Genomic DNA, 115,343 nt, shown 5'->3' with positions numbered 1-115,343 from the left:
CAAAATGCTTCTATATAAAGGTGGACAAGGGGAAGTGATGGCGATCGAAGAGCTGGTTATGTCATGGATTGAAGCATTTAAAAGCTTATCTTATTTAGGGATATTTCTAGCGCTCTGTATTGAGTTTATCCCTGCTGAAATCGTACTGCCGCTTGCGGGTTATTGGGTCTCTAAAGGTGATATGACACTTTTGGGCGTTGTTTTGGCTGGATCTCTTGGGGGAGTGGCCGGCCCGCTTACGCTGTATTGGATCGGCCGGTACGGAGGAAGGCCGTTTCTTGAACGTTTTGGAAAGTACCTCTTTATGAAGCCAGAGGCGCTCGATAGATCAGATGAATTTTTCAGAAAGCATGGGGGATTTGTAGCCTTCAGCGGCCGATTTTTGCCAGGCATCCGGACATTGATCTCCATACCGTGCGGAATTGCAAAAATGAACGTTTGGGTGTTTGCGCTTTATACGTTCATCGCCATGCTGCCGATTACATTTGTATATGTTTATCTCGGTGTGAAGCTCGGTGAAAACTGGAAGGAAGTCGGCTCTATTCTCGATCAATATATGCTTCCTATCGGGATAGCGATTTTGGCGCTGTTCGTGTTTTACTTACTGATGAAAAAGAGGAAAAAACGCACGAACTCCGAACAGTTGTCTGTATTTTTAAAAAATAAACGTTGACAAAAATTCGCGCCGCGCATATGATTGACGTATAAAATCATATTTCTTGAAATCCCAAAGGGGAGTAGCGTCCGGATTTGTTTCCGGAAACAAAGTCGTCATTTCATGGATTCCCATATCCATCGGCTTTGTTGGCATGCCTTGAATTCATGTCTAGCAAGACCTTTGCCTTATGTCGGCAAAGGTCTTTTTTGCATGGACCGGCCGGCATAAGATCGGATGAAGAGAAAGAAAACAACTTTTTGGGAGGGTATCATTTATGGATGCAGCATTACTATTAGAGTATGGTTGGGTTCTTCTCGTCTTGATCGGTCTGGAAGGGATTTTAGCCGCCGATAACGCACTCGTTATGGCGGTGATGGTCAAACATTTGCCGGAGGAAAAAAGAAAAAAAGCGCTATTCTATGGATTGACAGGGGCTTTTGTTCTGCGGTTTGGCTCTTTATTCGCCATTTCTTTTTTGGTCAACGTGTGGCAGGTTCAAGCGATTGGCGCTATCTATTTGCTGTATATCTCAGCAAGCCACTTATTGAAAAGATATGTATTTAAAAAGGAAGACACACATAAAGAGGCGAAACAAAGCGGTTTTTGGCCGACTGTTTTAAAAGTTGAGCTGGCAGATATCGCGTTTGCGGTTGATTCCATCTTAGCGGCAGTCGCACTGGCTGTGACGCTTCCCGGAACATCGCTTCCGAAGATCGGCGGACTTGACGGAGGACAATTTATCGTCATTTTGGCCGGAGGTATCATTGGCCTTGTGATCATGCGGTTTGCGGCTTCAATGTTTGTTAAGTTATTAAAGGAACGTCCAAGCCTAGAAACAGCTGCCTTCGTGATTGTCGGCTGGGTTGGAGTGAAGCTCGCTTTATATACACTTGCCCATCACGACATAGCGGTGGTTTCTGAGCACTTTATCCATTCGGGAACATGGAAGCTGATATTCTGGGGTGTCTTAGCGGCAATTGCGGTTTGCGGCTGGTTCATCTCAGGTGTAAAAAAACAGCCGGAGGGCACACAAAACAAACAAAATAACAGCCGGGAACGGGCGTAATCTGAAAGACACTGCATGAAAAGCAGTGTTTTTTTGTGTTTGAAACGTTTTCACAGGCGAAATAAAATAACATTTTTATAACAGCTTTGTTACAAAAAACATGTATAAAACCCCCTTAATTCTTTAGAAAGACACGAAATCATGTATAGGACGTCGGAATGGTTTGTCACAATTGAGACATTGGAAATCAATATTTCTTTTTCTCCTTTGCGATTCCCTATCAAATTAGCTATCATTAATGAGTAGTTATAGGGAGGAACTGAGGTGAAACCAGTGCTTAGCCTTTTGTTTAAATTTGGAAAAAAGAAGCAAACGCTTGAAACATCTGTTGAAAGTATACAAAAAGGCAATAAAGATCTGCAAAATGAATTAATACAGCAATATAAGCCATTTATCGCAAAGACGGTTTCATCCGTTTGTAAACGATATATAGATGAAAAAGACGATGAGTTCAGCATCGGACTGATCGCATTTAATGAAGCTATTGAAAAATACTCACCTGAAAAAGGCAATTCTCTGCTCGCATTTGCTGAGCTTATTATAAAAAGAAAAGTCATTGATTACATTAGAAAAGAAGCCAGAAGCGCACAAAATATCAATATCGATTTACAGGAAGGAGACGATCAGGAGTCATCACAAAGCCTGATTGAAGCCGAGCTTTCCATTGATGAATACCGCCGTCAGATTGAACAGGAGCAGAGACGGGAGGAAATCCTCTATTTTCAAAAGCAGCTCAAGGATTATGGTTTATCATTTAAAGAGCTGCTTGAAAATTCTCCAAAGCACACGGATGCAAGGCAAAACGCCATAAAGGTGGCAATGACGCTTGTTGAACATGAAGAATTGGCCGCTATCCTGTATACAAAGAAACAGCTTCCGGTCAAGCAGCTGGAGCAGCTTGTATCTGTAAGCCGAAAAACGATTGAGAGAAACAGGAAATATATTATTGCGATGTGTATTATCATTACGGGTGATTATATTTATTTAAAAGATTATCTTAAAGGGGTGCTGCACTCATGAGAAGAGGGATTATAGTAGAGAAAAATAGAAAATTCGTCACATTGCTGACCCCTGACGGACAATTTTTAAAAGCTAAAAATGATCGCCGCAGCTATGAAATCGGAGAAGAAATCATGCTTCCGAGTGAATCACGCATGGGCAGAAGGGCCAGCTTTTTTGATTTTTTAAAACTGCGCCCTTTCAAAATGGGGGTTTTTACGATGACTGCTATTATGCTTTTTATTTTTATAGTTCTCCCCGTTTTTTCTAACAATAAGGCCTATGCGTATATGACAATTGATATCAATCCGAGCTTCGAAATGGCGTTAAACAGCGATTACGAAGTCATTGAACTGACGCCTTTAAACGATGAGGGAAAAAAGGTCGTAAATGATATAGATGATTGGGAGAAGACCGATTTTAAAAAGGTGATTGACGATATTATAACCGACTGCAATGAGCACGGATATGTTGAGAAATCGAAAGAAATATTGATTTCCACTGTTTATGAAAATACGGAAGACAATACATATAAGAAAGCTGTGAAAAAACAGCTGAATGACGTGACGGAAAAATATAAAACGACATACCGCATGGAATCTCTCGAGTCAGATATGCAAACGAGAGAAAAAGCAAAAAAAGAAGGCGTTTCAACAGGCAGCTACATCAAATCAAATGAAAAAAATGATGATAAAAAGTCAAAAGATGATTCCGGCAAACCATCCGGGGAAGAAGATCAAAAAGGTGCCGGAAATGAGGATGAAAACGTCGATCAAACCGACGGCCAGGACAGCAAGCAAGAGGACAATGAACAGCTGGATGATCCAGATACCGGAGACCAGAAAGAAGATGCAGCGGATGAGCAGACTGATGATAGTAACAAAGATCAAAATGTAAAGGAATCAGATGAAAACGAAAATACCGAAAAAGATGGGGATCATGAGCAACCCCCAACACAAGATCCTCAAGATAAAGGAAATGAAGACAACAGCGGTAAAAAAGGCCAAAGCCCGTATCACAGGGACTGGAATAACGGCGGAAGAGGCCAAGGCCAGTATCACAGGGACTGGAATAACGGTCAACAAGACAAACATCATAGCAGAGGTAACGCTTCTGACCGCCGTAATCCAAGCAGTGATAATCATTCAGCTCAAACTGAAGATTCGCCGAGTGACCCCGGCGAATAAATGACCTGAATTTATTTAGTTGTGCCATTTAATTGTGATTGGGCTTGCTGTACCAGCCGCTTTGTCATTTCCCCGCCTACAGAGCCGTTAGCGCGTGCAACTGTATCAGAACCAAGGTTTACACCGAATTCTTGAGCCACTTCGAGTTTAAACTGGTCTAGTGCCTGCTCCACTCCTGGAACAACGAGTTTATTTCTGCTCGCCATCTTTTTCATCTCCTTTTTCTATAAAGAAATTCTTAATGCGTATTTAGTTTGAAATATACGGGGGTGATTTATGCTGGCAATTGTTTGGAGAATAAGAAACCCCCGGCCTTGGGGCCGAGGGTGACACAGACTATAAAAAGTCTGCTGTCATTTGATGAGCGGTTGTCTGAATATGGAACGTCAAAATGGAGAGGACTGTAATGGCGATAATCTGTCTGATTTTAAGCCATTGGCTGTCATTCAGTACTTCAAAACGGTGATGGAGGCGTTCTGTCTCCTGTTCGACGATCTCCTGCAGATTTGATTCTTTCATAGAAGGTGTTTCGTGGTGCTGGATGGCATCAAGCACATATGCACAGCTCTCATAATAAGCAATCGGGCTGATGACGTCATCAGATCTGTCTGAGATTGTGTTAAAGGCCGCTTTCAAAATAGCCCGTATGTGTTCAAAGTCATAAATGGATTTTAAATCACGTACAATTAAAAGAATAACTGCCTGTTCAACCGAATATTTTTTGCCCAGCTCAGGGTGTCCGATCAGATCCTTGATATCGCGCTTTACCCAGTTTTGAATTGCAGTTGATTTTAATGAAGTCAGCTCACATAAGTTGCCAAGCTCTACGATTTCATTTGTTGAAAGACCGTATTCTTTTTTCTGTTTTTTTCGTTCGTATCTTGTAAGAAACTCAGGAATTTCAAGATGATTGGCTGCTTTTTCTGCTGACATGTTCGCTGATTGGACGAGAATGTCGAGCGGGCTATGTTCTCCTTGCCCTTTTAGGGAATAGAGCAGCCGCACCATATCGGTTCGAGAGAGCTTAAAAATGTTCATTGTTCACCTCTTTAAACAATTTGACGCGGATACAAGCTATGTATAAGTTCAAAATTGAAGCGTCTGCAATTTACATTAACATCATACGTCGAATTCCTTGCATTTTCAAACGTATGTTTTATAATTTGAATATACAGGTTCCTTTGAACTTAAAATAACGGAGGTTGCTATGGCGAAAAGAATTTTTCTGTTTATTTTAACGAATATTTTGGTGCTTACAACAATCGGGATCGTTTTGTCTGTTTTAAGCTCTGTTACTGGCGTCGGAACGTACTTTAAAGCTGATGGCGGTATCGATCTAATGGCGCTTCTAGTGTTCAGTTTAGTCGTTGGTTTTGTCGGTTCCTTTACGTCGCTTGCGATGTCCAGATGGATGGCAAAGACGATGATGGGCGTCAGAGTGCTGAATCCGAACAAACACACGCTCAGCTATGAGGAACAGCAATTGGTTGATCGTGTCCATCGATTAAGCCGCTCTGCCGGTTTAACAAAAATGCCGGAAGTAGGCATTTACCGTTCACCTGAAGTGAACGCATTTGCGACTGGACCGTCAAAACGCCGTTCCCTTGTCGCAGTATCGTCAGGACTGCTTGAGCAGATGGATGATGCGGCGGTTGAAGGTGTGCTTGCCCACGAGGTCGCGCATATCGCAAATGGTGATATGGTAACAATGACGCTTTTACAAGGTATTGTTAATACCTTTGTCGTCTTCTTATCGCGTATCGCCGCTTGGATTGCAAGCCGCTTTGTTAAAGAAGATCTAGCGCCGATCGTTCATTTTATTGCAATGATTGTTTTTCAGATTGTCTTTTCGATACTCGGCAGCCTGGTTGTGTTTGCGTATTCACGCCACCGTGAATTTCATGCTGACAGGGGCGGAGCGGATCTTGCCGGCAAGGATAAAATGATTCATGCGCTTCGGACGCTTAAAGGCTATTCTTCCCGGATTATGGAGGACGATCAGACAGCTGTCCAAACGTTAAAGATTAATGGCAAAAAGCGTTCTTCGCTTTTCTCTACACACCCTGACTTAGATGAGCGTATCAGACGGTTAGAAGCTAAATAATACAAACACATTGTCCCTCTGAGAATCCTCAGAGGTTTTTTTCTTTTATCCATTGACTAAAATAATAAAAAAATAAGCAAGTTAAGAAAATGTTTCGTAAAAGCCTTTAAAAATGAAGCTAATATCTTTAGAATAATTACCGTACTTAAAAAGAGAGGCAGAAGGATTTTACATGAAATTTAAGCTTGGAAAATTGATACAGGCACTATCACCAGCCCAGCTGATTGCATTATATTATTTTCTTGCGGTTACAGTGGCCGTTATATTGCTGAGTTTGCCGGCAGCCCATAAACCGGGGGCGGAGTGGACGTTTATTGATGCGCTGTTTACGGCTGTCAGTTCAGTCAGCGTGACGGGGCTGACAGTCGTTGATACAGCTGATACTTTCAGCACAACAGGCATCTTTATACTGGCATTTGTTCTGCAATTTGGCGGAATTGGGATTATGACGCTCGGGACGTTCATTTGGCTGATCATGGGAAAACGAATCGGGCTGAAAGAACGGAAATTGATTATGGTTGACCAAAACCAATCTCAGTTTTCAGGAATTGTCAATCTCATGAAGCAGGTTCTTTTTCTGATTTTGTGGATTGAATTTTTTGGCGGGCTTATACTTGGCACCTATTTTTTAACCTACTTTGATTCCTTTCAGGAAGCTTATTTACATGGGTTTTTTGCCAGTATCAGCGCAACCACAAATGGCGGATTTGATATAACCGGCAGATCTATGATTCCATTCCGTCACGATTATTTTGTGCAGTTTATTACAATGCTTTTAATTGTATTTGGAGCAATTGGATTTCCTGTGCTTGTCGAAGTAAAGGATTTCTTGTTTTCAAAGCATCGCAGATACCCGTTTACACTTTTTACGAAAATCACCACGATCACATTCGGTTCACTCGTTTTATTTGGGGCCATCGGCATTTATGCTCTGGAAGCAAACCACGCGTTTGCGGGTAAGTCATGGCATGATATTTTGTTTCTGTCCCTGTTTCAATCGACGGCTACCCGGAGCGGGGGGCTGGCAACCATTGATATCAGCCAATTATCAGGTCCGACAATCTTTTTTATTTGCGCGCTGATGTTTATCGGAGCGTCGCCAAGCTCAGTCGGGGGAGGCATACGGACAACGACGTTCGCCTTAAACCTTCTTGCGCTGTTTCATTTTGCACGCGGCAATAAAGCCGTAAAGGTATTCAAACGTGAGCTGCATCCTGCCGATCTGATGAAATCGCTTGTTGTCACGATGATGGCGATTCTGCTCGTTTTTGGCGCGACACTTATCCTGACCATTACAGAAAAGCATTCCCTGACGGAGCTTTTGTTTGAAGTGTGCTCGGCATTCGGTACAACCGGGCTTTCACTTGGGATTACTGCCGATTTAAGCAACGTTGGAAAATGCGTCATCATGATTGTCATGTTTATCGGGCGAATCGGTATTCTGACCTTCCTGTATTTGATCGGCAGAAAGGAAATTGAAGCGAATTATCATTATCCGAAGGAAAGAGTGATTATCGGATAGAAAAAACACCGCGCGTTTTGCGGTGTTTTTTGATTGCCAAAAAAAAGAAGTGTGGTGCCCGTTTCTGTTGGAGAACCTAACATCAACAGGTGCAGTGTAACGCTCCTGCATCTTAGCGAAATAAAAACTGGCGAGGAGGATTTCTATGAAGCGCAAAGCTGAAGTAAATGAAGCCATTAAAAATAACAATACACCTACAGAGAGCATGGACCCAAATTCATATAAGACACAATATCATGACGACCCGAACTTTAGAGGGGCAAACCGCAATTCCAAGCAGGGTAAGCAAGGAGGCATGTAATGGTGAAGAAAAACCGTCATAGCCGTGACATGCAAAATCATAAAAAGCCAATGAATAAGGAAGTGCTGGAGGAAGAATTCTCAAGTGAATTTGGGGATTACAATGCCGGAAAGATCATCGAAACGCTGGAAGTCACAAAGCCTGACAAAAATAAAGAGAAAAAACAAAAATAAAAAAACCTCTTAGGCGGTGTTCCGCTTAAGAGGTCCTTTTTATTTTAAATAAGCATTTTTGCCCGTCCCTTTGACAAATTGCAATAGACTAGTCATTCTCAGCTCAATGAAAGGCTGAGCAACGGTCTTAACAAAGTTGCTGGAGAGGACTGATGTCAGGGCTGCTGTTAACAGTAAGAGAATGACTAAACTGTGATAGTCAGTAAGCACATCTTCAAGCCCAACCTGTCTCAGCGTTTTAATAATAAACCCGTGAAGCAAATACACGTAAAATGTCCGGGTTCCCCATTTGGTAAAGAAATACCGTTTTTGCGGAACGAGCGCTAAAAAGCCGAAGGTTGCCGCAAAGGCGAGAACATACCAGCCGATTCGGGAAAGTCCGCTTGCCAAGGTAACGTCTCCAAATGAAGAATACGGTTTTGAGCCAAACAGAAATGAATAGTCGAAGTCAATGCCCCAGCAGATGACGAATACGGCGGCAAGCACCCCGAGTGCAATTTGTTTGCCTCGTTTTGATCTCAATAAATCAAAATGATGTTTATTTAAATAAAATCCGACAAGGAACATTGGTAAGAATACAAATGTCCGCGACAAGCTCAGCGTGTTGCTTACAAAGTCGAGATAGCCGATCAGCACGGCGATTCCGCAGCTGACAAACAGCGCCCACAGCTTTGGAAGCTTTGAAAAAGGATAAAGCAGCAGGTTCCAAAAGAATAAGCTTACGAGAAACCATAACGACCATTGCGGATCAATCGGATTCACATTTGCCATGCTTTCGTCTTGCATCAAGTAATAAAAGACGGAATAGATGATTTGGAAAATCAAATACGTAATAATCAGCTTAGCCGCCAGCTTTTTTACATATCCAGGGCGTTTAAAGCCTTTCGCAAAATAACCGGATACAAGAATAAAGGCAGGCATGTGGAATGTGTAAATGAACTTGTAGAGGTAAAGCATAAAGTGATTATCATTAATAAAGGAACGAAGAATATGGCCGAATACAACAAGGAATATCAATAAGAATTTTGCATTATCAAAATAACTGTCCCGCGATTTATTCATAGCATCACCTTCTCTTTCATCAGTCACTAAGAGATTATTCCCTGCTGGTATATATTTTAAAATATAAAATGAAAAAGGAATCGGAAAAAACGCTGATTGTTAGGACGATGTAAAGTGAAGGTAAGGAAAGTAGAAAATGTCTTCTTTATGTAATCAAGCTGAAATTTTCTGAAATTTATAGGGCGAATGAAGGAAGTTCCCGCATTTTGTAGAAATATTGAGGGATAGGTTTTGAAGAAGGAGTGTACACGCATGGAAACTCTTGGTGCCCAGAAAAATACGGAGATGCGGGAAGAATTGAAGCGCCTCAAAGAAGAAAATGCCCAGCTGAAAAAGGAATTGAATCAGCATCAAGTGATTGTCAACAATACGCTCGATGCTATTTTTATATGTGATAATGAAATGCGAATCGTTCAAGCGAATGAAGCGACAGAGAGGATGCTTCAAGTTGATGCGGAAGATTTGAGGAAGCGTTCCGTTTTGGATTTTTTGTTTTCAATCCCACAGGATGAACTGAATTTTGCCGTAAAGAAGTTTTTTAAAAAAGGTTTCCTGTGGAAGGAGGTTCCGATCAGGCTTGATGGCGGGGCGACAAAATACATAGAGTTTCTGGCCAAAAGAGGGATTGGCGAGGATTTCTTTTTTGTTGTCATGAGAGATATATCTTCAAAGAAGATTCTGGAACGGGAATTCTCAATGAATGAACAGCTTTTTAAAGACTTGTTTGACAGGGCTGTTGACGGAATCGTCCTGTTTGATAAAGACGGCAGTTTTATCGATGCCAATTTGTCCTTCTGCAAAAGCTTTGAAATCAATCATAATGAGCTGTCTCATCTATCGTTGTATAAGTTCATAGACAGCGGATCGCGGAAAGATTTAGACAACATTTGGAAGACGCTCAACCGTAAGGGAAAAGCGCAGGGGGAGCTGCCCGTTAAGCTTCGTTCAGGCGTTCAAAAGCTATTTGAATTCACGATTACCTCAAACATCATCAGCGGGTTTTATATGTCTATTATGAGAGATATCACAGAGAAGCGGTCTATGGAGCTGCAGCTCTTTAAAAGTGAGGAGCGCTTCAGAGAAATATTTGAAAATGCGATGGATGCCATTATCATCTGGTCGAATGACGGAAGAATCGTCAAGGCGAATCAGTCAGCCTGTAAAATTTTTGAGTTGCCGATGAATTTGCTGTTGAAAAGAAGGCTGTGTGATTTTCTCGTTGATTCTCAGAAAAAATACAGCGTAACGAAAAAGAAATACGCAAAATACGGAGAGATTAGAGAAGAGCTGCTGTTCCAAATGGGAAACGGTCAGTTTAAGGAACTTGAATTCACTTCAAAGCGAACAATACTTGAAAATCAGCACTTGACGATTTTAAGAAATGTCAGCGACAGAAAGCGGATGGAAAAGGAGCTACGGGAAAGTGAGCTGAAATTCAGAAAAGTGTTTAATGGCTCAATGGACGGCAATGTACTGTTCGACAATCAATACCGAATCATCGATGCTAATCCCGTAGCAAGCCATATTTTAGGCCTGTCACATGAAGAGATTAAAAAGCACAGCCTGTTAGAGATTATTTCTTCCTATGAAATAGAAAATCTTGCATCATCAGCAAGGCAGATTAATTTTGATGAAATGGACAACGAAATTCCATTTTTGCTGAACAGCAGTGACAATAGGAAACTCGAATTCTCATTTAAACGAAATATTATTCAAAATATGAACCTGGCTATCTTTAAAGATGTAACCGAGCGAAAAGAACTGGAGGAACGTCTGCGCAAGTCAGATACCCTTCATGTTGTCGGCGAACTTGCTGCCGGCATTGCTCATGAAATCAGAAATCCGATGACTGCACTTAAAGGCTTCATTCAGCTTTTGAAAGGAAGTGTGGAGGGAGACTACGCCCTTTACTTTAATGTGATCACCTCAGAATTAAAGCGCATCGAATCCATTATCACCGAATTCTTGATTTTAGCGAAGCCCCAGGCCATTATGTATGAAGAAAAACATGTTACCCAAATTATGAAAGACACCATTGACCTTTTGAATGCGCAAGCCAATCTCAGCAATGTACAAATGCATCTTGATTTAATTGACGACATTCCTCCGATTTACTGTGAACCGAATCAGCTGAAGCAAGTATTTATCAATATATTAAAAAATGCCATCGAAGTAATGCCTAACGGCGGAAACATTTTTGTGACGATGAGAACATTGGACCGGGATCATGTAGTCATCTCCTTAAAAGACGAGGGAATCGGAATGACAGAAGATAAATTAAAACGCCTTGGTGAACCGTTTTATACGACAAAGGAAAGGGGAACTGGACTTGGGCTTATGGTAAGCTATAAAATTATTGAAGAACATCAAGGCGAAATCATGGTGGAAAGTGAAGAAGGGAAAGGCACCGTTTTCCACCTTACGCTTCCCGTCAGACAAAATGCTGAAGAAAGAAGGATTGATGAATGAATTACTACACGACAGCGGAAACGCCGCTCGGAGAACTTTTCATTGCCGAGGAGGATGACCAGATTACCCGTCTGTTTCTCAGCCAGGAAGATTGGATGGATTGGAGAGAAACCGTTCAGGATACTGAGCGCAAGGAAACACCTTATCTGGCAGAAGCGAAAAAACAGCTTCATGAATATTTCACCGGTGAAAGAAAGACATTCTCACTGCCGCTGAGTCAAAAGGGCACCCCTTTTCAGCAAAAAGTGTGGGAGGCGCTGGCGATGATACCATACGGAGAATCCAGAAGCTATGCTGACATTGCCGAAGCGGTAGGCAGTCCGAAAGCGGTGCGCGCAGTCGGACAGGCTAATAAACGAAACGACCTGCCGATTTTTGTCCCATGTCACAGAGTGATCGGCAAAAACAGCTCGTTAACAGGGTACGCTGGGAGCAAAACCGATATCAAAGCATTTTTGCTGAACATCGAGAGAATCTCCTACAAAGAAAAATAAAACATATGGTACGTTCCTTTTTTTCGCGGCTGACATATCATTTTATTAAGTGAAAAAAGTTGGTCTGATGAAAAAGGAGGACAAAGCAATTGAAGCCGAGCCGCTCTGAGAAAATTGCCGTTTTTGCCAAACTGTTTGTGAAACTGCACATCATATCAAGCGCTCAAAAAGATGAAATCATCAATATGAATAAAAACAAACAAAAAAACCGCTGACTCGCTCAAAATGAGCAAAGGGCAGCGGTTTTTAGTGGACCTTTTCGCCTTTGAAGAGCTGTTCAATCTCTTCTTCATAGTTACCGGTCATAATCCCTTTTTCAGTAATAATTCCTGAAATGAGATCATGGGGTGTAATGTCAAAAGCGGGATTAAAGACGGGCACTTCAGATGGAGCGGTCCGGACTCCTGAAATCTGCCTGACTTCCTCGGGATCGCGTTCCTCTATCGGGATATCAGCGCCAGATTTCACTTTCGTATCAAATGTGGATAATGGTGCGGCGACAAAAAACGGAATATCAAAGGCGTTGGCTAAAATTGCGAGACCGTATGTTCCGATTTTATTTGCCGTATCACCGTTCTTTGCAATGCGATCGGCGCCGACGATGACAGCAGAAATTTGTTTTTCCTTCATCGTATGGGCGGCCATGCTGTCTGTGATCAAAGTGACATCAATGCCGCCCTGCATCAGCTCCCACGCAGTCAGGCGCGAACCTTGAAGAACAGGCCTTGTTTCACAGGCATAAATGTGCAGTCCCAAATCTTTTTGTTTGGCCAAATAAAATGGAGCCAGCGCCGTACCGTAGCGGCTTGTCGCGATAGAGCCGGCATTGCAGATTGTCATAATCCGGTCGCCTTTTTTGAAAAGCTGCAGGGCGTTTTGACCGATCATCCGGCACGTTTCCTCATCCTCGACCTGAATTTGAATCGCTTCATGGACAAGGTTTGTTTTTGCTTCATTTACGGAAATGGCGTTTTCGATCGAATGGCGCAGTCTCTCAAGCGCCCATGATAAATTAATGGCGGTGGGCCGTGAGCTGTTTAAATACTCTTTGATATCATCCAGTCTGCGGCGGAATTCAGTAACATCATCCGTTTCAATGTCTTTTGCAGTAAGCGCAAGTCCGAAGGCTGCCGTAATGCCGATCGCCGGGGCGCCTCTTACTTTGAGCGTGACAATGGCATCAAATACATCCTCTTTCGTTGTCAGTTCTAAATATTCCGTCACATCAGGAAGCTTTTGCTGATTTAAAATGGTAATAGCTGTTTCTTTCCATTCAACAGAACGCGGAACAGCAAATGAATAGGTCATGAACAGATCATTCCTTTACAAGTAACTTAAATAATTCAGTAACATCTGTTATCGTCTTGAATTCCGAACGTTTTTCGATAAAGGCTGCGCCGGTTGCAAGCGCCAGACGCTTTCTGCCGATTCGTTTATCAAACGGCACGATCGTATCCAGATCATCAACATGGGCAAGGCCGACCGTGCGGCGTATCAGCTCGCAGCCCGCAAACCCGATTGCCTCTTCAAGAATATGACTGAGCGTATCAGAAAGGTAACCGTCGATGTTGGCGTAAACATCCAAACTGTCCTTCTCCCAGGCTTCAGTGAATGTTTTTTGAAATGTTTCCCAAACCTGCTTGACATGTTGATATAACGGCTCTCTGGCATCACCGTCACGCCCGAGTGCATTCAAATATAAGTTGGCGATAAATTGGCCCACATCAAAGCCAATCGGTCCGTAAAAAGCAAATTCAGGATCAATTACCTTTGTTTCATGCTCGCTGGCAAAAATGCTTCCTGTATGCAAGTCACCGTGAATGAGTGTTTCTGCCGATGTTAAAAATGACTTTTTCAGCTTTGCGGCCTCGATTTTGACGTTGTCATTATTCCAAAGCTCTTCGACAAAAGGACGAAGCTCTTCTTCAAAATCATTTGTGTCATGGTCAAAGAAAGGGTCTGTAAAGACAAGTCTTTCCGTTATGTCGCACAGCTCCGGATTTGTAAACTGTTTAACAAGCTGTTTTTTGACCTTAGGTTCAAGCGCGTAATCCGATGAATAAAAAAGTGTTTTTCCTAGAAATTCACCGATGTGCTGTGACAGGTAAGGGTAGTTTTCGCCCTCAATGAGTCCTTTTCTTGCGATTTTCAGGTGAGAAAGATCCTCCATGACGGTAACCGCCATTTCAGTATCGGAATAGAACACTCTTGGAACGAGATGAGGGACATGCTCGCCCTGACGGATGAGAGCGCTGCTTTCGATTCTTGCGCGATCGATTGTCAGCGGCCAGCTTTCTCCGACGACTTTTGCATAAGGAACCGCCTGTTTAATGATCAACGCTCTGTCATGTTCTTGATCATAAATATGAAAAACGTAATTTAAGTTGCCGTCACCGATCTCCTGGCATGTCAGTGTGCTTTTGCTTGGAAATAAACCAAGTTTTACCGCCAGTGCCACTGCGGAGCTTTCATTTAACGTTTCGTATAAAGGTGTTTTTGTGACTGCCATTGTCATAACCTCCAATTTATGTAATCGCTAGATACGTTTGCAGCTGAAGCGCCGTAAAAAAAGCCTCCTTCTCAGAGAGAAGGAGGCTTAACATCTATGTCCGCCTCTCTTATCTCTCAGATCAGATCTGAATGGAATTAGCACCGTGCCTTAAGAGACAAGCGTCTCGGCGCGAAAAAGATGCGCCCCATTTCACAATGGAATTACGGTCGGTTGCTGTTGGGGTCAAAAGGCCAAATCCTTCGCCCAACTCTCGATAAGAGAATATATTCACTTGTTAAACAATTCTAATTTATCAGTTGATGAACATAGTAACAGGTGTTTTAGTAAGTTGTCAATCTATTTTTTAATATAAATCTTTTCTGATATCATCGAAAACAGGTATACGCTTACGCACCTCAACGCTTTCCTGAAGGTTGATTTCCGCTCGGACAATACCTTCTTCCAGGCCGCCTTCAGCAAGTACGCGCCCCCATGGATCAATAATCAGGCTGTGTCCGGCAAATTCATTATCTGGATTTGAACCGGTACAATTGCAGGCGGCGACAAAGCATTGATTTTCAATGGCGCGGGCTATAAGCAGGCTTTTCCAATGGTCAAGGCGTGGAAGAGGCCATTCCGCGGAAATAAACAGCACGTTGGCACCTTTTGTCGTATGTTTTCGGATCCATTCCGGAAAACGGATATCGTAACAGATCAGCCCAGAGCATTTGACGCCATCAAGCTCAAAGTACCCATCTTCTGAACCGGCTGATAAATACACATGTTCATCCATCAGCTGAAAGAGATGGGCTTTTCTATATTCCTTAATGATTTGTCCTTCCTTATCTGCAATGTACATCGTATTATAAACATCAGAATCCTCTCTGACAGCAACTGATCCGGCAACAATATGAACGCCATGTTTTTTAGCCGTTTTCTTTAGCCAGCTCTGAGCTGAACGACCGTCTTCATCAGCCAGCTCATCAAGATTGGCCAGATCATATCCGGTCGTCCATAGTTCAGGCAGAACAATCACATCAGCATGTTTGCTTTCTTTTTCGATAAACCTTTCAGCCTTTTTTATATTTTCTGAAGGTTTTCCGTAAGAAATATCAAATTGAAGACAAGATATCGTCCATTTCATTTTTTACGCCCCCAAATTTTTCTTTACTTTTTTGATTTAACCATATATGATGATGGACTATCATTTCAAGATTTTTTTAGAAGGTGAGAATAGATGATATTTGAACAGTCTCATGTATTGAAGGAATTGCCTAAACAGTTCTTCGCTTCTCTGGTGCAGAAAGTGAATCGAAAGCTCGCGGAAGGACACGACGTGATCAATCTTGGACAGGGAAATCCGGATCAGCCGACTCCGGAGCATATCGTCGAGGAAATGAAACGGGCTGTTGCCGCTCCTGAAAATCATAAATACTCGTCTTTTCGCGGCTCGCACAGTCTGAAGTCAGCTGCTGCAGCATTTTACAAAAGAGAATACGGTATTGATCTCGACCCGGAAACTGAAGTTGCTGTATTATTCGGCGGGAAAGCGGGTCTTGTCGAGCTCCCGCAATGCTTGCTGAATCCCGGTGATACGATTTTAGTGCCCGATCCGGGTTATCCTGATTACTGGTCAGGTGTCACACTTGCGAAAGCAAAGATGGAAATGATGCCGCTTGTAAAGGAAAGGGCGTTTCTTCCCGATTATAGCAGCATCGCAGCTGAGGTGAGGGATCAGGCAAAATTGATGTATTTAAATTATCCGAATAATCCGACCGGGGCTGTTGCTACCTCTGAATTTTTTGAAGAAACCGTGAGCTTTGCAAAAGAAAACGGGATTTGTGTCGTTCACGATTTTGCTTATGGCGCTGTAGGATTTGACGGGAACAAGCCGTTAAGCTTTTTGCAGACTGAAGGTGCGAAGGATATTGGCATCGAAATTTACACGCTGTCAAAAACGTATAACATGGCAGGATGGCGGGTCGGCTTTGCCGTTGGAAACGCTTCGGTCATTGAAGCGATTAATCTTTATCAGGACCATATGTTTGTCAGTCTTTTCAGAGCGACTCAGGAGGCTGCAGCGGCGGCACTGCTTGCTGATCAAACGTGTGTGGCGGAGCAAAATGCCCGCTATGAGAGCAGGCGAAACGCTTGGATCGCGGCATGCCGGGAGATTGGCTGGGAAGTGACAGCTCCGGCAGGTTCATTTTTTGCATGGCTGCCTGTGCCTGAAGGCTATACATCTGAGCAGTTCTCCAACCTTTTGCTGGAAAAAGCGAATGTGGCGGTTGCGGCTGGAACCGGCTTCGGTGAATATGGCGAGGGCTATGTCAGAGTCGGACTGCTGACAAGTGAAGAAAGACTTGAGGAAGCGGCCTATCGAATTGGGAAACTGAACCTGTTTACCCAAAAAAGCATTGACAAGATTTGATAACGATGGGATAATTCAAAATAATTTATAAAATCTATATTTTCTTATCAAGAGCAGGCAGAGGGACGAGCCCGATGAAGCCCGGCAACCGACTTGTAAAGCACGGTGCTAATTCTTGCAGCTGGCGGCTGAGAGATAAGATTCGGACGAGAAACGAAACCTCTTTAGACGCGATTGCTGTTTGAAGAGGTTTTTTTATATGGATGAAAATGAAAGGAGCTCTGGCATGAGTGAGTTATTAGCGACATATCTCCTGACAGAACCGGGAGCCGATACGGAGAAAAAAGCAGAACAAATCGCAACAGGATTGACAGTGGGCTCCTGGACGGATCTGCCCCTTTTAAAACAGGAGCAAATGCAAAAGCACGAGGGGCGGGTGATAAAGGTTGAGGAGATAGAGGGAACTCCTGCATCAGGAAAACAAGCAGTGATCACAATTGCCTATCCTGAAATCAATTTCTCTCAGGACATTCCGGCTTTGCTGACAACAGTGTTTGGCAAGCTGTCGCTGGACGGAAAAATCAAATTGCTTGATCTTCATTTCTCAGAAGCATTTAAGCGCACGCTGCCGGGACCGAGGTTTGGCATATACGGCATCCGAAAGCTGCTTGGGGAGTTTGAAAGACCGCTGTTAATGAGCATTTTTAAAGGAGTTATCGGAAGAGATCTGAATGATATTAAAGAACAGCTCAGACAGCAGGCACTAGGCGGAGTTGACTTGATTAAGGACGATGAAATTTTCTTTGAAACAGGTCTGGCGCCTTTTGAAACAAGAATTACAGAGGGAAAGCAGATATTGAAGGAAACATATGAGCAAACCGGACATAAAACGCTGTATGCGGTGAATTTGACTGGGCGCACGGCTGATTTGAAAGACAAAGCGAGACGCGCCGCCGAATTGGGAGCGGATGCACTTTTGTTTAATGTCTTTGCTTATGGCCTGGACGTCATGCAAAGCCTTGCGGAAGATCGTGAAATCCAGATCCCGATTATGGCGCATCCAGCTGTCAGCGGGGCGTTTACGTCTTCTCCGGATTATGGCTTTTCTCACGCTCTTCTGCTCGGAAAATTAAACCGGTATTGCGGTGCTGATTTCAGTCTCTTTCCGTCTCCATACGGTTCGGTCGCGCTTCCGAGAGAGGATGCGCTCGCGATTCACGAAGAATGTGTGAGAGAGGATGCCTTTAATCAGACATTTGCCGTTCCGTCAGCAGGCATTCATCCCGGCATGGTTCCGCTGTTGATGCGGGATTTCGGCATAGATCATATTATTAACGCCGGAGGAGGCGTACACGGACATCCGAATGGCGCCCAAGGCGGAGGCAAAGCGTTCAGAGCCGTCATTGATGCTGTTTTGGAAGCCCAGCCGATTGATGAAAAAGCCAAGCAATGCAAGGATCTGAAGCTTGCGCTAGATAAATGGGGAAAGGTTGAGGAAGAATGACGACTCGAAAACCTTTCATTATTTGTGATTTTGACGGAACCATCACGATGAACGATAACATTATAAGCATTATGAAAACGTTCGCTCCGCCGGAATGGACGGCATTAAAAGATGGCGTGCTCTCCAAATCGCTGTCGATTAAGGAAGGTGTCGGGCGGATGTTCGGCCTTCTGCCGAGCAGTTTAAAAGAAGAGATGACGAGATTCGTATTGGAAGATGCAAAAATCAGGGAAGGCTTTCGGGAATTTGTAGCGTTTGTCAAGGAGCATGAGCTTCCGTTTTATGTCGTAAGCGGAGGTATGGATTTTTTTGTGTATCCATTGCTTGAAGGCATTGTGGAAAAAGACCATATTTATTGCAACCATGCGTCATTTGACCAAGACTATATTCATATTGACTGGCCGCATTCTTGCAAGGGAACGTGCAGCAATCAATGCGGATGCTGCAAGCCGTCGGTGATACATGACCTTTCTGAACCGAACCAATATATCATCATGATCGGTGATTCCGTTACAGATGTGGAGGCGGCAAAGCTGTCTGACCTTTGCTTTGCAAGGGATTATTTATTAAACGAATGCCGAGAGCGTAACCTGAATCATCTCCCGTATCACGATTTTTATGAGATTAGAAAAGAGATTGAGAACGTAACGGAGGTACAGGAATGGCTGCAAAACAAGAACGCTGGCGAGAGCTCGCTGAAGTAAAACGGGAATTGGCAGAAAGAGATTGGTTTCCGGCGACTAGCGGCAATCTGTCAATTAAAGTTTCTGATGAGCCTTTAACATTTCTCGTAACCGCGAGCGGGAAAGATAAACGAAAAGAAACCGATGAAGATTTTCTGCTGGTGGATCAAAACGGAGAGCCTGTCGAAAGCGGGCATTCTTTAAAACCGTCAGCGGAAACACTCCTTCATACACATTTGTACAATAAAACCAATGCAGGATGCTGTCTGCACGTTCATACGGTAAACAATAATGTCATCTCAGAGCTGTACGGAGACCAAAAGAAAATCACATTCAGAGGCCAGGAAATCATAAAAGCGCTCGGCCTGTGGGAAGAGAATGCAGAAGCGACCATACCGATCATTGAAAATCCGGCTCATATTCCGACGCTCGCGGCACTGTTTTCGGGAGAAGTTTCAGAAGATTCAGGTGCTGTTCTGATCCGAAATCACGGCATTACCGCTTGGGGGAAAACGGCATTTGAAGCAAAAAGAGTGCTTGAGGCATATGAATTTTTGTTCAGCTGCCATTTGAAATTGAAAACACTCCAGCACCAGCTGGTTAAATAAAAAGGAGGAACTGAAATGGCAACAATTCGAATTCATAATGAGGCAAATACAACCATTGAGAATCAAGAGGAAGTAGCAAGTTTTCTGGACAGTCAAGAGGTGATTTACGAGCAATGGGATATTGCGAAGCTCCCTGATCAGCTTTCAGAGAAATATGATCTGACAGAAGGAGAAAAACAGCAAATTCTTGATACCTTTGAAGCTGAAATTAAAGATATCTCAGCCCGCCGCGGTTACAAAGCGCAGGATGTTATTTCCTTGTCAGACAGCAACCCAAAACTTGATGAACTGCTTGAGAACTTTAAAAGAGAGCATCACCATACAGACGATGAGGTTCGTTTTATCGTAAGCGGACACGGCATTTTTGTCATTCAAGGCAAGGACGGCACGTTTTTTGATGTCCGTTTAAATCCTGGAGATTTAATCTCCGTGCCTGAAAATATCCGCCATTACTTCACGCTTCAGGAGGACCGCAAAGTTGTCGCGGTGAGAATCTTTGTCACAACTGAAGGCTGGGTTCCGATTTATGAAAAAGACAGTGTGAATCAATAAGCAGGAAAAGCCCCGTTCATCGAACGGGGCTTTTTAGATTTATTGCAAACGCCACTTTTCATATTGTGACATTTCTTTTTTTATCAGCATCCAAATCAAACCTAAAACAGCTGCATCGTCAATGATCCCAAGACCGAGGATAAAGTCCGGAATAATGTCGAGAGGCATGGCGATATATAAGAGCGCAGCAGCTAGAAGCAAAAGGGTTTTCACTTGTGAACGGGGATAGTCACCGTTTCTCCAATCGCGGAGCATTTGAAAAAAAACCTTGATGTGCTGAATCGATTTTTTTCGGTTTTTCCTTTTTAACATCGCTTTACCGCCTGCTGCTCCGAGCATCATTGCTTTTCTTTTCTTCATTGAGCATACCTCCTGCCTAGCGATGTGTTTAAGATATTCTTCATCTGGGTATTGTTCTTCTAATCCTATCAATATATCTATTATACCTGAAAAAATAACTTATTTTAATGAAAATATGTTTACAAATAAAGTATAATCTGTAATAATGCACAATAACCCAATCAAACTTGTTTCCTATTTCTTAGCGGCGAGGGGTGAAGTGAATGGGCGGTTCTTCTGAACAAGAAAGATTGTTGGTGTCTATTGATGAAAAAAGAAAGTTAATGATAGATGCCGCTAGAAAGCAGGGGTTTACAGGGCATGACACGATCAGACACAGTCAGGAGCTGGATTGTTTAATGAACGAATATCACCAGCTCATGCAAGAAAACGAACTTTCTCAAGGGATTCAAGGCCTTGTAAAGAAATTAGGCTTGTGGCCTCGCAGAGATGTTATGCCAGCATACGATGCTAATAAATAGCGGCGCTATCAAATGCATATATAAAGAGAGAGCTTTTCTGAAGCGCTCTTTTTTTCTGGAAAAATTCATATGAAAGAGGGAACTAATGAAAGAACTGGCGATTCTCATTACTGAAATGGTTAATCAATTTCATGATGCTTTTATTTCTTTCTGCGGAATGTTGGGGATTCATTTAACCGACAAAGAAATGCATTTTTGGGTGATCGGCATTTTTGGCATTTTCTTTTTCGGCGTCACGCATGCTGTGTTTAAATGGTTATCTAAATGGAGCATGACAGCCTTGTCCTTTATCTATACCGTTACAGTCATCATCGTTATCGTATTTGCGATTGAAATTCAGCAAAAGGTGACGGGAAGAGGGAATATGGAGTTTTTAGATGCCACGGAAGGTTTAAAGGGGTTTTTAGTATTCTTTATGTTTTTTTTGCTGCTGAAACTGCTGGTGCGCTTCATTAACAGACTCTTTTCTGGCAGGACAGCAAACAAGTCGAATGGCAATGCCCGGTCACGAAAATAAAAACCCTCCTGACAAGGTCAGGGGGGCTATGAATCGGATACGGGGAGGGTGATCGTTACCTCTGTGCCTCTCCGCGCTTCACTTTCAATATGAATGGAGCCGCCGTACATCAGCACGATCCGTTTACATACAACAAGGCCGAGGCCGGTTCCTTTTTCTTTGGAAGTCACAAAGGGAAGGAAGATATGATCAAGCATTTCCTGAGAAATCCCTTCACCGTTATCGACAACTTTGATAACGGCCTTTTTATCTAAAGCTCCCAGGGAGATCGTCAGTTTGCCTCCATCAGGCATTGACTCAAGGCCGTTTTTTGCTACATTTAAAATCACTTGTTTAATATGATCTTTTGTACATTTTACGAGTAAAGGCTGCTCGGTTAAATATTGTAATTCGACTTCAACATTGTATAGATTGCCCTCAGAATAGATGATCGGCAGAATTTCACCGATAATATCCTGAAGCGAGTTCAGCTCCCATTTTTCAGCTGTCGGCTTGCCGAGAACGAGAAACTCACTCACAATTTGATTGATGCGCTTGATCTCCTGTTCAATAATGGAGAAGTACAGCTGATCTTCTTCACCTTTATATTTCTTTTGAAGCAGCTGAATAAAGCCGCTGATACCGGTGAGCGGGTTGCGGATTTCATGGGCTGTGCTGGCAGCAAGCGTTCCGATCAGCTCTAATTTTTGCGCCTCGTTTTCCGAGCGCTCCAGCTGGGTCTGCCGCTTCAGCAAATAATACAGCACGAGAATAAAAAGGATATTCAGCAGTACAATACTGCATGAAAGCGGAAGCAAAAGGCTTTTCGTCAGTTCTTCTATTGTGACCGGGTTCGGATATACTTTCATATTCCAGCTGATATCATCCAGATAGCCGCTGACTGGTTTCTGATCTTCTGCATGAGAGGCCTGTCCGCTCGAAAAAATCATTTTTCCGTCTTGGTTTACAACTTCAATGTAAACATCAGGACTCAGCAAGTTAATGAGATTTTTTAAATAATCAACCTGAATAGCTGCGACAAGATAATCTGTCACATTTCGTTTTGAATCCAAAACAGGGACAGAAATGGTGAAAATCGGCTGGCCTGTAATTCTGCTCGAATAACTATCTGAAATGACTGTCTTTTTTGTTTCCTTCGCTTTTGTAAAAAAAGATCTGTCGGCCAGGTTTACTTGCGTTTTTAATTCTGTTGTGCTTGCGGTGACATCTCCTTTGGCATTCAGTAAATAGAGACCGGAAAACCTCGGCTCCGAATCAAAGGTTTTTTTCAAAATCGACTGCATTTTCTTTATATCAACCGGTCTGTCGATGGCGATGGACAAGGAAGTCATTCTCGCCTTTGTTTCTCCGATTAAATAGTTGATTTTGTTGCGGTGAAGGTTCAGCAGGACACTCGCTTCTTGCTTATGTTCTGCAGCTATTGTATCTTTTTCTTTTTCATATACGAAAAAGCTGATGACGATTGCCGGAATCACGACTAGTATCAGATAAAGTTTGACACTCCCGCAGGCGCCTTTTAGTATTTTCAATTTGCATCGCTCCAACATACACCTGATTAGAGGTATTATATCATTGTTTCTTCTTCTTTAATAAGAAAAAATAACCAAAAAAATTAGAAAAAGATGTTTAGATGCTTATATCATAAAAAAGAAGAGAAATATTGGAAAGATTTTTATTGACATTTCGGTCTTTGTTTATTAATGTTTCTCTGTAACGGTTTCTAAAAGGATGATTGAGACATGACAGAAAAATCACTGAAATTATTTATCGTGCTGTCGCGCGCGTATCGGTCTATTAATGATCATATGAATAAGCATATTCATAAGCATGGACTGAATCCGACTGAATTTGCTGTGCTGGAGCTGTTGTACCATAAAGGCGATCAGCCGCTGCAGCAGATAGGGGATAAAATTCTCTTGGCTAGCGGGAGTATCACATACGTTGTAGATAAGCTGGAGAAAAAAGAACTCCTCATTCGGAAAGCGTCTCCTACAGATAGACGAGTGACATTTGCACAAATCACTGAAAAAGGCATCGGTCTTTTGGATGATATTTTCCCTGGTCATGCTGCAGAAATTGATGAAATGATCAGCGTATTAAGTGAAGAAGAGGTAGAGATGTGCACGGAAATGTTAAAAAGAGTAGGCTTAAACGCAAAACAGTTTCATAATAAGTAAAAAAAGGAAGCCTGATATTCATAAGGCTTCCTTTTTTCTATTTCTCATTTGTTTCCGCTGCGCCTCTTGGCAAGATGAGAACTTCAACGCGCCGGTTTTTGCCTCGGCCTTCCGCAGTTTTGTTGGAAGCCACCGGTTTATACTCCCCATAGCCCTTAGCACTGAACACTTTTGCGTCGAGCTTAGGGTTTTCAATCAGGAGCCCCATAAAGTTTACCGCTCTCATGACGCTTAAATGCCAGTTTGATTGGAATTCGGAATTTTTAATTGGCATATTATCAGTATGTCCGCTGATAATGATATTTCTCGGCGGATTAATCACAAGAAGGTTGGAAATCTCTTGTGCAAGCGGAACATCTTCCTTACGGATGGTCGCTTTCCCAGAATCAAAGAAGATGCTGTCTTTAATCGTAATCAAAAGCCCTTCACTAGTCATCTTTGTTTCTAGCTGATGTTCCAGCTTTTTATCTTTGATGAACTTGTCCACCTGGCTTTTCACACTTTGAAGTTCTTTTTGATCAGCTGCTTTTTCTTTCTTGTTTTTCTCTTTTTCTTTCTCTTCTTTATCCTTTTGAACTTTATCGATTCCATCTTTCTCCTCTTTAGGAGGGGTGACACTGGAATAGTCCATTACACCGGTGCCGCCTGTAAAGACTTCATTAAATGATTTTGAAAGCATCTTAAATTTAGCTACGTCAATCGAGCTGCTCGCATACAGCACGATAAATAATGCCAGGAGAAGAGTTAGGATGTCGGCGTAAGGAACGAGCCATGATTCATCAACGTGCTCGTCCTCATGCTTCTTCTTCTTTTTTCTCGCCATTTTGCGCCTCTCCTTGTTCTGCAAATTTCAAGCGGTCCTTCGCAGGAAGGTACATTAAAAGTTTTTGTTCGATGACTTTCGGTGCCTGTCCTTCTAAAACGGATAAAACACCTTCAATCATGACCTCACGCAGTTTTACTTCTTGTTTTGATTTACGTTTTAATTTGTTTGCGAAAGGATGCCATAATACATATCCCGTAAAGATACCGAGAAGGGTGGCAACAAAGGCTGCACTGATGGCGTGTCCGAGCTCATCTGTATTGTCCATATGAGAGAGGGCGGCGATCAGACCGATTACGGCGCCAAGTACTCCAAGTGTCGGCGCGTATGTTCCTGCCTGTGTGAAAATAGCGGCTCCGGTTTGGTGCCTGTCTTCCATCGCTTCGACTTCCTCTGTCATGATATCTCTGATAAATTCCGCACTTTGCCCGTCAACAGCCATGCTGAGCCCGTTTTTCAGGAAAGCGTCATCTACATCCTCAATGCTTGCTTCTAAAGCAAGCAGACCCTCGCGGCGTGCAAGCTGAGCCCATTCAGAGAACTTAGGAATGAGCTCCTCTATTGTGAGCTGCTTGTTTTCTTTAAATAACACTCGGAACAGCGCAGGCACGTTTTTAATTTCTTTTGTTGGGAACGCAATAACGACTGCTGAGATTGTCCCGGCAATAATAATTAAAATGGCAGCTGGGTTTGCAAGCGCGCTGAAGCTGACGCCTTTTAGAACCATTCCCACACTCAATGCCACAAAAGCAAGAATAATACCAATTAACGAAGTTTTATCCATAGTTTTCACCAAATCCTTTTTTACTAGCTTGTCTATGGTTAATATCGGTTTTGGTGCCCGGAACTTTAGGGACATTGTGAATTTGTTCATGAAATTTTCAAGGAAGAGGCATAGAAGGGAGAAATAAACAAAATGAGCTTTTCAAAATTGAAAAGCCCTGGGGTTTAATGAAAGTGGCAGTTTGCTTGCAGGCTTTCCTTCAGATTGTTTTCATATATGAGTAGAAATAAATATTCACTGTGTATAAACATGTTCCATCCCTCCTTAAAAAAAGTGTAAAGGATAAAGGGAAGCAGCGCTTCGAGGGAAGGGATGGTATTTTCTCAGTCAAGAGTATGAATGTATAAAAAAGCGGATTCCTAAAAGGAAACCGCTAATTGTTATTTCGCTCGCACTTTGATTTTATCATTTTCTAAAGTGACCTGAAAACTTGTGATCTCGCTATTATCAAGCAGCAGATCGGTCATTTCGTCCTCAACCCATTCTTGAATGGTTCTTCTAAGCGGACGCGCACCGAATGAAGGGTGGTAGCCCAGCTCAGCGATTTTTTCTTTCGCTTCGTCTGTCACATTCAAGCTAATGCCGCGTTCAGCCAATGTTTCTTCAAGTTCACCAAGAAGAAGGCTGACGATTTTGACAAGGTGTTCTTTTTCCAATGAGCGGAACTCAATAATGCTGTCAAAACGGTTGAGGAACTCAGGTTTAAAGAACATGCTCAGTGAATCAATCAACGTTTGTTCTTCGATGGCACTGTCCTCTGCTTGGAAACCGACTTTTGTTTGTTTTTCGCCGGTGCCCGCATTGCTTGTCATGATAATCACAGTGTCTTTAAAACTAACGGTTCTGCCTTGGCTGTCTGTCAGACGGCCGTCCTCCATGATTTGCAGGAACATATGCTGAACGTCTGGGTGTGCTTTTTCAATTTCATCCAATAGCACGATGCTGTAAGGATTACGGCGCACTTTTTCTGTTAATTGTCCAGCTTCTTCATGACCGACATATCCTGGCGGCGAACCGATGATTTTAGATACGGCGTGTTTCTCCATGTACTCGCTCATATCGAGGCGGATAATTGCTTCTTTTGTGCCGAATAATTCATCTGCCAGTGTTTTTGAAAGCTCTGTTTTCCCTACGCCGGTAGGGCCGACGAAAAGGAAGGAGCCGACCGGTCTGTTTTTGGATTTTAATCCTGCACGGCTTCGTCTTACCGCTTTTGCCACTTTTTGAACGGCAGCTTCTTGTCCAATTACACGTTCCTGAAGCTTTGCTTCAAGCTCTTTCATTTTTGTTTGTTCATCAGTCTGCAGCTTGCCGACAGGGATGCCTGTTTTTTGTTCAACAATTTCTTGAATGTGCTCAGCTTCCACAGTGACATCGGAATGAGCGGAAGAGCTGTTCAGCTTTTTCTCCAATGAGATTTCCTCATCACGGAGTTTGGCAGCCAGCTCATAATTTTCTTCTTCCAGGGCTTTTGTTTTTTCAGCTTCAATCGCAGTTAAGCGTTCAGCCGCATCTTCATCACTTAACTCATCAAGTAACAGGTTGGCTTTTGAACCCGCTTCATCCAATAAGTCAATCGCTTTATCCGGCAGGTGTCTGTCCTGAATGTAGCGGGATGATAAAGTCACACATGCTTTGATTGCATCATCGCTGAATGTCACGCCATGGTATGCTTCGTATTTGTCTTTAATCCCTTCTAAAATGCGGATGGCCTGTTCAATGGAAGGTTCTTGCACCATGACAGGCTGAAAACGTCTTTCCAGTGCGGCATCTTTTTCGATTTGACGGTATTCCTTCAGTGTTGTGGCACCAATGACTTGCAGTTCGCCTCTGGCAAGGGCAGGTTTCAGAATGTTGCCGGCGTCCATTGATCCCTCTGCAGAGCCTGCGCCGACGAGAAGATGAATTTCATCAATGAACAGAATGACATTTTTTCGTTCTTTCAGCTCATTGATCAGCTGTTTCATTCTCTCTTCAAATTGGCCTCTGATCCCTGTGTTTGCAACAAGGGATGCAACATCCAGCAAGTAAAGCTCTTTGTTTTTCAGTTTGTTTGGAACATCACCTTCAGCAATTTTTAAAGCGAGCCCTTCGGCGATGGCGGTTTTCCCTACACCCGGTTCCCCGATGAGAACCGGATTGTTTTTGTTGCGGCGATTCAGAATTTCGATCACGCGCGCCACTTCTTCATCACGGCCGATGACGGGGTCAATGAGACCAGCTTTTGCACCGTTTGTCACATTTTGAGCCAGCTCATCAAGCAAGCCTTTTTTCGCGCTTTGTTTTGCTGCATTTTGTTCTTTCGGCTGGAATGCCTGCTCAAACGGAAAACCGAAAGATTGAGGACCCATACTCATTGAAGGTTTACGGATCAGTTCGTTATAGCAAGTTTCACATAGAACCATATGTTTATGAACGGAATTTATTTGCATGTTAAGGCGAATCGTCGCCTCGTTTTGATGACAATGTTGACAACGCATTTGCCAAAACCTCCTTAAAAATTTGATCTTTTTTGACCAATGAATGTGAAATAAAAGGCCGTTTTGATTTGACCTTCTTTGACTATTAGTATAGGGCAAACCTATCGGCTTTCAAAACAATATGCTCAGAGCAATCTGACTATTTGACTAACTTTGACCAATTGATGTTTAAAAAAGGCCGGTTTGTTTGACCAACTTTGATTATCAGTATACTCTGACCTTCTTTGACTTTCAAGCCTTTTGCACAAAAAAATTTTGGTTTGTTCACACAGTAAAACATGTTTTCTTCGTCTTTTCAAGGAACTTGTCTCATAGGTTATAAAAAGGCATATATGGACAAAACTGCGGTTCGTTCGGAGGGGAGAAATGGAACAGTCAAAAGGGTCTGCAAGTCAGCTTGCTTTTGTGTATGTCGGTACAGTAGTCGGAGCTGGATTTGCGACTGGCAGGGAAATTGTTGAGTTTTTTCTGAAATTCGGCTGGTTCGGGTTAGTCGGTATTATTGTCAGCGGCGGAATGTTTACGTTTCTGGGTGCCAAGCTGATGATTATTTCTAAACGAATCAATGCCAAGTCATATCAAGAAATGAACATATTTTTGTTCGGGGAGACGGCTGGGCGGATTATCAATGTCTTTATGCTGTTTGTTCTCCTTGGAGTAACTTCTGTCATGCTCTCTGGGGCAGGGGCGCTTTTTGAGGAACAGCTGGGGATGTCCGCACAAATTGGGATGCTGATTACGATCGGATTGAGCTTAATTGTGATGACCAGAGGAGTAAAAGGCATTTTTGGTGTTAATGTGTTTGTTGTTCCTCTTTTGATTATCTTTTCTATGATTGTGGTGGCCGACTCTTTTATTTTCAGCGAGACACGGAACGCGGTTCAGTGGGTCTGGCCGCATCGCTGGGATTGGCTCCTGTCAGCATTCTCTTACGGCGCATTGAATTTATCGCTTGCCCAAGCGGTTTTGGTCCCGCTTGCGAATGAAATGTCATCGGAAAAAGTGATCAAAAAAGGAGCTTTAATCGGAGGCACGATGCTGACGATTGTGCTTTCCGCGAGCTTTCTGTCTTTGTCGACTCTCCCAGATGTTTTTTTGTATGATATACCGATGGCTCAAGTGGTTTATCTCTTTGCGCGATCTGTCCATTTGATTTATTTGCTCATTATTTTCGGCGAAGTGTTCACATCAGTGATCGGCAACCTTTATGGTTTGGAAAAGCAAGTGCAGAGCTTTCTGCCAATGAAAGGAAAATATATCTTTACGGCTATTATGATTACGGCTTATATCACGAGCCAAATTGGATACGGCAACCTGATTTCAACGATTTATCCTTTGTTTGGCTATGTGAGTCTGGCCTTCATAGGCGCCCTGATTTGCAAAAAGGCTCCCCGGCGGCGCAGTTTGTAACATACATATATAATGAAGCGGGCCGTCATTGCAGAACAAAGCTTGATCAGAAAGCTAGTGGCCGACTTTTTTTATTGTCAAGAAAAACAACATTATGGTAAGATAGCAGAAGTGAAAAATTGAAGAAAATCCGTGCGATATGCGGGAGAGGTTCTAGCTACACCCTCTATAAAAAACTAAGGACGAGCTGTATCCTTGGATACGGCCTTTTTTATGTTTTTCTAGAGCACCTTCCGATAAGGTGTTTTTTTGTGTGAATCAGCTGTAGCAATGTCTCTCGCCGACGTTTTTATTGCGGAGAAGGAGAGGAATTATGAAAAAAGAAAAAGCAATTGTCGTATTCAGCGGCGGTCAAGACAGCACCACATGCTTACTGTGGGCTCTAAAAGAATTCGAAGAAGTCGAAACAGTGACGTTTCATTATAATCAGCGTCATGCGCAGGAAATTGAAGTGGCACAATCCATTGCAGAAAAGCTTGGTGTGAAAAACCATTTGCTTGATATGTCTCTTTTAAATCAGCTTGCACCGAATGCCTTGACAAGAGATGATATTGAAATAGAAGTAAAAGACGGCGAATTGCCATCTACATTTGTTCCGGGCCGAAATTTGGTGTTTTTATCCTTTGCATCTATCCTGGCATACCAAATTGGCGCGCGCCACATTATTACAGGAGTTTGCGAGACAGACTTCAGCGGTTATCCTGACTGCCGTGATGAATTTGTGAAATCCTGCAATGTAACGGTAAACCTGGCGATGGAGAAGCCGTTTGTCATTCATACGCCTCTTATGTGGCTCAACAAGGCGGAAACATGGAAGCTTGCAGATGAGCTTGGCGCACTTGATTTTGTAAAAAATAATACGCTGACTTGCTATAACGGCATCATCGCAGACGGCTGCGGCGAATGTCCGGCATGCCACCTCCGTTCCAAAGGTTATGAAGAATATATGGTGATGAAAGGAGAGCGTGCATAATTGTTATCACAAATTTATCCGCAGGCCCAGCATCCTTATTCGTTTGAACTGAATAAGGACATGCACATCTCAGCCGCTCACTTTATCCCTCGGGAAAGTGCGGGAGCGTGCAGCAGGGTTCATGGACATACGTATACTGTAAATATAACCGTTGCCGGCGACGAACTTGACGATTCCGGCTTCCTTGTCAATTTCAGCGTGCTCAAAAAACTTGTGCACGGAAACTATGATCATACGCTATTGAATGATCATGAAGATTTTTCTCAGGATGATCGCTATTCGCTGCCGACAACTGAAGTCGTGGCGAAAACGATTTATGACAACGTACAGGCTTATTTAGACACTTTGGAGAATAAGCCGGCCTGTGTACAGGTGTTTGTCCGTGAAACACCGACAAGCTACTGTGTCTACCGTCCGAAAAAGGGTGGTTTGAATGGCTAAAGGAATCCCTGTATTAGAAATTTTCGGCCCGACGATTCAAGGAGAGGGCATGGTGATCGGACAGAAAACGATGTTCGTCCGGACAGCCGGCTGTGATTATTCCTGCAGCTGGTGTGACTCTGCTTTCACTTGGGACGGGTCTGCTAAAAAAGATATTCGCTGGATGACGGCTGAGGAAATTTTTACAGAGCTTAAGGAGATTGGGGGAGATGCGTTTTCCCATGTGACGATCTCGGGCGGAAACCCGGCTTTGTTAAAACAGCTGGATGCTTTTATTGAGCTGCTGAAGGAAAACAACATCCGTGCAGCGCTCGAAACCCAGGGGACTGTTTATCAGGAGTGGTTTACGCTGATCGATGATTTGACAATTTCTCCAAAGCCGCCAAGCTCAAAAATGGTGACGGACTTTCAAAAGCTTGATCACATTTTGACTTCACTTAAAGAGAATAACAGACAGCATGCTGTCAGCTTAAAGGTTGTTATTTTCAATGATGAAGATTTAGCTTTTGCCAAAACGGTGCACAAGCGTTACCCGGGAATCCCGTTTTATTTACAAGTCGGCAACGATGACGTGCACACGACAGATGATCAGACATTGATTGCACATTTGCTTGGAAAATATGAAGCGCTTGTTGATAAGGTAGCTGCCGATGCGGAGCTGAATCTCGTAAGAGTGCTTCCGCAGCTGCACACCCTGTTATGGGGCAACAAACGCGGAGTATAATAGAAAGGAAGATAAATATGACGACAAGAAAAGAATCAGAATTAGAAGGTGTCACACTGCTTGGCAACCAAGGCACAAATTATTTGTTTGAATACGCGCCGGACGTGCTGGAATCCTTCCCTAATAAACATGTAAACCGCGATTACTTTGTAAAATTCAATTGCCCTGAATTCACGTCTTTATGTCCGAAAACAGGGCAGCCTGACTTTGCGACCATCTACATCAGCTACATTCCTGATGAAAAAATGGTTGAAAGCAAATCATTGAAGCTGTATCTGTTCAGCTTCAGAAATCATGGTGACTTCCACGAAGACTGCATGAACATCATCATGAACGACCTGATTGAATTAATGGATCCGCGCTACATCGAAGTATGGGGCAAATTCACACCAAGAGGCGGAATTTCCATTGACCCATATACAAACTACGGAAAGCCGGGCACGAAGTACGAGAAGATGGCGGAATACCGTATGATGAATCATGATTTGTATCCGGAGACGGTTGATAATCGTTAATCATTCCGTTGTGTGATACCGAGTGGGAGACGAAGTGGAGTCACAGTAAAAGTGGGAAAAGTCACACCTGAAAATGGCTCTATTCATGGGAATTGCATCAAAAAGTGTGACCTAAGGTGCAACCTGAACTGTGACTTTAATGTAGTGAAAAATTGATAGTACAGAAGCAGATTAAGGCGTACAATTTGTACGTCTTTTCTTTTTTATTCGAAAGAAAAAATGCCTATCTAGAGATCATAGGCATTAAATATTATTATCAATACTTTAGTTGTTCTGGTTGTACAATTTCATATTCACCTTCTGCATACTCTTGCTCCGCATAATGGGCTCCCCATTGACAGAGCTCCTGCAAGATAGGTTTAAGAGATTCTCCAAGTTCAGTGGATGAATATTCAACCTTCGGCGGTACCTGATTATACATCTTTCTGCTCACAAGTCCACTGGCTTCAAGCTCTCTAAGTGTTTGAATCAGCATTTTCTGAGTTATATTTGGGATAATGCGCTTTAATTCACTCGTTCTCTTTGGTCCATTCATTAAAAAGTATAATACAAGACCTTTCCATTTTCCGCCAATAACTTCCTTTGTCACTTCAAACCCACAGCTAAATTTTTTCATGTCTAAAGCTCTCCATTCCACATTTGTTACTTTTTAGTTACTATATCACAAAAAAGTGGGTACTTCCGATAATGTGCTTACTGAAGGATACTATATCTTGTAAGTTGTTCTTCAAGTACTTAAAGGTACTAGACATAAAATAAAATTAATTCTAAAGGAGTGTTAAGTATGGGTAAATTTGAAGGTAAAATAGCGCTTGTAACGGGTGGAACAAGTGGGATTGGTCTTGCTACAGCACAAAAATTTGTAAACGAAGGTGCATATGTTTATATCACGGGACGTAGACAAAACGAACTTGATAAAGCTGTTAACCAAATTGGCAAGAACGTAACCGGTGTTCAAGGTGATATTTCTAAGCTTGAAGACTTAGACAAACTATATGACATTATAAAGCAGGAAAAAGGTAAGTTGGACATTCTTTTTGCTAATGCAGGCATCGGCAGCTTCCTTCCATTAGGTGAAATTACTGAAGAGCAGGTTGATAGAACGTTCGACATTAACGTTAAAGGAACCATCTTTACTGTTCAAAAAGCATTATCACTATTCCCAGACAAAGTAGGTTCTATTATTGTAACGGGCTCTACTGCTGGATCAATTGGCAACCCAGCGTTTAGTGTATATGGAGCATCTAAAGCAGCATTAAGAGCACTAGTTCGCAACTGGATTCTTGACCTAAAAGGTACTGAAATCCGTGTAAATGTGGTTAGTCCAGGAGTTATTCTTACACCTGCATACGATGAGCTTTTTGGTGATGCACTTGAAGGAGCAATGGAGAATACCAAAAATACTGTTCCAGCTGGAACAGTTGGGACACCTGAAGAAGTAGCAAACGCTGTATCTTTCCTTGCTTCAGACGAAAGCAGTTACTTGACGGGTGTTGAATTGTTCGTAGATGGCGGGCTAGCACAGGTATAATTTCACTGCGCAGAGATTACAAATAGTCCCCAAAAAAGGTTAATGGGGATTTACTCGAAGAAGTCGTATAAAAAAGTCGTTTTCCTTAAAGGACAGGGAATTCGACTTTTTTATGTTTGAATTTGATTAACGTTGTAAATTCGCATTTTCCTGGGGCTACCACTAAATGACCTGTAAAAAAGATTACACTGTGAATAAATGTACTTAAAGTAACGGGGGCGTTGTATGTTCTAAAACAGGGAACTGGGTACATCCTAATAATTATAGGAGATCATTTAATGTAACAAGAGATGCATTGAATTTACCTAAACTTCGCTGCCATGATTTAAGACATACACATGCTACCTTTTTAATTGGGATTCTAAATTTTAACCCTAGGATTGTTCAGGAAAGATTGGGGCACGCACGAATTACAACGACACTAAAAACATATACTCATGTTCTTCCTGCAATGGACGCTGAAGTGTCTAAAAAACCTGATCAATCGTTTGGTAAGGTGTGAAATTGGTGTGACTTCATGATTAATGTCTAGAGCAAGTACTTATGGGACAAGACTTTGACCTGCCTTTTCTTCCACTAAGACTTCATGAACATCATCATGAATGACTTGATCGAATTAATGGACCCGCGCTACATTGAAGTATGGGGCAAATTCACGCCAAGAGGCGGAATTTCCATCGATCCGTACACAAACTACGGAAAACCTGGCACGAAATATGAGAAAATGGCCGAGTACCGCATGATGAATCATGACTTGTATCCGGAGACGATTGATAATCGTTAATTATTCCGTTATGTGATATGGAGTGTGAAACGAGGTGAGGTCACGGTAAAATCCGAACATTCAACGTCCATTTTAGGCGTAAATGTGACCCGGTCACAATTTGGCGGCCCTCTTGTGACCACACCGTGACCGAAAATATATAAATGTGTGACCACGATCCCTGTCTTTTTAGACGGGGATTTTTTTTGGTTCGATTAGTTTTCTACATGATTATATGAGGTGATGTTTAGTTATTTTGCGATATTTACTGCTGCGCGATTTGATTCGTTAACACCTCGGCAGCGTCTTCGTGTGTTAATGCGCGATATACTTGGCTTTACATTACAACGATATACGTATGAGCTAAGTAGTTAGAAGGAGCTAAATCGGTATAAATATAGCCGTATGAAAAAACGAAAAGGGGGCGGGGGAGAAAAAACGAAAAGCCCAGGCGCCAGACACATTTTAAACGCGCATTTCAAAAATAAACTTTGACTTATGAAAAAAGACGCCGATTTATTCAGCGTCCTCTTCCGTAACTTCTTCAATCTCGAATAATTCCTCGACCTCTACTTCGAGCGCCTTCGCAATTGAAAAAACGTGCCAATCTTCGTGGCGAGTGTTCTTATCGAATCGCGATATCGACCCTTGCGTAACACCCGATGCTTCAGCGAGCCTCACTTGTGTCCATCCCTTGGCCTTCATAACGGCGTTTAGGCGCGGTTTTACGTTTAATTTCATTTTGATCACCTCTGCGACTGAACTTGTCTATAGTAAACTGCTGGTTATCATCAGTAATTAAAATGGCTTTTTATCTCGGTTTAAAGTTAGTAACAAAAGTTTCTCCGTCGTTCTCCGCGTTAACGACAAGCTGGGCACTTTCACTAATCCGCTGAGCGAGTGCTTTTTGCGCTTTTCCCTCGAAGCTGTATAAAAGGGCTGAATAAACATCATTTAATTCTTTCTGCAGCGAATTCATTTCGAACTTTGGTTTAAGATTTTTTTGAACCGTCTCTAGCTTAGTATTTGCCACTTGTGTCATACCTGCTTTTAACATTTGACGCTGCAGCTGTTTTCGCATTGGATCCTCTTTATGTTCTAATAGGTTATCTAACGTTGGCATTGCTTTGTCACTCCTATAATCTCAGCCAATTGGCAAGCATTTGATCTTTTTGTTCAAAATCGTCGGCGATTTTATTCAAGAAGCCGCCTATTTCTTCAAGGTCTGTAATCGCTGCCTGTAGTGAATCTATGAATGATTGTTCAGCTTGTGTGTCGTAAAATATCGGTCCTTTATCGTAAGACTGGGCTAAATCCTCTAACGTATTGGTTACATCCTGCGCATTAAGCTGATCATAAAAGCCATGCCCAACTTGTCCGTGAAATTCCGTTTTTAGTTCAGCAACTTTTTCGTCGTGCTCTTGATAGGCATTCTGCGCTTCTTTTTTCATCGTTCTTAAATCCTCGACCATCGCGTCAACTTTTTCGGCAAGTTTTTTTGCACTTTTGGGAGTTACTTTAATGGCATCCCCGCCACCGATCGCACCAGCCGGCAGCATTGCGTTTAGGTTTTTATCGTACACAAGCTCATCGCCGTTTACGTTCGTGATATTGCCGTTTTCATCAAACGTAAAGTTGGCTTCATTTAGACCGTGTGTATCAGGATTTCGAAGAATAACAGTATCTATAAAGTAGATGAGGTTCTTTTCGATTTGGTCACCCCATCTTCCACTCATTCTTTGTTTGCGATTGATCTGTGAAAGTGCAGGGTTTTTTGTGTAAATTGTGGTCCCGTTGTGGCGGTCATATTCGTTCCAATACCCAGCTCCGACCATATCATCCGGGTTGATAATAGACTTCACGTAAGGGTCATACAAGCCATCGTTTATTTCTTCTTGCTTATTATCAGTATGTAGTTTGACGACAGAAGGGCTGTTAAACGCGACCGCATAAATATCATTATTTACCGCACTGTATTCGGCCTCTGCACCTCCGAGTGAATGACCTGTTGTTGAAACAATCGTCGATGTTCCGTTATACTTTCTTTTCACTTCCTTAACGAGCTGGTCTGCTTGATCAACTTGTGACGTTTTTGTAATAAGTTTATAGTCTCCTGTTGTGAGCATCGCGTCTTGAGAGGGTGTGCCGTTATATTTTCCGAGTGTTTTAGACGTGTCTTTCGCGTCCTTTTCAACGATATAATGAGCTTCTTTTTTGGGGTCGCTTCCAAAAACAATGTTGCCGCCGTCAGCTTTTGCGCCATCATTGATCGGGTCTTTTCCGAGATCCGTTCCTGCAAAAGATACAACAACATTTTCTGGATTTATTGATTTCACCCATTTGCCGTTTTTCTGTTCCGCTTGCACAAATACAACCGCGTCAAGCCCTGTGTCATCGTCAGATTTTATTTTGTCGACGTACCAATAAGTAGGATTTGAAATGGAAGAATTAATACGTATATAATCGTTGTTCTTTAATTTTTTTTTGAGATAATCATAGTTATAAGCACGCTGACTCATCCTATAATATGTTTCATCCGTAAGGCTTGAAGTCCTAATTTTCTTGCTCAAGATATACAACACCTTTCATGTCATGTAAAATAATGAAGGGAAAGGGATGATCTTTTTTTGAAAAAATACCTTATTATTCTACTATTGTTAATTATAACTGTTGGGGGACTGATTATGAAGCATCAATATGATGTGAAAAAGGAAGAAAGTGCTCTTTTTGAAAAAGCTAAAAGTAAAATGACTGAATACCTGCATAGCGAATACAAGGGTATAGAGAAAATTTCTTATTCCGAGGAATATTTTATTGATCCAACTGGTGGAATTACCGTTGAGGGATATCTTAATGGCGATAAAACAAAAGAGTTTGATGGCCTATATGATCCTGTTAGTGACAAAATAGGAAGCTCCTCTGTGGACGCAGAAGAAAAATCTTAAGACGCCAGCCTGGCGTCTTTATTTTTGTATTATACCTTCAATTGCCTCGGATATCGTGGACCATTTTTCTAAACCGCAAGCTATATGTGTACCTTTGCCTGCTATTGTTGCGTAAGCTTCGTATGTATTATTGGCTTCAAAAACTCTAATCGATAGATCCCTCTCCTTAAATAGTAGCTTATTCTTGTTTTTCTCTTTCAAATAACATTTTCGGAATGAAAATATCAGTTCTTACCGGCATGCGTTGCGGCGAGATCTTGGGGCTTCGGTGGTCAGACGTCGATTTCTAGCGGAAGATCCTAACGATTCGCCAAACCCTTTCGAAGATAGCCGATAAAGGTAATCACGGTCTGGTTCCGGAAGCCAAGACGATAAACGCGTTTCCGTACCGTTAATTTGCCTGATCGTTTGGTGGCGTCACTTATTGCGCATAAAGGATTAATCGATCATGAGCGGATCGTGCTCGGTGATAAATACGACGACAACGACCTGGTCGTATGTACGAAAAACGGAAGCTGGGTGCATCCGAATAATTTCCGGCGTTCGTTTAACGTAACCCGCGACGGTTTAGACTTACCGAAAATACCGTTAAAAGGACTACGCCACATTCACGTGACATATCTCGTTAGTACAAGAACGGTTGGGTCACGCGAATATTAAAACGACGCTCGGATCGTATAGTCACGTCTTGCCTTCGATGCAGCGCGAAGTAGCCGAAAAGCGAGATCGTTTGATTGCGGAGTGTGACCGCAGTGTGACCGTAGGATTGACGCAGAAGCCCCATATATCCACGAAGACTGCATGAATATCATCATGAATGACTTGATTGAGTTAATGGACCCGCGCTACATCGAAGTATGGGGCAAATTCACGCCAAGAGGCGGCATTTCCATTGACCCGTACACAAACTACGGAAAGCCTGGCATCAAATATGAAAAAATGGCCGAGTACCGCATGATGAATCATGATTTGTATCCGGAGACGATTGATAATCGTTAAGTGGTCTAAGAACAAGGTGATCACAAGAAATGTGAAATTTTGTGATTGTGACCATGGTAATCTACAGAGAAAGAGATGTCTCAAATAGGCATCTCCTTTTTATTTTTATCGATTGCTCGATGAGTTCTATCTTTTTAAAGAGGTTTCTGCAAAGGTAAATTAATAATGCTTTTTTGATATAATAACCAATGTGGTCTAATAATTCACATAAGAGGTTGAAAGTATGTATATTTAAGATGATGTAATAAAAACAATGTGCATTTGGTCGAAGAATAACGATTGTTTTTGAATAAGACGAAGCTAATTTCTTTAGATGTTTTGGTTCAAAAGTAGAAGACTGACTTTCATCACTTTTGGGAACTGAACAAAGAATTATAAGAATTTTATAGAAGAAATATCAATTTAAGTTATAATGTGTTATGATGTTTTATAAAAAAATGATTACACCTTTTAGTTTTTCTAGGAGTGTTTTTTTGTGACCGAACAACGACAATTAACTGAAATACAAAAAATAGCCGCTTCTTGTATCAAAAGATGGGGCGAAGATTCTAAGACCCAAAACTTTAGTGGTAAGTTAGGAAGATTTGTAAGTCAATTAGGTTCTAACACAGATTTAGGAAAAGTCTTTTTAGACCTTGTGAGGCACTATAATTATTATTCAAGAGAACGTTTAGATCAATTAATAGTAAAATTTTATAGCATTATTACAAAAGAATTAAAGCTAGATGAAGATTTTACAATATATTCGAGAATTGAAGATGACTCTAAAATTGACAGTTCAAATTTTTTTTTAGAAGAATTTAAGGTGCTCAACAACATTTCTAACCATTTTAGTTATGATATTGAAAAGCTTAATATTGAGGATTTTGATAATATTCATAATGTGATATTTATAGATGATATTATTGGTTCGGGTAAAACGGTAAAGAGATTCTTTGAGAAAAACAAAAAGAAACTATTAAAAGTAAATTGTTTTATTTTCTGTATCGAAATGCTTGAAGAAGGAAAAGATTATTTAGAAAATTTCTTCAATACAAATGAGTTCAAGTGTAAAATTATTTGTCATAATTTACATAAAAAGGCTTTTAGCGAAAACTATATTTTTTGCGAGACCTGTAAAGACAACGAAATGTTGTTAAGAGATTTTGAAAGAACCTTATGGAGGAAAGAATCCAATAATATACTCGGATATGAAAATAGCCAGGCGATTGTTTCTTTTTTTAGAAATACTCCTAATAACACCTTGAGTTCATTTTGGTTTGAAAATACAAAGTGGAAAGGATTATTTCCTAGAGATGACAAAAGGCCGGCTTTCAAAAAAATAAAAAAGAAGTCTGTTCCTTATAATGTTAAAAAAATGGAGAATTCAGTCAATGGTTGAGTTTAAAGAACTTCTAATTCTAACATATTTAAATGAATATCGAGATGCATATTTGTTCTCAGAAATTAAAGAACTTTGTAATTTTTCCACTAATCAAATGAAGAAGTCGCTGGATGATTTAATAAGTAAAGGTATGTTAAGCAAAAAAACTAGTAGATTAGTTTTGACTAACAAAGCTGAGCTACTATTAAAAGAAAAAGGCTTGTTAAACGTATCTATAACAGACTTGTTCCAACAAGACACAGTGACACTTAAATTTATTGAAAAACCGTTAACATTTGCTGATATTTATATACCTAAAAATTTTAAGATATAAATATAATGTTTTCTAGAATTGAATAGCGAGTCGCTATTCGTGTTGTAACGTTACTATGTAGCTGTATCAGTACTAATTTTAAAGAGCGAAAATTAGTACTGATCCAACAAAGAAGATCGCTTTGTTGGATCACCATAACAAAATCCCCGAGGTCAAAAATTTTGTTATGGTGATCAGTTAAATTAAATAATCTAGTAGAAAACATTCGGAGAAAATAATGAATATAGATAATCTCAAGAAAATGATGGAAGAAGAACAATTTAGCGAGGATTACATTAATTTATGTGTTGCCTATGCGACTAATCTTGATAAAAAGGGTTTACCAATAATTTTTGATGCAATCCATTTGGCAAAACTTATTGGTATAGAAACTAAAGAATTATATTCATATTATGAATTAGCATCAACATTATACAGAACTGTTGTTATCCCTAAAAAAACAGGTGGTAGTAGAAAGCTAAACGCACCATCAGAAAATTTAAAGTATATCCAAAAGTGGATTCTTGAAAACGTGTTGTATAGATTAGATTCTTCCAAGGTCGCTACAGGTTTTGTACCTCAAAAATCAATTGTTGATAATGCAAAGCCCCATATAGGAAAAGAATGTGTAATAAATCTAGACCTTAAAGATTTCTTTCCAAGTATTAAATATATTTGGGTTTATAACTTATTTAAAGGTTTAGGGTTCACTAGGCATCTTTCTATGCTCTTTACAGGAATATGTACACTTGATAATGAATTACCTCAAGGGGCACCTTCTAGTCCTTATTTATCTAATCTTATTTGTGAAAGATTAGACTCAAGACTTTCAAGCTTAGCTGACCATATGGGTGCATGTTACACAAGGTATGCAGATGATTTAACTTTTTCTGGAAATAAAGAAATTGCTAAATATATCAAATTAATAAAACGTGTAATTAAAGAAGAAAAATTTGAACTGAATGAAAAAAAGGTTAGAATACAATTTAGTTATCATCAACAGATGGTAACAGGGTTAATTGTTAATGATAAATTAAGTGTTCCGCAAAAAACTAAGAAGTATTTAAGGCAGCAAATTTATTACGCTAAAAAATATGGCGTAAGTAGTAGTTTGGGGAAACAAGGAGTTACTAAATCTAATTACAACGGACACTTATATGGTTTAGCTTATTTTATTAAAATGGTAGAACCTGATACTGGAACAAAATTTATCGAGGAATTAAAAAAAATAGATTGGGAAACATAGGTTATACAATGCATAGTGTGACTTAACTCTGTTATTGAGTCTCCTTTTTATATTGAAGCTGACAATGGGTATTATATATAGTTAATACAGACTAATATAAAATTTGCTTTTTAATTTTTGTTAGAGTTAAATATTTCAAATGTAAAAAGGTATATTTTAAAAATAATATGACAGAATTGAGTATGTTGGGTACAAATAGTATCAAATTTTTTAGGAGAGTAGTATTAAAAATGTTACTCTTTTTTATATTGTCAAGTTATTATTTTTTGGTTCCTCTTCTAAGCAATCATTGGGATCAGGATTTGGGATGATTGGCAATAAAGAATCGAGTGCTTTTGGCTCTTGGAATAGAAGGACTAGATTTGGACGGAGCTAATATCGATATAGAAAACCTTCCAGAAAAAAGACTGGAAGTAATTTGGATTTTATTATAATTGTAAAAAAGTATTTCTGGAGATAAAGAGGTATCAGTTGCAGTGGCAGACTATCTTATGGTTATGGCCTATGATGAAAGCCGCCTTGCTGGGCCTACCGCAAGTATAGGATGGGTGGAAAAGTCCATTCAATATGTTCTGACCCAAAAAATCTCTCCTCAAAAACTAGTTTTAGGATTGCCATTCTATGGCCGCTGCTGGATGGAAGGCCAATCTGCCTCTCAAGCCATTCCCCTTTACCTTGTTGACTCATTAGTAAAAAGGCATAGCGGGACAATTATTTTTGACACCAAGAGTCAATCTCCAAAAGCTATTTTTACTGTCAATCACGATAACAAGGGGCCGTTGCCTTCGGGAACATATACATTATGGTTTGAAAATGAACAGTCACTCAGAGCAAAAATAAAACTCGCTCAAAAATATAATCTGAAAGGTCTTGGCAGCTGGAGTCTTGGACAAGAAGATGCGTCAGTCTGGAATACAGTGTTTAAAAATATATAATGATTTATAGTTCAGAACAAAATTCGAAGATAATTGCAATGAATCTCTAAATGGACATACTGAAAGGAGTTTATTACGAGTGCGGGTAAAACAGTGTGGGCATTCCATAGGCCCTTCTCCCGAAATGTTCTATACGAGACATTACATTGGGCTTGAAATCCCCATTCAAACTTATGTTGTAGTACGCATTTCAAGTAATTACGGATGTGTTGAATTTATTCTGCTTCCATGATTTAAGTCATACACATGCTACCTTAATAGCAGGATTATTGCATTTCATTCAGAATTGTTCAGGATCAATATGGAAGCGCACGAATAACTAGAACTTTAAAAACATACACTCATATACTTCCTGAATGGATGCTGGTTTATCTAAAAAACATGATGAGAATTGATTGACCGCTCTCATTAAAGGATGGGGAAATTCAAGGCGCCAAGGTACGCATGGTGAAACATGACTTGTTGATAATCGATCATATAGTTTCTCCTGAGAAATGAGGAGGTTTTTACATAAAAAAGACGAGTGAATCCGGGGGGATTTCCACTCGCCGCTTTCTAATGAAAAGACGGGATGCTGGATGGCAGCTCGTCAGTTTTATTATAGTCGATCGAACGTATGTTTGTAAAGGTGTCTTTTCTGAAGAATTGGTTAACATAACTGATCAGAACAGATTTATTGTAAACGTTCGTTAAGGTATGCTAAGATGCATGGATTATAAAGGAGTGATACGAAGTGAAGACATTGCGGTTAAACAATGTAACGTTAGAAATGGCTGCATATCAAGAGGAGAGCGAGCCGAAGCGAAAAATTGCATTTACCTTAAACGTTACGAGTGAGACTTACCATGATATCGCTGTCCTGTTGTATGAAAAAACATTTAATGTTGAGGTTCCGGAACGCGATCTTGCCTTCCGGGGAGAAATCACAAATTATTCAACGTCATTGACCAACCTGTACGAACCGGGAGCCGTCAGCGAGTTTTATATAGAAATAACTGAAATAGACAAAAACGCCGATTCGTGATCGGTGTTTTTATGTAAAAAAGCTGCCGGTCGGCAGCTTTTGAGAAAGCGAATTTCATATGTAAGGTGTTTAATTTTTGTCTTGCAGTTTTTGCGAAAGAATGTGGAAATTAGGAGGTTTTAATAGGAGTCTCTGATGATCTTATAATTTTTATGATTGACAACTGTCAATGAATCTAACTCAAGATCCCGATAGTTATCCATGATCGTCACATCAACGATAACAGAATTCTCATTTACTTTTTCAACAACACCGGTTAATCCGTTTTTAAATTCAATGACGTTTCCAACCTTAGCGATTTTCACAAGCTTCCTCTCCTTTTAACATAATAATGCCTTTTGAAAGTATTTTGCAGTATTTTTATTGAGAAGTAAAGCGATAAGGAGTTTTCTCTCCATATGAATTGTCCTGTCGCTATAAAGATGATATATTGATTTTCGTCCAAAGAAAGAAAGGGGGGAACTTTTGTTGCGTCCCGAAGAGATAACAGAAATGATTGAACAGCTGCGCACCGGCGCCATAAACGAACTGAGAGTCCAGAAGGAGCATTTCCTGGATTTTAGGTCCGTGTTATCTAAACAAGCTGATTTTAAACATTTCCGAGGAATTGCCCAGCAAGGCGGAGATGTCATCTTTCAATACTTAGAACAGCCAAGAAGCTGAAGGTTTCTCATCCGTGAGAAGCCTTTTTATCATATATGACAACTTCCAAGCCCTTTATTACACTCGGCTGTAACAGGCGTAAATAAATTGTAAATCACCAAAAGTGGATAAATGTGTGTTGTATTTCCAAAAATTATAGAATGTATAGGTTGTTTTCCTTCCATTAACCAGACGGTTATCCTGCATATTCCATTCTCGTGCCTCCTTGGGATTGTTGGAAAATCTTTTTCCGTGAAAATGTATTGATCTCTTGTTAAGGTAGTAAAGTGTTTTTTTGAGCACTTTAAGGAGGAAACTGTATGACGGCGAAATTCACTGCTCTGGCTGTTTTTCTTCTTTGTTTCATGCCTGCAGCAAAAATTGAACATACACATGCTTCACTACTGAGCACAAAGAAGACAAAACATGAAGAAGCGAAATGGCTTACCCATATAGAGAAAGACAGATACGAATCTTTCCCTTCACTGTCTGCTGATAAGGACCAGAAAAAAATAAAGCCGATCAAGCTATCAGCACACACTGAAAAGAAAGAGAATGACAAGCCAGATAAAACAACTGAAAAGAAAGAGACATATACAACGTCTGAAAAAGAATTGCTCTCCCGTCTGGTTCACGCAGAGGCTAAGGGAGAATCCTATAAGGGCAAGGTCGCTGTAGCAAGCGTTGTGCTGAACAGGACGGAGAAAAAAGGGTTTCCTGATACCATAAGAGGGGTTATTTATCAGAAAAACGCCTTTGAACCGGTTGGAAACGGAAGCATTAATCAAAAGCCTGATAAAGAATCGATTGCTGCTGCCAAAGAAGCGATGTCCTCAAAAAATAGAGAAACAGATGCCATATTCTTTTATAATCCGAAAACAGCTTCAGATAATTGGATTCGTTCTAGAAAAACCGTAGAAAAAATCGGCAGGCATGTTTTTGCCATCTAAGCATAGAAGAGACAAATGGTCTCAGCTGTGCTTTTTTTCATATAAAGAGTAAAAATAAAATATTTTTTGAACTTGTCTCATATGATGTTGGTAGTACAAGAGACAAGGGGAGACACCATGAATCGATTTGTGAAAGGGATCATTCTTTTATCTATTGCCGCCTTTTTCGCTGAATGCCTTGAATTTGTCGTGAACATGATTTTGGCGCGGGAGCTTGGCGAGCATGGGATGGGGCTTTACATGAGTATTTTGCCCACGATCTTTTTAATTATTGTCATCGCAAGCCTGGAACTGCCGATCTCGATTTCTAAATTCATAGCCGAATCCAATCCTAAGCTTCATGAAAGCATGCTGAGGCACGCTTTCAGAATGACAGCCATTTTTACAGCGTTTTCTACTGCCGCCGCCAGTATTGCGCTTCCGTTTATTCCGGTATTTGATACATACCACCCGTTTATTAAAGGAATTGTCATCGGCTTAATTCCTGTTGTCGCCTTTACATCAATTGCCAGAGGCTACTTTATGGGTGTGCAGAAAATGGGGAAGATCGCAATCGCCAATGTGATGAAAAAAATCATCCAGCTCTTGTGCTTATTCCTCTTTTTTCAATGGTACTCATTTGAATTGGACATGGCTGTGCTGATTTCCTTGTTTGTCCTAGTGGTAAGTGATGTGGTCGTGCTTGTTTATTTATACTCGCAATTCATCATAGCAAGGCGGGCGGTAGCCGGTCAGCAGCACATTCATTTGCGCGGAAAGGATGTGAGAAAAAGACTGCTTGCCGTTTCCATTCCTACAACAGGACTGCGCATTTTCCATGCAGTTGTCAACGCGATTGAACCTTTTTTAGTAAAAGGAGCGCTTTTGGCAGCGGGCGTTGCCGGGACAGCGGCGATCGATCAATACGGGATGCTGGCCGGAGTGGCTGTAACGATAGGGGCGTTTCCCGCTTTTATTGCTCATTCGTTAATGGTTGTCATGATACCGAGTATTTCGGAAGCTTATGCGCTTTCGCAGTATGATATCGTACTAAAAAGGCTGAAGCAGTCCATTTTCATTACACTTGGATACGGCATACCGGCTGTCTGGATCATGTTCCAGTTTGCGGGACCTCTCACACATCTTTTTTTTCACTCTCCTGAAGCGCAGTATTACTTGCAGCTATTGTGGCCATACTTTCTTTTCCATCTGTTTGTCATGCCGCTTCAGGCGTGTTTAATCGGGATGGGGTTTGTGAAAGAGGCTTTTTATCACAATGTGTGGAGCCATATCGTTGCACTAAGTATGATGTATGTGCTGGGATCAATGGAAAATTTGCAAATGCTCGGGATTATCTTGGGAATGAATACCGGCATGATTTTGCTGACGAGCCTTCACTATGCCACGATCTGCAAAGCGCTGCAGGTATCTGTTTTCCTTACAGGAGGAAACAGAACGCCGCGGATTGAAGGATGATAAAGAAAAGCTGGGGCAAGCTAATTGAAAAGCATGAAAGGAAGATTCCATGTTCACGAAACGCTTGCTTACCTTATCCCTTTTGTTATTGGTGATGATTGCATGGTTTCCTGATACAGCAGCTGCCGAGGAAAAACAGCCTGCAGTTCCTGCTGTTTTTCTTATGAAAACGATAGAAGGGGAGGATATCTCGATTCCGAATAAAGGGCAAAAAACCATCCTCCATTTTTGGACCTCGTGGTGTCCGCCCTGCAAAAAGGAGCTTCCCCAGTTCCAATCATTTTATGATGCCCACCAATCAGGCAGCGTAAGGCTGATAACGGTGAATTTAGTGAACTCGGAACAAAACCAGCAAGCTGTTGAAGACTTTATTAAAGCTAACAAGCTGACGTTCCCGATTGTTCTTGATTCAAAAGGAGAATTGATGAAGGAGTATCACATCATCACAATCCCGACATCGTTTTTGCTGAATGAAAAGGGAGAAATTGAAAAAACAAAGACTGGCCCGATGACGGCGGAACAACTGAGAGAATGGACGGAAGAATAGCTGAGAGCATATGCTCTCAGCTTTTTTCATATCGTGGAGAATTGGCTAATTATTAATGATAATTATTATCAAAAAGAAATTAAAATAATTATAATTGAAATTCTCAACCCGCATGCTATAATAAAGGAAGATATCAAGAAATAACTGAGATCAAGCTGCCTTTTGGGCGGCGATTTTGTTTTTTATAAGAGAAATGAATATGATTTGCGTTCTCAATTAGAGAGGAGAATTCGATATGAATGAAGAAGTTATCGTTCAACGTGATCCGCAAGAGCCATTACAAACAGAACAGAGAGAAAAGAACTGGGCACAGCATGCGGAGCTTATTGCAGCTCTTGTATCAGGCGCGCTTATTTTGGCAGGCTGGCTCTTATCTGAACATCCAGTATTTTCGGTAACGCTTTACTTGCTGGCTTTTGTGATTGGCGGATTTGCAAAAGCAAAGGAAGGAATCGAAGAAACACTCGAATCCAAAACGCTGAATGTAGAACTGTTAATGATTTTTGCCGCCATAGGCTCAGCCTTGATCGGATACTGGGCGGAGGGTGCTATTTTAATATTTATTTTTTCCTTAAGCGGCGCTTTAGAAACATATACGATGAATAAAAGCAGCAGAGATTTAACATCTTTAATGCAGCTTGAGCCTGAAGAAGCAACATTGATGGTCAATGGCGAAACCAAAAAAGTTCCGGTTTCGGACTTGCAGGCCGGTGACATGATTGTGATTAAACCAGGAGAACGCGTAGCGGCAGACGGTGTCATCGAATCGGGCTCAACAAGCCTTGATGAGTCAGCATTAACAGGTGAATCAATGCCTGTAGAAAAAAATACCGGCGACGCTGTATTTACGGGAACTGTGAATCGCAACGGCTCCTTGACCGTCCGTGTCACGAAAGCCAATGAAGATTCGTTATTCAGAAAAATTATCAAACTGGTTGAATCTGCGCAAAACAGTGTTTCACCCGCACAGGCTTTCATCGAACGATTTGAAAATGCTTATGTTAAAGGTGTGTTAATTGCGGTGGCTCTCCTGTTATTCGTCCCGCACTTTGCGCTGGGCTGGAGCTGGAGTGAAACCTTCTACCGCGCAATGGTGTTTATGGTTGTCGCTTCACCTTGTGCGCTTGTCGCCTCTATTATGCCAGCAGCGCTTTCTTTGATTTCAAATGGCGCTCGCAACGGCATGCTTGTAAAAGGAAGCGTCTTTCTTGAACAGCTCGGCTCTGTGCAAATGATCGCCTTTGATAAAACGGGCACTGTAACAAAAGGCCAGCCTGCCGTTGAGACGATCAGAATCGCAGAAGGGTTCAATGAAACGGAGGTGCTTGAGGCTGTCTATGCTATTGAAACGCAATCAAGCCATCCGCTCGCTCAAGCGATCACAACATACGCTGAAAGCCGCGGCGTGAATCAGTCCGGCTATATATCTATAGAAGAAACATCAGGGTTTGGCGTGATGGCAGAAGTCTCTGGCGCGAAATGGAAGATTGGTAAAGCGGGTTTTATCGGTGAGGAAATCACAGCACAATTTATCAAACAAACAGCATCAGATGTGATTCAAAGCGGCCACACGATTGTATTTGTGAAAAAGGATGATCAAATCGCCGGCTGTATCGCACTGAAAGATCAAATCAGGCCCGAAGCAAAAGAGGTCATGGAAGAACTGAACCGGCTTGGGATTAAAACGGCCATGCTGACAGGAGATCATGAGGACACGGCTCAAGCGATAGCGAATGAAGCCGGAATGACAACTGTTGCGGCAGAATGCCTGCCTGACCAAAAAGTGAATGAAATCAAACGGTTAAAAGAAGAATTCGGAACGATTGCAATGGTCGGTGACGGGATCAATGATGCGCCGGCACTCAAAGCAGCGGATGTCGGCATTGCAATGGGCGGAGGAACAGATGTTGCTCTTGAAACCGCTGATATGGTCCTCATGCAAAACGATTTAAAAAAGCTCGTCAACATGTGCCGCTTGTCGCGGAAAATGAACAAGATTATCAAACAAAATATCGTGTTTTCTCTAGCAGTGATCTGCCTGCTGATTTGTGCAAACTTTTTGCAGGTGATGGAATTGCCATTTGGTGTGATCGGCCATGAGGGAAGTACGATTTTAGTTATATTAAACGGGTTAAGACTCCTAAAATAAAACCAGCAGTCCATTAGGGCTGCTGGTTTTTTATGTATCAAGCGTTTCCTTCTTTTTTGTCTTTATCCGATCTTTTCATAACGATGATAAGAGCGAGGATGCAGCATAGGAAGCCTGCTGCACAGCCTATGATAGAGCTGTAATAATAAAAGCCGACCATCTTCATGCCGATAAAAGGAGCGGAAATTCCCAAAACCGTTAAGAGCATCACTGCTTTTCGTCTGAAAAAATTCATCAGCAAAACGGAACAACTCCCTGCGATTGAACTCTACTGTCAGTATACAGGAAGAGGAGCAGGAAACAAAATGAAGGCACCGCGAAAGGCAAACACCCGTAAAACCTGTTACAATAAAGACAGAACAATGTATTGCAAATGGCAGGGAGGAACAAGAAGTGAATAGAATACAGCGCGTCTCTTCATGGCTGAAGGAAGCAGGGCATACTGCCGCATTTATTCATACGAAAGAAAATGTTTTTTATTTAACCGGTTTCTACACGGAGCCGCATGAAAGATTAATGGGTTTATTTATTTTTCAAGAAGAGGAGCCTTTCTTCGTCTGTCCTGGAATGGAAGCAGCTCAGGCCCGCAACGCAGGATGGAATCATGAAATCATTGGCTATGCAGATCACGAAAATCCGTGGGAGCTGATAGAGAAAGCCTTGAAAAAGCGAAATATCAGCATACATAAACTCGCGATAGAAAAGGATTCAATCTCACTTTCTCGTGCAGAACAGCTGAAGCATTCAGTGGGCGAGGCTCAATTTGTTTCAGCAGAAGAAACACTCAATCAATTTCGCCTGATTAAAGACGACAATGAAATTCGTTTGCTGAAAGAGGCGGCAAAGCTAGCCGATTATGGTGTTGAAGTCGGCACAGCCGCTTTGCGCGAAGGGATCAGTGAAGTGGAAGTGCTCGCTCAAATCGAGTATGAACTGAAGAAAAAAGGAATTCAGGGCATGTCTTTCTCCACAATGGTTTTATTCGGGGGGAAATCAGGCCAGCCTCACGGAAATCCGGGTACAGCCACGTTGAAGAAGGGTGATTTTGTTTTATTCGATCTCGGTGTCATTCTTGACGGCTACTGCTCCGATATTACAAGAACGTTTGCATATAAAACCATCAATTCGAAGCAAGAGGATATTTATGAAACCGTGCTTCAAGCGGAAAAAGCCGCGATTGAGGCAAGCAAACCCGGCGTCAGAATCGGAGATCTGGATTTGACTGCCCGCGGAATCATTGAAAAGGCAGGTTACGGTGATTATTTTCCTCACCGGCTGGGACACGGACTCGGAATCTCTGTCCATGAGTACCCATCAATGAGCCAAGCCAACGATACACTGCTGCAGGAAGGCATGGTTTACACGATCGAACCGGGGATTTATGTGCCTGAGATCGGCGGCGTGCGTATTGAGGATGACGTCCATGTAACAAAGGACGGAGCGGTTGCTCTGACTCAATATCCGAAGGAATTAATCATACTGCCGTAACAGGAAGTAAAAAAGGACTTTGTTCTCGACATCGTCCTTTTTTATCTTCATTAAATAAAAAAATCATCAAATGTTCGAAATGGTTTAATTTCATGTTTTTGGTTGAGAGGTTTCACAGCAAGACAGCTGCCGCCTAGAACAGTGAGACATAACCCAATTAAAATGAAGAAACCCATGTGATCTTCTCCTTTCAGCAAAAAACATAAAATATGTCTGGTACGCTCTTATCATATTGTATGAAACGCATTCCAGATCAAGGGATTTAGAAAGAAGGGAATCTATGGCTAATATCAAAGACATTGCTGAAAAAGCCGGTGTCTCCGTTACAACGGTTTCCCGAGTCATAAACAATCATCCTTACGTCAGTGAAGACAAAAGAAATCGAGTGCTTAAAGCAATGGAAGCATTGGAGTACACGAGAAATATTCACGCTGTACATTTGTCGAAAGGATGTTCAAACATGATTGGTGTAGTCTTGCCGACGGTTAACCTGCCTTATTTTGCAGAGCTGATCGCAGGAATAGCCGATGCAGCAGCGGAACCCGGAATTCACCTCTCTTTATTCCAAACAAACTACAATGTACAGAAAGAAATTTTTGCGCTGTCCCAATTAAAGCAGCGCCAGGTTGACGGATTGATTTTTTGCTCAAAGGCGATAGCCGATGAGAAACTTATGGAATGGGAGGGCCCGATATTGCTATGCCAGAATTCAGATATCAGCCGTTTCCCAACGATCAGCATTCCTCACCAAGAAGCATTCCGGTACGGCTTGGACTATTTAATTGCCAAAGGGCACAAAAAAATAGCCATCTGTCTGGCAAGAAAAAAAGGCATGAACAGCTATTTTCGAATCAAAGCCTATAAAGAAGCATTGGAAGAGATCGGCGAGGTATTTCGTGAAGGTTGGGTGATGGAGAAAGCGATTACAATTAATGACGGGAAGGCGCTTTTTCATAAGTGGAAAAAGTGGGAGGAAAAGCCGACGGCTATTTTTGTAGCTAATGATCAGGTTTCAGCAGGGCTGTTACTGGAAGCAAGGGCCCATAAAGTAAAAGTACCCAAAGAGCTGGCAATCTTAAGCGTTGATAACCACGAAATCAGCCAAGCGCTTGGTATCACAACGATTGATATTCAGACAAAGGAAATGGGAAAGCAGGCGTTTGCTATGCTGAAAAAAAGAATTCAGGGTCAATTGAATGAAAGGAAAGTTCTGGATTACCGTCTCATCGAAAGATCGACTGTTTAGTGAAAGCATCGAAAAAAGGTTTGACGTGCATTCCGTTCGTTATGTACGATATGAGGTATTGAATGACAAAGGAGCTGAGGATCGTGAATGGGTCCTTCACAGTGAAAAAGGTACTGAATAATAACGTATTAATTGCTTCTCATCATAAATACAGCGAAGTCGTTTTAATCGGAAAAGGTATTGGTTTCGGAAAAAAACAAGATGATGTCATTGAAGATAAAGGCTACGATAAAATGTTCATTTTAAAAGACGAGAAGGAACAAAAGCAGTATAAAAAGCTCCTTGACTATGTAGATGAAAAGCTCGTTGATATTTCAAACGATGTCATTTATCACATAAGCAACAGGACGAACCACTCATTAAATGAACATATTCACATTGCGCTGACAGACCATATCGCATTTGCGATCAAAAGACAGCAGCAGGGATTTGATATGAAAAATCCATTTTTAATGGAGACTCAGTCACTTTATCCAGAGGAGTACCAAATTGCCATAGAAGTCATAGATATGATCAATGAAAAAGCGGGAATCTGCCTTCCGGAAGGGGAGATTGGTTTTATCGCCCTGCACATCCATTCAGCTTTGACAAACCGTCCGCTGTCTGAAGTCAATCAGCATTCGCAGCTGATGGCGCAACTTGTTGAAGTGATTGAAGACGCGTTTCAAATGAAAGTGAATAAGGAAAGTGTCAACTATTTGCGGCTGATCCGGCATATCAGATATACAATAGAAAGAATTAAACAAGAAGAACCGACGAAAGAACCAGAAAAATTAATGTTATTATTGAAAAATGAATATCCGCTATGCTACAATACAGCTTGGAAATTGATTAAAATCTTACAGCAAACATTGAAGAAACCAGTTCATGAGGCGGAAGCGGTTTATCTCACGCTTCATCTGTACCGATTAACCAATAAAATTTCATAGATTCAGTTTATCCTTATAACGTGTTACTGATCCGATCAGGCATGAGTGATTGAGGGGAAAAAACGGGAAGTCCATTCTCGTTCTTTTGCGCACCCAATTTTGCTCATGCCCTTTTTGTTGTGTAAAAGGGCAAATGTAAACGGTTAAACTGGAAGACTTACGCCTGTGAATTCGTTGTCATGATTTTTAGCTGTAAGGTCAGACTAGTAAAAAGAGGAGGTCAATTCTATGTTTAAAGCATTATTCGGCGTTCTTCAAAAAATTGGGCGTGCGCTTATGCTTCCAGTTGCGATCCTTCCGGCTGCGGGTATTTTGCTTGCGATTGGGAATGCGATGCAAAATAAGGACATGATTCAAGTCCTGCATTTCTTGAGCAATGACAATGTTCAGCTTGTAGCAAGTGTGATGGAAAGCGCTGGGCAGATTGTTTTTGATAACCTTCCGCTTCTTTTCGCAGTAGGTGTAGCCATCGGGCTTGCTAACGGTGATGGAGTTGCAGGGATTGCGGCGATTATCGGTTATCTGGTAATGAACGTATCCATGAGTGCGGTTCTTCTTGCAAACGGAACCATTCCTTCTGATTCAATTGAAAGAGCCAAATTCTTTACGGAAAACCATCCTGCTTATGTAAACATGCTTGGTATACCTACCTTGGCGACTGGCGTGTTCGGCGGTATTATCGTCGGTGTGTTAGCCGCACTATTGTTTAACAAATTTTACACAATTGAACTGCCGCAATACCTTGGTTTCTTTGCGGGTAAACGTTTCGTTCCAATTGTTACGTCAATTTCTGCACTGATTCTGGGTCTTATTATGTTAGTGATCTGGCCTCCGATCCAGCATGGATTGAATGCCTTTTCAACAGGATTAGTGGAAGCGAATCCAACCCTTGCTGCGTTTATCTTCGGGGTGATTGAACGTTCGCTTATCCCATTTGGTTTGCACCACATTTTCTATTCGCCGTTCTGGTATGAATTCTTCAGCTATAAGAGTGCAGCAGGGGAAATCATCCGCGGGGATCAGCGTATCTTTATGGCGCAGATTAAAGACGGCGTACAATTAACAGCAGGTACGTTCATGACGGGGAAATATCCATTTATGATGTTCGGTCTGCCTGCTGCGGCGCTTGCGATTTACCATGAAGCAAAACCGCAAAACAAAAAACTTGTTGCAGGTATTATGGGATCAGCAGCCTTGACATCCTTCTTAACAGGGATCACAGAGCCATTGGAATTCTCTTTCTTATTCGTTGCCCCTATCCTGTTTGCGATTCACTGCCTGTTCGCCGGACTTTCATTCATGGTCATGCAGCTGTTGAATGTTAAGATTGGTATGACATTCTCCGGAGGTTTAATAGACTACTTCCTATTCGGTATATTGCCGAACCGGACGGCATGGTGGCTTGTTATTCCTGTCGGCTTAGGGATTGCGGTCATTTACTACTTCGGCTTCCGATTTGCGATCCGCAAATTCAATCTGAAAACACCGGGACGCGAGGATGCTGATACTGAAACAGCAGCATCTGGGAAAACTGGTGAAGCAGGAGATCTTCCTTATGAGATCCTTCAGGCAATGGGTGACCAGGAAAACATCAAACATCTTGATGCTTGTATCACTCGACTGCGTGTGACAGTAAACGATCAGAAAAAGGTTGATAAAGACCGTCTGAAACAGCTGGGCGCATCCGGTGTGCTTGAAGTCGGCAATAACATTCAGGCTATTTTTGGACCGCGTTCTGACGGTTTAAAAACACAAATGCAAGATATCATTGCGGGACGCAAACCAAGACCTGAACCGAAAACATCCGCACAGGAAGAAGTAGGTCAGCAGGTTGAGGAAGTGATTGCAGAACCGCTGCAAAATGAAATCGGCGAAGAAGTTTTCGTTTCTCCGATCACTGGGGAAATTCACCCGATTACCGATGTTCCTGACCAAGTTTTCTCAGGAAAAATGATGGGTGACGGTTTTGCGATTCTCCCTTCAGAAGGTATTGTCGTATCACCGGTTCGAGGGAAAATTCTAAATGTGTTCCCGACGAAACATGCGATCGGCCTGCAATCTGATGGCGGAAGAGAAATTTTGATCCACTTTGGTATTGATACTGTCAGCTTGAAGGGCGAAGGATTTACGTCTTTCGTATCAGAAGGAGACCGCGTTGAACCCGGACAAAAACTTCTTGAAGTCGATCTTGATGCAGTCAAACCGAATGTACCGTCTCTCATGACACCGATTGTATTTACGAATCTTGCTGAAGGAGAATCAGTCAGCATTCAAGCAAGCGGCTCAGTCAAGAGAGAACAAGAAGATATTGTGAAGATTGAGAAATAAGGTGTTTGTACGCTGTGCTTGTCAGATGACAAGTACGGCTGTATGATATAATATTGTGGAGTAATATAGCTTTTAGTTAAAAGGAGAATGATAAAAATGGCACAAAAAACATTTAAAGTAACTGCAGATTCTGGAATCCATGCTCGTCCTGCGACAGTTCTAGTACAAACTGCAAGCAAATATGACGCTGACGTTAACTTGGAATATAACGGAAAAACAGTTAACCTTAAATCTATCATGGGTGTTATGTCTCTAGGTATCGCTAAAGGCGCTGAGATCACAATCTCTGCTACTGGCGCTGACGAAAACGATGCTCTTAACGCTTTAGAAGAAACAATGAAAAGCGAAGGACTCGGCGAGTAATGCAAGAATTAAAAGGGATTGGCGCTTCAGCCGGCATCGCGATTGCAAAAGCGTACCGGCTTGAAGAGCCAGATTTAACGGTTGAAAAGAAAAACATCTCTGATTCTGAAGCGGAAGTAAGCCGTTTCGATGAAGCGATTGCACGTTCAAAAGAAGAGCTCGAAAAAATCAAAGAGCACGCTTTGAAAGAACTGGGTCAGGATAAAGCTGATATTTTTTCTGCTCACCTTTTAGTTCTCAGTGACCCTGAGCTTCTGAACCCTGTGAAAGAAAAAATCAGCACTGATTCAGTGAACGCTGAATTCGCTTTAAAAGAAACGTCTTCTATGTTTGTTACCATGTTTGAATCCATGGACAATGAATATATGAAAGAGCGTGCGGCAGATATCCGCGACGTTACAAAACGCGTAACCGGCCACCTGCTTGGCGTTGAAATTCCAAACCCAAGCATGATCTCAGAAGAGGTTATTATTGTAGCTGAAGACTTAACACCGTCTGATACAGCTCAATTAAACCGTGAGTTCGTAAAAGGATTCACAACTGATATCGGCGGACGCACATCTCACTCTGCCATCATGGCGCGCTCTCTTGAGATTCCTGCAGTTGTCGGAACGAAAGCGGCTACAGGCACGATCCAAAACGGCGTGACTGTTATCGTTGACGGTATTAATGGCGATGTCATTATCGACCCAGCTGCGGAAACTGTAAAAGAGTATGAAGAAAAACATAATGCTTATCTGGCTCAAAAAGCTGAGTGGGCGAAGCTTGTCAATGAACCGACTGTTTCAAAAGACGGCCATCATGTCGAGCTTGCAGCGAACATCGGGACTCCTGATGATGTAAAGGGCGTTCTTGAAAACGGCGGAGAAGCAGTCGGCCTGTACCGTACGGAATTCCTTTACATGGGAAGAGATCAGCTTCCTACAGAAGATGAGCAATTTGACGCTTACAAAACGGTTCTTGAGCGTATGGAAGGAAAATCAGTTGTCGTGCGGACACTTGATATCGGCGGAGACAAAGAGCTTCCTTACCTGCAGCTTCCTAAAGAAATGAACCCGTTCTTAGGTTACAGAGCGATTCGTCTTTGTCTTGAAGAGCAAGAAATCTTCAGAACACAGCTTCGCGCGCTGCTTCGTGCAAGTACATACGGAAACTTGAAAATCATGTTCCCTATGATTGCGACAGTTAACGAATTCAAAGAAGCAAAAGCGATCCTTCTTGAAGAGAAAGAAAAGCTCGTAAAAGCGGGACAGACTGTATCTGACGACATTGAAGTCGGTATGATGGTTGAGATTCCGTCAACTGCAGTCATCGCTGATCAGTTTGCTAAAGAAGTTGACTTCTTCAGTATCGGAACAAACGATTTGATCCAATACACAATGGCAGCTGACCGTATGAATGAACGTGTATCTTACCTGTATCAGCCATACAACCCGGCAATCCTTCGCCTGATTACACTTGTAATTGAAGCGGCACATAAAGAAGGTAAATGGGTTGGCATGTGCGGAGAAATGGCAGGAGACGAGATTGCGATTCCGATCCTTCTCGGCTTAGGCTTAGATGAGTTCTCAATGAGCGCAACGTCTATCCTTCCGGCAAGAACACAAATCAGCAAATTGTCTAAAGAAGAAGCACAGTCATTCAAAGAAAAAATCTTATCTATGAGCACGACAGAAGAAGTTGTCGCGTTCGTAAAAGAAACATTCAAGTAATATCTAAAAACCAGACGGCCTCCGGCCAGTCTGGTTTTTTTCATAAGCAAGGGGATAGAAGGGCACAATAACATGGCTAGGAGGGATAGTATGTCAAACCAATTTAATGCAGGAGATACAGTTTACGTGATCTACAGAAATCCGCACGCCGCCAATGTTGCCCACATAAAGGAAGCTGAAATCGTGCATCACCCATATCATGAAGGTGAGCTTTCGCTGTTTATTTATGAAACCTATCATCCGTTTGCAGAGGACGATGCTGTGTTTTCAAATTATGAGGAAGCTAAATCTCTCTACAAAGAACTATTTGATATCGACCCGTATGAGTGAGTAACAAGGAAATCATTACAACTCATATCCTTTCCGTTTTATGAGAAAAGTAACGTTAGTAAAGGAAAAGGATGTGGCATTATGCAAAATCCATTTGTTCCGCAGCTTGTGTATATTGAACCGAGAGCGCTCGAATATCCGCTGGCCCAAGAATTGCAAGATAAATTTGAGAAAATGGGAATTGAAATCAGAGAAACGACATCCCACAATCAGGTTCGTAACATTCCAGGGAAAAATCATCTTCAGCAATACCGCAACGCGAAGTCAACCTTAGTTATCGGTGTGAGGAAAACATTAAAGTTTGACTCTTCCAAACCCTCGGCAGAATATGCCATTCCGTTTGCAACAGGCTGTATGGGGCATTGCCATTACTGCTATCTGCAAACAACGATGGGGTCTAAGCCGTATATCAGAACCTATGTAAACGTCGAAGAAATATTAGACCAGGCGGATAAGTATATGAAAGAGCGCGCACCAGAGTTCACAAGGTTCGAAGCCTCATGTACATCAGATATAGTGGGAATCGATCATCTGACACACACGCTGAAGCGCGCCATTGAACATTTTGGACAAAGTGAGCTTGGAAAGCTAAGATTTGTAACGAAATTCCATCATGTCGATCACCTATTAGATGCAAAGCATAACGGGAAAACGAGATTCAGATTCAGTATTAATGCCGACTATGTGATTAAACACTTTGAGCCGGGAACCTCCCCTCTTGATAAGCGGATAGAAGCGGCAGTAAAGGTTGCAAAAGCAGGGTACCCGCTAGGTTTTATCGTTGCGCCGATTTATATTCATGAAGGCTGGCAAGAAGGGTACAGACATTTGTTTGAAAAGCTTGATGCGGCTTTGCCGCAGGATGTCAGACATGACATTACTTTTGAATTAATTCAGCACCGTTTTACAAAACCAGCCAAACGGGTCATAGAGAAGAATTATCCGAAGACGAAGCTCGAATTAGATGAAGAAAAGCGACGTTATAAATGGGGCCGTTACGGGATCGGAAAATATATTTATCAAAAAGATGAGGAGCACGCTCTTCGAGAAGCGCTTGAATCCTATATTGATAATTATTTCCCTAACGCAAAAATCGAATATTTCACTTAACCGGGCTGTTGTGATGAACAGCTCGCTTTTTTATAAAAAGGATTTTCCATTCCATCAAAACACCGGAATTCAATGATTCTTTATCCTCTAAATCATGTCTGACAAACACGAATCGGTGAACGGCCGCAATGGGGGAGATAGAACAGCACATGGTCTTTTTTCTTGCCCGCCATTCCAACATATTGAAAGCGCCCGCCGCCGGGAAGGCGCTCCAGCCGCCCGTCAACAGTCAGCTCGTACATCAGCCATTTTGCTTTCGATAACGAGAAGAAACAGAAATATCCACTGAAAGTATTTCAAGAGGGTCATGCTTTCTAATAGCTCCGTTGTCTGTTGCCTGCGCCCATGTATGGTTAGGGGTTTCAACGGTTCCTCTGACCACAGCAATTCTTGTAAAATCGGAGAGGGAACATTCTCATTGAAGAGAAATCAGCCCTTTTATGTTACTCTCAGTATAGTTTCTAATGGACAGAGCCTCAAATTTTCTGCCGTTTGTACATCCATTTGTTTGATTATCATGTTCACTCCCCGTATGTTGTGTCCTTGAGAAGAAAATTGAATTTTCAGTAAATATGTTCTGATTTTCATATAATTTATTTTTTGATTATTCATTTATTTAACGAAAGGGCCGATATAGAAATTAGGAGGGGATTGGTTTGTTTAAAAAACTTCACATGAAGGTTGCTGTTTTTGTTTCATTGATGTTAATTGTCACAGTTGTTCTTTTAATGCTGTCTTCTTATTTGACACTAAAACCAATGATTACAGAGGATGGGAAAAATACAACTCAAAACGTGACACAGTCACTTGAACAAAATATTGAATTGCAATTAAAGAGTTATGCTATTTCTTTATCAAGATTGGCTAATGGGGAATTAACTCATACATTTATAACAAAACCAAGTAAAGAAGCTTCTCGGCTGTTTAATGATGACATTAAGCAAATCAAAGATAGCGATGATTATGTTGCGATGGCTTACATAGGCACCGCAAAAAAAGAAATGTTTACATATCCGAAAGCCCATTTCGCTGATGATTATGATCCGACTTCAAGACCATGGTATAAGCTTGCTGCTGAAACACCGGATCAAGTCGTTTGGACGGAGCCCTATAAGGATGTCGTGTCAGGAGATATGATTGTCACTGCTTCGAAAGCGGTTCTTGACGGGCAAAAAGTAATCGGGGTTGCCAGCTATGACTTAAAACTTTCTGCGATTCAGAGTATGGTCAATAAGCAAAAAGTGCCTTACAATGGATTTGCCTTTTTAGCTGATGCGAGCGGCAATCTATTAGCCCACCCGTCAAACCAAGGGAAAAATATATCAAAGGATCAAACATTGAAAGCCATTGCATCTGAGAAAAATGGGATACAGGATGAAAATGGGAAAATGGTTGTGTATCAAACCATTGGTGAAACGGGCTGGAAAGTCGGAACGCAATTTGATACAGATCAATTAATGTGGATTTCAGATAAAATGAATCGGGCGAATCTTTGGATCTCATTGATTGCGCTCATCATCACAATAATTCTCAGCTACTTTCTGGCCAAAACGATAACCGGGCCGATACAGCAGCTGATCGTAAAAACGAAAGCAGTTTCCGCTGGCGATTTAACAGTGCACGCGGAATCCAAATCCAAGGATGAAGTCGGTATGTTAACAAGAGACTTTAACCAGATGGTTGAAAATATGAAGGAAATGGTTGAGCAGGTGAGACTTTCATCAGGGAAAGTATATGATACCTCTGAGCAATTAACGGCTGTCTCTGCGGAAACAAATGAAACAAGCGGACAAATTGCAAAAGCGATTGAGGAGGTTGCCGCAGGAGCATCAGAACAGGCTTCTGAAGTTGAGACTATCAACGAAAAATCAGAAAACCTTTCAACAAAAATCAGACAGATCGCTCAGGAGGCGGGCGGAATGAAAGAACGCTCAAAATTGTCTGAGGATGCAAGCTATAAGGGGCTTGACGCGCTCGGCCAGCTGCTGATGAAATCAAACGAAGCCAACATGGAAACGAAAAAGGTTGAAACGATGCTGCTTGATTTGGAAGATCAAACAAAGAATATTGAAGAGGTCGTTACTGCGATTTCGAATATTTCTGACCAGACCAACTTGCTTGCTTTAAATGCCAGCATTGAGGCAGCCAGAGCCGGGGAAAGCGGCCGCGGTTTTGCCGTCGTAGCCGATGAAGTGCGGAAGCTTGCCGAACAATCAGCTTTATCTACAAAGCATATCAGCGAGACTGTGAAGCTTATCCAGCTTGAGACAAAAGAGGCCTCTCACGCAATGGTTGAGGCAAGCAGAATGAATGATGAACAAAACAATGCCATTCATGAGACAGGAGAGGTATTAAACACGATAACCACAGAAATGCAATCGCTGGTACAAGGCATTGATCATATTTACAAAGAAATTCAAAGAATGAGTGACGAACAGCTCGCGATATCTGAAGCCATTCAAAGCATTTCAGCCATATCACAGGAATCAGCTGCCGCAGCAGAGGAAGTGAACGCATCAACTGATGAACAGCTGATCACTCTTGATAAAGTCAAGTACTCAACAGAAACGTTAAAACATGCAAGCCAAGAGCTTATGAACACAATTGCGAAATTCACATTGTAATCCAATTTCATCTCCAAAACATGATTTGTTTTGGAGATTTTTTTATTTTTTGAGTCTACAATATAAAGAATAGATATGATAGACTAGAAAATGAAGGAAAAATGATAAATTTTAACTAAAAACAAAACAAAACAAAACGAAACATCTGGGAGGAATGACCTTGAAAAAAACTATTGGTTTTATCGGTCTTGGAGTGATGGGAAAAAGCATGGCATCACATATTCTTAATGACGGCCATTCTGTATTGGTGTACACTCGGACAAAAGAAAAAGCAGACAGCATACTGCAAAAAGGCGCGGTATGGAAAGAAACGGTCAAAGATCTTTCAAAAGAAGCGGACGTTATCATTACAATGGTCGGCTATCCCAGTGATGTTGAAGAAGTGTATTTCGGAAGAAGCGGAATTATTGAAAACGCAAAAGAAGGCGCATATCTCATTGATATGACGACATCTAAACCGTCACTTGCGAAGAAGATTGCTGAAGCAGCGACAGAAAAAGCATTGTTCGCTTTAGATGCTCCTGTTTCCGGCGGAGATATCGGTGCACAAAACGGAACACTCGCAATTATGGTCGGGGGAGAAAAAGAAGCATTTGAAGCCTGCCTGCCGATTTTCTCTTTAATGGGTGAAAATATTCAGTACCAAGGGCCGGCCGGAAGCGGCCAGCATACCAAGATGTGTAATCAGATTGCAATTGCAGCAGGAATGATTGGTGTTGCTGAAGCGATGGCATATGCTCAAAAATCAGGCCTGCAGCCTGAAAATGTCTTAAAAAGCATTACGACGGGTGCAGCTGGAAGCTGGTCATTGTCGAATCTTGCCCCCCGTATGCTGCAAGGCAACTTTGAACCAGGTTTTTATGTGAAGCATTTTATAAAAGATATGGGAATTGCGCTAGAGGAAGCGCAATTAATGGGGGAAGACATGCCAGGCTTGTCGCTTGCGAAATCCTTATATGACAAGCTCGCAGCACAAGGTGAAGAAAACAGCGGAACACAGAGTATATATAAGCTTTGGGTGAAATAAAAAAAGATTGCCTGTACGAAACAGGCAATCTTTTTTATTATTTTCCGATGAATTGCTGTGTCCAGATGCTGCCAGACTCAACGTAGCCTACGCCGATGTGTGTAAAGTTAGGGTTTAGAATGTTTTTTCTGTGTCCTTCACTGTTCATCCAAGCTTTTACTACTTCTTCCGGTGTCTTTTGACCCTTAGCAATGTTTTCACCTGCTGTTTTGTAGCTGATTCCGAAAGATTTCATCATGTCAAACGGTGAGCCGTAAGTTGGGCTCTGGTGATCAAAGTAGTTCTTGTCTTTCATATCCTGAGACTTTGCGTGTGCAGATTTGCTTAACGTTGCATCAATTTGAAGCGGTTTTAAGCCTTGTTTTTGTCTTTCTGCATTTGTAAGCTCAACAACTTTTTTCTCATATGCACTTACAGATGAAGGTGCAGATGTTGTTGTGTTAGCTTTTGCAGCTGCTGCAGGTGCTTTAGAAGCAGTATTTTGTTCAGCAGGTGCTTTTTCTGTCGCTTTTTGCACTGGTTTTGCCGTTTGTGTCTTTTGAACATCCTGAATATTCATGTTAGATTGCTTGGCATGTTTTTGAAGAAGCTGCTCAAGCTCTTTTTCGTTTGCAGTGTTTAAGGTTTTCATATTTGTGTTAACATGCAGTTTTTTCACTGCATCATTAAGTGACATGTTTTGCACTGTGTTCCCCGTTTTTACCGTCACCACAGGCTGGCAGGAGAGTTCTTTCGCTGATGCTTGCTGTACGCCTCCGAATGTGATAAAACCAACCGCAGCGGCAGCAGATAAAATAAATGCTTTCTTCATTAGTTCGTAACCTCCTAGAGTTGTTTGTTTCTACAAAAAAATCATAACATAGCTTTTTTGTCATAAAGAATCCATCCGTTTCCTTTGACAAAAAGAGATTGTCATGTTTGTAACTAATGTGTGCTGAACTGCTGAAATGAAGCGAATCAGCGCATGTCATGATTTTATCATACAGTTACATAGCTTCCTTTTTTTTGAATCATTAGTTATATTTTAATATGTTTTTATATTGACAGCTTTTTTTACCCCTTTTTGCTGTAACAACTATTACAAAGGTGTTACAATTAATTTCAGTATATGTAAATATATTGAATGATTTGAGAGGAGTAACCAGAAGTGACTGAAATAGGACGTGAACCAAAGAAAAAGCGCAAAGGAAACCGGGCAATCAGAATGAACCTTTTTTTCCTTGCTGTCTTTGTTCTTTTCACTGCATTAATCTTTAAGCTTGGCTTTGTTCAAATTGTTGAAGGCGATCAGCATGAAGAAGACGCTGAAAGAGCAAATGCAAAAACAGCGTACTATCCCGCGCCTCGAGGGAAAATGTACGACAGAAATCAGAAAGTGGCTGTGGATAACCAGAGCGTGCCTGAAATTGTGTATGTTTCAACATCAAGCACAAAAACAGAGGATAAAATCAAAACAGCGAAGCGGCTTGCTGCTTTCATTCATATTGATACCGAATTTTTGAAGGAAAGAGATTTGCGTGATTACTGGATCGCATCACATCCGAAAAAAGCCCTTGCTCTGCTTAAGAAATCTGAAAGCAATCTGAAAGGGGCGCAGGCTTACAAGCTCCAAATTGATCGAATCCCGGATCAAGAATTGAAGGCTATTCAGAAAGATGACGAAGAAATGGAAATCGCTGCGATATATACAAGGTTTTCAAGCGCAAATGCTTACGAACCTCAAATCGTTAAGGCGATGAACCCAAATGAAAGCAACAGAAATGGAAAAAACGGAACGCTGCTTGATGAGAAGAAAAGCTCCACGCAGCGGCCAAAAAATGACTTAACATATGATGAAATTTCAATTGTTTCTGAGCATTTAGAAGAGCTTCCGGGAATCGACATCGTAAACGATTGGACACGAAAATACCCGTACGACAAAACCCTCTATTCTGTTTTTGGAGGCGTCACGACACCTGATCAGGGTCTTTTGAGCGACCGGAAAGATTTCTACTTAACAAGAGGCTATGCGAATAATGACAGGGTGGGAAAAAGTTATTTAGAGTATCAATATGAAGACTATTTAAATTCCCACAAGGAAAAAGTGCAATACGTAGAAGACAACAAAGGAAATGTCGTCAGCCAAAAAACCATTGATAAAGGCAGCAGGGGATACGATCTTCGGCTTTCTTTTGATATGGAGCTTCAGGCGGAAGTAGAAAAAATCATTGAAGAAGAAGTAAGAAACAGCCGCGCACGCGGAAACTATATGCTTGACAGAGCCTTTGCGGTAATGATGGACCCGAATAACGGCGATATTTTGTCGATGGCAGGAAAAAAGATAGATTTAGAAACAAATAAAATTCAAGATTATGCGATCGGGGCATTCACAACCCAATATGAAATGGGGTCAGCAGTAAAGGGCGCCACCGTACTTGCCGGCTATCAGGACGGAATTCCGCATTATAAATATTTTGTCGATACGCCTCTTTATTTAGCGGGAAATGGCAACAAACCAAAGAAATCCTACACGAATATGGGAATCATTAATGAATTAACCGCTTTGCAAAGAAGTTCAAACGTATATATGTTCAATGTCGCCATGCATATCGCGGGTGTCACATACAAGCCGCACGGGCCTCTCCCAGCTGATCAGAAGGATCTAAACAAAATGAGAAATTACTACAGCCAATTTGGCCTGGGCGTAAAGACAGGTATTGATCTGCCGCAGGAATCAGCCGGAATGCAAACCACTCCTGATGCAGTAGGAGGGCTAATACTAGACTTGGCAATCGGTCAATACGATACATACACACCGCTTCAAATGGCGCAGTACATCTCAGCAATTGCCAACGGCGGCTACCGTGTTCAGCCGAGAATTGTTACAAGTATCCATGAGCCCAGCAAGAAAGAGGGTCTCGGAAAAACAATTGAACAGAGAAAGCCAAACATTCTCAATAAAATTAACAACACAGAAAGTGATATACAGCAGGTAAAGACCGGAATGAAATTAGTTACCGCTTCAGGAACAGCTAAAAATACGTTTACAGAAGATGTATCAGGAAAAACAGGAACAGCGGAAACATTTTACTACGGTACGAATCGCAACTGGTGGGGAAAAAAAACATACAATCTGACATTTGTCGGCTATTACCCGTCGAAAAATCCAAAAGTGGCTTTCAGTGTCGTTGTACCTTCAGTAAAGGATGATGATAAGATCAATAAAATTATTGCCAAAAGAGTTATCCACGCTTATGCAGAGCTCGAAAAGAAACACGGTAAAAAATAAAAAGAAAGGGTGTACAACTGAAAGGTTGTGCACCCTTTCTTTTATTCAAAAATTGACGTTCACCATAAGAATAGAAGGAGAATACTCAATTTCTAGCGAATCATACTAGGTAAAAGTCAATCTGTATATATTTAAACACGATGATCATGCAAAGGAGGGATTCTGTGGAACAGGATACGCAGCATGTTAAACCATTTCAAACGAAAACTGATATTCATGCAGTATTGGCCTCTAATGGACGCATCATTTATATATCTGCCAACTCCAAACTGCATTTGGGCTATCTCCAAGGAGAGATGATCGGATCATTCCTCAAAACGTTTCTGCATGAGGAAGATCAATTTTTAGTTGAAAGCTATTTTTATAATGAACATCATCTGATGCCGTGCACCTTTCGTTTGATTAAAAAAGATCATACGATTGTGTGGGTGGAGGCTGCGGTAGAAATCGTTACGACAAGAGCTGAGCGGACAGAACGGGAAATCATTTTGAAAATGAAGGTTCTTGAAGAAGAGAAAGGAAATAAATCCATAAACTGCGAAAAACATGAAATCGAGCCTGAAAGCCCGGAATCGACTACATATATCACGAATGATTATGAACGATTAGTTGAAAATCTCCCGAGTCCGCTTTGCATCAGTATCAAAGGTAAGATCGTCTATGTAAACAGCGCGATGCTTTCCATGCTGGGAGCAAAAAGCAAGGATGCTATTATTGGGAAATGGTCCTATGAATTTATTGAAGAAGAATATCATGATATCGTGAAAAACAGGATTATAAGAATGCAAAAAGGAATGGAAGTCGGAATGATCGAACAGACGTGGAAAAGGCTTGATGGAACACCTGTTCATTTAGAAGTGAAAGCGACCCCGACCATCTACAAAAACCAGCAGGCTGAACTGCTGCTGCTGATTGACATCTCTTCAAGGAAAAAATTCCAATCCATACTGCAAAAAAGCCGTGAACGATATCAGCTGCTGATTCAAAATTCAATCGATACCATTGCGGTGATTCATAACGGTAAATGGGTATTTATGAATGAGTCGGGAATTTCACTGTTTGAAGCGGCTACTTATGAAGATTTAATTGGCAAAAACATATACGATCAGCTGCATCCTTGCGATCACGAGGATGTAAAAGAGAGAATCCAAAACATCGCGGAGCAAAAAACAGAATCGGAAATTGTCAAGCAATCCTGGTTCACCTTACAGAACAGGGTCATCTATACGGAGATGGTCTGCATTCCAACGACCTTTTTTGGTGAAGCGGCCGTCCAAGTCATTCTTCGGGATATTTCTGAGAGAAAACAAACAGAAGAATTAATGCTGAAATCAGAAAAATTATCGATCGCAGGGCAGCTCGCGGCGGGAATCGCACACGAGATACGCAACCCGTTGACAGCGATTAAAGGTTTTTTACAGCTGATGAAACCGACGATGGAAGGAAACGATCATTACTTTGATATTGTATTTTCTGAACTCAGCCGGATCGAAGTAATACTCAGTGAGCTGCTTATGCTTGCGAAACCCCAGCAAAATGCCATGAAAGAATACTTGAACTTAAAAAAATTAATTGGTGAGGTCTCAGCCCTGTTAGAAACGCAGGCAAATTTGAACGGCATTTTTATCAGAACCAGCTATGAAAAGGACAGTATTTATATAAACGGAGATCAAAACCAATTAAAGCAGGTATTCATTAATTTAATTAAAAATGCAGTTGAATCAATGCCTCACGGGGGAACAGTAGACATTATCATAACCGAGGATGAGAATTCTGTTCATGTCACTGTAAAAGATGAAGGGGAAGGCATACCTGAAAAGGTGCTGAACCGGATTGGAGAACCATTTTTAACAACAAAAGAAAAAGGCACGGGGCTTGGGCTGATGGTGACATTTAATATTATTGAAAATCATAAGGGAGTCATTCATGTGGACAGCCACCCCGAAAAAGGCACAGCGTTTAAAATTTCATTTCCAAAAAATAAAACAACGGCTTAAACGCCGTTGTTTATCGTCTGCATGGATTCTCGTTTTTTTAATATAAATAATTCCAATCGGTCCAAGCCTTCTCTAAGCGTGTCCAGCGAGTATGCGAAAGACAGCCTCACATATCCTTCACCATACTTTGAGAACGAGCTCCCTGGCACGAGTGCCACACCAGCATCCTCCAATAGAGCCATACTAAATTCAAATGAAGACATTCCAAATGATTTAATAGAAGGGAAGATATAAAACGCGCCAGACGGTTTTACAACGTCAAGTCCCATGGAAACAAGGCGGTCATACACATAGTCAAGACGTTTTTTGTATTGTTCTCTCATAATCAGGGCGTCGTCAAAGCCGTTTGTCACAGCTTCAAGAGCGGCTTTTTGAGAAATCGAAGATGCACATGACACATTGTATTGATGAACTTTTAAAATGTGTTTTGCAATGTCTTTCGGTGCGAATAAAAACCCAATTCTCCAACCGGTCATGCTGTGTGATTTTGACAAGCCGTTAATGACAATCGTTTGATCTCGCAAATGGGTTGCGATGGAATAATGCGGTCTGTCATATGTTAATTCACTGTATATTTCATCAGACAATACGAAGACATTTCTGCCTTTTAAAAGATCAGCGATGCTTTTTAGCTCTTCCTCAGATAAAGTCACGCCGGTAGGATTTGACGGATAGGGAAGCACGACACACTTGGTGTTAGGAGTCAGCGCATCTTCAATCAGCCGGGCAGTAAGCTTAAAGCCATGTGACGTAGTATCTACAATAACAGGCGTGGCGCCGCACAAATTGATGATTGGTTCATAGCCTGGATAAATCGGCCCCGGCATAATCACTTCATCACCGGGAGATAAAATTGTCCGGAATGCAGCATCAATGGCTTGGCTTGCGCCTGTTGTGATGATGATCTCAGATTCAGCATCATAGTTGAAATCCGCTTTTTTCTTCATATAAAGCTGTACAGCTTGTCTCAGCTCCAGATAGCCGGCGTTCGGAGTATATGATGTCACATTTTCATCAATGGCTTTTTTTGCGGCAGCCTTCACATGATGCGGTGTGAAAAAATCAGGCTGGCCGATTGTAAGTGAAATGACATCTTCATGTTGAGCTACAAGATTTGAGAATTTGCGTATTCCTGAAATTTCAATCTCTCTTGCTTTCGGATTCAGCAAATGTTCCATAATTCATCACCTTAACAAATATAATGAGTTTATCCTATTTTACCACTAGCTGATCATTTGTCACCTTTTTAGCCGATATATATCGATTGTATGCGCCTATTTTCCAAACATACCTTTCTGTTCAGAAAAAAAGAAGACAACCAGCGATTTGATTGTCTTTATTGTATCACGTTCTATTATTGTTTATATGTGCCAAATTCATTAATAACCATAATCAAAATGAAGGTCTTCGTGCCAAATCATATACGGGGGATGCTCTTCTTGAAGATCAGCTGATTCTTTCTTCATATGCTCGTAAGCCTCTTCACTGATATCTTCTAAAACAGTCATTTCATTTTCTTTAAATATTACTAAGGTACCCATTATTTACACCCTTCTTTCGAAAAATCCTTGACTATTTTATCATTGTCAGTTGGAAAGTCAATGGGGATTAGGAAAAAAGTTTCTTTTTCAAGAATTGCAGCTTACCGCTCCCAGAATCTGATTTTGAAGCGGCTTGCCATTCACTTTTTACAATTTAAGCCGATATATACAGTACAATACTGAATGCGAATAGCGAGGGATTGAATTGTCGTTACAACAATACGAAATTTTATTGGATTCTGGAACAAATGAATTAGAAATTGTGAAGTTTGGCGTGGGCGATAATGCTTTCGGAATTAACGTGATGAAAGTAAGGGAAATTATTCAGCCAGTCGAGGTGACATCAGTGCCTCACTCTCATCAGCATGTAGAAGGAATGATTAAGCTCAGGGGAGAAATTCTTCCTGTGATCAGCCTCTTCTCATTTTTTGGAGTTGAGCCAGACGGATCAAAAGACGAGAAATATATCGTGACTGAATTCAATAAACGGAAAATTGTTTTTCATGTCGGCTCTGTTTCTCAAATTCACAGAGTATCCTGGGAAGCAATTGAAAAACCGACATCTTTAAATCAAGGAATGGAGCGGCACCTTACTGGGATTATTAAGCTTGAAGACCTGATGATCTTTTTGCCTGACTATGAAAAAATTATTTATGACATTGAATCTGACTCAGGTGTGGATACGTACAATATGCATACTGAGGGCTTCGATGAAAGAAGAGCTGATAAAAAGCTTATCATTGTAGAGGATTCACCGCTGTTGATGCGTCTCTTACAGGATGAGTTAAAAGAAGCAGGGTACAACAATGTGTCTTCGTTTGAAAACGGAAAAGAAGCATATGACTATATTATGAACCTGGCCGAAACGGAAACGGATTTATCAGAACAGATTGACATGATCATTACTGATATTGAAATGCCAAAAATGGACGGGCACAGGCTGACGAAGCTTCTGAAGGAAAATCCGAAAAGCGCAGACGTGCCGGTTATGATTTTCTCATCATTAATTACGGATGATTTGCGTCACCGCGGAGAAGTCGTTGGCGCAGATGAGCAAATCAGCAAGCCTGAGATCAGTGATTTAATTAAAAAAGTGGATACGTATGTCATCGAATAAATAAAAAACAGCCGGTGCCCGAAGGGGCACGGCTGTTTTTTATTTTAAAAGTAACTTTCACCAAGTTTTTTAAAGACAGGTTTATGATAGGTTGGCTGCTGGCGATTTGGCACAAGCGGCTTTTCTTTCATGCCGACATATTCTTGCAATAGGTGTTTCGCTTTTGTTAAAGACATTTGAGCTTTAGGATTTCGGTACGATTGATTAAGTGTACCTAAATGCGGAAGATGTTCGAAGTCTTCTTTAGTTGGAGGCATGTGAAAATAGTAGTCTCCGATTGAGATAAGCACGTCCGATTGCTGTTGGCTGAACCTTGGATTTTTTGAAAAATGAAGCCCTATTTTCTTTCCTTTACCTTCTTTAACAAGCTTTTGCAAAGCCCGTTTTTTCAGCAGATATAGGTATTTAGGGTTGGGGGCGGTTTTTGCATGGCGGTTCACAGTGTAAACTGCTTTTGAAAGATTTTCTACTGTTGGCTGCAGATCTTTCGTATATGCATGGTCGTCCATTATTTCTCTCCTTTGCTCTTATCAAGTTCTATATGATTAGATTATACTTTTTTAAAGTTGAAATGCAAATATTGAATGTAAAAATGCGCTTTTTTCTGAGAAAAAAAGCGCATTTTTAACGTATATTATACAGATTTTGCTTTCTTTTTCGGCCGCTCTTGAAATACTTCCTGAACATTCACTTCCACAGCCTGTGCACTGTATTTTGGCAATGCAACAAAATAAAAAACAAAAACAAGCAGGATGATGACGCCCATGCCGTAATAAAGATAGTCTATGTTGGAAACGAACTTAGGGAATAACAACGCAACTAAGCCGAGTGTCAAAGACTGTGCAAACATCATAAATGGATCCTGCAGGCCGCTTACACGTCCCATCAGCTTTGGATGAACAATCTTTGGCATCCATCCGCCGATTGCAATGTTGATCGGTCCGATACACATTCCCAGAGTAAAAGAAGCCGCGTAATAAACCCATAAAACATTCGTGTAGCCGAGGACAAAAATCAGCAAGCCGGCAATGAAAATCGGTATCGACATTAAAAAATGCGGCTTCACTTTTTTAGAGATGACCGTACCGATTACACTTCCAGCCAGCAGCCCAAACCCGAGTGCGATCGTAAATACTGACGTATGCCACTCATAACGGTCAGGCGCCAATCCGTATTTCATTGTAAACATCGGCAATACGGCGAATCCTCCATTGACAAATCCAAAAATGAAGAAGCCGAAAATGAGAGACGCAAGCAGTTTATTCTTTAAAATATAGAGAACGCCTTCCCTAAAATCATGTATTGAATCTTTAACAGAAGCTTTTCTCCAGCTGTATGCACCGTTTGGCTGTCTGGCTTCTTTCGGAATCCGGCAGCTGCGGATCAAAAGCCCGGAAATGATAAAGCTGACAAAATCAAGAGCAATGGCGCCTTCAATACCGATTGTGTTGTACATGAAAGCACCTATTCCAACACCGAATACCATAAAAATACTAAAGAGCATCTGGTTAAGCCCCGCCGCTTTCGCATAGTGCTCCTTTGGCAGGATGGCTTGTACCAAACTATTTTCTGCCGGAAAGAAAAACTTCGTTACAGCGCTTCTGATAAATAAAATACAGAAAACAAGAGGAATATTGCCGGTAAATAATGTGAAAAAAAGCACGACAGTCAGGCCTGCTCTGATCCAATCACAGTTTTCCGCTACCTTCTTTCTGTCAAACCGGTCCGCGACAACTCCCACGATCAGAAATACAAATACGGTCGGAAGAGAATACATCAGCTCCGCCAAGGTCGTATATGAAGGCTGGCTGCTGAAGCGGTCCAGCAAGAAAAAAGCAAATGCCATGTTGCCTACTGTCGTGCCCATTTGAGAAGCGAGTGCTGCGAAAAATAGACGAACAAAATTACGATTTTTAAATATATCCATAAAAACGCTCCTTACCCTAAAGGTCCCACTTTATCATATTATAAACCGCCTGTTTTTGAAACAAATAAGAAAACATTACCGGTTAATGGTGACTCTTGTTCCGTTTGGCACAATTGAAGCGAGTTCGATCACGTCTTTATTATGCATGCGAATGCAGCCTTTAGAAACAGCCTTGCCAATTGAAGAAGGATTATTCGTCCCGTGAATGCCATAGTGCGGTCTAGAAAGTCCCAGCCAATACGCACCATACGGGCCGCCGGGATTCCGCTGGCGATTGATAATATAAAAATCTCCGTAAGGCGTTTGTGTCAGAATTTTCCCGACAGCAATCGGATACGTTTTAATGACTCGGTTATTTTGAAACAGAGTCAGGGTTTTCGCTCCGATTGAAACCGCGATATGATACGAATTGGGGGCGCGAAGCACGGGGGTGACAAAAAAACGTCCCGGTCTGGCAGCCGAATGCAGCCCGCTAAATGACTGATATAAAACATCTGTGCTGATTCCAAAAATGGGGGGCATCATGTCCGGGACATCACTTGGTATGACATGGTATGTGAGCAATTTCCACAGCCTCCTTTTTTACTTATTAGTATTGAGGAGGAGTCCATCCTGCTACATTAATTCGTGCTTTTTAAGGTAAAGACAGTGATTTCTGGCTTGGATAGAAACCGCAACGGCAGTCTGGTCATCCCGAGGCCGCGGTTTACGTAAATATGAGTGTTTCCTGTTTGATACATTCCTTCTGTGTAGACCTTTCCATATGGAGGTGTAATAATCGGTCCGTAAAAAGGCAGCTGAATCTGGCCGCCGTGTGTATGCCCGGAAAGCTGAAGATTCACCGGATATCCAGTTGTTTTCAAGGCCGCATCAGGTTCATGGACGAGCAGGATGGAAAAAAGTTTTTCGCTAAGCCGTGAAAGGATGCCTTCATAATCTGGGTTTCCGAGCATTAAGTCATCAAGTGATGCAATCTCGATTTCGCTGCCATCTGCAAGCGGCACTGTTTGATAGCCATTGCGGTATACTGTAAAACCGCCGGCCGTCATCAGGCTTTTGTAAACAGCTGTTCCATAACCTCCATGATCATGATTGCCGTATATACAAAGCTTGCCAAAGGGAGCATTCAGTTTTCTCAGTAATGGAATGACTGCTTGATGGTGCTGATACGTATCAGGATTATCGATAATATCACCTGTAAAAACAATCAAATCAGGTGTACATTCATTAATTGTCAGGATGACAGTTTGTAAATCTTCAAGAGTAAAATAATCACTCAAGTGTGTATCACTGAACTGTACGATTTTAAAACCGTCAAACCCGCGCGGAATGAGAGAGCTTTTGATTGTGCGTTCGGTTGTCTCGATCATATGCGGCTCAAGATATCGGGCATAGCCGTATCCGCCGCCGGCCGCTAAAGCCCCGGCAGCAAGAGCTCCGAACGTTCCTTTTAGGAATTGTCTTCTGGACATCTTTTTCATTTCAAACCAACCTTTAATAGAGTTTTTCTATTATATCATCTGTATCTTGAAAAAATCTCATGTCAGCATGTACTGACAGAGGCATGCATATAATGATAGAATAATATTGAATGAGTATTCATTCATAACAGGAGGGAGAAACATGGGGAAAAAAGCGGTTATCATTACCGGTGGGTCAAGCGGCATGGGAAAAGCGATAGCAAAAAAACTGGCTGAATCAGGCTGGTACGTCATGGTGACAGGGAGGAATCGGGAGGCGCTTGAGGAAACGAAAAGAGAAATTGAGACCTATGAGGGACAGATTGCCTGTTTTCAAATGGATGTCCGTTCAGATTCCGCTGCTTCAGACATGATTACAGAAGCGATAAAAGCCTTTGGCAGGCTTGATGCGCTGATTAACAATGCGGCCGGTAATTTTATTTGCCCGGCGGAAAAGCTGACGCCCAATGGATGGAAAGCTGTTATTGAGATTGTTTTAAACGGCACATTCTTTTGCAGCCAAGCCGCGGCAAAGCATTGGATCGAGCAGGAGCAGAAGGGCGTTATCTTAAATATGGCCGCTACGTACGCTTGGGGAGCGGGAGCTGGGGTTGTTCATTCCGCTGCAGCTAAAGCAGGGGTTTTGTCACTGACAAGAACGCTGGCCGTTGAGTGGGGAAGCCAATACGGAATCCGCTCAAACGCGATCGCACCCGGACCGATTGAACGAACAGGAGGGGCAGAGAAGCTTTTTGAATCGGAAAAAGCGAAGGCCCGCACAATGAACAGTGTTCCTCTCGGCCGGCTGGGCACGCCGGAGGAGATCGCCGCATTGGCTGCGTTTTTGCTTTCTGACGAAGCATCCTATATAAATGGGGATTGTATTACAATGGACGGGGGGCAATGGCTGAATCCTTATCCGTTTTAAAGCATATTAATCTTTGGATTCAATGTGGTATAATCAGACAAAGATAGAGAAGCAGGTGATAACATGTTGGATCCACTTGATATTTTAACGAACATGGATGATGTCCTCCCATATTACCAGGCGATTTTCAGTGCTGAGGAACAGAAAATTGTCGGATATGAGGTGCTTGGACGCATTTTGGCAGATTCAGAAATCCAAAGCCTCGGGCCCTTCTTTTTAGACGCGGGGATACCCGAAGAATATAAACTAGAGGTTGATAACAGAATTATCCGCCAGGCTCTTGACCGTTTTTTAGAGGCCGATTCAGATCTGCTGATTTTTATGAATCAGGATGCCAATCTGCTGATGCTTGATCATGGCGAAAGCTTTCTCGAGCTTCTGAAAGAATATGAAGCAAAAGGAATCGAACTTCATCGGTTTGTGCTTGAAATTACGGAGCACAATTTTGAAGGAGACATTGAGCAGCTCTACCATATGCTTGCCTACTATCGTACATACGGAATTAAAATCGCAGTCGATAACATCGGAAAAGAAAGCAGCAACTTGGACAGAATTGCCCTGCTCTCACCAGATCTGTTAAAAATTGATTTGCAGGCGCTGAAAGTATCACAGCCGTCACCTTCATATGAGCATGTGCTGTACAGCATCTCTTTATTGGCCAGAAAAATCGGTGCGGCGCTGCTGTATGAAGACATTGAGGCCAACTTCCAGCTTCAGTACGCTTGGAGAAACGGAGGCCGCTATTTTCAAGGCTATTACTTGGTGTCTCCGAACGAAACGTTTTTAGAGAGAGATACATTAAAACAAAGACTTAAAACTGAATTTCACCAATTTATCACACATGAGAAAAAGAAGCTTGAAACCGTCTATGAGCACTCTGAACAGTTTTACAAAAGAGTGCATCAAGCTGTGACATCTTTGAGAAAAAACAGTCTGTCTTCTGATGATGAGTTTATTAAAAAGCTGGCGGAAGAGCTGACAGATTGCAGCTTTCGAATTTACATGTGTGATGAAGAAGGCGATCAGCTGACGGGAAATGTGTTTAAACAAGATGGCGAATGGGTTTACCAGCCGGAATACGCGGAAAAGAATTGGAGCTGGCGTCCTTATTTTTTGGAGAACATCATGAGAATGAGAAATCTCAGAAAAGGATTTTTCAGTGATTTGTACAGTGATTTGGAAACAGGTGAAATGATCAGAACGTTTTCTTATCCGATGGATGATCAGATGTATTTATTTATAGATTTGCCTTATTCTTATTTATATGAGCAGGATGGACTGATTTAGCGGCTGAAAGGCCGTCTTTTTTTATGAATTGAAAAAAATATCAAAAAACGATTGACATTGATACTGAGAATCATTATCATTTATTTATAGAGAGAAGCTACTCTCTGTTCCCCAACCCCTCTATCAGATCAAGATCCAAAAAAGCTTGGCGCTACCCCCGCCAAGTTTTTTTATTTGCCTAGAGCATAAGACAATCCAATGAAACCATAGACCTTATTAGTGGAAAACGTTGAGCCCGAACTCCCGAACCAATGCTGCAGCGGCCGTGCAAGAGCTGTTACACGGAAAATGCGGCGGGATTCATTTCATTATTACATAATTTCAAAGCAATAATCCGTTTTAAGGTCTCGTAGTCATTATGACTGCTGAGTAGTTTGGCCATGTGAGTTTCACTAGGAATGACAAAAAAATTTTTTAATCAAATGGCAAAAAAGCTTTCTTGATGCTTGGATATTTGAAAAAAATCATAATTGTGTGTATGACATTCAAAAAAAGCCTCAAACTAAAGGAAAATCGTTTTTTCTCTTTTTTTCTTTTCTTAAATTCAGCAGTGAAAATGCCATCCAGTCCGACTTTATGGTATGATGCTCAATAGAACTTGTATTATAATAAATACTTGTTGATTTGAAGTTGCTTTTTGAAAGGAGTCTTTTTTTAGAATGTCACAATTAATGGGTATCATCACACGGCTGCAAAGTCTGCAAGAAACGGCGGAAGCGGCTAACGAGCCAATGCAGCGTTATTTCGAAGTGAATGGTGAGAAAATATGCAGTGTTAAATATTTCGAAAAAAATCAAACGTTTGAACTGACGGTTTTCCAAAAAGGTGAAAAACCTAACACATATCCGTTTGATAATATCGACATGGTTTCAATCGAAATCTTTGAACTTCTTCAGTAGGATTCCTGAACTGGGGAGAGCAAGCTTCCGTTTTGCAAAAAGTAATCGAAATAAACGATAAGGAACATACTTGTTTCATGGTTGTAAATCCTTGAAAAGGAGTGTCGTCATGGCTGATTCTTTTCTATTTTATAATCTTTCAGAAGCACAGATGACCTTTCAAGATGTGATGGAACGGCTTAAAGCCTTTGTTCGAAAGGATCCCCGTTCTTCCTATGTGTTATCGATCGGAACCGATTCACAGGTCTACCGCGATTACACAAAGTTTATTACCGCATTGCATTTGCATCGTACAGGCAAGGGAGCTTGGGGCTGCTTGAAAAATCATACAGTCGACAGACCCATACATAGCCTTCGGGAAAAGATTTCGTTAGAAACGGCGTACAGCCAAGAAACGGCCGCTTATATTCTTGATGGACACTTAATGAATATTACCGATCTGCTCCTGCCCTTTACAGGTGAGGGGGCGGATCTTACCTTTGAAGTTCACTTGGATATTGGGAAAAAAGGGCTCACGAAAGATCTGATTCAAGAAATGACAGGACGCATCACTTCCATGGGAATTGAGGCGAAAATAAAACCAGATTCCTATACTGCCTTCAGCTATGCAAATCGTTTCACAAAATAATTCCGGCTGAAAAGCCAAGGGAAATGTCGAATTATGCGGTTGACGTTTGTTTTCTGATTACTTATTCTAGCGGTAGAGCTGAAAGTAAGTTGTCTTGCTTTCAGAGGTATTCAGTATAAAACAGGGGGCCTGATTGCAAATGAGTCTTATCAGTGAACGATTTACAGAAGAAGAACAAAAACTTCTGCTGAATATCCTGATCAATCATGAATATGCCATCGAGCTTTTGAGCAGTGAGATCAACGATATAGAGACAGGAACCAAAAACGTTGACGGAATCACCTACAAAAAACTTGTAACGCTTTACGACCGATTTCGATTTGAAAATTAATGGAACACCCTATAATTGATACTCACACAAAGAGTATCTTTTTTAATGAAAGGAAACTTTTCGACAAATACTGATAAAGTTTATATTATTGTAATATAGGGAATGTATTGTTGATGAAAATGAAAAGGGGTCGAAAACATGATAAGCTTACAATCAGACCAGCTTCTTGAGGCAACAGTCGGACAGTTTATGATTGAGGCGGACAAAGTAGCGCACGTTCAAGTCGGCAACAATCTTGAGCACGCATTATTAGTGCTGACAAAAACCGGATACACAGCCATCCCGGTTCTTGATCCTTCCTATCGTTTACATGGTTTAATCGGTACAAATATGATCATGAACAGCATTTTCGGGCTTGAACGAATTGAGTTTGAAAAGCTTGACCAAATTACGGTTCAGGAGGTCATGCTGACTGATATTCCGCGTCTCCATATCAATGATCCGATTATGAAAGGATTTGGCATGGTCATTAATAACGGATTTGTCTGTGTTGAAAATGACGAGCAGGTATTTGAAGGGATTTTTACAAGAAGAGTGGTTTTAAAGGAATTGAATAAGCATATACGCTCATTAAATAAGTAGGCTATTCAGCCTATTTTTGTTATATTGCCATGTTATAAAAGAAAGCGCATACATAATTAGGACTTGAACCGGAAACTAAGATTTTATTAGAATGGGAGATAAGAAAACCTTATTGATGATAAAAAGGAGGACGACATGCAGCTTCAAGAGCTTCATATGCTCGTAGTTTTAGCTGAGGAGTTAAACATGAGAAAGGCGGCTGAACGGCTTTTTGTGTCTCAGCCGGCTTTATCTCAGCGCTTACAAACAATTGAAAAGGCGTGGGGCACAAAAATCTTTTTAAGATCCCAAAAAGGATTAACGGTAACGCCGGCCGGTGAGAAAATTATTCAGTTCGCGAATGATGCGACGTTAGAGCAGGAAAGAATAAGAGAAAATATTGATGAGCTTGAAGGTGAGATTCACGGCACACTGAAGCTTGCTGTCGCCTCCATAATCGGTCAGCATTGGCTCCCAAAAGTCCTAAAGGCGTATGTGGAAAAGTATCCGAATGCAAAGATATCGCTCATTACCGGCTGGAGCAGCGAAATGCTGAAAAGCTTATATGAGGATCAGGTTCATATCGGCATTATAAGGGGAAACCCTGAGTGGAAGGGCCGTAAAGACTACTTAATGACAGATCACCTGTATTTAGTAGATACTGAAATATCCTGCATCGAAGATATTGCCCATACAGAACGGCCGTTTATCCAGTTTAAAAGCGACAGCACGTATTATCAGGAAATTCAGCACTGGTGGCATCAGAAATTCAAAACGTCGCCAAAACAGACGATCTTGGTTGACCAGATTGAAACGTGCAAACAAATGGCACTGCACGGAATCGGTTATGCCATTTTGCCGTCTGTTACCCTTCAAAACGAAGATAAAGTCAACAAAATGCCTCTGCTAGATACGAAAGAGCATCCGATCGGACGGGATACATGGCTATTAGGCTATGAACCTGCCTTTGAGCTGAAGCAAGTTCAAGCTTTTGTTCAAGTAATAAAGGATATGCTTGATCAGGAAAATCCATTTTAAGAGACAGCGATGTGCTGTCTTTTTTTATTTTCTGTATTGACAATGAAAATCATTATCATTTAAAGTGATACATATGGTATTGAAAATCATTATCAATTGATGGGGTGATAACATGGCTAAAGCCTTGATTACATATGCCAGCATGTCAGGAAATACAGAAGATATTGCTGTGATTATAAGAGATGCGCTTCAAGAATATGAGCTGGACATTGACTGTATCGAGATAGAAGATGTAGATGTAACTGCTTTGACATCCTACGATTATGTGCTGATTGGCACCTATACATGGGGCGATGGCGATCTGCCTTACGAAGCGGAGGATTTTTTTGAAGCGGTTAAACAGCTTCAGCTTAATGGTTTAAAAACAGCCTGCTTCGGATCAGGAGATTATTCATATCCAAAGTTTTGTGAAGCCGTCAATTTATTCAGTTCCATGCTGCAAGAGGCGGGAGCTGCTGTTTACCAGGAAACATTGAAAATCGAACTGGCGCCTGAAACAGATGAAGATGCAGAAAGCTGCCGAGCGTTTGCGAAAGGTTTTCTTGCTTGGGCTGATTATATGAACAAGGAAAAAAGCCATGTTTCATAAAGGAGCTACTGCTGTCACTGCATCTGCATTTTCCGGTTATTTTGTGGCGGTACAAAGAGAAGGCATTTTTCATTATTCTTTGGAACAGGGCTGGAAAAAGCTTTTTCGTTTGAAAAGCAAAATACATTGCATCAGCTACATAGGGCCTTACTTATTCGGGGTCGGTGAAAAAGGGACGGTCATACGTTCGTCTGACGAAGGGAAAACCTGGACGATGTCGAGCTTTCCCACAAATGCAGCAGTGTGGACGATTGCCGGCCGAAACGACGGGTTTGTTTGCGCCCATGGCAAGCACTGCATTTATGTATCGGAGGATTTTGGGGGTACATGGCGCGTAGCCAAACCTTTTGCGGACTTTCATAACCCGCCTGTTATCCGTTCGCTGTGCCTGCATGGCGGCAGTCTTTTCATCGGAACGCAAATACACGAATATTTTGGAGGCATTTGGGCTTACGACCTTACACGTGATACTGTCCAAATCGTTAAGAAAGAGGAAACCCGAATGACGGCATCCATGCTCGTATTTCATGGAAAATGGCTGGTGGCGGCGATGGGTTCTGTGAAAGGAAATCATGGTGCTGTCACTGTACGCAATATGCTGACTGATGAAGAGTTCACCGTACAATCCAGCTTGATTAGAAAAGAAGAATCGTTTCTTGATCTTTCAGAGGATGATGGAATTATATATGTCACTGCAACGCAAGATGAAAATGGTTATTCGAGAATTTACCAGGCGGATCTCGAAGCCCGGTCGTTAAAATGGTTCGATACCATTAAGGGGCACGGATGGAGAGTGGCCAATCGCAAAGAGAATTTCTTTTGTGCAGGCTTGTATGAATGTAAGTTTGTCCAGCCGTACAAAGTTTCAGCAATGATTCAGTAGAGGAGGAAAGGCATTGGGGAAGATTTTGCTCGTTTATGCAACAATGTCAGGCAACACTGAAGCAATGGCAGATTTGATTGAGAAAGGGCTTCTGGAGGCGAAAGCGGAAGCAGACCGTTTCGAAGCGATGGATATTGATGATGCACAGCTGTTTAATAATTATGATCATATTATGATGGGAACCTATACGTGGGGAGACGGAGATCTGCCCGATGAATTTTTAGACCTAGCTGAAGACATGGATGAAATAGATTTTTCCGGAAAAACATGCGCTGTATTCGGCTCCGGTGATACAGCGTATGAATTTTTCTGCGGGGCAGTAGATACGCTCGAAGCAAAAATAAAAGAGCGCGGAGGCGAAATTGTGCTGCCTTCAGTGAAAATCGAAAATAATCCAGAAGGTGAAGAAGAGGAAGAATTAATGGAGTTCGGGAGACAATTCGCAAAGAAAAGCGGATGCGCTGTCTGACCACTACTGGGAACCGCTCAAGCGGCTGTTCCTTTTTTTCTTGTCTTTGCATCTTTCCTTTGATACAGTAATGAGGTAGAAAATCAGGAGGAGGACTTTACATATGAAAATGATGGATGCAAATGAAATTATTTCATTTATTCAAAATAGTACAAAATCTACACCTGTAAAAGTTTACGTGAAAGGTGAGCTGGAAGGAATCAATTTCGGCGAATCTGCGAAAGCTTTTATTAACGGAAACACCGGAGTCGTTTTCGGTGAATGGAGCGAAATCCAAACCGCAATTGAAGAAAATCAAAGCAAAATCGAAGACTATGTGGTTGAAAATGACCGCCGCAACTCTGCGATTCCAATGCTTGATCTTAAAAATATTAAAGCGCGTATCGAGCCGGGCGCGATCATCCGCGACCAAGTTGAAATCGGTGATAACGCAGTCATCATGATGGGTGCTTCTATCAATATCGGTTCAGTCATCGGCGAAGGCACAATGATCGATATGAATGTTGTCCTTGGCGGACGAGCTACTGTCGGCAAAAACTGCCATATCGGCGCGGGTTCTGTGCTTGCGGGTGTTATTGAGCCGCCATCCGCTAAACCGGTTGTCATTGAAGACGACGTTGTGATCGGTGCAAATGCTGTTGTGCTTGAAGGCGTTACAGTAGGTAAAGGAGCCGTTGTTGCTGCGGGAGCGATCGTAGTAAACGATGTTGAGCCTTACACAGTCGTTGCAGGAACACCTGCTAAAAAAATCAAAGACATTGATGAGAAAACAAAAGGCAAAACTGAAATCAAGCAGGAATTACGCCAGCTGTAAGGAATCGTTTGATAAAAAGGCGTGGATAATATATCCACGCCTTATTCGTATAGGCAGGAGGAATGAAAATGAAGAAAGAGGAGCTCATCGCAATACGCAGAGATCTGCACCGAATACCGGAGCTTGGATTTCAGGAGTTTAAAACCCAGCGGTATTTATTACAGGTCTTGGAACAATATCCGCAAGACAGAATTGAAATTGAGAAATGGCGAACAGGGCTTTTTGTCAAAGTGAACGGGACGGCACCCGAAAAAATGCTGGCGTACAGAGCGGATATCGATGCTCTTTCCGTTGAAGAGCAGACCGGTCTTCCATTCGCATCAGAGCATCACGGCAACATGCACGCCTGCGGACACGATCTGCATATGACGATTGCTCTCGGCATTATTGACCATTTTGTGCACCATCCAGTCAAACATGATTTGCTGTTTCTGTTTCAGCCGGCAGAGGAAGGGCCTGGCGGTGCGGAACCAATGCTTGAGAGTGATGTATTAAAAAAGTGGCAGCCTGATTTGATCACTGCGCTGCATATTGCTCCAGAGCTGCCGGTAGGAACCATCTCGACAAAAAGCGGCCTCCTTTTTGCGAATACCTCTGAGCTTGTCATTGATCTGGAAGGAAAAGGGGGACATGCGGCTTATCCGCATTTGGCCGAGGACATGGTTGTAGCGGCAAGCACACTTGTCACCCAGCTGCAAACAATCATTTCTAGAAACACAGATCCGCTGGACAGCGCCGTTATAACAGTCGGTACCATTACCGGCGGCTCAGCGCAAAATATCATCGCTCAAACAGCGCACTTGGAGGGCACGATCCGCACGCTTTCTGAAGAATCGATGAAGCGGGTAAAGGAACGGATTGAAGAGTTGGTAAAAGGAATCGAAATAGGGTTCCGCTGCAAAGGAAAAGTGACATATCCTTCTGTATATCACCAAGTTTATAATACGAGCGGACTGACAGAAGAATTTATGTCTTTTGTTGCTGAACATCAACTGGCAAAAGTAATCGAAGCAAAAGAAGCAATGACTGGAGAGGATTTTGGCTACATGCTGAAAAAATACCCAGGCTTCATGTTCTGGCTCGGCGCTGATTCTGAACATGGGCTTCATCACGCTAAGCTGGATCCTGATGAAAACGCAATAGAAACAGCGGTTAACGTCATGACAGGTTATTTTTCTGTATATGCCAATTAAATACAAATGAAAGAATAAAGTACCATGAAATGAGCACTCTAGTAAACGGAGGTGTTCAATGATGGCTAAAAAAATTGGAATTGAACAATCGCTGTCAGATGTAGAAGCTGCATTAAAAGAAAAAGGATATGACGTTGTCATGATGAAAAGCCCTGCCGATGCAAAAGGCTGTGACTGCTGTGTCGTAACAGGACTTGATAACAATGTGCAGGGGATAGCCGATACGGTAACACAAGCACCTGTCATTACAGCTTCCGGGATGACGGCTGAAGAAATTTGCAGTGAAGTCGAAAGCAGAATCCAGTAAATGAAAAACCGAAGCAAAGAGCTTCGGTTCTTTTATTTATTCTGTTTCTTTAGGGAAAGCGCGGTCAAGTGCGGTTTTTATTTCCTTTCTAAGCACTCGCTCGACCCGCCACTGTTCCATATTTTCTGTTTTGGCAATGACTCTGATCACAATTTCGGAAGTTCCCAGTTCTTGAATCCCAATGACATTTGGGCCTTCTTTTATTTGGGGGAGAGCGGCGGCTGTTTCATCACATACTTGCTGTAAAATGTGAATCGTTTCATCAATGTTTCTTTCAGCCGGCACTTTAATATCAACAAGAGCCTGCATGGTGCCCCGAGAATGGTTGCTCACGTTTGTGATGTTTCTGTTGGGGATGTAGTGCAGTGTCCCGTCAAAGCTGCGGATTTGAGTTGTTCTTAAGCCAACCTGCTCGACAATTCCGTCAAAGGTGGAAACGGTAATATAATCTCCGACATCCAATTGTTTTTCAAGCAAAATAAAGAAACCTGTCACGATGTCGCTGACAAGCCCTTGGGCGCCAAATCCGACAGCCAGTCCGACAATTCCTGCTCCCGCTAAAAGAGCGCTTGGATCGTAATGAAACAAATCCAGAACCATGACGAAAAATATAAAAATCAATATGTAAGCAAATATGTTAAGAGTCAGGCTTCGGAGCGTATGTGCACGTCCGATGGACAAGCTGTTTTGCTCCTCGAATTTTGCAAACAGATGTTTAATGATTTTCATGCCTAATGATCGAATAATAAAATAGAGCAATAACATAATGATGAGTTTAATGAGCAGAACACCGGCATTTGTAATTAGACCCGCCCAATCGTATTGTTGAATAAAATCCATTGTTGGAGCTCCTTTTCTGAATTGATTGCTGCACATTGAGATTTGTTACCCTATACATAAACATGTTAAACGTTTTATTCAAAAATGTCGAAACCAAAGACATCTGTGATTTGTTAAAAATTGACTCGAAAAATCTGCTCTTATATAATAGGCATTGTGATGATGTTAACGAAATATGGAATAACATCCTTTATTTTCATGTGAATTCGGCTTTTAAGCCAAATAATAAATTGGAGGGATACATATGGCAGAACGTATGGTAGGTAAACAAGCTCCTCGTTTTGAAATGGAAGCAGTCCTTGCAAGTAAAGAATTTGGCAAAGTAAGTCTTGAGGAAAACATGAAAAGTGATAAATGGACAGTGCTGTTCTTCTATCCAATGGACTTCACTTTTGTTTGTCCGACAGAAATTATAGCAATGTCTGACCGTTATGACGAGTTCGAAGACCTTGATGCTGAAGTCATCGGGGTTTCAACTGATACCATCCATACTCATTTGGCGTGGATTAATACTGACCGTAAAGAAAACGGTCTTGGCCAGCTGAAATATTCGCTTGCTGCTGACACAAACCACGAAGTATCCCGTGAATATGGCGTTTTAATTGAAGAAGAAGGTGTAGCTCTGCGCGGATTGTTTATTATCAATCCTGAAGGCGAGCTTCAATATCAAACTGTTTTTCATAACAACATTGGCCGTGACGTTGACGAAACGCTTCGTGTTCTTCAAGCGCTTCAAACGGGGGGACTTTGCCCTGCCAACTGGAAACCAGGCCAAAAAACACTTTAAATCTTTCTAAGAACGAAAAGGGTTTGACATTATCGTTAGACCTTTCTGTTTAATAGGAGGGTAAAGCTTTGAAATTACGACAGCCAATGCCTGAATTGACTGGGGAAACAGCTTGGTTAAACGGTGAAGTAACGAGAGAGCAATTGGTCGGGGAAAAGCCGACGCTTATTCACTTCTGGTCGATCAGCTGCCATTTGTGCAAAGAGGCGATGCCGCAAGTGAATGAATTTCGGGATAAATATCAAGATAAATTGAACGTTGTAGCTGTGCATATGCCTCGTTCCGAAGATGATCTTGATCTTGGAAAAATTAAAGAAACAGCTGCTGAGCATGACATCACTCAGCCGATTTTTGTCGACAGTGATCATGCATTAACCGATGCGTTTGAAAATGAATATGTGCCTGCATACTATGTGTTTGATCAAACAGGGCAGCTCCGTCACTTCCAAGCGGGCGGGAGCGGTATGAAAATGCTTGAAAAACGTGTGAACCGCGTTCTGGCTGAAACAGAACAGGCATCTGAATAAGTTCTTCATCATAACCTGATATTCATCAGGTTTTTTATTTGTTCAAAAAAGTAAATGAAGAAGAGTAAGAAGATTATTTTTCCAAATTTGGGCATGAGAAATGGTGGATTGTTTGATTGATACGCTAAAAAGTAAGCTGATTTTTGATGTTTTCCCGCAATTTTAGATAAATTTCATGCCCCAAAACTCGAAAATTGTAGATAATACACTAAATTTCAATAAAGAAGTAAGTAAAATATATATTTTCAACATTATACCAATTAGACTCGAAAGCTCTTAATCCCTTGAGAATAAAGGACTCTTTTAAAAAATAAAACCTTTTCAGAAAATAAGGAATTTTTCATAGAGTAAATATAATAGTAAAATGCTAAAATAATAGTTGATAAAATTACTTTTGTAATCTAATATCTTAATTATGATGTTAATTTTGATAGGGGGTACATTGAGGAATGTTTAATGAAAGAGAAGCTTTGCGTTTGCGGTTGGAACAATTAAATGAAGCTGAAGTGAAAGTCATACGTGAATATCAAATTGAACGCGACAAAATATACGCAAAATTAAGAGAGCTGGACAGAAATGGAAGCCCTTCCGACATCAAAAAGGATTTCCGTTCTGAAAAAAAATCTGACTCTCTGCCGGTTCTCGCTGAGCTTGCAGCTCAAGAAATCAGAAGCTATCAGCCGCAATCACAGCAGCAGTCTGTTCAGCCTCAGCTTCAATCTATTTCCTCTCTTCCTGCCGGTATACCAGACGGAACAACACGAAGAAGAAGAGGAACGGCAAGACCGGGATCAAAAGCAGCTAAGCTGCGTGAAGCTGCAATTAAAACATTGAAACGACACAATGCCGCGATTAAGAGCTCCGAGCTTCAAAAGGAGATTGAAAAAGAAAGCGGTCTTGAAATCCCTAATATGACAACGTTTATGCAAAGCTTAATTAAAATGTATCCAGAAGTGAAAAAGCCGTATCGCGGCCAGTACATTTTAGAAGGCGAAATTGAATCTGCGGAATCAGCTGAATCTGCAAATGAATAAATATACAGAAAAACTGCTTGGCATCGCTCAAGCAGTTTTTTTATTGAGGTTTTTTCTGTGAAGGTTTGTTTTCTTTTTCAAGATTGAGTTTATACACCCACTTTTGATAAGGTTTTTCTTCGGCGGCTCTGCTTTTCAGCTTCTCGATTGTATGGCTCATGGCCTGGTCTGATGATTGGGCGCGGGCAAGCTGTTTTTGAAGCACATGTATCTGTTTGGTGACATCTTCAAGTATGGTTTCTACATGATTTGGCTGCGCATAGACCGCTGGAGTTTCTTCTTCTGTTTTTTCTTTTTGTTTCGTGCCGCCATCAATATCGGCAAAATGAGAAGCAATCCAGGCATCGCTTTCATCAAGCTGCCGTTTATACGATATAATAGTTTCGTGAAATAATTTTTCTTTCGATTTTTCTATTTCGAGCAGCCTTTCTTTCGTTTCTATGATTCGGTCTTTCATATGATCAACTTCTATTTTAATATGTTTTAGCTGATATTCTTTTTCTACCATTTGCTCCTTTAGACGGCCGTTTTCGGATTTTATCAATTCTGTTTTTTGTTTTGCCTGAAGCAGGGCGTTCTGTTCCTGTTCAATAGAGGCTTCAAGATGGCTGATTCGCTGATGCAGATGTTTATTTTCTTCTTCAATTTTAATTTTAGCAATATGAAGCTTCTGTTTTTCTTGGATTTCAGTTTTGCGTTTGTAGGTTTCAGCAGAAAGAAGCTCCTGCAAAGCTACGATTTTATCAAGCAGTTCAGCTCTGATTTGGTGCAGGGTTTGGCTGGTATGGGAGGCGTGTTTTTCTTTCGTTGACATGTTTGTCAATTCGGCAGACAGCTGCTGGAGTTTTTCTTTCATATCGTTATTTTCCTTGAGCAGCTTGTTATTTTTCTGATGGAAGTAGCTTGCTTCAAGTTCGGCAATCAGCTTATGGCACCTTGAAAGCTCTGATTTTAAATAAAGGTTCTCCTGAGATATGTCGTGGAAAAAAGGACCTGATCTTTTCATTCGAACCATCTCCCTCATGATGTTAACACTACAATATGCAAATACTGAACAGCTATTCCTCTTTAATAAACAGACAAGCAGTGGCGTGGGAGCTTTGCTTTTGCTATGCTTTTAACGAACTAGAGGTGAGAGAATATGGAGCATATAAACGTACTGCTGGCTGGAGGAGCCTCACGGCGCTTCGGAGAACCGAAGGCGTTTGTGAAATGGAAGGGCCAGATGTTTTACGAATGGGCCAAAAAGGCGCTTGGAGAACATACCGTTATCATCAGCCGCCCTGAGTTTATCGATAGATTTCAAGAAAACGGTGAAAATGAAGTGTATCAAGATGCTGAGCCTTTTCAAGGTATGGGGCCATTGGCTGGTATATATACCGCATTTGAAAAGACAGACGGTGATCTTTATACTGTTCTTTCCTGTGACACGCCGCTGATACAAAGAAGGACAATGCTGGAGCTTGAGCGTCTGATGACTGCCGGTGCAGATGCGGTCGTCCCGATTTCAGACGGACGGGAGCAGCCATTGATTGCCATGTACCATAAACGAATTATGCCCATCCTATTTGATCAGCTTTCTAAGAAGAGACTAAGAATATCAGATTTGTTAGACCGTATTGCGGTTAGTTACGTACAGGCTGAAGAGATTGGGGCAGACCCGGCGGAGTTTATCAATATCAATACACGTCATGATTTTAGGCGCTTGGAAGAAAAAACGCACTCCTTCAGGCGGGACTGATGGGGCAAAAACGTGTTAAGATGGCATAAAAGATAAGGAGAACAGATTGATGGAGGAGCGTTATTCACGGCAAATCAGATTTAAGCAAATTGGGGAAGAGGGCCAGAAAAAACTGGCAGACAGCCATGTCCTTGTTGTCGGAGCGGGAGCGCTTGGCACTGCTGGAGCTGAAGGGCTTGCCAGAGCGGGAGTCGGCACCATTACCATTATTGACCGTGACTATGTGGAGTGGAGCAATCTGCAAAGACAGCAGCTTTATACAGAAAGCGATGCCAAGCTCCGTATGCCGAAAGCCATGGCTGCCAAAGAGCATCTATCAGTGATTAACAGCGGAATACATATTGAGGCCCATGTGGCCGAAGGAACAGCCGAAACGCTTGCACCGCTGATTGAAAAGGCAGGTGTTGTGATCGACGCGACAGATAATTTTGAAACCCGCATGCTGATAAACGATCTTGCCCAGAAAACAAAGACACCGTGGGTCTATGGCGCCTGTGTAAGCAGCCAAGGGATGTTTATGACGGTTATTCCGGGAGAAACGCCTTGTCTGTCTTGTTTGTTTGAGCAAATTCCTGTAGGCGGGGCGACGTGTGATACTGCCGGCATCATTCCGCCCGCTGTGCATATCGTTTCGGCCTATCAGCAGGCTGAGGCCTTAAAGCTGTTAACCGGCCAAACAAAAGCGATACAGCGCGGTTTTGTGACGTTTGATGTTTGGAACAACTCGCATATGAACATTAACGTTAATCATGTACGCCGTGAGGATTGCCCGTCTTGCGGAGCACATGCGGTTTATCCGTATCTCCAAGATTGGAACACACCAAAAGCTGCTGTGCTGTGCGGCCGTGATACAGTTCAGGTAAGGTCGGAATCATTAAAAAGAATCCCAAAACAGGAGCTCATCAAGCGGTTGAAAACAATCGGCAAGGTCGAGACCAATGCGTTTTTGATGCATATTTTTTACGAGAATTTCAGAATCGTCATCTTTAATGACGGACGGGCACTGGTGCATGGAACAAATGATGTGAAAGAAGCCAATTCCGTGTTGGCAAGAGTGATTGGATTGTAACAACAGGAGGGGTCAGAATGCTGGAGAAAAGAACACCGATACCGGTAGATGAGGCAGTTCGGCGTGTCAGCCATTTTCAAAAACAAGGGGAAATAGAATGGGTAGCGCTTGAAGACAGCCTTCATCGATCTTTAGCTGAAGATGTAACAGCAGATCACAACGTACCTGCGTTTGACCGTTCGCCATACGACGGTTTTGCTGTCAGAGCGTGCGATACGGCTGAAGCTTCACGTGAAAACCCAGTTCGGTTTGAGGTCGTTGACCACATTGGAGCGGGGGCTGTATCTGAAAAAGAACTCGGCCCCTTTCAGGCCGTGAGGATTATGACTGGCGCGCAAATCCCTGAAGGGGCAGATGCAGTCGTTATGATTGAGCTGACGCAAACCTTTGAGGAGAATGGGAAGACGTTTATGTCTTTAAAACGCCGCTTTCAGCCGGGTGATAATATTTCAAAAACAGGTGAAGACGCTCTAAAAGGGAGTGTTTTATTGAGAAAGGGCGCCCGAGTGACACCAGGAGTGACTGCGCTTTTGGCTACCTTCGGATACGCTTCCGTACCTGTCGTGAGAAAGCCTGTTGTCGGGATTATTGCAACAGGTACCGAATTGCTGAATGTCAGTGATCCGCTGGAACCGGGGAAAATCCGCAACAGCAATGCCAGTATGGTGTATGCGCAAGTGATAGAAGCAGGCGGTTCACCGCTTTATTTAGGGAAAATCTCTGATGATCTGGATAAAAGCTTTGCTGCAGTTAAAGAAGCCATGAAAAAGGTGGATTTCCTGATCACAACTGGCGGTGTATCAGTGGGTGATTTTGACTTTTTGCCTGCGATCTATGAAAAACTCGGAGCGGATGTGCTCTTTAATAAAGTTGCCATGCGTCCGGGCAGTGTGACGACGGTGGCGCATGCAAACGATATGCTGCTGTTTGGCCTCTCAGGCAACCCGTCCGCATGCTATGTCGGCTTTGAACTGTTTGTTAAACCGATGATTCAGACATGGCTGCTCAACGAAAAACCGCATTCGATTTGCGCGGAAGCGGTTTTGACGAAGGATTTTCCGAAGCCGAACCCATTTACTCGATTTGTTCGCGCGCTTGTACACCATCAAGAAGGAAAGCTGTTGGCGACACCCGTCGGATTAGATAAGTCGAGCTCTGTCACATCACTTGCAGAAGCAAATGCGTTTATTATCCTTCCGGGCGGCACGCGGGGCTACGAATCAGGCAGAACAGTTCAAGTGCTGCTCATCAGAGAAGAGAATGGAAGTGAATGGCCTTGGTCCGTCCTTTCCCGATCGTCCAGGTTGTAGGATTTCAAAACAGCGGGAAAACAACGTTTATTGAGCGTATTCTTGAAAAAGCCTCTGAACAAGGGGTTCATTTGGGCTGTTTGAAGCATCATGGTCACGGCGGTGAACCGCAAACGTTCACCGAAGGAAAAGACACGGACCGTTATAAGGCTGCGGGTGCTGATGTGACAGCGGTAGAAGGTGCCGGTATGTTACAGCTGACAGCCCGCCGAAATTGGGATTTGCTGCGGCTGATCGAGTTATATCGGTTTCTTGAAACAGACTGCCTTCTGATTGAAGGCTTTAAAAAAGCCCCTTATCCTAAAGTGGTTATCCTGAGTGAAAAGGAAGATCTAAAAGCGCTGCAGGCAGTGAATATAATCGCCATCATCTATAGAAAAAAAGAGCATATGACAGAGCATCACGGATTACCCGTTTTTCATGCGGATGATCCGGCTGCCGTGGATTTTATGATTTCACAGCTGAAGGGAGAATCTGCATAGTGGAACGGTTTGAGATTACGAAAACACCCATTATTACTGAAGACATTATCAAAAAAGTGGAGAAACGGGAAGCAGGGGCCATTACCACATTTATTGGCACGGTTCGGGAATGGACAAAAGGAAAAAGAACGGTTCGGCTTGAATATGAAGCATATGAACCAATGGCCGTACAGATGCTGGCTCAAATCGGCGCTGAAATCGAAGAAAAATGGGAAGGCGCTTCAGCTGCGATCACGCACCGTATAGGTGTGCTGGATATCGGTGAAGCAGCGGTCGTGATCGCTGTGTCTTCTCCCCATCGAAAAGCCGCATATGAAGCCAATGAGTATGCGATCGAACGAATTAAACAGATTGTGCCCATTTGGAAAAAAGAAATTTGGGAAGACGGTGAGCAATGGATCGGCGACCAGCTTGAAACAACAGCTTATCCGAACGGAAAACCAGATCTTAGCGAGGGAGAGCAGCATGATTAAGATTCTTTTATTTGCAGGGCTTGCCGAACAGGCTGGCACACAATCATTGGAACTAGATATGGAACAAGCAACGACAGACGAAATAAAAGCGAGTCTAAAAGAACAATACGGCCTCGAATCCATTGATACAGCTATGATTGCCGTTAACGAAAGCTATGTAAAAGAAAATACTTCTGTATTCTCAGATGACACGGTAGCCATCATTCCGCCGGTCAGCGGAGGATGAAAAACCGGACGGCATTCAGCCATCCGGTTTTTTTGTGCGATTCGCATATCCCAAAGTATCCCCAGCATACAATGATTTTCTGTAAGCGTTTATTCTGCATAAAGGACTCCCTATAAAGTAAGAGACTTACTCCACAATTGGACTGAATTTCCAAAAAATAGAAGTTTATTTCTGGTATCGATATAGTAAAGAAGATAAAAATCAGAAAGGTGCTGGATATGGAGACATTTAAAAGATTAAAACTGTTTTATTGGCCGTACAGAAAAGTGTTTATGTGGTCGCTGCTGGCTATGCTTTTGATGACTGTTATTACTGTCGTTTACCCGATTATCCTGCAAATTACGATTGATGAGATCGTACTGGGAGGGCAGTATCAGCTTGCAGTATGGGTCAGCTTAGGGTTTGTTGCGGTAATGGGCCTGAAAGGAACCGCGACTTTTTTTCATCAATATTTGGGTGATATGTTTGGGATTAAATCCGTTTATCGGTTGAGAAATGGCTTATATGAAAAACTGCAGCGGCTTTCTTTTTCTTATTATGATAACGCGAAAACAGGAGATTTGATGTCCAGGCTGACAGCTGATGTTGAGGGCCTTCGTTTTTTCTTATCATACGGTCTCGCTGAGCTCATTCGCTTCGGCCTGCTGGTAGCCATCAGCCTATCGGTCATGTTTTACTATTCTGTTCCTCTTACACTTGTGACAATAGCCGTTCTGCCATTTCTCGCTGTTTCGGTATATCAGTTTGACAAAAGAGTCCATCCCGCCTTTAGAGGCATCCGGAAATCATTTGCGAAACTGAATACAAAAGTCCAGGAAAATATCAGCGGCATCAATACGGTTAAATCTCTTTCCAGAGAAGATTTTCAGATCAGCACTTTCAATAGAGCCAACTCAGAGTACAGAGAAAAGTATTTGCAAACATCCTCCATCTGGTCTGCGTATTTCCCTCTAATGGAGTTCATCGGAAATATTTGTATTGTAGCCCTCCTCTCTTATGGCGGTTACTTGGTTATGCAAAATCAGCTCAATCCCGGTGAACTTGTCGCTTTTTTCAGCCTCGTCAATTATATGATGTGGCCGATTATGAACTTAGGCTTTGTCATCAATATGTTCTCGCAAGCAAAAGCTTCGGGTGAGCGCCTTTTGGAGATTCTCGAAAAAGAAGAAGAGATCACAGACCATGCTGGTGCTTTGCATAAACAAAAATTAATAGGCAGCGTCCACTTTAAAAATGTTTCTCTTGCATATGGAAAAGAACAAACAAACGCGTTGTGCAATATAAGCTTTGAGGCAAACAGCGGGAAGGTAATCGGACTATTGGGCCCGACAGGTTCAGGCAAAAGCTCAGTGACACAGCTCCTCACAAGATTTTACAGCCCTGTTGGCGGAATGATTACCATTGATCACAAGCCTATCACAGATTATTCGTTAAACACCCTTCGCTCCAATATCGGGGTCGTCCTTCAAGAATCGTTTCTGTTTTCATCTACGATTCGATCAAACATTTCGTACGGGCGGCCGGATGCCTCAATGGAAGACATCATCGAAGCGGCAAAAAGGGCGCAGGCTCATGATTTTATTATGGAGCTGCCTAATGGGTATGACACCATGCTGGGAGAGAGGGGAATGGGGCTTTCCGGCGGACAGAAACAGCGTATCGCCATTGCGAGAGCCATTTGTTTGAACCCGGGCATTTTAATATTGGACGACGCCACAAGCGCAGTAGATATGCAAACAGAGCACAGCATACAGCTTGCTTTAAAAGAAGTCATGAAAAATCGCACAACCTTTATCATCGCTCACCGCATTTCTTCACTGAAACACGCCGATGAAATTCTCGTTTTTGAAAAAGGTCGTATTTGTGAAAGGGGAACCCATCACGAGCTTCTTGAACAGGGCGGCTACTATAAAAAAATTTACGATCTGCAATACCGCGATGTCAAAATGATCAATGAGCCGCATCAGGTCGGATAGGGAGGACCATATGAAACAAGCAAAAAAACAGGGGCTTTTGGAGCGTTTCTATTATTCTTCAGATGAAATCATTGAAAAGCCGTTTAACTGGGCTCAAATGTGGCGGCTGCTGAGCTATGTTAAACCGTATCGGAAAACAATTTTGCCGCTTTCTTTTCTCACCGTATTGATTGGGACTGCCGTAAAGCTTGTGATTCCCATTCTGATCGGCGTTTATGTTCTTGATCAAGCCATTACAGCGAGAAACTCGGAGCTATTGATCCAGCTCGTTTTTATCATTAGCGGGTTATATATTCTCAATTACGCCGCCAACGTGTTCAGAATCAGATGGATGAACCAGCTTGGCCAGCATGTTATTTACGATCTGCGGCAGCATTTATTTACCCATGTGCAGCGCTTATCCCACCGATTTTTTGATCAGCGGTCAGCCGGATCGATTCTGGTCAGGATTATGAATGATATCAATGCTCTTCAGGAGCTCTTTACTAGCGGAGTCATTAATCTATTGACTGACTTGCTGCTTCTGGCAGGCGTGATCATCATTTTATTTACGCTGAGCCCTGAGCTGACGATCGCCATTATGGTGACACTGCCAATAATGTTTTTTATTTCAACAAGTCTCAGAAAAAAAATCCGCCGATCCTGGCAAACGGTACGTCTAAAACAATCGAAGCTCAACTCTCATCTGAACGAAAGCATTCAAGGCATTCGTGTCACACAGGCATTTACGCAGGAAGAAGAAAATATGGCGTATTTTGACGGCGTCAATCAGGAGAACTACCAATCATGGCGGGAAGCAACAAGAAAAAATGCCATGTTCCGTCCGCTGGTAGAAATGACAAATGCGATCGGAACGGCTGTCTTGATTTGGTATGGCGCCGCACTCATCATGAATGAAACCATTACGATTGGCGTCTTTGTTTCTTTTGCCTTCTATCTGGGTATGTTTTGGGAACCCATTTCGAGACTTGGCCAGGTCTATAACCAGCTGTTAATGGGGATGGCATCATCAGAACGGATTTTCGAGTTTCTGGACGAACAGCCAAATGTTAAGGAAAAGCCGGATGCCATTCATAAGAAAAAGATAAATGGGGAGATCAGCTTTGAAGAGGTTGAGTTTTCGTATGATGAAAAACGAAAAGCTCTTCACGCTGTTTCCTTCTCTATTCCGGCGGGTTCGACACTTGCGCTTGTCGGGCATACAGGGAGCGGGAAAACGACGATCGCCAATTTAATCAGCCGTTTTTATGATGCCACGGGAGGCATTATTAAAATAGACGGTGTTCCGATTCAGGATCTATCCCTTGCCAGTTTGCGCTCTCAAATCAGCATTGTGCTGCAAGATACGTTTATTTTCTCCGGGACCATCATGGAAAATATACGTTTTGGACGGCCGAATGCTTCAGACGAAGAGGTGATGAAAGCAGCCCAAGCGGTTGGGGCGGATGAGTTTATTACTAGTTTGGCAAAAGGATATAAAACAGAGGTGGAGGAAAGGGGAAGCGTCCTGTCTGCCGGACAGCGCCAGCTCATTTCTTTTGCAAGAGCATTGCTCGCCGATCCAGCTATTATCATCCTTGACGAAGCAACGGCAAGTATCGATACAGAGACCGAGGTCAAAATTCAGCTGGCGTTAAAAACGCTGCTGAAAGGGCGTACAGCAGTGATGATCGCCCACAGACTGTCCACGATCCGTGACGCCGACCGCATCATTGTTCTTGATCACGGCAAGAAAATGGAAGAAGGAAACCATGAGCAGCTGCTCGCTAAAGGAGGCATCTATGCCGGGCTTGTGAAAGCGCAATACACAACAGCGATAGAATGAGACAAAATGCCTTCAGTTATCGATTGAAGGCTTTTGGAAATGTATGAGAAAAACATGAAACTTTTCGATTCCTCTCCCGTATTATCTGTTAGACATTTTTCAAGGAGGTTTTGAAATGGAAACAAATGTAGAAAAAAACAGCGGAACGGCGACGGAAAAACCGTCACTTTTTGGAGTAATCACAAGCCCGTCTGTTCAATTTGAAAGAATAAGAGAACGACCGGCGGTATGGGGGCCGCTTTTCATTGTTGCGGTGATTATCATTGTTGGAGCGGTGCTGCAATCACTCGGTACAGATTATAGTGAGATTTTGAAAAGCACGGATCCCCAAGGGTTAACAGCTGAACAAATGGAAACGGTCGGGACAATAACCAAATTTGGAGCGATGGCAGGTGCCATTTTCGGCGGCATCGCAGCATTATTTATCGCCCCTCTCATTTATTGGCTCTGTGTAAAAATTTCAGGCGGGGTTACGACATACAAAAAAATGCTTTCTCTCGGGCTGTTTGTCTCGTTGATTAGCAGTTTTGGATTATTGATTAACGGAATTGTTGTTTTTACAACGAATGCAAATCCTCTTTACAGCGTAACGTCACTGGCAGGAATTATCCAGTCTGACGGGGTTCTTGCCAGCGTGTTAAATAACTTTGAGATATTCAGTGTATGGAGCTTTGTATTATTGGCGATCGGACTTCACAAAACAGGCGGCATCTCAAAAAAAGCCGGATGGATTTCAGCAATTGTTCTTTTCGGCATTTTGGTCGCATTTTCATTCTTTTCGGGTTTAATCAATTCTATGGCAGGTGCATAAGCTCATGAAAAAAGTCTGGATCGGAATTGGAATCGCCGCTTTAGTCGCTCTTTTTATCGGAATCAATATTTACCGGTCTGCCGCGCCGACAAGCGGCAGCGCCGGACAGAAGATAGAAACGGGAAGCCTCGAAGAAAAAGACATCTCGTCAACAGTTATGGTTCCCGGCACACTTAAATTTTCAAATGAACAGTATGTCTTTTATGAAGCGGATAAAGGGACATTAGAAGACATTAAAGTGAAGGAAGGCGACAAAGTTAAAAAGGGCACGCCTTTAGTCACCTATACAAATGAGCAGCTGAGCCTTGAAAAAGAACAAAACCAGTTAACGGCTGAATCCAATCAGCTTCAAATTGACCAAACTCAAGAAAAAATTAAAGCGTTAGACAAAAAAGAAAAAGAACTGGCAAAACAGGTGGGGAAGAAAGAAGCAGAAAAACAAATTGAATCTGAACGGACGGAGCTTCAGATGCAGGAAAAAACAGCGGAGATCGAATTAAAACAAACCGAGCTTCAGCGGCAGTCACTTGCCAATCGGGTATCAGATCTTGAAGTGAAAAGCGAAATCGAGGGCACCGTTATTTCTGTCAACCAAGAAGCGGCATCCAAAAAATCAGATATTCAAGAGCCTGTCATACATATCGGAAACCCAAAAGACCTTGTCGTCTCAGGGAAATTGTCTGAGTACGATACACTGAAAGTCAAAAAAGGCCAGAAGGTCACACTCACTTCTGATGTTATCCAGGATAAAACATGGAAAGGCACGGTTTCTGCAGTCGGACTTGTTCCGGACCAGCAGGAAAGCACTGCCGCGCAAGGGACAGAACAAGCAGTGCAATATCCTCTTCAAGTGAAAATAAAAGGGAGTCTTCCAGAGGGAAAACCCGGCTTTAAATTCATCATGAATATTGAAACAGACAAGCGGAAAGCAAATACGCTTCCTTCAAAGGCAGTTAAAAAAGAAGATAATCAATATTATGTATATACAGTAAAAGACGGAAAAGCAAAACGTACTGATGTCAAAATCGGAGAAGTGACTGATGATTTGACAGAAATTAAAGAGGGGATTTCTCAGGATGATCAAGTCATTTTGAATCCTTCTGATCAGGTGACCGATGGAACGGAAGTGAAAGCATAAATGATTCAGCTTTCTAATGTGCGAAAAAGCTATCAGATCGGCAGAGAAACGTTTGATGTTCTCCATTCCATTCAACTGGACATTCAACAAGGAGAATATGTGTCAATTATGGGGCCGTCAGGATCAGGGAAATCGACAATCATGAATATCATCGGCTGTCTTGACCGGCCGACTTCCGGTACGTATAAACTGGACGGCGAAGATATTTCTTCATATAAAGATAAAGAATTGGCCGCAGTCCGTAACCGGTCCATCGGTTTTGTGTTTCAGCAATTTCAGCTTCTTCCGCGGCTGAACGCCAAAAAAAACGTCGAGCTTCCGATGATTTATTCCGGTATAGGCAAAAAAGAACGGCAAGAACGGGCGGAAAGAGCGCTGGAAAAAGTCGGGTTAGCCGACCGAATGTTCCACATGCCCAATGAGCTGTCGGGCGGACAGAAGCAGCGGGTGGCGATTGCAAGAGCAATCGTGAATGAACCAAAATTGATTTTAGCTGATGAACCGACTGGCGCCCTGGATACAAAAACCAGCGCGGCGATTATGGAGCAATTTACAGCATTAAATGCCGAGGGAACGACAATCGTTCTTGTTACTCACGAGCCGGAAGTTGCAGACTGCACGAATCGGATCGTCATGGTGCGTGACGGACACATTGTTTCCGCCAGCTCCGAACAAAGGAGTGTGGGAGAATGAGTCTGTTAGAGAACATCAGAATGGCTCTAAGTTCGGTCCTTGCCCACAAAATGCGTTCGATCTTAACGATGCTCGGCATTATCATTGGTGTTGGCTCTGTCATTGTCGTCGTTGCGGTAGGGCAGGGCGGCGAGCAAATGCTGAAGCAGTCGATTAGCGGCCCGGGAAACACTGTTGAGCTGTACTATATGCCGAGCGACGAGGAGCTTGCAAACAATCCGAACGCCTTAGCAGGATCTACTTTTACGGAAAACGATATTAAAAGTTTAAAAGAGATAGAGGGTATCAAACAAGTTGTTGCCTCTACTTCTAAAAGTATGACAGCGCGTTATCATGAGGAAGAAACCGATGTTACAATTAACGGAATAAACGATGGCTACATGAATGTCAATTCTTTAGAAATCGAAAGCGGCAGAACCTTTACCGACAATGATTTTCTCGCGGGGAAAAGAGCCGGAGTCATCTCTCAAAAGATGGCAGAGAAGCTGTTTGATAAAACCTCCCCTCTCGGTGAAGTAGTCTGGGTCAACGGCCAGCCTGTTGAAATTATCGGCGTGCTGAAAAAAGAAACAGGCTTGCTTTCTTTCGGCTTAAGTGAAATGTACGTGCCATTTAATATGATGAAATCCTCTTTTGGAACAAATGATTTCAGTAACGTATCATTGCAAGTCGAATCAACAGACGACATCAAACCAGCTGGAAAAGAAGCGGTGCAGCTGGTCAATGATAATCATGGTACAGAGGATTCGTATCAAGTGATGAACATGGAAGAGATTGCTGCCGGAATTGGCAAAGTAACGGCGATTATGACGACGATTATCGGCTCAATTGCTGGCATCTCACTTTTGGTCGGCGGGATCGGTGTCATGAATATTATGCTTGTATCAGTCACAGAACGGACGCGGGAAATCGGAATCCGTAAATCACTCGGTGCAACGAGAGGGCAGATTCTGACTCAGTTTTTAATTGAATCAGTCGTATTGACGCTGATTGGCGGACTGATTGGAATTGGGATCGGATACGGAGGAGCCGCACTAGTTTCTGCCATTGCAGGCTGGCCGTCACTTATATCCTGGCATGTTGTATGCGGGGGTGTGCTGTTCAGTATGCTCATTGGCGTTATTTTCGGCATGCTTCCTGCAAATAAAGCCGCAAAGCTGAATCCGATTGAAGCGCTGCGTTATGAGTAGCCTCGTGCAACCTGCACGAGGTTTTTTTATGGTTGATGATTTCTACTATGAATATAAAAGATTCTTTTCATTAAAATAAGAAGAAATTGTCGTACAATTGTCCTTGTTTTTGTCGAATTTACAGTTTACAAACCCTATAGACATACGTTAATATGGATAAACGTGAAAGATTTTGATAGTTATTGAATGAATTTGAATGATTTTAGTTGCCTAATTTGAAAATAGCGTTTACAATGAAATTGTACTCAAAATGAATACGTTTTCATTGGGAGGTGAAGCATGCTAACTCCTGAACGGCATCAATTGATTATTGATCAAATAGAAAAGTTTGATGTGGTAAAAATTCAAGAGCTCATAAATCTGACAAATGCTTCTGAATCTACAATTAGAAGAGATTTATCGACACTTGAAGAACGCGGTTTTTTAAAGCGTGTTCATGGGGGAGCGGCCAAGCTTTCCGATATCAGACTTGAACCCGATATGCTTGAAAAATCATCCAAAAACCTTCACGATAAATTGAAAATTGCTGAAAAAGCGGTTTCACTTTTAGAAGAAGGGGATTGCATTTACCTTGATGCAGGCACGACAACTTTGCACATGATTGATTTTATGGATAAAAGCAAAGATATCGTCGTTGTCACAAACGGGGTGATGCATGTCGAAGCATTAATAAGGAAAGAAATTTCTTTTTATCTTCTTGGAGGATACGTAAAGCACAGAACGGGTGCGGTTATTGGAGGCGCTTCACTGATTGCCATGGATCAGTACAGATTCGATAAGAGTTTTCTGGGGACAAACGGTGTCCATACAGAGGCTGGCTTCACAACGCCGGACCCTGATGAGGCCCTTTTAAAACAGAAAGCTGTCAAACAGGCAAAACATGCTTATGTCTTAGCAGACTCTTCGAAATTCGGGGAAATTTCATTTTCGGCATTCGCCGGAATAGGCGACGCAACAATCATTACGACTGACGCTGAAGAGCTTACATTCGATAATTACCAAGAAAAAACTGTCGTAAAGGTAGTGAAACCATGATCTATACTGTAACACTTAATCCATCTGTCGATTATATTGTTCACGTTGAAGATTTTACTGTAGGAGGCCTGAACCGTTCTTCTTACGATACAAAGTATCCAGGAGGCAAAGGCATCAACGTATCGAGACTGCTCAAAAGACACCATGTATCGTCTAAAGCACTCGGATTCGTCGGCGGATTTACCGGAGAATATATCAAAACATTTTTGCAGGAAGAAAATCTGGAAACAGCATTTTCTGAAGTGAAAGAAGATACTCGTATCAATGTAAAACTGAAAACTGGTGATGAAACTGAAATTAACGGGCAGGGACCGACAATTTCGGATGAAGATTTCAAAGCCTTTTTAGAACAGTTCCAATCTTTGCAAGAGGGAGATATCGTAGTCCTTGCAGGAAGCATTCCATCTTCACTGCCTCACGATACTTATGAAAAAATCGCAGAAGCCTGCAAACAGCAGAACGCACGGGTAGTTCTGGATATCTCAGGAGAGGCGCTTTTGAAAGCGACAGAAATGAAACCGTTTTTGATGAAGCCAAACCATCATGAGCTTGGAGAAATGTTCGGCACGACAATTTCATCTGTTGAAGAAGCAGTCCCTTATGGGAAAAAGCTTGTAGAACAAGGTGCTGAACATGTAATCGTATCCATGGCCGGAGACGGGGCGCTTTTGTTTACGAAGGAAGCTGTTTATTTTGCGAATGTGCCAAAGGGTAAATTGGTAAACTCAGTCGGAGCAGGAGATTCTGTTGTGGCAGGTTTCCTTGCCGGCATTTCTAAACAGCTGCCGCTTGAAGATGCATTCCGCTTAGGAGTTACATCAGGAAGCGCTACGGCTTTCTCTGAAGAACTTGGAACAGAAGAATTTGTCCAGCAGCTTCTTCCCGAAGTTAAGGTCACACGTCTATAGAGGGGGAAACAAAAGTGAAAATAACTGAGCTTTTAACGAAGCATACGATAAAGCTTAATATTGAGAGCAAAGAAAAAGAAAATGTTATTGACGAAATGGTCACAGTTCTTGATAAGGCTGGTAAGTTAAATGACCGACAAGCCTACAAAGAAGCCATTTTAAATCGTGAGAGCCAAAGCTCAACGGGTATTGGTGAAGGAATCGCTATTCCGCATGCCAAAACAGCAAGCGTTATCAACCCGGCGATCGCGTTCGGACGCTCAAAAGACGGTGTCGATTATGAATCACTAGACGGCCAGCCGGCTCACTTGGTATTCATGATTGCAGCGACTGAAGGCGCAAACAACACTCACCTTGAAGCATTGTCAAGACTTTCAACACTGTTAATGCGTGAAGAAATCCGCAAGCAGCTGCTTGAAGCTGAGTCAGAAGATGCCATCATTGACATTATTAATCAGCATGATAAAGATGATGAAGACGAGGAAGAGGAAGAAGAAGCGGCACCAGCTCCTGCTGGAAAAGGAAAAATCCTAGCGGTTACTGCGTGTCCGACAGGTATTGCACACACATTCATGGCCGCAGATGCGCTTAAAGAAAAAGCGAAAGAGCTTGGTGTGGACATTAAGGTTGAAACAAATGGCTCAAGCGGCATCAAGCATAAGCTGACTGCCCAAGAAATCGAAGATGCACCTGCCATCATTGTTGCAGCGGACAAGCAGGTTGAAATGGAACGCTTTAAAGGCAAGCGCGTGCTTCAAGTACCTGTTACTGCAGGGATCAGACGCCCGCAAGAGCTAATCGAAAAAGCGATGAACCAAGATGCCCCGATTTATCAAGGCAGCGGCGGTTCTTCAGCTTCAAGCGATGAAGATGAAGAGAGAGGCAAGTCTGGAAGCGGCATCGGAAATGCATTTTATAAGCATTTGATGAGCGGTGTCAGCAACATGCTGCCGTTTGTAGTCGGCGGCGGTATCCTCGTTGCGATTTCATTTTTCTGGGGAATACATTCTGCTGATCCGAAAGATCCTACTTACAACGCGTTCGCTGCAGCCCTTAAGTTTATCGGCGGTGACAACGCATTAGGATTAATTGTGGCTGTGCTTGCCGGATTCATCGCGATGAGTATTGCAGACCGTCCTGGTTTTGCACCTGGTATGGTCGGCGGATTTATGGCAACTCAAGCAAATGCTGGTTTCTTAGGCGGATTAATTGCCGGATTCCTTGCCGGTTATGTCGTGGTTTTACTGAAAAAGGTATTTACGTTTATCCCTCAGTCACTTGATGGATTAAAACCTGTTCTGATTTACCCGCTGTTCGGTATTTTTATCACTGGCGTATTAATGCAATTTGTCATCAATACACCTGTAGCAGCATTTATGAATTTCTTAACAGATTGGCTTGAAAGCCTAGGTACTGGAAACCTTGTATTAATGGGTATTATCTTAGGCGGTATGATGGCGATCGATATGGGAGGTCCGCTGAATAAAGCAGCCTTTACGTTCGGTATCGCAATGATCGATGCAGGAAACTATGCACCTCATGCGGCTATCATGGCCGGCGGTATGGTTCCTCCGCTTGGTATCGCACTTGCAACAACATTTTTCCGAAACAAATTCACTCAGCGTGACCGTGAAGCTGGTATTACATGCTACTTCATGGGTGCTGCTTTCGTAACAGAGGGAGCGATCCCGTTTGCTGCGGCAGATCCGCTTCGCGTCATTCCAGCTGCTGTCGTTGGTGCAGCGGTTGCCGGCGGATTGACTGAATTCTTCCGTGTAACGCTTCCGGCACCTCACGGAGGAGTGTTCGTAGCCTTCATCACAAACCATCCGCTGCTTTACCTATTAAGTATCGTGATCGGTGCTGTCGTGATGGCAATTATCCTCGGTATCGTAAAAAAACCTGTTACAGAGAAATAAGAAAAAAGCGTCCTTGATTCGAAAGGACGCTTTTTCTTTATTGTGCTGGGGGAGCGCGGTTAAGTTATGTATTTTATTATCTTTTATGATAAAGTAAAAGAAGAGAAACAACTGACATAGCAATCGTCTAGGAGGAAACACTTTGACCGAGGAAAAAAACGCGAATACTGAAAAAAAGGCGAAGAAAAAAACCAACACGTACTTGGAATGGGGAAAAGCGATTGTCATCGCTGTTCTGCTGGCTCTCTTGATCCGTCACTTTTTGTTTGAACCTTATTTAGTTGAAGGGTCATCTATGTATCCCACATTACATGACGGAGAAAGGCTGTTTGTGAATAAAACCGTCAACTATATCGGCGAGATTAAGCGCGGAGATATTGTGATTATCAACGGTGAGACGTCGAAAATCCATTATGTAAAAAGATTGATCGGAAAGCCTGGAGAAACCGTTCAAATGAAGGATGACACGCTTTATATAAACGGAAAAAAAGTAGCCGAGCCTTACTTGTCTAAAAACAAAAAGGAAGCGGAAAAGCTGGGTGTCAGTCTGACAGGCGATTTTGGACCGGTTAAGGTTCCGAAAGGCAAATATTTTGTCATGGGAGATAACCGTTTAAATTCTATGGACAGCCGAAACGGTCTGGGGCTGATTGCGGAAAACCGGATTGTCGGCACATCGAAGTTTGTCTTTTTCCCATTTAACGAAATGCGTCGAACAAAATAAAAACGCCTTGCTGGCCTTTGGTGCAGCAGGCGTTTTTATTTTGAAAAAGACGCGACCAGTGCTATGCATAACACCGTGATGAACACTGAACCGATAATGGCCAGCACACTGAAGAAAAGGTGAACCTGTTTGTTTTCTTTTCCGCGCTTTTCGAAAATCCGTTTAGAAAAAATGTGCGAAAATATGTAAATAAGGGCTATGCCAATATACAAGCCGATATCCTTGGCGGTAAAGCCTGTTACGGCGAGGTAAAAGCCTGTAAAAAAGATCAATAAGCAATATTCAGTAAGTGTGAAAAGCCTCAACGTGTTCCTCCATGAGAGTGTGTAATTTCCCAGCCGGATGCATCCTCTCTCTTCCATTGTAACATAGCTGCCGGTTCTAGTGTATAAGTGGTTTCTCTCCGTTTTATCAGGGAATCATTTCTCTTGCCCTGTATTCATGGTATACTTTTATTGATGATAGACATGATGGAGGATAATAAATGATTGCTGTAAATAATGTAAGCTTGCGGTTTGCGGATCGTAAGTTATTTGAAGATGTCAATATTAAATTTACCCCAGGCAACTGTTATGGGTTAATTGGTGCAAATGGTGCCGGTAAATCAACATTTCTGAAAGTGCTGTCAGGTGAAATCGAGCCTCAAACAGGCGACGTTCATATGAGTCCTGGCGAGCGTCTTGCTATCTTAAAGCAGAACCATTTTGAGTACGAAGAGTATGAAGTGCTAAAAGTGGTAATGATGGGCCACAAACGCCTGTATGAAGTCATGCAGGAGAAAGACGCCATTTACATGAAGCCTGATTTCTCTGATGAGGATGGCATTCGTGCTGCTGAGCTCGAAGGTGAATTTGCAGAGCTGAACGGTTGGGAAGCGGAAAGTGAAGCTGCAATCCTTTTGAAAGGGCTTGGTATTTCAGAAGATCTTCATACGAAGAAAATGGAAGACCTTGGCGGTTCAGAGAAAGTAAAAGTGCTATTGGCACAGGCGTTATTCGGCAAGCCGGATGTACTGCTGCTTGATGAGCCGACGAACCACTTGGACCTTCAGGCGATTCAGTGGCTGGAAGAGTTTCTGATTAACTTCGAAAACACTGTTATTGTCGTATCCCATGACCGTCACTTCTTAAATAAAGTCTGTACACACATTGCTGATCTTGATTTTAACAAAATCCAAATCTATGTCGGAAACTATGATTTCTGGTACGAATCAAGTCAGCTGGCGTTAAAGCTTTCTCAAGAAGCCAACAAGAAAAAAGAAGAGCAAATCAAACAGCTTCAAGAGTTTGTTGCAAGGTTCAGCGCCAATGCGTCTAAATCTAAGCAGGCTACATCTAGAAAGAAACTTCTCGATAAAATTTCGCTGGATGATATTAAACCGTCTTCCCGCCGCTATCCTTACGTTAACTTTACGCCGGAACGGGAAATCGGAAATGATGTGCTTCGAGTGGAAGGCTTATCGAAAACAATTGATGGCGTAAAGGTGCTTGACAATGTCAGCTTTATTATGAATAGAGAAGATAAAATTGCTTTTACTGGCCGCAACGAACTTGCTGTTACGACGCTGTTTAAAATCATTTCCGGAGAAATGGAAGCCGACAGCGGAACGTTTAAATGGGGCGTCACAACATCTCAAGCGTTTTTTCCAAAAGACAACAGTGAATATTTCGAAGGCAGTGATCTGAATCTTGTAGACTGGCTTCGCCAATACTCTCCTCATGACCAAAGTGAAAGCTTCTTACGCGGCTTCTTAGGACGGATGCTGTTCTCCGGAGAAGAAGTCCATAAAAAAGCGAATGTACTTTCCGGGGGAGAAAAGGTTCGCTGTATGCTGTCGAAAGCAATGCTTTCCGGCGCCAATATTTTAATTTTGGATGAACCGACCAACCATTTAGACTTAGAATCCATTACAGCACTTAATAACGGCTTAATCAGCTTTAAAGGCGCTATGCTGTTCACATCCCATGACCATCAGTTTGTACAGACCATTGCCAACAGAATTATAGAAATTACACCTAACGGCATCGTCGATAAGCAAATGAGCTACGATGAGTTCCTTGAAAATGCTGATGTGCAGAAAAAATTGACTGAACTATACGCGTAATAAAAAAGCAGAGAGATTTCTCTGCTTTTTTTGATACATAGGTATGAAAGGAGAACACGGTATGAAATTTTTAGTAGTCGGAGCAGGAGGAGTAGGCGGGTATATTGGCGGACGGCTTGCAGAGACAGGAAATGATGTGACATTTCTCGTGCGCAAAAAAAGAGCTGAGCAGTTAAAAGAAAGCGGGCTTGTCATCCATAGCGAAAAGGGCGATGTATCTTTTCAGCCCGCATTAATCACTGCCGGAGAAACAGGGCGGTTTGATGTCGTTATCATCGCTTCTAAAGCTTATTCACTTGGGCAGGTGATAGACGATGTCAAACCGTTTATTGATCATGAATCTGTCATTATCCCTTTCTTAAACGGGTATCGCCATTATGAGCAGCTGTTTAGTGTATTTTCAAAAGAACAGGTGCTCGGCGGTTTGTGCTTTATAGAAAGTGCATTAGACAACAAGGGAGACATTCATCATACAAGCGCATCGCATCGTTTTGTATTCGGAGAATGGGATGGCGGACGTACGGAACGAATAACAGCACTTGAAGAGGCGTTTTCAGGCGTGAAGGCGGAAGTCATTATCAGCGGGCATATAGAGAAGGACATTTGGAAAAAGTATCTGTTTATTGCAGCGCAAGCGGGGATCACCACGTTATTTCAACGACCGCTTGGCCCGATTCTCGCAACAGAAGGCGGACGTCACACGGCCCAAACTCTTATCGGAGAAATTGGCGCTATTTTGCGAAAAGAAGGCGTCCCAGTCGATCCGCATCTAGAGGAAGAGAGCTTCCGTACGATGACAAGCATGTCTTATCATATGAAGTCCTCTATGCTTCGTGATATGGAAAACAGACAAACGACGGAAGGAGACCACCTGCACGGCTTTTTGCTTGAAAAAGCAAAGCGTTTATCTCTTGCGGCACCAATATTAGAAACGGTTTATGCCAATCTGCAAATGTATGAAGCAGAAAAATAAAAAGGAGGCGAAAAGCCTCCTTTGTTTATTAAAAAGCCCAATTTCCGTTCCTGAAGATAGGCTCTCTTTTTCCGTCCGCCGTAATTCCGTCGATATTCATATCCTTAGAGCCAATCATAAAGTCCACGTGTGTAATGCTTTCATTTAATCCTTCTTTGACAAGCTCCTCACGAGACATTTGCTTTCCGCCTTCAATGTTAAAGGCATACGCACTCCCGATCGCCAAATGATTTGACGCGTTTTCATCGAACAATGTGTTATAGAAAAGAATATTGGATTGCGATATAGGCGAATCGTAAGGAACAAGCGCCACCTCACCTAAATAGTGAGAACCCTCATCTGTATCCACGAGCTCTTTTAAAATGTCCTCGCCTTTTTCGGCTTTAATGTCGACTATACGGCCATTTTCAAACGTGAGGGTGAAGTTTTCAATAATATTTCCGCCGTAGCTTAACGGTTTTGTGCTTGAGACGACTCCGTCAACCCCGTCTTTTTGCGGCAGGGTGAATACCTCTTCTGTCGGCATATTGGCCATAAACTCATGGCCGTTTTCATTTACGCTTCCCGCTCCTGCCCAAACATGCTTTTTCGGCAGTTTAATGGTTAAATCAGTTCCTTCTGCTTGATAATGTAAAGCAGCGAAATGCCTCTCATTCAAATGGTCAACTTTTTCATGAAGATTTTGATCATGCTTGATCCAAGCTTGAACCGGATTGTCTTCGTTTACGCGCGTTGCTTTAAAAATTTCTTCCCATAGAAGCTGCATCGCTTCCTCCTCTGATCTGCCAGGAAACACTTTTTGAGCCCAGCCTGCTGATGCCGCCCCAACGACAGTCCAGCTGACTTTGTCCGATTGAATATATTGTCTGTATGTATGTAATGCTTTGCCTGCCGCTTTTTGGAAGGCAGCAATCCGCTTGGAATCTACACCTTTTAGCAAGTCTGGGTTTGACGACACAACTGAGATGAAAGCGGCTCCTTTTTTAGCAAGCTCTTCTTTCCCTTTTGCTTCCCATTCAGGATATTCTTCAAATGCTTCAAAAGGCGCGAATTCATATTTTAATTTGGCGACTTCGTCATCCTGCCAATTCACTGTGACATTTTTTGCGCCTTTTTCATATGCATGCTTCACAATTAAGCGGACAAAATCCCGTACATCGGTTGAAGCATTTATGACTACATACTGGCCTTTTTGGACGTTTACGCCGACCTCTACCGCCAGCTTTGCATATGTATTTAATTTCTGTGAAAATGAACCCATGATTCATTCCTCCTCAAGCTTTTTTCTCATCATATCAAATATAATCCTATAAAGGAAAGAAAGGAGGGCAATGTGAAAAACCCAAAACAACATGTTTTGGGTTTTTCGGATTATGGATGATTCAGTTTTACAGTGCTGCCTGCAGGCGAATGGGGCATATTTGCCAAAGAAATGCTCATGCCGCCAAGAATGATTCCGCTTAAAATGGCTGCGATTGCTACTCTTCTTCCTAAATCTCTTAGCATTTGTTTCCTCCTTAACGTTTCTCCATTTCCCACAATATGAAGGGAATGAGGAAAAAAGAAGCAAGAATTTTGCTGAATATGAGATTTTTGCAGGAAAAGACTATTTAATCGCTTTTTGAAGCTTATCAATCACTTCTAAAGAACGGCCTGTGCCGATTGCTACAGATTCAAGCGGGTTTTGCGCCACGTGTACAGGCACGACAATCTCTTCTGTGAGCCATTCTTTAATGCCGTTAAGGAGCGCGCCGCCTCCTGTTAAAATAACGCCGCGGTCAACGATATCTCCGCTCAATTCAGGCGGGCAGTCCTCAAGTGTAGCTCTGATGGCTTCAAGAATGTGCAGGAGGGATTCGCGCATCGCATCTTGAATTTCGTTAGATTGAAGCATTATGGTTTTTGGAAGGCCTGTTACGAGATCACGTCCTCGAATTTCCATTGCGTCTGGAACATGCTCAATCAGTGCATGGCCAATTTCCATTTTTATCTGCTCAGCTGTGCGTTCGCCAATCAGCAAATTGTATTTTTTCCGGACGAAAGAAACGATATCCTCATCAAGCTGATCCCCGCCTATTCTGATTGAGTGGCAGGAAACAACGCCGCCGAAGGAAATGATGGCAACCTCTGTCGTCCCTCCGCCGATATCTACTACGACATTGGCAACCGGCTCATCAACCGGTAAATCCGCTCCGATAGCGGCTGCTACCGGTTCTTCAATTAAGTGAACGTTTTTCGCGCCGCAATTTTTCACAGCATCACTGATGGCGCGGCGTTCTACTGCTGTTGAGCCTGACGGTGTGCAAACGACTACGTTCGGTTTTCTGAACGTCATGCCGATGCTTTTCGCGGCTTTTTTCATGATGTGCTTCAGCAGATCAGTTGTCATATCATAGTCTGCGATAACGCCATCTTTCATCGGTCTCACAGCCACAATTTTCCCCGGTGTTTTACCGATCATGTTTTTTGCGTCCGCTCCGATTGCAAGGACTGCCTTTGTCGTTGTATCCACTGCGACAACAGATGGCTCATTTAAAATAATCCCTTTATTTTTGCTGTAAACAAGTATATTAGCTGTTCCTAAGTCAATCCCAATTTCAGTTGATTGAAACATGTCTTCACCCAATCTCTATCCTGATTTTTATATGATTCTACATTTAAAGTTTCTAAGAAATGAAGCGATTTTTGGGGGTGTGCGTCGAGAAAGAAATGTTTTTGTAAAAAAACGCGGAACCGTGTAACAGAAGTAATACATTTTTCGGTTTTATGGAAAAAATATCTTTTGATTCTCATCGGAAACGGGAAACTTTTTCTAAGTTTCGTACGTCTACGATATATTGAGGTACATCCTTAAACATTACATGAGAAAAGAAACATTTAAAGGAAGAAGGGTTTTTATGAAATCAATAGGTGTTGTGAGAAAAGTTGATGAATTAGGCCGTATTGTCATGCCGATAGAGTTAAGACGGGCGCTGGATATTGCCATAAAAGACAGTATTGAGTTTTTTGTTGACGGAGATAAAATTATCTTGAAAAAGTACAAACCTCATGGCGTTTGTTTAATGACTGGAGAAATTACTCCAGAAAATAAAGATTACGGAAATGGTAAAATTACGCTGAGTCCTGAAGGTGCACAGCTGCTTCTCGAAGAAATTCAAGCCGCTTTAAAAGAATAATATCATGTAAAAAAGGCGGAACAGTACAATCTCCGCCTTTTTTGCGTGCCAATTTCTGATTACCGCCGCCTTATATACGGCATTCATGAACATCAGGTAATGAATGATTTGGGATACTTTACATATTTTACTCAATTATTTGTCGAAGAATGGTACAATAGAGAGAGAAACACAATCGGCAGGTGGTCATATGAGAAAATATCAAGCTCGTATCATTTCCATCGTTTTGGCAATGATTTTTATCATGTTTTGGGATTATTTATTTTATTTTATAGGCAAAAATCCGATTAATTGGCCTGTTGATATTGTGTATACGGCAGTCACGCTGGTAAGTGTCTGGATGCTGGCTTATTATATTGATGAGAAACAGCAGCTGGTTAAGAAAATGAAGGATAACGAATGGAAGTATAAACAGCTTTCTGAAGAAAAAAACCGTATTATGGATAATTTGCAGGAAATCGTATTTCAAACGAATGCAAAAGGCGAAATTACATATTTAAATCAAGCGTGGGCATCAATAACCGGTTTTTCAATCAATGAATGTATGGGAACGATGTATAATGATTACTTCATAAAAGAAAAGCACGTAGCCGACCACATTAACACCCAAATTCAAAACAAAGCGTCTTCCGGTATGTTTACTGCAAAATACATCACAAAGAACGGCACGATTTTTTGGGGAGAAGTTCATTATAAACTTTACTACGACCGTGATGACCAATTTACGGGCAGCCTGGGTACAATGTCAGATATCACTGAACGGAAAGAGGCTGAAGATGAGCTCATTGAGATAAATGAACGGCTGGCGAGAGAATCACAGAAACTGTCAATCACAAGTGAACTCGCCGCAGGTATTGCACACGAGGTCAGGAATCCTTTAACATCTGTCAGCGGTTTCCTTCAAATTATGAAAACACAATATCCGGACAGAAAAGGCTATTTTGACATCATTTTTTCAGAGATTAAAAGAATCGATTTGGTGCTCAGCGAGCTGCTGCTGCTTGCAAAACCGCAGACGATTACATTTAAAATGCATCAGCTTAATGAGATCTTAAAACAAGTCACGACATTACTAGATACCAATGCAATTCTGTCCAATATCGTCATAGAAAAAAACTTCAAAGAGACAGACGGCTGTATCATTAACGGGGATGAAAATCAGCTGAAGCAAGTCTTTATCAATATCATCAAAAATGGGATTGAGGCAATGCCAAAAGGCGGTGTCGTAACGATTTCCACTGCAAAAACAGCCTCTTACGCAGTGATAAGCGTTAAAGATGAAGGAAACGGCATGCCGCAGGAAAAGCTTAAGCTGATCGGCAAACCTTTTTATTCAACAAAAGAAAAGGGCACCGGACTCGGACTTGCGATTTGTTTGAGAATTTTGAAGGAACATGACGGGGAATTGAAAATCGAAAGTGAAGCTGGAAAAGGCAGCGTCTTTCAAGTTGTTTTGCCTTTAACATCAGACGCTGAGAGGGGAAAATAGGATGAACTCGCTTCTGTTTGTATACGGGACATTAAGAAAACATGAAAAAAATCATCATTTGCTATCACAGTCGCCACGTATCAATGAGCAGGCCAGAACAAGAGGATGTCTGTTTGCTGCAAAAGAGGGACCCGCAGCAGTTTTAGAAGATGAAAGCTATATATGCGGTGAGCTATATGAAGCAGATAGCTTATGTATACATAAGCTCGATCAATTTTTTCAAGGTTATCATAAACAAACGGTGCTTGTAGAAACAGATGCCGGGATCAAAACAGCGCTTATCTATTTTAGGAACAAAAGCGAATGTTCTGGCTTCCAAAAAATAAGCAGCGGTGACTGGAAAGAACATCAGATGATCAGCAAATCGCAACATCCTGTTTACTATTTTGCCTATGGGTCTTGCATGGACAATGCACGCTTTCAAAAGGCGGGAGTTGATCAATTTTTTCAAGATCCAGTCGGAAGAGCTGTTTTAAAAGGATACACAACCCGTTTTACGCTAAAAAGGGAAGACGGCTCAAGAGCGGATATGATGGAAGACGGCGGAACGACAGAAGGTGTTTTATATCGTATCCCTTTTTCTGCTCTTTCCTATCTATATAAAAGAGAGGGCGTTGAATCGCTTACGTATCGGCCGGCATTTGTAGACGTTGAAGCGGGCGGCAGGCGCTACACAGACTGCTTAACCTTTCTCGTCCTCCAAAAAGAAGCGGAAATAGCCCCGCCTCAGCACTATCAGATTGAAATTGAACGCGGAGCGGAGATGTATTTGTCACCGAGGTTTGCTGAAAAGCTCAAGCGGCATATGAATTCCCTGCCAAAGGGGTAACGACATTAACACTGTTACAAAAGAATATGATAAAATTTGATCGATATGATGTTAGGTAAAGGAGCACCACTATGAAAAAAGAATTTGCGGTGATTGGACTAGGCCGTTTTGGTGGCAGTATTTGCAAAGCATTAAGCGAAGAAGGCGTCGAAGTTATGGCGATGGATATTGATGAAGATAAAGTCAACGAATATGCCAAGATCGCATCTCACGCTGTTATCGGTGATTCAACTGACGAATCTGTCCTGAAAAATTTAGGTCTGCGGAATTTTGATCACGTGATTGTAGCAATTGGAGAAAATATTCAAGCGAGTATTTTAACGACTCTTATTCTGAAAGAACTTGGCGTTCATACTATAACAGTTAAGGCGCAAAACGATTATCATGAAAAAGTGCTGTCCAAAATCGGAGCGGATCACATCGTCCATCCGGAGCGCGATATGGCAAAGCGAATTGCCCATAACATCGTCTCCAACAACGTACTTGATTATTTGGAGCTGTCTGAAGAGCATAGCCTCGTCGAAATCGTAGCCAACAGCCGCCTGGCAGGAAATACGCTTCTTGATTTAGATATCCGTGCGAAATATGGTATCAATATCGTAGCCATAAAAAGAGGCAAGGAAGTCATCGTGTCGCCGCTTGCGACCGAAGTCATACATCAAGAAGATATTCTCATCGTCATTGGATCAGTTACCGACATTTCCCGTTTTGAAAAAAGAGTTCTTCATACTAAATAGCAAGCAAAACAAGCCGTCCTCAAAGGGCGGTTTTTTATTATTATCAGAATATAACAACTTTAATGAAATGAGCGGCAATTTCTTAAAATTTTATTGACTAAGGATAGGCGTTCCGATAGCATATTGTACCATATAATAAAAAAGAGGAGGGGCCTATTTGAATAAAGAAGCGCTTGTCAATAGGCTGAATGCTTCAGCCCGAAGACAAAAAGCTGATATCGTCATCAAGAACGGAAAAATCATGGACGTATTTAATCAAGAGTGGATTTATGAAGATATTGCGATTACAGATGGAGTCATAGTGGGCCTCGGCGAGTATGAAGGCGAAAACATCATTGATGCAGAGGGACAAATGATTGTTCCGGGTTTTATTGATGGACATGTACATATTGAGTCATCAATGGTTACACCGATTGAGTTCGCTAAAGCGGTGCTGCCGCATGGGGTGACGACCGTTGTTACCGATCCGCATGAGATCGCAAATGTGTCTGGAGAAAAAGGGATAGCATTTATGATTGAACAGGCTCGGCAAACACCGCTGAATATCCATTTTATGCTCCCCTCCAGTGTGCCTGCGGCGAGCTTTGAGCGATCAGGCGCAGTACTCAAAGCTGCCGATTTAAAGCCTTTTTACGAAGAGGAAGAAGTATTGGGGCTGGCTGAAGTTATGGATTATGTGTCGGTTCAGCAGGCTGAAGGAGATATGGTTCAAAAACTGCTTGATGCCCGTGTTGCAGGTAAGCGGATTGACGGTCATTTAGCTGGTTTATCAACAGATCTCATTAACATTTATCGCACTGCATTTGTCTTAAACGATCATGAAGTAACGACGAAGGAAGAAGCTCTTGATCGTATTAGAAGGGGAATGTATGTCATGATGCGTGAAGGATCAGTCGCCAAAAATACTCTAAAAGTGCTGCCGGCGGTGAATGAAAAGAACGCACGCCGTTTCTTTTTCTGTACGGATGATAAGCATGTGGATGATTTATTGTCAGAGGGAAGTGTAAATCATCAGGTGAAAATGGCGATGCAAGCCGGGCTCGACCCTTTTTTAGCCTATCAATTAGGAAGCCTCAATGCAGCCGAATGCTACGGACTAGATACAAAGGGAGCGATTGCTCCTGGCTTTGACGCTGATTTGCTCTTTGTATCTGATCTGGAAAACGTCACTGTCACAATGACGATGGTAAAAGGACAGACTGTTGCTGAAGGCAGTAAAGCTGTCTATCAAGATAGCGCTGCAGCAGCTGTACCAGACCCGGCACTGCTTGATTCTGTTAAGCTTGCTGCCCCTCTTAATAAACAGAATTTTCATATGCCAATCGATCCAAAGCGGAAAATCAATGTCATTCAAATCATTCCAAATCAGCTTGAAACACGATTGATACATGAGCCGGCTCCAGCTGTCCGCGTTTTTGAGCCTGACACTGACCTTGATTTGTTAAAGATTGCAGTTGTTGAGCGGCATAAAGGATTAAAAGAAACAGGACTTGGTGTTGTGAAGGGATTTGGATTCAAAAGCGGAGCGATTGCCACAACCATTTCGCACGATTCCCATAATATGATAGCTGTCGGAACAAATGACGCCGATATGGCAGCTGCAGTAAATAAGCTGCAGGAAATTGGAGGAGGACTAACGATTATAAAAAATGGGGAAGAGCTCCATTCAGTACCGCTGCCGATTGCGGGCTTATTATCCGACCAATCTGCAGAGCAGGTGAATCAAAGCTTGCTGACGCTGCATGAAAAATTGTCGTTAATCGGATTTACAGGCGAATTTAATCCATTTTTGACACTGTCGTTTTTAGCTTTGCCTGTTATTCCTGACATCAAAATGACGACAACAGGGCTATTTGATGTAAAATCATTTCAGCATATATCCCTGCAATAAAAAAAGATGCACTCCTAAGTGAGTGCATCTTTTTTTAAACCTCCATAATGATCGGAAGGATCATCGGACGGCGTTTCGTTTTTTCGTATAAGAATGGCGCGAGCGTATCTGTAATCTCGTTTTTGATTTCAGACCATTGAGTTGTTTTTCGTTCCATCACTTTTTGTAAGTGGTTTGAAATAAGCTCTTGAGCGTCATTGATTAAGTCGCCGGATTCTCTCATGTACACAAAGCCTCTGGAAATCAAATCAGGTCCAGCTGAAATCTTAAA

General features: G+C 42.1%; 121 protein-coding genes, 4 pseudogenes and 3 riboswitches (1 of these 128 running past the window's edge). Of the genes and pseudogenes, 93 read left to right on the top strand and 32 right to left on the bottom strand.

Features of this window, described 5'->3' with window-relative positions; genetic code table 11:
• Positions 1–4 precede the first annotated feature (4 nt).
• The 4 genes from V756_RS0120510 (at position 5) to V756_RS1000000123765 (ending at position 3,910) form a co-directional block, all read left to right on the top strand.
• Positions 5–673 carry a DedA family protein gene (locus V756_RS0120510; RefSeq protein ID WP_081719937.1) on the top strand — a complete coding sequence of 223 codons (669 nt, stop codon included), beginning with the start codon at positions 5–7 and terminating at the stop codon, positions 671–673.
• Positions 674–932: 259 nt separating this feature from the next.
• Positions 933–1,724 carry a TerC family protein gene (locus V756_RS0120505; RefSeq protein ID WP_024716314.1) on the top strand — a complete coding sequence of 264 codons (792 nt, stop codon included), beginning with the start codon at positions 933–935 and terminating at the stop codon, positions 1,722–1,724.
• 264 nt (positions 1,725–1,988) lie between these two features.
• On the top strand, positions 1,989–2,744 hold the full coding sequence (gene sigI / locus V756_RS0120500) for an RNA polymerase sigma factor SigI (protein WP_024716313.1): 756 nt from the start codon (positions 1,989–1,991) through the stop codon (positions 2,742–2,744).
• On the top strand, positions 2,741–3,910 hold the full coding sequence (locus V756_RS1000000123765) for an anti-sigma-I factor RsgI family protein (protein WP_024716312.1): 1,170 nt from the start codon (positions 2,741–2,743) through the stop codon (positions 3,908–3,910). The genes sigI and V756_RS1000000123765 overlap by 4 nt, the downstream gene beginning before the upstream one ends.
• Before the next feature lie 11 nt (positions 3,911–3,921).
• On the opposite strand, the gene sspD is transcribed toward V756_RS1000000123765, so the two are convergent.
• The gene (sspD, locus tag V756_RS0120490) at positions 3,922–4,116 is read right to left on the bottom strand and encodes an acid-soluble spore protein SspD (protein WP_003218568.1); all 195 of its coding nucleotides are present in this window, start codon (positions 4,114–4,116) and stop codon (positions 3,922–3,924) included.
• A 130-nt stretch (positions 4,117–4,246) separates the two neighbouring features.
• Entirely contained in the window at positions 4,247–4,948 is a 702-nt protein-coding gene (htpK, locus tag V756_RS0120485) for a transcriptional regulator HtpK (protein ID WP_024716311.1), read from the bottom strand.
• A gap of 169 nt (positions 4,949–5,117) precedes the next feature.
• Here htpK and htpX point away from each other — a divergent pair, with 169 nt between their 5' ends.
• The 4 genes from htpX to ykzE all read left to right on the top strand — a co-directional run bounded on the left by htpX (position 5,118) and on the right by ykzE (position 8,010).
• The gene (gene htpX / locus V756_RS0120480; RefSeq protein ID WP_024716310.1) at positions 5,118–6,014 is read left to right on the top strand and encodes a protease HtpX; all 897 of its coding nucleotides are present in this window, start codon (positions 5,118–5,120) and stop codon (positions 6,012–6,014) included.
• A gap of 172 nt (positions 6,015–6,186) precedes the next feature.
• The gene (gene ktrD, locus V756_RS0120475; protein WP_024716309.1) at positions 6,187–7,536 is read left to right on the top strand and encodes a Ktr system potassium transporter KtrD; all 1,350 of its coding nucleotides are present in this window, start codon (positions 6,187–6,189) and stop codon (positions 7,534–7,536) included.
• Between the two features lie 145 nt (positions 7,537–7,681).
• Positions 7,682–7,837 carry a protein YkzP gene (ykzP, locus tag V756_RS01000000122885; RefSeq protein WP_014663734.1) on the top strand — a complete coding sequence of 52 codons (156 nt, stop codon included), beginning with the start codon at positions 7,682–7,684 and terminating at the stop codon, positions 7,835–7,837.
• A gap of 2 nt (positions 7,838–7,839) precedes the next feature.
• On the top strand, positions 7,840–8,010 hold the full coding sequence (gene ykzE, locus V756_RS01000000122880) for a protein YkzE (RefSeq protein ID WP_032682215.1): 171 nt from the start codon (positions 7,840–7,842) through the stop codon (positions 8,008–8,010).
• 39 nt (positions 8,011–8,049) lie between these two features.
• On the opposite strand, the gene V756_RS0120460 is transcribed toward ykzE, so the two are convergent.
• Complete coding sequence (locus V756_RS0120460) at positions 8,050–9,072, bottom strand: acyltransferase family protein (RefSeq protein ID WP_024716308.1); 1,023 nt, start codon at positions 9,070–9,072, stop codon at positions 8,050–8,052.
• Between the two features lie 252 nt (positions 9,073–9,324).
• Between V756_RS0120460 and kinE the strand changes: the two genes are divergently transcribed.
• The 3 genes from kinE to V756_RS1000000124030 all read left to right on the top strand — a co-directional run bounded on the left by kinE (position 9,325) and on the right by V756_RS1000000124030 (position 12,250).
• Positions 9,325–11,541 carry a sporulation two-component system sensor histidine kinase KinE gene (gene kinE / locus V756_RS0120455; RefSeq protein ID WP_024716307.1) on the top strand — a complete coding sequence of 739 codons (2,217 nt, stop codon included), beginning with the start codon at positions 9,325–9,327 and terminating at the stop codon, positions 11,539–11,541.
• Positions 11,538–12,035, top strand: a complete 498-nt coding sequence (locus V756_RS0120450) for a methylated-DNA--[protein]-cysteine S-methyltransferase (protein WP_024716306.1) — start codon at positions 11,538–11,540, stop codon at positions 12,033–12,035. The genes kinE and V756_RS0120450 overlap by 4 nt, the downstream gene beginning before the upstream one ends.
• An 89-nt stretch (positions 12,036–12,124) precedes the next feature.
• Positions 12,125–12,250 carry a hypothetical protein gene (locus V756_RS1000000124030; RefSeq protein WP_032682182.1) on the top strand — a complete coding sequence of 42 codons (126 nt, stop codon included), beginning with the start codon at positions 12,125–12,127 and terminating at the stop codon, positions 12,248–12,250.
• A 31-nt stretch (positions 12,251–12,281) separates the two neighbouring features.
• On the opposite strand, the gene mtnA is transcribed toward V756_RS1000000124030, so the two are convergent.
• From mtnA to V756_RS0120430, 3 genes are all read right to left on the bottom strand, one after another.
• Positions 12,282–13,343, bottom strand: a complete 1,062-nt coding sequence (gene mtnA, locus V756_RS0120440) for an S-methyl-5-thioribose-1-phosphate isomerase (protein WP_024716305.1) — start codon at positions 13,341–13,343, stop codon at positions 12,282–12,284.
• A gap of 7 nt (positions 13,344–13,350) precedes the next feature.
• Entirely contained in the window at positions 13,351–14,544 is a 1,194-nt protein-coding gene (gene mtnK, locus V756_RS0120435) for an S-methyl-5-thioribose kinase (RefSeq protein WP_024716304.1), read from the bottom strand.
• 106 nt (positions 14,545–14,650) lie between these two features.
• Positions 14,651–14,807: riboswitch (SAM riboswitch) on the bottom strand.
• 83 nt (positions 14,808–14,890) lie between these two features.
• Complete coding sequence (locus V756_RS0120430) at positions 14,891–15,670, bottom strand: carbon-nitrogen family hydrolase (RefSeq protein WP_024716303.1); 780 nt, start codon at positions 15,668–15,670, stop codon at positions 14,891–14,893.
• A gap of 93 nt (positions 15,671–15,763) precedes the next feature.
• Here V756_RS0120430 and mtnE point away from each other — a divergent pair, with 93 nt between their 5' ends.
• The 5 genes from mtnE (at position 15,764) to mtnD (ending at position 20,244) form a co-directional block, all read left to right on the top strand.
• Positions 15,764–16,957 carry a methionine-glutamine aminotransferase gene (mtnE, locus tag V756_RS0120425; protein ID WP_024716302.1) on the top strand — a complete coding sequence of 398 codons (1,194 nt, stop codon included), beginning with the start codon at positions 15,764–15,766 and terminating at the stop codon, positions 16,955–16,957.
• A 41-nt stretch (positions 16,958–16,998) separates the two neighbouring features.
• Positions 16,999–17,099, top strand: a riboswitch (SAM riboswitch).
• A gap of 84 nt (positions 17,100–17,183) precedes the next feature.
• Positions 17,184–18,401 (top strand): 2,3-diketo-5-methylthiopentyl-1-phosphate enolase, encoded by a 1,218-nt coding sequence (gene mtnW / locus V756_RS0120420; RefSeq protein WP_032682213.1) that lies wholly within the window; start codon positions 17,184–17,186, stop codon positions 18,399–18,401.
• Positions 18,398–19,105 (top strand): 2-hydroxy-3-keto-5-methylthiopentenyl-1-phosphate phosphatase, encoded by a 708-nt coding sequence (gene mtnX / locus V756_RS0120415; protein ID WP_024716300.1) that lies wholly within the window; start codon positions 18,398–18,400, stop codon positions 19,103–19,105. Before mtnW ends, mtnX begins: the two co-directional genes overlap by 4 nt.
• Positions 19,063–19,692: a methylthioribulose 1-phosphate dehydratase gene (locus tag V756_RS0120410; RefSeq protein WP_024716299.1), complete on the top strand. Its 630-nt coding sequence runs from the start codon at positions 19,063–19,065 to the stop codon at positions 19,690–19,692. Before mtnX ends, V756_RS0120410 begins: the two co-directional genes overlap by 43 nt.
• A gap of 15 nt (positions 19,693–19,707) precedes the next feature.
• The gene (gene mtnD / locus V756_RS0120405; protein ID WP_024716298.1) at positions 19,708–20,244 is read left to right on the top strand and encodes an acireductone dioxygenase; all 537 of its coding nucleotides are present in this window, start codon (positions 19,708–19,710) and stop codon (positions 20,242–20,244) included.
• Between the two features lie 39 nt (positions 20,245–20,283).
• Here the strand turns inward: mtnD and V756_RS0120400 are convergent, their stop codons facing one another.
• Positions 20,284–20,604, bottom strand: a complete 321-nt coding sequence (locus tag V756_RS0120400; protein ID WP_024716297.1) for a YkvA family protein — start codon at positions 20,602–20,604, stop codon at positions 20,284–20,286.
• A 203-nt stretch (positions 20,605–20,807) separates the two neighbouring features.
• Here V756_RS0120400 and spo0E point away from each other — a divergent pair, with 203 nt between their 5' ends.
• Both spo0E and V756_RS0120390 read left to right on the top strand, forming a co-directional pair.
• The gene (gene spo0E / locus V756_RS0120395) at positions 20,808–21,065 is read left to right on the top strand and encodes an aspartyl-phosphate phosphatase Spo0E (protein WP_024716296.1); all 258 of its coding nucleotides are present in this window, start codon (positions 20,808–20,810) and stop codon (positions 21,063–21,065) included.
• An 85-nt stretch (positions 21,066–21,150) separates the two neighbouring features.
• Entirely contained in the window at positions 21,151–21,582 is a 432-nt protein-coding gene (locus V756_RS0120390) for a hypothetical protein (RefSeq protein WP_024716295.1), read from the top strand.
• 26 nt (positions 21,583–21,608) lie between these two features.
• Here the strand turns inward: V756_RS0120390 and kinD are convergent, their stop codons facing one another.
• A complete protein-coding gene (kinD, locus tag V756_RS0120385; RefSeq protein WP_081719935.1) occupies positions 21,609–23,129 on the bottom strand; it encodes a sporulation kinase KinD in 1,521 nt (506 codons plus the stop codon).
• A gap of 192 nt (positions 23,130–23,321) precedes the next feature.
• On the opposite strand from kinD, the gene mhqR reads away from it, so the two are divergent.
• Positions 23,322–23,759: a MarR family transcriptional regulator MhqR gene (mhqR, locus tag V756_RS0120380; RefSeq protein ID WP_024716293.1), complete on the top strand. Its 438-nt coding sequence runs from the start codon at positions 23,322–23,324 to the stop codon at positions 23,757–23,759.
• A 37-nt stretch (positions 23,760–23,796) separates the two neighbouring features.
• Here the strand turns inward: mhqR and motB are convergent, their stop codons facing one another.
• The 3 genes from motB to clpE all read right to left on the bottom strand — a co-directional run bounded on the left by motB (position 23,797) and on the right by clpE (position 27,846).
• Complete coding sequence (gene motB, locus V756_RS0120375) at positions 23,797–24,582, bottom strand: flagellar motor protein MotB (protein WP_024716292.1); 786 nt, start codon at positions 24,580–24,582, stop codon at positions 23,797–23,799.
• Positions 24,554–25,366, bottom strand: coding sequence for a flagellar motor stator protein MotA (motA, locus tag V756_RS0120370; RefSeq protein WP_024716291.1), 813 nt, complete (start codon positions 25,364–25,366; stop codon positions 24,554–24,556). The genes motB and motA overlap by 29 nt, the downstream gene beginning before the upstream one ends.
• A 380-nt stretch (positions 25,367–25,746) precedes the next feature.
• Positions 25,747–27,846 (bottom strand): ATP-dependent protease ATP-binding subunit ClpE, encoded by a 2,100-nt coding sequence (gene clpE, locus V756_RS0120360; RefSeq protein WP_024716290.1) that lies wholly within the window; start codon positions 27,844–27,846, stop codon positions 25,747–25,749.
• Between the two features lie 366 nt (positions 27,847–28,212).
• On the opposite strand from clpE, the gene V756_RS0120355 reads away from it, so the two are divergent.
• From V756_RS0120355 to queF, 5 genes are all read left to right on the top strand, one after another.
• Positions 28,213–29,256, top strand: coding sequence for a YkvI family membrane protein (locus V756_RS0120355; RefSeq protein WP_024716289.1), 1,044 nt, complete (start codon positions 28,213–28,215; stop codon positions 29,254–29,256).
• 141 nt (positions 29,257–29,397) lie between these two features.
• Positions 29,398–29,442: riboswitch (PreQ1 riboswitch) on the top strand.
• A gap of 127 nt (positions 29,443–29,569) precedes the next feature.
• The gene (gene queC / locus V756_RS0120350; protein ID WP_024716288.1) at positions 29,570–30,229 is read left to right on the top strand and encodes a 7-cyano-7-deazaguanine synthase QueC; all 660 of its coding nucleotides are present in this window, start codon (positions 29,570–29,572) and stop codon (positions 30,227–30,229) included.
• Positions 30,230–30,670, top strand: coding sequence for a 6-carboxytetrahydropterin synthase QueD (gene queD, locus V756_RS0120345; protein ID WP_024716287.1), 441 nt, complete (start codon positions 30,230–30,232; stop codon positions 30,668–30,670).
• On the top strand, positions 30,663–31,394 hold the full coding sequence (gene queE, locus V756_RS0120340) for a 7-carboxy-7-deazaguanine synthase QueE (protein WP_024716286.1): 732 nt from the start codon (positions 30,663–30,665) through the stop codon (positions 31,392–31,394). The genes queD and queE overlap by 8 nt, the downstream gene beginning before the upstream one ends.
• A 17-nt stretch (positions 31,395–31,411) precedes the next feature.
• Entirely contained in the window at positions 31,412–31,909 is a 498-nt protein-coding gene (gene queF / locus V756_RS0120335) for a preQ(1) synthase (RefSeq protein WP_024716285.1), read from the top strand.
• Between the two features lie 256 nt (positions 31,910–32,165).
• Here queF and V756_RS0120330 read toward each other — a convergent pair whose 3' ends face one another.
• Positions 32,166–32,525 (bottom strand): winged helix-turn-helix transcriptional regulator, encoded by a 360-nt coding sequence (locus V756_RS0120330; RefSeq protein ID WP_024716284.1) that lies wholly within the window; start codon positions 32,523–32,525, stop codon positions 32,166–32,168.
• A 168-nt stretch (positions 32,526–32,693) separates the two neighbouring features.
• Between V756_RS0120330 and V756_RS0120325 the strand changes: the two genes are divergently transcribed.
• The 3 genes and pseudogenes from V756_RS0120325 to V756_RS01000000122870 all read left to right on the top strand — a co-directional run.
• Positions 32,694–33,440, top strand: a complete 747-nt coding sequence (locus V756_RS0120325) for an SDR family NAD(P)-dependent oxidoreductase (RefSeq protein ID WP_024716283.1) — start codon at positions 32,694–32,696, stop codon at positions 33,438–33,440.
• Between the two features lie 232 nt (positions 33,441–33,672).
• Positions 33,673–33,942, top strand: a pseudogene (locus V756_RS1000000123760) (tyrosine-type recombinase/integrase); the annotation flags it as partial.
• A 78-nt stretch (positions 33,943–34,020) separates the two neighbouring features.
• Positions 34,021–34,224: pseudogene (locus V756_RS01000000122870) on the top strand (tunnelling fold family protein); the annotation flags it as partial.
• A 495-nt stretch (positions 34,225–34,719) separates the two neighbouring features.
• Here the strand turns inward: V756_RS01000000122870 and V756_RS0120310 are convergent.
• The 3 genes from V756_RS0120310 to V756_RS0120300 all read right to left on the bottom strand — a co-directional run bounded on the left by V756_RS0120310 (position 34,720) and on the right by V756_RS0120300 (position 36,773).
• Positions 34,720–34,944 carry a helix-turn-helix domain-containing protein gene (locus V756_RS0120310; protein ID WP_024716282.1) on the bottom strand — a complete coding sequence of 75 codons (225 nt, stop codon included), beginning with the start codon at positions 34,942–34,944 and terminating at the stop codon, positions 34,720–34,722.
• Positions 34,945–35,014: 70 nt separating this feature from the next.
• The gene (locus V756_RS0120305) at positions 35,015–35,326 is read right to left on the bottom strand and encodes a hypothetical protein (RefSeq protein ID WP_024716281.1); all 312 of its coding nucleotides are present in this window, start codon (positions 35,324–35,326) and stop codon (positions 35,015–35,017) included.
• Between the two features lie 13 nt (positions 35,327–35,339).
• A complete protein-coding gene (locus tag V756_RS0120300) occupies positions 35,340–36,773 on the bottom strand; it encodes a lipase (RefSeq protein ID WP_024716280.1) in 1,434 nt (477 codons plus the stop codon).
• A 57-nt stretch (positions 36,774–36,830) separates the two neighbouring features.
• Between V756_RS0120300 and V756_RS0120295 the strand changes: the two genes are divergently transcribed.
• The 9 genes and pseudogenes from V756_RS0120295 to V756_RS0120265 all read left to right on the top strand — a co-directional run bounded on the left by V756_RS0120295 (position 36,831) and on the right by V756_RS0120265 (position 43,028).
• Positions 36,831–37,148, top strand: coding sequence for a DUF1433 domain-containing protein (locus V756_RS0120295; protein ID WP_024716279.1), 318 nt, complete (start codon positions 36,831–36,833; stop codon positions 37,146–37,148).
• Positions 37,149–37,559: 411 nt separating this feature from the next.
• On the top strand, positions 37,560–37,808 hold the full coding sequence (locus V756_RS1000000124075; RefSeq protein WP_162147903.1) for a hypothetical protein: 249 nt from the start codon (positions 37,560–37,562) through the stop codon (positions 37,806–37,808).
• Positions 37,809–37,937: 129 nt separating this feature from the next.
• Positions 37,938–38,147 (top strand): annotated as a pseudogene (locus V756_RS0120290) (7-cyano-7-deazaguanine reductase); the annotation flags it as partial.
• A gap of 475 nt (positions 38,148–38,622) precedes the next feature.
• Positions 38,623–39,528, top strand: a complete 906-nt coding sequence (locus V756_RS1000000123125; protein WP_024716277.1) for a phosphoribosyltransferase-like protein — start codon at positions 38,623–38,625, stop codon at positions 39,526–39,528.
• Entirely contained in the window at positions 39,521–39,844 is a 324-nt protein-coding gene (locus V756_RS1000000123120) for a hypothetical protein (protein WP_024716276.1), read from the top strand. Before V756_RS1000000123125 ends, V756_RS1000000123120 begins: the two co-directional genes overlap by 8 nt.
• 217 nt (positions 39,845–40,061) lie before the next feature.
• Positions 40,062–41,069 carry a retron St85 family RNA-directed DNA polymerase gene (locus V756_RS0120275; RefSeq protein WP_024716275.1) on the top strand — a complete coding sequence of 336 codons (1,008 nt, stop codon included), beginning with the start codon at positions 40,062–40,064 and terminating at the stop codon, positions 41,067–41,069.
• A gap of 311 nt (positions 41,070–41,380) precedes the next feature.
• On the top strand, positions 41,381–41,503 hold the full coding sequence (locus V756_RS1000000124650) for a hypothetical protein (protein ID WP_255210056.1): 123 nt from the start codon (positions 41,381–41,383) through the stop codon (positions 41,501–41,503).
• A gap of 42 nt (positions 41,504–41,545) precedes the next feature.
• On the top strand, positions 41,546–42,004 hold the full coding sequence (locus V756_RS1000000123750) for a glycosyl hydrolase family 18 protein (RefSeq protein WP_255210055.1): 459 nt from the start codon (positions 41,546–41,548) through the stop codon (positions 42,002–42,004).
• A gap of 733 nt (positions 42,005–42,737) precedes the next feature.
• Positions 42,738–43,028 carry a YkvR family protein gene (locus V756_RS0120265; protein WP_024716274.1) on the top strand — a complete coding sequence of 97 codons (291 nt, stop codon included), beginning with the start codon at positions 42,738–42,740 and terminating at the stop codon, positions 43,026–43,028.
• A gap of 119 nt (positions 43,029–43,147) precedes the next feature.
• Here the strand turns inward: V756_RS0120265 and V756_RS0120260 are convergent, their stop codons facing one another.
• A complete protein-coding gene (locus V756_RS0120260) occupies positions 43,148–43,333 on the bottom strand; it encodes a YkvS family protein (protein WP_003232446.1) in 186 nt (61 codons plus the stop codon).
• Positions 43,334–43,496: 163 nt separating this feature from the next.
• Between V756_RS0120260 and ykzS the strand changes: the two genes are divergently transcribed.
• From ykzS to pfeT, 5 genes are all read left to right on the top strand, one after another.
• Complete coding sequence (ykzS, locus tag V756_RS0120255; RefSeq protein ID WP_024716273.1) at positions 43,497–43,691, top strand: protein YkzS; 195 nt, start codon at positions 43,497–43,499, stop codon at positions 43,689–43,691.
• A gap of 299 nt (positions 43,692–43,990) precedes the next feature.
• Positions 43,991–44,620 carry a cell wall hydrolase gene (locus tag V756_RS0120250; RefSeq protein WP_024716272.1) on the top strand — a complete coding sequence of 210 codons (630 nt, stop codon included), beginning with the start codon at positions 43,991–43,993 and terminating at the stop codon, positions 44,618–44,620.
• Between the two features lie 117 nt (positions 44,621–44,737).
• Positions 44,738–46,075: a sporulation protein YkvU gene (gene ykvU, locus V756_RS0120245; RefSeq protein WP_024716271.1), complete on the top strand. Its 1,338-nt coding sequence runs from the start codon at positions 44,738–44,740 to the stop codon at positions 46,073–46,075.
• A gap of 49 nt (positions 46,076–46,124) precedes the next feature.
• On the top strand, positions 46,125–46,622 hold the full coding sequence (stoA, locus tag V756_RS0120240) for an endospore biogenesis thiol-disulfide oxidoreductase StoA (RefSeq protein WP_024716270.1): 498 nt from the start codon (positions 46,125–46,127) through the stop codon (positions 46,620–46,622).
• 235 nt (positions 46,623–46,857) lie between these two features.
• A complete protein-coding gene (gene pfeT, locus V756_RS0120235) occupies positions 46,858–48,771 on the top strand; it encodes a metal-transporting ATPase PfeT (protein WP_024716269.1) in 1,914 nt (637 codons plus the stop codon).
• Between the two features lie 37 nt (positions 48,772–48,808).
• Here pfeT and V756_RS0120230 read toward each other — a convergent pair whose 3' ends face one another.
• Entirely contained in the window at positions 48,809–49,012 is a 204-nt protein-coding gene (locus tag V756_RS0120230) for a hypothetical protein (RefSeq protein WP_024716268.1), read from the bottom strand.
• A gap of 152 nt (positions 49,013–49,164) precedes the next feature.
• On the opposite strand from V756_RS0120230, the gene papB reads away from it, so the two are divergent.
• From papB to splB, 8 genes are all read left to right on the top strand, one after another.
• Positions 49,165–50,259, top strand: a complete 1,095-nt coding sequence (gene papB, locus V756_RS0120225) for a di/tri-peptidase (protein WP_024716267.1) — start codon at positions 49,165–49,167, stop codon at positions 50,257–50,259.
• Positions 50,260–50,539: 280 nt separating this feature from the next.
• The gene (locus V756_RS0120215; protein WP_024716266.1) at positions 50,540–51,505 is read left to right on the top strand and encodes a LacI family DNA-binding transcriptional regulator; all 966 of its coding nucleotides are present in this window, start codon (positions 50,540–50,542) and stop codon (positions 51,503–51,505) included.
• A gap of 83 nt (positions 51,506–51,588) precedes the next feature.
• The gene (gene glcT, locus V756_RS0120210; protein WP_024716265.1) at positions 51,589–52,434 is read left to right on the top strand and encodes a glucose PTS transporter transcription antiterminator GlcT; all 846 of its coding nucleotides are present in this window, start codon (positions 51,589–51,591) and stop codon (positions 52,432–52,434) included.
• A gap of 228 nt (positions 52,435–52,662) precedes the next feature.
• Entirely contained in the window at positions 52,663–54,762 is a 2,100-nt protein-coding gene (ptsG, locus tag V756_RS0120205) for a PTS glucose transporter subunit IIABC (RefSeq protein ID WP_024716264.1), read from the top strand.
• A gap of 96 nt (positions 54,763–54,858) precedes the next feature.
• Positions 54,859–55,125 (top strand): phosphocarrier protein HPr, encoded by a 267-nt coding sequence (locus V756_RS0120200; protein WP_003218637.1) that lies wholly within the window; start codon positions 54,859–54,861, stop codon positions 55,123–55,125.
• On the top strand, positions 55,125–56,837 hold the full coding sequence (gene ptsP / locus V756_RS0120195) for a phosphoenolpyruvate--protein phosphotransferase (RefSeq protein WP_024716263.1): 1,713 nt from the start codon (positions 55,125–55,127) through the stop codon (positions 56,835–56,837). Before V756_RS0120200 ends, ptsP begins: the two co-directional genes overlap by 1 nt.
• A 90-nt stretch (positions 56,838–56,927) precedes the next feature.
• Positions 56,928–57,167, top strand: a complete 240-nt coding sequence (splA, locus tag V756_RS0120190) for a splAB operon transcriptional regulator SplA (protein ID WP_024716262.1) — start codon at positions 56,928–56,930, stop codon at positions 57,165–57,167.
• Positions 57,168–57,248: 81 nt separating this feature from the next.
• Positions 57,249–58,277, top strand: coding sequence for a spore photoproduct lyase (splB, locus tag V756_RS0120185; RefSeq protein ID WP_024716261.1), 1,029 nt, complete (start codon positions 57,249–57,251; stop codon positions 58,275–58,277).
• Here splB and V756_RS1000000124760 read toward each other — a convergent pair.
• Positions 58,274–58,781, bottom strand: a pseudogene (locus tag V756_RS1000000124760) (GNAT family N-acetyltransferase). The gene splB and the pseudogene V756_RS1000000124760 overlap by 4 nt on opposite strands.
• Before the next feature lie 152 nt (positions 58,782–58,933).
• Here V756_RS1000000124760 and mcpC point away from each other — a divergent pair.
• On the top strand, positions 58,934–60,901 hold the full coding sequence (gene mcpC, locus V756_RS0120175; protein WP_024716259.1) for a methyl-accepting chemotaxis protein McpC: 1,968 nt from the start codon (positions 58,934–58,936) through the stop codon (positions 60,899–60,901).
• A gap of 145 nt (positions 60,902–61,046) precedes the next feature.
• The gene (locus tag V756_RS0120170; RefSeq protein ID WP_370444974.1) at positions 61,047–61,928 is read left to right on the top strand and encodes an NAD(P)-dependent oxidoreductase; all 882 of its coding nucleotides are present in this window, start codon (positions 61,047–61,049) and stop codon (positions 61,926–61,928) included.
• Between the two features lie 37 nt (positions 61,929–61,965).
• Here the strand turns inward: V756_RS0120170 and V756_RS0120165 are convergent, their stop codons facing one another.
• Positions 61,966–62,739 (bottom strand): CAP domain-containing protein, encoded by a 774-nt coding sequence (locus V756_RS0120165; RefSeq protein WP_024716257.1) that lies wholly within the window; start codon positions 62,737–62,739, stop codon positions 61,966–61,968.
• A 336-nt stretch (positions 62,740–63,075) separates the two neighbouring features.
• On the opposite strand from V756_RS0120165, the gene V756_RS0120160 reads away from it, so the two are divergent.
• Entirely contained in the window at positions 63,076–65,196 is a 2,121-nt protein-coding gene (locus tag V756_RS0120160; protein WP_024716256.1) for a peptidoglycan D,D-transpeptidase FtsI family protein, read from the top strand.
• Positions 65,197–65,360: 164 nt separating this feature from the next.
• Positions 65,361–67,193 (top strand): sporulation histidine kinase KinA, encoded by a 1,833-nt coding sequence (kinA, locus tag V756_RS0120155; protein ID WP_024716255.1) that lies wholly within the window; start codon positions 65,361–65,363, stop codon positions 67,191–67,193.
• Here kinA and V756_RS0120150 read toward each other — a convergent pair.
• Positions 67,190–68,371, bottom strand: coding sequence for an aminotransferase A (locus V756_RS0120150; protein WP_024716254.1), 1,182 nt, complete (start codon positions 68,369–68,371; stop codon positions 67,190–67,192). The genes kinA and V756_RS0120150 overlap by 4 nt on opposite strands.
• A gap of 201 nt (positions 68,372–68,572) precedes the next feature.
• Positions 68,573–68,734 (bottom strand): protein YkzT, encoded by a 162-nt coding sequence (locus tag V756_RS01000000122835; protein WP_032682177.1) that lies wholly within the window; start codon positions 68,732–68,734, stop codon positions 68,573–68,575.
• Between the two features lie 205 nt (positions 68,735–68,939).
• On the opposite strand from V756_RS01000000122835, the gene cheV reads away from it, so the two are divergent.
• Positions 68,940–69,851: a chemotaxis protein CheV gene (gene cheV / locus V756_RS0120140; RefSeq protein WP_024716253.1), complete on the top strand. Its 912-nt coding sequence runs from the start codon at positions 68,940–68,942 to the stop codon at positions 69,849–69,851.
• A gap of 44 nt (positions 69,852–69,895) precedes the next feature.
• On the opposite strand, the gene V756_RS0120135 is transcribed toward cheV, so the two are convergent.
• From V756_RS0120135 to V756_RS0120120, 4 genes are all read right to left on the bottom strand, one after another.
• The gene (locus V756_RS0120135; protein WP_024716252.1) at positions 69,896–70,360 is read right to left on the bottom strand and encodes a YkyB family protein; all 465 of its coding nucleotides are present in this window, start codon (positions 70,358–70,360) and stop codon (positions 69,896–69,898) included.
• Positions 70,361–70,485: 125 nt separating this feature from the next.
• Positions 70,486–71,778, bottom strand: a complete 1,293-nt coding sequence (locus tag V756_RS0120130) for an MFS transporter (RefSeq protein WP_024716251.1) — start codon at positions 71,776–71,778, stop codon at positions 70,486–70,488.
• Positions 71,779–71,853: 75 nt separating this feature from the next.
• Positions 71,854–72,342 (bottom strand): L,D-transpeptidase, encoded by a 489-nt coding sequence (locus V756_RS0120125; RefSeq protein WP_032682174.1) that lies wholly within the window; start codon positions 72,340–72,342, stop codon positions 71,854–71,856.
• Between the two features lie 56 nt (positions 72,343–72,398).
• Positions 72,399–73,259 (bottom strand): metallophosphoesterase, encoded by an 861-nt coding sequence (locus V756_RS0120120; RefSeq protein WP_024716249.1) that lies wholly within the window; start codon positions 73,257–73,259, stop codon positions 72,399–72,401.
• A gap of 142 nt (positions 73,260–73,401) precedes the next feature.
• Here V756_RS0120120 and fadH point away from each other — a divergent pair, with 142 nt between their 5' ends.
• The 13 genes from fadH to V756_RS0120055 all read left to right on the top strand — a co-directional run bounded on the left by fadH (position 73,402) and on the right by V756_RS0120055 (position 83,165).
• The gene (fadH, locus tag V756_RS0120115) at positions 73,402–74,166 is read left to right on the top strand and encodes a 2,4-dienoyl-CoA reductase (RefSeq protein WP_024716248.1); all 765 of its coding nucleotides are present in this window, start codon (positions 73,402–73,404) and stop codon (positions 74,164–74,166) included.
• A 63-nt stretch (positions 74,167–74,229) separates the two neighbouring features.
• Positions 74,230–75,453 carry an EAL domain-containing protein gene (locus V756_RS0120110; protein WP_024716247.1) on the top strand — a complete coding sequence of 408 codons (1,224 nt, stop codon included), beginning with the start codon at positions 74,230–74,232 and terminating at the stop codon, positions 75,451–75,453.
• A gap of 659 nt (positions 75,454–76,112) precedes the next feature.
• Positions 76,113–76,352 carry a YkuJ family protein gene (locus V756_RS0120105; RefSeq protein ID WP_003218671.1) on the top strand — a complete coding sequence of 80 codons (240 nt, stop codon included), beginning with the start codon at positions 76,113–76,115 and terminating at the stop codon, positions 76,350–76,352.
• Positions 76,353–76,461: 109 nt separating this feature from the next.
• Positions 76,462–76,980: a ribonuclease H-like YkuK family protein gene (locus V756_RS0120100; protein ID WP_024716246.1), complete on the top strand. Its 519-nt coding sequence runs from the start codon at positions 76,462–76,464 to the stop codon at positions 76,978–76,980.
• A gap of 133 nt (positions 76,981–77,113) precedes the next feature.
• Complete coding sequence (gene abbA / locus V756_RS0120095) at positions 77,114–77,311, top strand: AbrB antirepressor AbbA (RefSeq protein WP_081719932.1); 198 nt, start codon at positions 77,114–77,116, stop codon at positions 77,309–77,311.
• A gap of 138 nt (positions 77,312–77,449) precedes the next feature.
• On the top strand, positions 77,450–77,893 hold the full coding sequence (gene cbpB / locus V756_RS0120090; protein ID WP_024716244.1) for a cyclic-di-AMP-binding protein CbpB: 444 nt from the start codon (positions 77,450–77,452) through the stop codon (positions 77,891–77,893).
• A gap of 135 nt (positions 77,894–78,028) precedes the next feature.
• Positions 78,029–78,910 (top strand): transcriptional regulator CcpC, encoded by an 882-nt coding sequence (gene ccpC / locus V756_RS0120085; RefSeq protein ID WP_024716243.1) that lies wholly within the window; start codon positions 78,029–78,031, stop codon positions 78,908–78,910.
• A 112-nt stretch (positions 78,911–79,022) separates the two neighbouring features.
• Positions 79,023–79,499 carry a flavodoxin gene (locus tag V756_RS0120080; RefSeq protein ID WP_024716242.1) on the top strand — a complete coding sequence of 159 codons (477 nt, stop codon included), beginning with the start codon at positions 79,023–79,025 and terminating at the stop codon, positions 79,497–79,499.
• Positions 79,489–80,382: a hypothetical protein gene (locus tag V756_RS0120075; protein ID WP_024716241.1), complete on the top strand. Its 894-nt coding sequence runs from the start codon at positions 79,489–79,491 to the stop codon at positions 80,380–80,382. The genes V756_RS0120080 and V756_RS0120075 overlap by 11 nt, the downstream gene beginning before the upstream one ends.
• Positions 80,383–80,395: 13 nt before the next feature.
• A complete protein-coding gene (locus V756_RS0120070) occupies positions 80,396–80,851 on the top strand; it encodes a flavodoxin (protein WP_024716240.1) in 456 nt (151 codons plus the stop codon).
• Between the two features lie 103 nt (positions 80,852–80,954).
• Positions 80,955–81,665 (top strand): 2,3,4,5-tetrahydropyridine-2,6-dicarboxylate N-acetyltransferase, encoded by a 711-nt coding sequence (dapD, locus tag V756_RS0120065; protein WP_003218680.1) that lies wholly within the window; start codon positions 80,955–80,957, stop codon positions 81,663–81,665.
• A 68-nt stretch (positions 81,666–81,733) separates the two neighbouring features.
• The gene (locus V756_RS0120060) at positions 81,734–82,858 is read left to right on the top strand and encodes an N-acetyldiaminopimelate deacetylase (protein ID WP_024716239.1); all 1,125 of its coding nucleotides are present in this window, start codon (positions 81,734–81,736) and stop codon (positions 82,856–82,858) included.
• 61 nt (positions 82,859–82,919) lie between these two features.
• Positions 82,920–83,165 (top strand): YkuS family protein, encoded by a 246-nt coding sequence (locus V756_RS0120055; RefSeq protein ID WP_003238909.1) that lies wholly within the window; start codon positions 82,920–82,922, stop codon positions 83,163–83,165.
• A gap of 36 nt (positions 83,166–83,201) precedes the next feature.
• Here V756_RS0120055 and mscT read toward each other — a convergent pair whose 3' ends face one another.
• The gene (mscT, locus tag V756_RS0120050) at positions 83,202–84,005 is read right to left on the bottom strand and encodes a small-conductance mechanosensitive channel protein MscT (protein ID WP_024716238.1); all 804 of its coding nucleotides are present in this window, start codon (positions 84,003–84,005) and stop codon (positions 83,202–83,204) included.
• A gap of 244 nt (positions 84,006–84,249) precedes the next feature.
• On the opposite strand from mscT, the gene ahpA reads away from it, so the two are divergent.
• The 3 genes from ahpA to rok all read left to right on the top strand — a co-directional run bounded on the left by ahpA (position 84,250) and on the right by rok (position 86,353).
• The gene (ahpA, locus tag V756_RS0120045) at positions 84,250–84,792 is read left to right on the top strand and encodes a biofilm-specific peroxidase AhpA (protein ID WP_024716237.1); all 543 of its coding nucleotides are present in this window, start codon (positions 84,250–84,252) and stop codon (positions 84,790–84,792) included.
• A 68-nt stretch (positions 84,793–84,860) separates the two neighbouring features.
• A complete protein-coding gene (gene ykuV, locus V756_RS0120040; RefSeq protein WP_024716236.1) occupies positions 84,861–85,319 on the top strand; it encodes a thiol-disulfide oxidoreductase YkuV in 459 nt (152 codons plus the stop codon).
• A gap of 449 nt (positions 85,320–85,768) precedes the next feature.
• The gene (gene rok, locus V756_RS0120035) at positions 85,769–86,353 is read left to right on the top strand and encodes a transcriptional regulator Rok (protein WP_024716235.1); all 585 of its coding nucleotides are present in this window, start codon (positions 85,769–85,771) and stop codon (positions 86,351–86,353) included.
• A gap of 40 nt (positions 86,354–86,393) precedes the next feature.
• On the opposite strand, the gene V756_RS0120030 is transcribed toward rok, so the two are convergent.
• Complete coding sequence (locus tag V756_RS0120030; protein WP_024716234.1) at positions 86,394–87,359, bottom strand: coiled-coil domain-containing protein; 966 nt, start codon at positions 87,357–87,359, stop codon at positions 86,394–86,396.
• A 135-nt stretch (positions 87,360–87,494) separates the two neighbouring features.
• Between V756_RS0120030 and V756_RS0120025 the strand changes: the two genes are divergently transcribed.
• The 16 genes from V756_RS0120025 (at position 87,495) to sipT (ending at position 103,873) form a co-directional block, all read left to right on the top strand.
• On the top strand, positions 87,495–88,094 hold the full coding sequence (locus tag V756_RS0120025) for a molybdenum cofactor guanylyltransferase (RefSeq protein WP_024716233.1): 600 nt from the start codon (positions 87,495–87,497) through the stop codon (positions 88,092–88,094).
• A gap of 49 nt (positions 88,095–88,143) precedes the next feature.
• Positions 88,144–89,163: a MoeB/ThiF family adenylyltransferase gene (locus V756_RS0120020; protein WP_024716232.1), complete on the top strand. Its 1,020-nt coding sequence runs from the start codon at positions 88,144–88,146 to the stop codon at positions 89,161–89,163.
• Positions 89,164–89,180: 17 nt separating this feature from the next.
• Positions 89,181–90,473 (top strand): molybdopterin molybdotransferase MoeA, encoded by a 1,293-nt coding sequence (locus V756_RS0120015; RefSeq protein WP_024716231.1) that lies wholly within the window; start codon positions 89,181–89,183, stop codon positions 90,471–90,473.
• Entirely contained in the window at positions 90,434–90,955 is a 522-nt protein-coding gene (mobB, locus tag V756_RS0120010) for a molybdopterin-guanine dinucleotide biosynthesis protein B (protein WP_024716230.1), read from the top strand. Before V756_RS0120015 ends, mobB begins: the two co-directional genes overlap by 40 nt.
• Entirely contained in the window at positions 90,955–91,428 is a 474-nt protein-coding gene (locus tag V756_RS0120005) for a molybdenum cofactor biosynthesis protein MoaE (RefSeq protein WP_024716229.1), read from the top strand. The genes mobB and V756_RS0120005 overlap by 1 nt, the downstream gene beginning before the upstream one ends.
• Positions 91,421–91,654 carry a molybdopterin converting factor subunit 1 gene (moaD, locus tag V756_RS0120000; protein ID WP_024716228.1) on the top strand — a complete coding sequence of 78 codons (234 nt, stop codon included), beginning with the start codon at positions 91,421–91,423 and terminating at the stop codon, positions 91,652–91,654. The genes V756_RS0120005 and moaD overlap by 8 nt, the downstream gene beginning before the upstream one ends.
• 218 nt (positions 91,655–91,872) lie before the next feature.
• Positions 91,873–93,630, top strand: coding sequence for an ABC transporter ATP-binding protein (locus tag V756_RS0119995; protein WP_024716227.1), 1,758 nt, complete (start codon positions 91,873–91,875; stop codon positions 93,628–93,630).
• 10 nt (positions 93,631–93,640) lie between these two features.
• Positions 93,641–95,455, top strand: coding sequence for an ABC transporter ATP-binding protein (locus V756_RS0119990; protein ID WP_024716226.1), 1,815 nt, complete (start codon positions 93,641–93,643; stop codon positions 95,453–95,455).
• A 115-nt stretch (positions 95,456–95,570) separates the two neighbouring features.
• Positions 95,571–96,266, top strand: a complete 696-nt coding sequence (gene yknW, locus V756_RS0119985; protein ID WP_024716225.1) for a YknW family membrane protein — start codon at positions 95,571–95,573, stop codon at positions 96,264–96,266.
• Positions 96,267–96,270: 4 nt separating this feature from the next.
• The gene (locus tag V756_RS0119980; RefSeq protein ID WP_024716224.1) at positions 96,271–97,404 is read left to right on the top strand and encodes an efflux RND transporter periplasmic adaptor subunit; all 1,134 of its coding nucleotides are present in this window, start codon (positions 96,271–96,273) and stop codon (positions 97,402–97,404) included.
• Entirely contained in the window at positions 97,405–98,097 is a 693-nt protein-coding gene (gene yknY / locus V756_RS0119975) for an ABC transporter ATP-binding protein YknY (protein ID WP_024716223.1), read from the top strand.
• Complete coding sequence (locus tag V756_RS0119970; protein ID WP_024716222.1) at positions 98,094–99,287, top strand: ABC transporter permease; 1,194 nt, start codon at positions 98,094–98,096, stop codon at positions 99,285–99,287. Before yknY ends, V756_RS0119970 begins: the two co-directional genes overlap by 4 nt.
• A gap of 279 nt (positions 99,288–99,566) precedes the next feature.
• The gene (locus V756_RS0119965) at positions 99,567–100,322 is read left to right on the top strand and encodes a DeoR/GlpR family DNA-binding transcription regulator (protein WP_024716221.1); all 756 of its coding nucleotides are present in this window, start codon (positions 99,567–99,569) and stop codon (positions 100,320–100,322) included.
• Complete coding sequence (pfkB, locus tag V756_RS0119960; protein WP_024716220.1) at positions 100,319–101,230, top strand: 1-phosphofructokinase; 912 nt, start codon at positions 100,319–100,321, stop codon at positions 101,228–101,230. Before V756_RS0119965 ends, pfkB begins: the two co-directional genes overlap by 4 nt.
• A 14-nt stretch (positions 101,231–101,244) precedes the next feature.
• Complete coding sequence (locus V756_RS0119955) at positions 101,245–103,149, top strand: PTS fructose transporter subunit IIABC (protein ID WP_024716219.1); 1,905 nt, start codon at positions 101,245–101,247, stop codon at positions 103,147–103,149.
• A gap of 142 nt (positions 103,150–103,291) precedes the next feature.
• Positions 103,292–103,873 carry a signal peptidase I sipT gene (gene sipT / locus V756_RS0119950; protein WP_024716218.1) on the top strand — a complete coding sequence of 194 codons (582 nt, stop codon included), beginning with the start codon at positions 103,292–103,294 and terminating at the stop codon, positions 103,871–103,873.
• A 35-nt stretch (positions 103,874–103,908) separates the two neighbouring features.
• Here the strand turns inward: sipT and V756_RS0119945 are convergent, their stop codons facing one another.
• Entirely contained in the window at positions 103,909–104,178 is a 270-nt protein-coding gene (locus tag V756_RS0119945; RefSeq protein WP_024716217.1) for a hypothetical protein, read from the bottom strand.
• Positions 104,179–104,357: 179 nt separating this feature from the next.
• Between V756_RS0119945 and V756_RS0119940 the strand changes: the two genes are divergently transcribed.
• Entirely contained in the window at positions 104,358–105,977 is a 1,620-nt protein-coding gene (locus V756_RS0119940) for an ABC-F family ATP-binding cassette domain-containing protein (protein WP_024716216.1), read from the top strand.
• Between the two features lie 61 nt (positions 105,978–106,038).
• Positions 106,039–106,950, top strand: coding sequence for a ketopantoate reductase family protein (locus V756_RS0119935; RefSeq protein ID WP_024716215.1), 912 nt, complete (start codon positions 106,039–106,041; stop codon positions 106,948–106,950).
• Between the two features lie 28 nt (positions 106,951–106,978).
• Here the strand turns inward: V756_RS0119935 and V756_RS0119930 are convergent, their stop codons facing one another.
• From V756_RS0119930 to mreBH, 3 genes are all read right to left on the bottom strand, one after another.
• Positions 106,979–108,211 carry an aminopeptidase gene (locus V756_RS0119930; protein WP_024716214.1) on the bottom strand — a complete coding sequence of 411 codons (1,233 nt, stop codon included), beginning with the start codon at positions 108,209–108,211 and terminating at the stop codon, positions 106,979–106,981.
• Positions 108,212–108,321: 110 nt separating this feature from the next.
• Positions 108,322–108,456, bottom strand: a complete 135-nt coding sequence (locus V756_RS01000000122825) for a protein YkpC (RefSeq protein ID WP_032682172.1) — start codon at positions 108,454–108,456, stop codon at positions 108,322–108,324.
• Positions 108,457–108,556: 100 nt separating this feature from the next.
• Complete coding sequence (mreBH, locus tag V756_RS0119920) at positions 108,557–109,564, bottom strand: cell shape-determining protein MreBH (RefSeq protein WP_024716213.1); 1,008 nt, start codon at positions 109,562–109,564, stop codon at positions 108,557–108,559.
• Positions 109,565–109,847: 283 nt separating this feature from the next.
• Here mreBH and abhA point away from each other — a divergent pair, with 283 nt between their 5' ends.
• The 5 genes from abhA to ade all read left to right on the top strand — a co-directional run bounded on the left by abhA (position 109,848) and on the right by ade (position 115,072).
• Entirely contained in the window at positions 109,848–110,126 is a 279-nt protein-coding gene (abhA, locus tag V756_RS0119915; RefSeq protein ID WP_024716212.1) for a transcriptional regulator AbhA, read from the top strand.
• 190 nt (positions 110,127–110,316) lie between these two features.
• Positions 110,317–111,615, top strand: coding sequence for a two-component sensor histidine kinase KinC (kinC, locus tag V756_RS0119910; RefSeq protein ID WP_024716211.1), 1,299 nt, complete (start codon positions 110,317–110,319; stop codon positions 111,613–111,615).
• Between the two features lies 1 nt (position 111,616).
• Positions 111,617–112,444: a gamma-glutamylcyclotransferase family protein gene (locus V756_RS0119905; protein WP_024716210.1), complete on the top strand. Its 828-nt coding sequence runs from the start codon at positions 111,617–111,619 to the stop codon at positions 112,442–112,444.
• Between the two features lie 71 nt (positions 112,445–112,515).
• A complete protein-coding gene (gene ktrC, locus V756_RS0119900) occupies positions 112,516–113,181 on the top strand; it encodes a Ktr system potassium transporter KtrC (protein WP_003222311.1) in 666 nt (221 codons plus the stop codon).
• Positions 113,182–113,338: 157 nt separating this feature from the next.
• A complete protein-coding gene (ade, locus tag V756_RS0119895; RefSeq protein ID WP_024716209.1) occupies positions 113,339–115,072 on the top strand; it encodes an adenine deaminase in 1,734 nt (577 codons plus the stop codon).
• A gap of 34 nt (positions 115,073–115,106) precedes the next feature.
• On the opposite strand, the gene rnjA is transcribed toward ade, so the two are convergent.
• Positions 115,107–115,343, bottom strand: the 3' end of a protein-coding gene (rnjA, locus tag V756_RS0119890; RefSeq protein ID WP_024716208.1) for a ribonuclease J1. It continues 1,431 nt past the right edge of the window; the window shows 237 of its 1,668 coding nt (coding positions 1,432–1,668); its start codon lies beyond the right edge, outside the window — the gene reads right to left on this strand; it ends in the stop codon at positions 115,107–115,109.

Origin of the sequence: Bacillus tequilensis KCTC 13622, assembly GCF_000507145.1 — a bacterium.
Taxonomy (GTDB): domain Bacteria; phylum Bacillota; class Bacilli; order Bacillales; family Bacillaceae; genus Bacillus; species Bacillus tequilensis.
This window is presented reverse-complemented; position numbering and strand designations above follow the sequence as displayed.

Excerpts from the sequence above, each read along its gene's own strand:
- ktrD (WP_024716309.1), top strand. The coding sequence starts at position 6,187 with ATGAAATTTAAGCTTGGAAAATTGATACAGGCACTATCACCAGCCCAG.
- V756_RS0120025 (WP_024716233.1), top strand. The coding sequence starts at position 87,495 with ATGGAGCATATAAACGTACTGCTGGCTGGAGGAGCCTCACGGCGCTTC.
- V756_RS0120080 (WP_024716242.1), top strand. The coding sequence starts at position 79,023 with ATGGCTAAAGCCTTGATTACATATGCCAGCATGTCAGGAAATACAGAA.
- htpK (WP_024716311.1), bottom strand. The coding sequence starts at position 4,948 with ATGAACATTTTTAAGCTCTCTCGAACCGATATGGTGCGGCTGCTCTAT.
- V756_RS0120390 (WP_024716295.1), top strand. The coding sequence starts at position 21,151 with ATGAAAGAACTGGCGATTCTCATTACTGAAATGGTTAATCAATTTCAT.
- V756_RS0120310 (WP_024716282.1), bottom strand. The coding sequence starts at position 34,944 with ATGAAATTAAACGTAAAACCGCGCCTAAACGCCGTTATGAAGGCCAAG.
- V756_RS0120110 (WP_024716247.1), top strand. The coding sequence starts at position 74,230 with ATGTTGGATCCACTTGATATTTTAACGAACATGGATGATGTCCTCCCA.
- V756_RS1000000123765 (WP_024716312.1), top strand. The coding sequence starts at position 2,741 with ATGAGAAGAGGGATTATAGTAGAGAAAAATAGAAAATTCGTCACATTG.
- V756_RS0119940 (WP_024716216.1), top strand. The coding sequence starts at position 104,358 with ATGATTGCTGTAAATAATGTAAGCTTGCGGTTTGCGGATCGTAAGTTA.
- V756_RS0120250 (WP_024716272.1), top strand. The coding sequence starts at position 43,991 with ATGACGGCGAAATTCACTGCTCTGGCTGTTTTTCTTCTTTGTTTCATG.
- cbpB (WP_024716244.1), top strand. The coding sequence starts at position 77,450 with ATGATAAGCTTACAATCAGACCAGCTTCTTGAGGCAACAGTCGGACAG.
- ptsG (WP_024716264.1), top strand. The coding sequence starts at position 52,663 with ATGTTTAAAGCATTATTCGGCGTTCTTCAAAAAATTGGGCGTGCGCTT.
- V756_RS0120510 (WP_081719937.1), top strand. The coding sequence starts at position 5 with ATGCTTCTATATAAAGGTGGACAAGGGGAAGTGATGGCGATCGAAGAG.
- V756_RS0120430 (WP_024716303.1), bottom strand. The coding sequence starts at position 15,670 with ATGAAATGGACGATATCTTGTCTTCAATTTGATATTTCTTACGGAAAA.
- splB (WP_024716261.1), top strand. The coding sequence starts at position 57,249 with ATGCAAAATCCATTTGTTCCGCAGCTTGTGTATATTGAACCGAGAGCG.
- V756_RS0119995 (WP_024716227.1), top strand. The coding sequence starts at position 91,873 with ATGGAGACATTTAAAAGATTAAAACTGTTTTATTGGCCGTACAGAAAA.
- kinE (WP_024716307.1), top strand. The coding sequence starts at position 9,325 with ATGGAAACTCTTGGTGCCCAGAAAAATACGGAGATGCGGGAAGAATTG.
- ykzP (WP_014663734.1), top strand. The coding sequence starts at position 7,682 with ATGAAGCGCAAAGCTGAAGTAAATGAAGCCATTAAAAATAACAATACA.
- V756_RS01000000122835 (WP_032682177.1), bottom strand. The coding sequence starts at position 68,734 with ATGGGTACCTTAGTAATATTTAAAGAAAATGAAATGACTGTTTTAGAA.
- V756_RS0120055 (WP_003238909.1), top strand. The coding sequence starts at position 82,920 with ATGGCTAAAAAAATTGGAATTGAACAATCGCTGTCAGATGTAGAAGCT.
- queF (WP_024716285.1), top strand. The coding sequence starts at position 31,412 with ATGACGACAAGAAAAGAATCAGAATTAGAAGGTGTCACACTGCTTGGC.
- V756_RS0120105 (WP_003218671.1), top strand. The coding sequence starts at position 76,113 with ATGTCACAATTAATGGGTATCATCACACGGCTGCAAAGTCTGCAAGAA.
- V756_RS0120460 (WP_024716308.1), bottom strand. The coding sequence starts at position 9,072 with ATGAATAAATCGCGGGACAGTTATTTTGATAATGCAAAATTCTTATTG.
- splA (WP_024716262.1), top strand. The coding sequence starts at position 56,928 with ATGTCAAACCAATTTAATGCAGGAGATACAGTTTACGTGATCTACAGA.
- V756_RS0120130 (WP_024716251.1), bottom strand. The coding sequence starts at position 71,778 with ATGGATATATTTAAAAATCGTAATTTTGTTCGTCTATTTTTCGCAGCA.
- rok (WP_024716235.1), top strand. The coding sequence starts at position 85,769 with ATGTTTAATGAAAGAGAAGCTTTGCGTTTGCGGTTGGAACAATTAAAT.
- ahpA (WP_024716237.1), top strand. The coding sequence starts at position 84,250 with ATGGCAGAACGTATGGTAGGTAAACAAGCTCCTCGTTTTGAAATGGAA.
- V756_RS0120015 (WP_024716231.1), top strand. The coding sequence starts at position 89,181 with ATGCTGGAGAAAAGAACACCGATACCGGTAGATGAGGCAGTTCGGCGT.
- mtnD (WP_024716298.1), top strand. The coding sequence starts at position 19,708 with ATGGCAACAATTCGAATTCATAATGAGGCAAATACAACCATTGAGAAT.
- V756_RS0120450 (WP_024716306.1), top strand. The coding sequence starts at position 11,538 with ATGAATTACTACACGACAGCGGAAACGCCGCTCGGAGAACTTTTCATT.
- htpX (WP_024716310.1), top strand. The coding sequence starts at position 5,118 with ATGGCGAAAAGAATTTTTCTGTTTATTTTAACGAATATTTTGGTGCTT.
- V756_RS0120060 (WP_024716239.1), top strand. The coding sequence starts at position 81,734 with ATGAAGAAAGAGGAGCTCATCGCAATACGCAGAGATCTGCACCGAATA.
- mtnE (WP_024716302.1), top strand. The coding sequence starts at position 15,764 with ATGATATTTGAACAGTCTCATGTATTGAAGGAATTGCCTAAACAGTTC.
- ccpC (WP_024716243.1), top strand. The coding sequence starts at position 78,029 with ATGCAGCTTCAAGAGCTTCATATGCTCGTAGTTTTAGCTGAGGAGTTA.
- mtnK (WP_024716304.1), bottom strand. The coding sequence starts at position 14,544 with ATGGCAGTCACAAAAACACCTTTATACGAAACGTTAAATGAAAGCTCC.
- V756_RS0120100 (WP_024716246.1), top strand. The coding sequence starts at position 76,462 with ATGGCTGATTCTTTTCTATTTTATAATCTTTCAGAAGCACAGATGACC.
- V756_RS0120275 (WP_024716275.1), top strand. The coding sequence starts at position 40,062 with ATGAATATAGATAATCTCAAGAAAATGATGGAAGAAGAACAATTTAGC.
- V756_RS0119970 (WP_024716222.1), top strand. The coding sequence starts at position 98,094 with ATGAGTCTGTTAGAGAACATCAGAATGGCTCTAAGTTCGGTCCTTGCC.
- queE (WP_024716286.1), top strand. The coding sequence starts at position 30,663 with ATGGCTAAAGGAATCCCTGTATTAGAAATTTTCGGCCCGACGATTCAA.
- V756_RS0120400 (WP_024716297.1), bottom strand. The coding sequence starts at position 20,604 with ATGAAGAAAAGAAAAGCAATGATGCTCGGAGCAGCAGGCGGTAAAGCG.
- kinC (WP_024716211.1), top strand. The coding sequence starts at position 110,317 with ATGAGAAAATATCAAGCTCGTATCATTTCCATCGTTTTGGCAATGATT.
- ykvU (WP_024716271.1), top strand. The coding sequence starts at position 44,738 with ATGAATCGATTTGTGAAAGGGATCATTCTTTTATCTATTGCCGCCTTT.
- mtnA (WP_024716305.1), bottom strand. The coding sequence starts at position 13,343 with ATGACCTATTCATTTGCTGTTCCGCGTTCTGTTGAATGGAAAGAAACA.
- V756_RS01000000122825 (WP_032682172.1), bottom strand. The coding sequence starts at position 108,456 with ATGCTAAGAGATTTAGGAAGAAGAGTAGCAATCGCAGCCATTTTAAGC.
- pfeT (WP_024716269.1), top strand. The coding sequence starts at position 46,858 with ATGAATGAAGAAGTTATCGTTCAACGTGATCCGCAAGAGCCATTACAA.
- V756_RS0120075 (WP_024716241.1), top strand. The coding sequence starts at position 79,489 with ATGTTTCATAAAGGAGCTACTGCTGTCACTGCATCTGCATTTTCCGGT.
- mobB (WP_024716230.1), top strand. The coding sequence starts at position 90,434 with ATGGCCTTGGTCCGTCCTTTCCCGATCGTCCAGGTTGTAGGATTTCAA.
- mtnW (WP_032682213.1), top strand. The coding sequence starts at position 17,184 with ATGAGTGAGTTATTAGCGACATATCTCCTGACAGAACCGGGAGCCGAT.
- stoA (WP_024716270.1), top strand. The coding sequence starts at position 46,125 with ATGTTCACGAAACGCTTGCTTACCTTATCCCTTTTGTTATTGGTGATG.
- pfkB (WP_024716220.1), top strand. The coding sequence starts at position 100,319 with ATGATCTATACTGTAACACTTAATCCATCTGTCGATTATATTGTTCAC.
- V756_RS0119930 (WP_024716214.1), bottom strand. The coding sequence starts at position 108,211 with ATGGGTTCATTTTCACAGAAATTAAATACATATGCAAAGCTGGCGGTA.
- moaD (WP_024716228.1), top strand. The coding sequence starts at position 91,421 with ATGATTAAGATTCTTTTATTTGCAGGGCTTGCCGAACAGGCTGGCACA.
- V756_RS0120355 (WP_024716289.1), top strand. The coding sequence starts at position 28,213 with ATGGAACAGTCAAAAGGGTCTGCAAGTCAGCTTGCTTTTGTGTATGTC.
- V756_RS0119935 (WP_024716215.1), top strand. The coding sequence starts at position 106,039 with ATGAAATTTTTAGTAGTCGGAGCAGGAGGAGTAGGCGGGTATATTGGC.
- ptsP (WP_024716263.1), top strand. The coding sequence starts at position 55,125 with ATGCAAGAATTAAAAGGGATTGGCGCTTCAGCCGGCATCGCGATTGCA.
- sspD (WP_003218568.1), bottom strand. The coding sequence starts at position 4,116 with ATGGCGAGCAGAAATAAACTCGTTGTTCCAGGAGTGGAGCAGGCACTA.
- V756_RS0120135 (WP_024716252.1), bottom strand. The coding sequence starts at position 70,360 with ATGGACGACCATGCATATACGAAAGATCTGCAGCCAACAGTAGAAAAT.
- V756_RS0120030 (WP_024716234.1), bottom strand. The coding sequence starts at position 87,359 with ATGAAAAGATCAGGTCCTTTTTTCCACGACATATCTCAGGAGAACCTT.
- yknY (WP_024716223.1), top strand. The coding sequence starts at position 97,405 with ATGATTCAGCTTTCTAATGTGCGAAAAAGCTATCAGATCGGCAGAGAA.
- motA (WP_024716291.1), bottom strand. The coding sequence starts at position 25,366 with ATGGATAAAACTTCGTTAATTGGTATTATTCTTGCTTTTGTGGCATTG.
- V756_RS0119980 (WP_024716224.1), top strand. The coding sequence starts at position 96,271 with ATGAAAAAAGTCTGGATCGGAATTGGAATCGCCGCTTTAGTCGCTCTT.
- V756_RS1000000123120 (WP_024716276.1), top strand. The coding sequence starts at position 39,521 with ATGGTTGAGTTTAAAGAACTTCTAATTCTAACATATTTAAATGAATAT.
- V756_RS0120020 (WP_024716232.1), top strand. The coding sequence starts at position 88,144 with ATGGAGGAGCGTTATTCACGGCAAATCAGATTTAAGCAAATTGGGGAA.
- V756_RS0119990 (WP_024716226.1), top strand. The coding sequence starts at position 93,641 with ATGAAACAAGCAAAAAAACAGGGGCTTTTGGAGCGTTTCTATTATTCT.
- dapD (WP_003218680.1), top strand. The coding sequence starts at position 80,955 with ATGAAAATGATGGATGCAAATGAAATTATTTCATTTATTCAAAATAGT.
- V756_RS0120215 (WP_024716266.1), top strand. The coding sequence starts at position 50,540 with ATGGCTAATATCAAAGACATTGCTGAAAAAGCCGGTGTCTCCGTTACA.
- V756_RS0119965 (WP_024716221.1), top strand. The coding sequence starts at position 99,567 with ATGCTAACTCCTGAACGGCATCAATTGATTATTGATCAAATAGAAAAG.
- ktrC (WP_003222311.1), top strand. The coding sequence starts at position 112,516 with ATGAAAAAAGAATTTGCGGTGATTGGACTAGGCCGTTTTGGTGGCAGT.
- V756_RS0120200 (WP_003218637.1), top strand. The coding sequence starts at position 54,859 with ATGGCACAAAAAACATTTAAAGTAACTGCAGATTCTGGAATCCATGCT.
- V756_RS0120325 (WP_024716283.1), top strand. The coding sequence starts at position 32,694 with ATGGGTAAATTTGAAGGTAAAATAGCGCTTGTAACGGGTGGAACAAGT.
- yknW (WP_024716225.1), top strand. The coding sequence starts at position 95,571 with ATGGAAACAAATGTAGAAAAAAACAGCGGAACGGCGACGGAAAAACCG.
- mhqR (WP_024716293.1), top strand. The coding sequence starts at position 23,322 with ATGACAGAAAAATCACTGAAATTATTTATCGTGCTGTCGCGCGCGTAT.
- abhA (WP_024716212.1), top strand. The coding sequence starts at position 109,848 with ATGAAATCAATAGGTGTTGTGAGAAAAGTTGATGAATTAGGCCGTATT.
- V756_RS0119905 (WP_024716210.1), top strand. The coding sequence starts at position 111,617 with ATGAACTCGCTTCTGTTTGTATACGGGACATTAAGAAAACATGAAAAA.
- queC (WP_024716288.1), top strand. The coding sequence starts at position 29,570 with ATGAAAAAAGAAAAAGCAATTGTCGTATTCAGCGGCGGTCAAGACAGC.
- clpE (WP_024716290.1), bottom strand. The coding sequence starts at position 27,846 with ATGCGTTGTCAACATTGTCATCAAAACGAGGCGACGATTCGCCTTAAC.
- V756_RS0120305 (WP_024716281.1), bottom strand. The coding sequence starts at position 35,326 with ATGCCAACGTTAGATAACCTATTAGAACATAAAGAGGATCCAATGCGA.
- V756_RS0120120 (WP_024716249.1), bottom strand. The coding sequence starts at position 73,259 with ATGAAAAAGATGTCCAGAAGACAATTCCTAAAAGGAACGTTCGGAGCT.
- V756_RS0120505 (WP_024716314.1), top strand. The coding sequence starts at position 933 with ATGGATGCAGCATTACTATTAGAGTATGGTTGGGTTCTTCTCGTCTTG.
- mscT (WP_024716238.1), bottom strand. The coding sequence starts at position 84,005 with ATGGATTTTATTCAACAATACGATTGGGCGGGTCTAATTACAAATGCC.
- V756_RS0120330 (WP_024716284.1), bottom strand. The coding sequence starts at position 32,525 with ATGAAAAAATTTAGCTGTGGGTTTGAAGTGACAAAGGAAGTTATTGGC.
- V756_RS0120165 (WP_024716257.1), bottom strand. The coding sequence starts at position 62,739 with ATGAAGAAAGCATTTATTTTATCTGCTGCCGCTGCGGTTGGTTTTATC.
- spo0E (WP_024716296.1), top strand. The coding sequence starts at position 20,808 with ATGGGCGGTTCTTCTGAACAAGAAAGATTGTTGGTGTCTATTGATGAA.
- motB (WP_024716292.1), bottom strand. The coding sequence starts at position 24,582 with ATGGCGAGAAAAAAGAAGAAGAAGCATGAGGACGAGCACGTTGATGAA.
- mreBH (WP_024716213.1), bottom strand. The coding sequence starts at position 109,564 with ATGTTTCAATCAACTGAAATTGGGATTGACTTAGGAACAGCTAATATA.
- kinD (WP_081719935.1), bottom strand. The coding sequence starts at position 23,129 with ATGTTGGAGCGATGCAAATTGAAAATACTAAAAGGCGCCTGCGGGAGT.
- V756_RS0120150 (WP_024716254.1), bottom strand. The coding sequence starts at position 68,371 with ATGGAACATTTGCTGAATCCGAAAGCAAGAGAGATTGAAATTTCAGGA.
- V756_RS0120410 (WP_024716299.1), top strand. The coding sequence starts at position 19,063 with ATGGCTGCAAAACAAGAACGCTGGCGAGAGCTCGCTGAAGTAAAACGG.
- mtnX (WP_024716300.1), top strand. The coding sequence starts at position 18,398 with ATGACGACTCGAAAACCTTTCATTATTTGTGATTTTGACGGAACCATC.
- fadH (WP_024716248.1), top strand. The coding sequence starts at position 73,402 with ATGGGGAAAAAAGCGGTTATCATTACCGGTGGGTCAAGCGGCATGGGA.